The 92142-nt window shown below is 62.5% G+C and carries 69 protein-coding genes (1 of these 69 running past the window's edge); 25 read left to right on the top strand and 44 right to left on the bottom strand.

From position 1 onward, the window contains the following. Positions 1 to 203 precede the first annotated feature (203 nt). The 12 genes from I7X13_RS12330 to fumC form a co-directional block, all read right to left on the bottom strand. A complete protein-coding gene (locus I7X13_RS12330) occupies positions 204 to 1646 on the bottom strand; it encodes a TolC family protein (protein ID WP_198075710.1) in 1443 nt (480 codons plus the stop codon). Between the two features lie 45 nt (positions 1647 to 1691). Then, complete coding sequence (locus I7X13_RS12325; RefSeq protein WP_198075709.1) at positions 1692 to 4850, bottom strand: efflux RND transporter permease subunit; 3159 nt, start codon at positions 4848 to 4850, stop codon at positions 1692 to 1694. Between the two features lie 212 nt (positions 4851 to 5062). Beyond that, positions 5063 to 6220 (bottom strand): efflux RND transporter periplasmic adaptor subunit, encoded by a 1158-nt coding sequence (locus I7X13_RS12320; protein ID WP_198075708.1) that lies wholly within the window; start codon positions 6218 to 6220, stop codon positions 5063 to 5065. Between the two features lie 37 nt (positions 6221 to 6257). Beyond that, positions 6258 to 6527 (bottom strand): hypothetical protein, encoded by a 270-nt coding sequence (locus I7X13_RS12315; RefSeq protein WP_198075707.1) that lies wholly within the window; start codon positions 6525 to 6527, stop codon positions 6258 to 6260. Between the two features lie 205 nt (positions 6528 to 6732). After that, positions 6733 to 7248, bottom strand: a complete 516-nt coding sequence (locus tag I7X13_RS12310; RefSeq protein WP_198075706.1) for a gluconokinase — start codon at positions 7246 to 7248, stop codon at positions 6733 to 6735. A gap of 137 nt (positions 7249 to 7385) precedes the next feature. Further along, entirely contained in the window at positions 7386 to 8768 is a 1383-nt protein-coding gene (locus I7X13_RS12305; protein ID WP_198075705.1) for a sensor histidine kinase, read from the bottom strand. Between the two features lie 32 nt (positions 8769 to 8800). Continuing rightward, complete coding sequence (locus tag I7X13_RS12300; RefSeq protein ID WP_198075704.1) at positions 8801 to 9478, bottom strand: response regulator transcription factor; 678 nt, start codon at positions 9476 to 9478, stop codon at positions 8801 to 8803. 186 nt (positions 9479 to 9664) lie between these two features. Beyond that, entirely contained in the window at positions 9665 to 10156 is a 492-nt protein-coding gene (locus tag I7X13_RS12295; protein WP_198075703.1) for a DinB family protein, read from the bottom strand. Between the two features lie 105 nt (positions 10157 to 10261). After that, positions 10262 to 10717 carry a DUF6970 domain-containing protein gene (locus tag I7X13_RS21510; protein WP_233454767.1) on the bottom strand — a complete coding sequence of 152 codons (456 nt, stop codon included), beginning with the start codon at positions 10715 to 10717 and terminating at the stop codon, positions 10262 to 10264. Between the two features lie 89 nt (positions 10718 to 10806). Beyond that, a complete protein-coding gene (locus I7X13_RS12285; RefSeq protein WP_317191570.1) occupies positions 10807 to 11214 on the bottom strand; it encodes a diacylglycerol kinase family protein in 408 nt (135 codons plus the stop codon). Then, positions 11207 to 11800, bottom strand: a complete 594-nt coding sequence (locus tag I7X13_RS12280) for a GNAT family N-acetyltransferase (RefSeq protein WP_198075702.1) — start codon at positions 11798 to 11800, stop codon at positions 11207 to 11209. The genes I7X13_RS12285 and I7X13_RS12280 overlap by 8 nt, the downstream gene beginning before the upstream one ends. Positions 11801 to 11986: 186 nt before the next feature. After that, positions 11987 to 13387: a class II fumarate hydratase gene (gene fumC, locus I7X13_RS12275; protein ID WP_198075701.1), complete on the bottom strand. Its 1401-nt coding sequence runs from the start codon at positions 13385 to 13387 to the stop codon at positions 11987 to 11989. 210 nt (positions 13388 to 13597) lie between these two features. On the opposite strand from fumC, the gene I7X13_RS12270 reads away from it, so the two are divergent. Continuing rightward, entirely contained in the window at positions 13598 to 13981 is a 384-nt protein-coding gene (locus tag I7X13_RS12270) for a dodecin family protein (RefSeq protein WP_198075700.1), read from the top strand. 154 nt (positions 13982 to 14135) lie between these two features. Continuing rightward, positions 14136 to 15212, top strand: a complete 1077-nt coding sequence (locus I7X13_RS12265; RefSeq protein WP_233454765.1) for a proline iminopeptidase-family hydrolase — start codon at positions 14136 to 14138, stop codon at positions 15210 to 15212. Positions 15213 to 15214: 2 nt separating this feature from the next. Here I7X13_RS12265 and I7X13_RS12260 read toward each other — a convergent pair whose 3' ends face one another. Both I7X13_RS12260 and I7X13_RS12255 read right to left on the bottom strand, forming a co-directional pair. Then, positions 15215 to 16408, bottom strand: a complete 1194-nt coding sequence (locus tag I7X13_RS12260; RefSeq protein ID WP_198075699.1) for an energy transducer TonB — start codon at positions 16406 to 16408, stop codon at positions 15215 to 15217. Beyond that, positions 16395 to 17093: an RNA polymerase sigma factor gene (locus tag I7X13_RS12255; protein WP_198075698.1), complete on the bottom strand. Its 699-nt coding sequence runs from the start codon at positions 17091 to 17093 to the stop codon at positions 16395 to 16397. The genes I7X13_RS12260 and I7X13_RS12255 overlap by 14 nt, the downstream gene beginning before the upstream one ends. A gap of 144 nt (positions 17094 to 17237) precedes the next feature. Here I7X13_RS12255 and I7X13_RS12250 point away from each other — a divergent pair, with 144 nt between their 5' ends. Then, a complete protein-coding gene (locus tag I7X13_RS12250; RefSeq protein ID WP_198075697.1) occupies positions 17238 to 19259 on the top strand; it encodes a vWA domain-containing protein in 2022 nt (673 codons plus the stop codon). A gap of 184 nt (positions 19260 to 19443) precedes the next feature. Here the strand turns inward: I7X13_RS12250 and I7X13_RS12245 are convergent, their stop codons facing one another. The 5 genes from I7X13_RS12245 to treF all read right to left on the bottom strand — a co-directional run bounded on the left by I7X13_RS12245 (position 19444) and on the right by treF (position 27687). Next, the gene (locus I7X13_RS12245) at positions 19444 to 20262 is read right to left on the bottom strand and encodes a porin family protein (RefSeq protein ID WP_233454764.1); all 819 of its coding nucleotides are present in this window, start codon (positions 20260 to 20262) and stop codon (positions 19444 to 19446) included. A 297-nt stretch (positions 20263 to 20559) separates the two neighbouring features. Beyond that, complete coding sequence (locus I7X13_RS12240) at positions 20560 to 23334, bottom strand: DUF7619 domain-containing protein (RefSeq protein WP_198075696.1); 2775 nt, start codon at positions 23332 to 23334, stop codon at positions 20560 to 20562. Positions 23335 to 23472: 138 nt separating this feature from the next. Continuing rightward, the gene (locus I7X13_RS12235; protein WP_198075695.1) at positions 23473 to 24612 is read right to left on the bottom strand and encodes a hypothetical protein; all 1140 of its coding nucleotides are present in this window, start codon (positions 24610 to 24612) and stop codon (positions 23473 to 23475) included. Positions 24613 to 25220: 608 nt separating this feature from the next. Continuing rightward, positions 25221 to 25775, bottom strand: a complete 555-nt coding sequence (locus I7X13_RS12230; protein WP_198069527.1) for an RNA polymerase sigma factor — start codon at positions 25773 to 25775, stop codon at positions 25221 to 25223. A 286-nt stretch (positions 25776 to 26061) separates the two neighbouring features. Further along, positions 26062 to 27687: an alpha,alpha-trehalase TreF gene (gene treF / locus I7X13_RS12225; RefSeq protein ID WP_198075694.1), complete on the bottom strand. Its 1626-nt coding sequence runs from the start codon at positions 27685 to 27687 to the stop codon at positions 26062 to 26064. A 262-nt stretch (positions 27688 to 27949) separates the two neighbouring features. Here treF and I7X13_RS12220 point away from each other — a divergent pair, with 262 nt between their 5' ends. The 4 genes from I7X13_RS12220 to I7X13_RS12205 all read left to right on the top strand — a co-directional run bounded on the left by I7X13_RS12220 (position 27950) and on the right by I7X13_RS12205 (position 31969). Beyond that, a complete protein-coding gene (locus I7X13_RS12220; protein ID WP_198069525.1) occupies positions 27950 to 28357 on the top strand; it encodes a BlaI/MecI/CopY family transcriptional regulator in 408 nt (135 codons plus the stop codon). Beyond that, positions 28335 to 29780 carry a M56 family metallopeptidase gene (locus I7X13_RS12215; protein ID WP_198075693.1) on the top strand — a complete coding sequence of 482 codons (1446 nt, stop codon included), beginning with the start codon at positions 28335 to 28337 and terminating at the stop codon, positions 29778 to 29780. Before I7X13_RS12220 ends, I7X13_RS12215 begins: the two co-directional genes overlap by 23 nt. A gap of 217 nt (positions 29781 to 29997) precedes the next feature. Further along, the gene (locus I7X13_RS12210; RefSeq protein WP_198075692.1) at positions 29998 to 30819 is read left to right on the top strand and encodes a class I SAM-dependent methyltransferase; all 822 of its coding nucleotides are present in this window, start codon (positions 29998 to 30000) and stop codon (positions 30817 to 30819) included. A 112-nt stretch (positions 30820 to 30931) separates the two neighbouring features. Next, positions 30932 to 31969, top strand: a complete 1038-nt coding sequence (locus tag I7X13_RS12205) for a hypothetical protein (RefSeq protein WP_198069522.1) — start codon at positions 30932 to 30934, stop codon at positions 31967 to 31969. A gap of 112 nt (positions 31970 to 32081) precedes the next feature. On the opposite strand, the gene I7X13_RS12200 is transcribed toward I7X13_RS12205, so the two are convergent. From I7X13_RS12200 to I7X13_RS12185, 4 genes are all read right to left on the bottom strand, one after another. After that, on the bottom strand, positions 32082 to 33653 hold the full coding sequence (locus tag I7X13_RS12200; RefSeq protein ID WP_198075691.1) for a DHA2 family efflux MFS transporter permease subunit: 1572 nt from the start codon (positions 33651 to 33653) through the stop codon (positions 32082 to 32084). A 140-nt stretch (positions 33654 to 33793) separates the two neighbouring features. Continuing rightward, a complete protein-coding gene (locus I7X13_RS12195; RefSeq protein ID WP_211532058.1) occupies positions 33794 to 34903 on the bottom strand; it encodes an HlyD family secretion protein in 1110 nt (369 codons plus the stop codon). Between the two features lie 55 nt (positions 34904 to 34958). Continuing rightward, entirely contained in the window at positions 34959 to 35408 is a 450-nt protein-coding gene (locus I7X13_RS12190) for a universal stress protein (protein WP_198069520.1), read from the bottom strand. A 110-nt stretch (positions 35409 to 35518) separates the two neighbouring features. Then, entirely contained in the window at positions 35519 to 36883 is a 1365-nt protein-coding gene (locus tag I7X13_RS12185; RefSeq protein WP_198069519.1) for a TolC family protein, read from the bottom strand. Positions 36884 to 37107: 224 nt separating this feature from the next. Here I7X13_RS12185 and I7X13_RS21935 point away from each other — a divergent pair, with 224 nt between their 5' ends. The 5 genes from I7X13_RS21935 to I7X13_RS12165 all read left to right on the top strand — a co-directional run bounded on the left by I7X13_RS21935 (position 37108) and on the right by I7X13_RS12165 (position 46944). Then, a complete protein-coding gene (locus I7X13_RS21935) occupies positions 37108 to 39243 on the top strand; it encodes a sigma-54-dependent Fis family transcriptional regulator (RefSeq protein WP_198069518.1) in 2136 nt (711 codons plus the stop codon). An 82-nt stretch (positions 39244 to 39325) separates the two neighbouring features. Next, a complete protein-coding gene (locus tag I7X13_RS21750; RefSeq protein ID WP_262894983.1) occupies positions 39326 to 39448 on the top strand; it encodes a hypothetical protein in 123 nt (40 codons plus the stop codon). A gap of 134 nt (positions 39449 to 39582) precedes the next feature. Continuing rightward, a complete protein-coding gene (locus I7X13_RS12175; protein ID WP_213019068.1) occupies positions 39583 to 41577 on the top strand; it encodes a sensor histidine kinase in 1995 nt (664 codons plus the stop codon). Between the two features lie 207 nt (positions 41578 to 41784). Continuing rightward, positions 41785 to 42549: a LytR/AlgR family response regulator transcription factor gene (locus I7X13_RS12170; protein ID WP_198075689.1), complete on the top strand. Its 765-nt coding sequence runs from the start codon at positions 41785 to 41787 to the stop codon at positions 42547 to 42549. Positions 42550 to 42705: 156 nt separating this feature from the next. Further along, positions 42706 to 46944 carry a beta strand repeat-containing protein gene (locus tag I7X13_RS12165; protein ID WP_198075688.1) on the top strand — a complete coding sequence of 1413 codons (4239 nt, stop codon included), beginning with the start codon at positions 42706 to 42708 and terminating at the stop codon, positions 46942 to 46944. Between the two features lie 71 nt (positions 46945 to 47015). Here the strand turns inward: I7X13_RS12165 and I7X13_RS12160 are convergent, their stop codons facing one another. The 3 genes from I7X13_RS12160 to I7X13_RS12150 all read right to left on the bottom strand — a co-directional run bounded on the left by I7X13_RS12160 (position 47016) and on the right by I7X13_RS12150 (position 49157). After that, positions 47016 to 47498: a DinB family protein gene (locus tag I7X13_RS12160; protein ID WP_198069514.1), complete on the bottom strand. Its 483-nt coding sequence runs from the start codon at positions 47496 to 47498 to the stop codon at positions 47016 to 47018. A gap of 60 nt (positions 47499 to 47558) precedes the next feature. Continuing rightward, the gene (locus tag I7X13_RS12155; protein ID WP_198075687.1) at positions 47559 to 48632 is read right to left on the bottom strand and encodes a serine hydrolase domain-containing protein; all 1074 of its coding nucleotides are present in this window, start codon (positions 48630 to 48632) and stop codon (positions 47559 to 47561) included. A 90-nt stretch (positions 48633 to 48722) separates the two neighbouring features. Beyond that, positions 48723 to 49157 (bottom strand): DoxX family protein, encoded by a 435-nt coding sequence (locus I7X13_RS12150; protein ID WP_198075686.1) that lies wholly within the window; start codon positions 49155 to 49157, stop codon positions 48723 to 48725. Between the two features lie 124 nt (positions 49158 to 49281). Here I7X13_RS12150 and I7X13_RS12145 point away from each other — a divergent pair, with 124 nt between their 5' ends. Continuing rightward, a complete protein-coding gene (locus tag I7X13_RS12145; protein ID WP_198075685.1) occupies positions 49282 to 49851 on the top strand; it encodes a hypothetical protein in 570 nt (189 codons plus the stop codon). A 49-nt stretch (positions 49852 to 49900) separates the two neighbouring features. Here I7X13_RS12145 and polA read toward each other — a convergent pair whose 3' ends face one another. Beyond that, complete coding sequence (gene polA / locus I7X13_RS12140) at positions 49901 to 52789, bottom strand: DNA polymerase I (protein WP_198075684.1); 2889 nt, start codon at positions 52787 to 52789, stop codon at positions 49901 to 49903. 179 nt (positions 52790 to 52968) lie between these two features. On the opposite strand from polA, the gene I7X13_RS12135 reads away from it, so the two are divergent. Further along, positions 52969 to 53709 (top strand): DUF4197 domain-containing protein, encoded by a 741-nt coding sequence (locus I7X13_RS12135; protein WP_198075683.1) that lies wholly within the window; start codon positions 52969 to 52971, stop codon positions 53707 to 53709. Between the two features lie 14 nt (positions 53710 to 53723). Here the strand turns inward: I7X13_RS12135 and I7X13_RS12130 are convergent, their stop codons facing one another. The 5 genes from I7X13_RS12130 to I7X13_RS12110 all read right to left on the bottom strand — a co-directional run bounded on the left by I7X13_RS12130 (position 53724) and on the right by I7X13_RS12110 (position 62103). Next, positions 53724 to 56153, bottom strand: coding sequence for an MG2 domain-containing protein (locus tag I7X13_RS12130; RefSeq protein WP_198075682.1), 2430 nt, complete (start codon positions 56151 to 56153; stop codon positions 53724 to 53726). A gap of 25 nt (positions 56154 to 56178) precedes the next feature. Beyond that, complete coding sequence (locus tag I7X13_RS12125) at positions 56179 to 57312, bottom strand: DUF4249 domain-containing protein (protein WP_198075681.1); 1134 nt, start codon at positions 57310 to 57312, stop codon at positions 56179 to 56181. 59 nt (positions 57313 to 57371) lie between these two features. Then, entirely contained in the window at positions 57372 to 58499 is a 1128-nt protein-coding gene (locus tag I7X13_RS12120) for a DUF4249 domain-containing protein (protein WP_213019067.1), read from the bottom strand. Between the two features lie 6 nt (positions 58500 to 58505). Continuing rightward, the gene (locus I7X13_RS12115; protein ID WP_198075680.1) at positions 58506 to 61280 is read right to left on the bottom strand and encodes a TonB-dependent receptor; all 2775 of its coding nucleotides are present in this window, start codon (positions 61278 to 61280) and stop codon (positions 58506 to 58508) included. Between the two features lie 64 nt (positions 61281 to 61344). Beyond that, positions 61345 to 62103 carry a hypothetical protein gene (locus I7X13_RS12110; protein ID WP_198075679.1) on the bottom strand — a complete coding sequence of 253 codons (759 nt, stop codon included), beginning with the start codon at positions 62101 to 62103 and terminating at the stop codon, positions 61345 to 61347. A 470-nt stretch (positions 62104 to 62573) separates the two neighbouring features. On the opposite strand from I7X13_RS12110, the gene I7X13_RS12105 reads away from it, so the two are divergent. Then, positions 62574 to 63200 (top strand): 3'-5' exonuclease, encoded by a 627-nt coding sequence (locus I7X13_RS12105; protein ID WP_198075678.1) that lies wholly within the window; start codon positions 62574 to 62576, stop codon positions 63198 to 63200. Here the strand turns inward: I7X13_RS12105 and I7X13_RS12100 are convergent. Continuing rightward, entirely contained in the window at positions 63197 to 63913 is a 717-nt protein-coding gene (locus I7X13_RS12100; protein ID WP_198075677.1) for a LytR/AlgR family response regulator transcription factor, read from the bottom strand. The two genes, I7X13_RS12105 and I7X13_RS12100, sit on opposite strands and share 4 nt — an antisense overlap. 203 nt (positions 63914 to 64116) lie before the next feature. Between I7X13_RS12100 and I7X13_RS12095 the strand changes: the two genes are divergently transcribed. After that, complete coding sequence (locus I7X13_RS12095) at positions 64117 to 64533, top strand: hypothetical protein (RefSeq protein ID WP_198075676.1); 417 nt, start codon at positions 64117 to 64119, stop codon at positions 64531 to 64533. A 15-nt stretch (positions 64534 to 64548) separates the two neighbouring features. On the opposite strand, the gene I7X13_RS12090 is transcribed toward I7X13_RS12095, so the two are convergent. Further along, a complete protein-coding gene (locus I7X13_RS12090; RefSeq protein ID WP_198075675.1) occupies positions 64549 to 65937 on the bottom strand; it encodes an FAD-dependent oxidoreductase in 1389 nt (462 codons plus the stop codon). A 577-nt stretch (positions 65938 to 66514) separates the two neighbouring features. On the opposite strand from I7X13_RS12090, the gene I7X13_RS12085 reads away from it, so the two are divergent. Then, on the top strand, positions 66515 to 69304 hold the full coding sequence (locus I7X13_RS12085; protein ID WP_198075674.1) for a TonB-dependent receptor: 2790 nt from the start codon (positions 66515 to 66517) through the stop codon (positions 69302 to 69304). 394 nt (positions 69305 to 69698) lie between these two features. Here I7X13_RS12085 and I7X13_RS12080 read toward each other — a convergent pair whose 3' ends face one another. Then, complete coding sequence (locus tag I7X13_RS12080) at positions 69699 to 70298, bottom strand: alpha-ketoglutarate-dependent dioxygenase AlkB family protein (protein WP_198075673.1); 600 nt, start codon at positions 70296 to 70298, stop codon at positions 69699 to 69701. 181 nt (positions 70299 to 70479) lie between these two features. On the opposite strand from I7X13_RS12080, the gene I7X13_RS12075 reads away from it, so the two are divergent. Then, entirely contained in the window at positions 70480 to 72114 is a 1635-nt protein-coding gene (locus tag I7X13_RS12075) for an ArnT family glycosyltransferase (RefSeq protein ID WP_198075672.1), read from the top strand. A gap of 10 nt (positions 72115 to 72124) precedes the next feature. Here I7X13_RS12075 and I7X13_RS12070 read toward each other — a convergent pair whose 3' ends face one another. The 5 genes from I7X13_RS12070 to I7X13_RS12050 form a co-directional block, all read right to left on the bottom strand. Beyond that, entirely contained in the window at positions 72125 to 72820 is a 696-nt protein-coding gene (locus I7X13_RS12070) for a hypothetical protein (protein WP_198069495.1), read from the bottom strand. An 80-nt stretch (positions 72821 to 72900) separates the two neighbouring features. Then, positions 72901 to 74223: a kynureninase gene (kynU, locus tag I7X13_RS12065; protein ID WP_394368587.1), complete on the bottom strand. Its 1323-nt coding sequence runs from the start codon at positions 74221 to 74223 to the stop codon at positions 72901 to 72903. Positions 74224 to 74235: 12 nt separating this feature from the next. Continuing rightward, entirely contained in the window at positions 74236 to 75297 is a 1062-nt protein-coding gene (locus I7X13_RS12060) for an amidohydrolase family protein (RefSeq protein ID WP_198075671.1), read from the bottom strand. A 22-nt stretch (positions 75298 to 75319) separates the two neighbouring features. Then, positions 75320 to 75847 (bottom strand): 3-hydroxyanthranilate 3,4-dioxygenase, encoded by a 528-nt coding sequence (locus tag I7X13_RS12055; protein ID WP_198069492.1) that lies wholly within the window; start codon positions 75845 to 75847, stop codon positions 75320 to 75322. Positions 75848 to 75877: 30 nt separating this feature from the next. Next, positions 75878 to 77437, bottom strand: coding sequence for a DUF2079 domain-containing protein (locus I7X13_RS12050; protein ID WP_198075670.1), 1560 nt, complete (start codon positions 77435 to 77437; stop codon positions 75878 to 75880). Between the two features lie 254 nt (positions 77438 to 77691). Here I7X13_RS12050 and I7X13_RS12045 point away from each other — a divergent pair, with 254 nt between their 5' ends. The 3 genes from I7X13_RS12045 (at position 77692) to I7X13_RS12035 (ending at position 81132) form a co-directional block, all read left to right on the top strand. Further along, the gene (locus I7X13_RS12045) at positions 77692 to 79446 is read left to right on the top strand and encodes a glycosyltransferase family protein (RefSeq protein ID WP_198075669.1); all 1755 of its coding nucleotides are present in this window, start codon (positions 77692 to 77694) and stop codon (positions 79444 to 79446) included. A 42-nt stretch (positions 79447 to 79488) separates the two neighbouring features. After that, positions 79489 to 80280 carry an SDR family oxidoreductase gene (locus I7X13_RS12040; RefSeq protein WP_198075668.1) on the top strand — a complete coding sequence of 264 codons (792 nt, stop codon included), beginning with the start codon at positions 79489 to 79491 and terminating at the stop codon, positions 80278 to 80280. Positions 80281 to 80388: 108 nt separating this feature from the next. Then, positions 80389 to 81132, top strand: coding sequence for a glycosyltransferase family 2 protein (locus I7X13_RS12035; RefSeq protein ID WP_317191568.1), 744 nt, complete (start codon positions 80389 to 80391; stop codon positions 81130 to 81132). Positions 81133 to 81152: 20 nt separating this feature from the next. Here I7X13_RS12035 and I7X13_RS12030 read toward each other — a convergent pair whose 3' ends face one another. Continuing rightward, complete coding sequence (locus I7X13_RS12030) at positions 81153 to 82499, bottom strand: hypothetical protein (protein ID WP_198075667.1); 1347 nt, start codon at positions 82497 to 82499, stop codon at positions 81153 to 81155. Positions 82500 to 82665: 166 nt separating this feature from the next. Then, a complete protein-coding gene (locus I7X13_RS12025; protein ID WP_198069486.1) occupies positions 82666 to 83208 on the bottom strand; it encodes a carbohydrate binding domain-containing protein in 543 nt (180 codons plus the stop codon). A gap of 132 nt (positions 83209 to 83340) precedes the next feature. Here I7X13_RS12025 and I7X13_RS12020 point away from each other — a divergent pair, with 132 nt between their 5' ends. Continuing rightward, positions 83341 to 84555, top strand: coding sequence for an acyltransferase family protein (locus I7X13_RS12020; protein WP_198075666.1), 1215 nt, complete (start codon positions 83341 to 83343; stop codon positions 84553 to 84555). Here the strand turns inward: I7X13_RS12020 and I7X13_RS12015 are convergent. Beyond that, positions 84539 to 85921: a glycoside hydrolase family 16 protein gene (locus I7X13_RS12015; protein ID WP_198075665.1), complete on the bottom strand. Its 1383-nt coding sequence runs from the start codon at positions 85919 to 85921 to the stop codon at positions 84539 to 84541. The genes I7X13_RS12020 and I7X13_RS12015 overlap by 17 nt on opposite strands. 339 nt (positions 85922 to 86260) lie before the next feature. Between I7X13_RS12015 and I7X13_RS12010 the strand changes: the two genes are divergently transcribed. Next, positions 86261 to 87802: a hypothetical protein gene (locus tag I7X13_RS12010; protein ID WP_198075664.1), complete on the top strand. Its 1542-nt coding sequence runs from the start codon at positions 86261 to 86263 to the stop codon at positions 87800 to 87802. Between the two features lie 25 nt (positions 87803 to 87827). Here the strand turns inward: I7X13_RS12010 and I7X13_RS12005 are convergent, their stop codons facing one another. Then, positions 87828 to 89765 carry a DUF2339 domain-containing protein gene (locus I7X13_RS12005; RefSeq protein ID WP_198075663.1) on the bottom strand — a complete coding sequence of 646 codons (1938 nt, stop codon included), beginning with the start codon at positions 89763 to 89765 and terminating at the stop codon, positions 87828 to 87830. Positions 89766 to 90029: 264 nt separating this feature from the next. Here I7X13_RS12005 and I7X13_RS12000 point away from each other — a divergent pair, with 264 nt between their 5' ends. Together I7X13_RS12000 and I7X13_RS11995 are read left to right on the top strand one after the other, a co-directional pair. Beyond that, positions 90030 to 91013, top strand: a complete 984-nt coding sequence (locus I7X13_RS12000; RefSeq protein ID WP_211532057.1) for a glycosyltransferase family 2 protein — start codon at positions 90030 to 90032, stop codon at positions 91011 to 91013. A 37-nt stretch (positions 91014 to 91050) separates the two neighbouring features. Further along, positions 91051 to 92142 carry the 5' portion of an aldehyde dehydrogenase gene (locus I7X13_RS11995; RefSeq protein WP_198075662.1) on the top strand. It continues 351 nt past the right edge of the window, so the window shows 1092 of its 1443 coding nt (coding positions 1-1092); it begins with the start codon at positions 91051 to 91053; its stop codon lies off the right edge, out of view.

Genomic DNA, 92142 nt, shown 5'->3' with positions numbered 1-92142 from the left:
CATCAAGCAGGAAAGCCTGCGCGCCAGCTACGAGAAGTCGCGGGCAGAACTGTACTACTACGCTGGCACCCGCTCGGTGGACGGAGCGAAATAGATAACCAAAAGAACGTCATGCCGAGCGCAGCAAAGCATCTTTACCGCAGCAGTAATCACATTTACTATTGCAGTAAAGATGCTTTGCTGCGCTCGGCATGACGTTCTGCTTACTGCCAGCCGCCCCCTAGCGCCCGGTACAAGTTCACGCTTTGCAGCAGCAGTGCCTGACGGGCTTCGGCGAGGCTCAGTTCCGCTTCGAGCACGCTGCGCTGGGCGGTAATGACTTCCAGATAGGATGCGTAGCCGGCCACGAATAGGTCGTTGGAAGTGGCTACGGCGCTGGTGAGCTGCTCTACCTCGCGGGCACGCAGGTTGGCGACGGACTGAAAGTTCTCGAGCCCTTGCAGGCCCACCACCACTTCGCGGAAGCCGGTTTGCAGCGTCTGCTGGTAGCGGTAGTAGCCCTGGTAGTTGTCGGCCACGGCCTCGCGGAAATCGGCCCGGTACTGGGCGCGGTTGAGGATGGGGCCGGTGAGGCCGGCTACCGCCCCGAATACCACCGAGCTGGGGTTGAGCAGCAGGTCGGCGCGGAAGGCGTTGAGGCCCACGTAGGGCGTGAGAGTGAGGGTGGGTAGGAAGGCGGCGCGGGCGGCGTCTACTTCGGCGCGGCCGGCTTGCAGTTCCAACTCAGCTTGGCGCACATCGGGGCGGCGGAGCAGGGCGGTGGCGGGCAGGCCCGCCGAAAGCCTGGTGGGCAGGCCCGATTGGTTGGGCAGCGCCGGACCGCGCCGGATGGGCTGCGGGTATCGCCCCAGCAGTTGGTTGAGCTGGGTTTCGGTTTCGGTGATGCGTTGACGGGTTTCGTAGGCCAGGCTTTCGGTGCGCAGAGCCTGGGCGGCAAACTGCTGCACGGCCAGCTGCGTGACGCGCCCGGCCTCTTTCTGCACTTTGATGAGCCGCAATCCCTCCTGCTGGAAGCGGGTGTTGCGCTGCAGAATGGCCAGCTGGTTATCCAGGGTCAGCAGCTCGTAGTAGGCGCGGGCTACGTCGGCCACCAAGTTGGTCACCACTAGGTTGCGGCCCTGCTCCGAGGCTAGCACGCGCAGGTAGGCGGCTTTGCGGCGGCTGCGCAGCTTGCCCCACAGGTCTATTTCCCAAGAGCTGCGCAGGCCCACGAACAGGTCGGGCGTGAGGGCGGTAGGCACGCGCTGGTTGTCGGCAATATTCTGCGAGAGATTGGTGTCGAAGTTGCCGATGCCCGTCATGGTGTATTTGCCGTAGCGGTCCAGCCCCGCCGTGCCCACGGCCGAAACCGACGGAAACAGCGCCCCACGTCGGGCCAGGTACTGCGCCTGAAACACTTCCACCCGCTGCACGGCCACCTTCAAATCCAGGTTCTGCTGCAACGCCGTATCGATGAGCCCCGCCAGCACCGGGTCCTGGAAAAACTGCCGCCACGGCGTGCTGCCTACGCTGATGGTATCGGTGGGCGCAGCAGTTTTGGAAAAGGCAGTGGGAGTAGCAGGGCTGGTAGTCGGACCATCAGGCGCAGCCACGCGACAGCCGGTGGCTAACAGGATAACCGAGAGAAAAGCAGGGAGAAAACGCATGATTGGGTTGGTTGTCGTTCTGGAGGCGGGGTTCACGTTGGGGCGTTAATGCGCCACCAGCACCTTATCCTCCTCTTCTACTTTGGCGTCGGCCTCCAGATTCTTCGGTTTCTCGAAGCTGGCAAACAGCACGTACAGGCCCGGAATCAGCACCATGCCGAAGACGGTACCGATGAGCATGCCACCCGCTGCGGCCGTGCCGATGGAGCGGTTTCCCAAAGCCCCCGCGCCGCTGGCCACTACCAGCGGGATGAGGCCGGCGATGAAGGCGAAGGAGGTCATCAGGATGGGGCGCAGGCGGGACACGGCCCCTTGCACGGCAGCTTCCAGCACGGTGGCCCCGGCACGGCGGCGCTGCTCGGCAAACTCGATGACGAGGATAGCATTTTTCCCCAGCAGACCAATAAGCATTACCAGTGCCACCTGGGCGTAAATGTTGTTTTCGAGGCCCAACAGCTTGAGGCTGACGAAGGCGCCGAATATGCCGGTGGGCAAGCTCAGCAGCACTGGCAACGGCAGCAGCAGGCTTTCGTACTGGGCGGCCAGCAGCAGGTACACGAAAATGAGCACGATGCCGAAGACGTAGAGGGCCTGGTCGCCACTCAGAATTTGCTCGCGGGTCATGCCGCTCCATTCGTAGCTAAAGCCTTTGGGGAGCACCTTAGCTGCCACTTTTTCGATGGCCGAAATGGCGTCGCCCGAGCTGTGGCCGGCGGCGGCATCGCCGTTAATCATGGCCGAGGTGTACATGTTGTAGCGCGTGAGCTGGTCGGGGCCGAACACGCGCTCCAGCTTCACGAAGGTGGAGAAAGGCACCATCTCGCCGCGGTTGTTTTTCACGTGCAGGGCCAGCAGGTCGTCGGGGCGGCCGCGGTACTCGGCGCCGGCCTGCACCATCACCTTGTACATCTGGCCGAAACGGATGAAGTTGGAGGCGTAGTAGCTGCCCAGCAGCGTTTGCAGGGTGCTCATGGCGCGGTCCACGGTCACGCCTTTTTTGGCGGCCATGTCCTGGTCGACGTGGATGAGGTACTGCGGGAAGTTGGGGTCGAAGCCGGTGAAGGCGCCGTTGATGGCGGGCTCTTTTTGCAGCGCCGCCAGGAAGGTTTTAGAGGCCTGGGCCGTCTTCTGCAAGTCGCCGCTGCCCGTTTTGTCCAGCAGGCGGAATTCGAAGCCGCTGCTGTTGCCGAAGCCCGGCACCGTGGGCGGCGGCAGAAACTGAATCTCGGCATCGGCAATGCCCTTGGTCTTGTCTTCCAGCTCCTTGATGAACTCGGCCACCGACTGCTCCCGCTCATCCCAGGCCTTGAGGTTAATCATGCCCATGCCGTAGCTGGAACCCGCCACCTCGTTCACCAGGCTGTAGCCGGCTAGGGTCGAAACCGATTCTACCGGCTTGAGCTTCTGGGCGATGCCCTGCACCTGGGCCAGCACGGCCTCGGTGCGCTCCACGGTGGCCCCGGCCGGCGTGGTCACGTTGATGTACACCATGCCCTGGTCCTCGGTCGGGATGAAGCCCGACGGCAGCACCTTGCTGATGCCCCAGGTAGCCCCAAAAAACAGCAGCAGCACCCCGATGGTCACCACGCGGCGGCCGGCAATGCCGCCCAGCAGGCGCTGGTAGCCGCCGGCTAGGCCCTCGTACTTGTTGTTGAAGCCCTTAAAGAACCGGCCTAGCAGGCCCGTGCGTTCGCCCTCGTGCGTCTTGAGCATGAGCGCGCACAGCGCCGGCGTCAGCGTCATGGCATTCACGCCCGAAATGACGATGGCAATGGCCAGCGTGAGCGAAAACTGCCGGTAGAACACGCCCACCGGCCCGTCCATGAACGACACCGGAATAAACACCGCCGACATCACCAGGGTAATGGCAATCAGCGAGCTGCTGATTTCGTGCATGGCCTCGAAGGTGGCGCTGCGGGCGTCCATGTGCTTCTCTTCCATCTTGGCGTGCACGGCCTCCACCACCACAATGGCGTTATCGACTACGATGCCAATGGCCAGCACCAACGCGAAGAGCGTGAGCAAGTTAATGGAGAAGCCCAGCATCTGCATGAAGGCCAGCGTGCCGATGAGTGCCACCGGCACCGCCAGCGCCGGAATCAGCGTGGAGCGCCAGTCTTGCAAAAACAGGTACACAATGATGAAAACCAGCAGGAAAGCCTCTACCAGCGTGCGCAGCACCTCGTGAATACTGGCGTCGAGGAAGCGCGATACGTCATAGGCAATGCTGTATTTCATGCCGGGTGGGAAGCTGGTTTTTTGCAGCTCGGCCATGCGATTTTTCACGTTCTCGATGACCTCACTGGCGTTCGAGCCCGGCCGCTGCTTCAGCATGATGGCCGCCGAGGGCTGCCCGTCGTTCTTCGACGACATGCCGTAGGTGAGCGTGCCGAATTCGACGTCGGCCACCGCCTTCAGGCGCAGCACTGAGCCGTCGGGGTTCGAACGAATGACGATGTTGCGGTACTGCTCGGGCTCGAAAAACTTGCCCGTGTAGCGCAGCACGTACTGCAACTGCTGGGCCTTGCCGCCCGAGCTTTCGCCCGATTTGCCGGGGGCCGCCTCCACGTTCTGGGCCCGGATGGCGTCCACGATTTCGTCGGTGCCCACCTCGTAGGCAGCCATGCGGTCGGGCTTCAGCCAGACACGCATCGAGTATTCCCGCGAGCCCATAATCTCGGCAAAGCCCACGCCGTTGATGCGCTTGAGCTCCTGCAATACGTTGATATCGGCGAAGTTATAGATGAACTGCTCGCCCGCGCCCTTGTCGTCGCTCGTGATGTTGAGGTAGAGCAGCATGGAGTTTACCTCCTTTTCCGTCGTCACCCCCGCCTTAATAACTTCCTCCGGCAGCTCGTCAATCACCGTCGTCACGCGGTTCTGCACGCCCACGGCGGCCAGGTCGGGGTCTGTGCCCACCTCGAAGAACACCGTGATGAGCGTGACGCCGTTGTTCGAACTCACCGAGTTCATGTAGGTCATGCCCGGCACGCCGTTGATGGCGCGCTCCAGCGGCGTGGCTACGGCCTTGGCGCACACCTCGGCGTTGGCCCCGGTGTACTTGGCCGTCACGGTCACCGACGGCGGCACGATGTCGGGAAACTGCGTGATGGGCAGCGTGAACAGCGCCAGCCCGCCCAGCAGCACCAGAAAAACGGAAATCACCAGCGAGAGAATCGGCCGGCGGATGAAGATGTCGAACATAAGCAGTAGCGTGGACTCTGCGAGTCCGCGTTTAGGCGGATTGGGTAGGGTGGCTTGTTTAGACTGAATCCTGATTCATAACGCCTTGCAGAGTGCAGCGAAGCATTTCGCGTAGTTGGCAATCAAGGCAAGGGCAACAAGGCAGGCGAATTGCCTCAGCTGCGCTCTGTAAGACGTTCTATCGGGCGCGGACTCGCAGAGTCCACGCTACATCACTGCGCGGCCACGGCGGCCGTGTCCAGCAGCACGGGTTTGACTTTGATGCGCTGCTGGTCGTGCAGCTCCGGCGCGCCTTCGTACACTACCCGCTCGCCGGGTTTCAGGCCTTCCTTCACCACGTAGAAATCGCCCAGCCGCGTTTGCGGCTTGAAGCTGCGGGTGTGCGTCACGCCGGCCTGGTCCACCACGTACACAAAGTTCTGGTCCTGAATCTCGAACACCGCTTTCTGTGGCAGCAGTAGCGCTGCGGGCAGTTGGTCGGTGAGGCGGACTTTGCCGGAGGCGCCGTGTTTGAGCAGGCGGTCGGGGTTGGGGAAGCGGGCACGCAGGGCAATGGAGCCGGTGTTGGGGTTGAACTCGCTTTCGGCCGTTTCGATGTGGCCCGTGAGCGGGTACACTTCGCCGTTAGCCAGCGTAAGGCGCACCGAATCGGAATGCAACTCGGGGTGCTCGCGGCGGGCCTTGGTATAGTTCATGTAGCTGCCCTCGGCCACGTCGAAGTAGGCAAACACCGAGCTCAAATCCGACACCGTGGTGAGCAGCGTGCCTTCCTCCACCACGCTGCCCATTTTCAGCGGAATGCGGTCAATCACGCCATCGAAGGGGGCGCGCACCAGCGTGTAGCTCAGGCTGAGGCGGGCGGCCGCTTCGCCGGCGCGGGCATCGGCCACGCGGGCATCGGCCTCGCGTATCTTACTGTTAGTGAGCTTTAACTCGGTTTTGGCGATGACGTTTTTATCGACTAGCAGCTTCACCCGGTCGCTCTCGACGCGTACGGCAGCGGCTTGGGCCTGGGCGCTGGCTACGGCCGCCTGGGCCTGGCTCAGCTTGTTGCGGTAGGCGCTGGCGTTGATGCGAAACAGTGGCTGGCCCTTTTTCACGGGCTTGCCCTCGTCCACGTAAATGTGTTCGAGGAAACCCGCCACCTGGGCGCGCACCTCCACGTTGCGCACGGCCTGGATGTCGGCCACGTAGTCGCGGTGCAGGCTCTGGCTGGAGGTTTTGAGCGTAACAACCGGCACCTCGGGCGGGGCTTCCACGGTGTCCTTTTCGGCCTTGGCCGAGCAGCCGCTGAGGCCCGCCGTCAGCCAGCCGGCCGCGGCAGTCAGCAGGAGAGGATGAAAAAAAGAGCAGCGCAAAAAGGAGTTCATGAGGAAAAGAATGAGCAAGCAGAAAGCCACGCGCCCGCTAGTGGGCCGTGGTGGTAGCCGTGGGCACGGCAGTAGAAATGGTGGGGCGGAGGGCCAGCAGGCTGTCCTGCTGCTGATGGGCAGCCTGACAGCGGGCCAGTAGCCGCTGCGTGAGGCGCAGGTCGGCTTCGGTTTCCTGCAGGTCTTCGCAGTCACTCGCTGGCGCGGGTGTTTTGTACAGCAGAAAGCCATTGAGCCCCAGCGACAACGCCAAAGCTCCGGCCAAGAGCAAAACCAGGAAATTAAAGGGCCGGAGCTGGGAGGACATGGTCGTTTGCGGTGGTGGCAACTGCCCGCAAAGCACCCAACCCGACATTAAAACGGTATGAGAACCGTATTAGAATAGATGAAAATGGCACGTGGCCGCTATGTATGCGTATAGTTGCGTCCTGTCGTCCGCACTGTTTGGGCGTCCACTGGTTGCTACCGTTCAACGCGAGCCGTTAAACGACAAGACGCAAAATATTGTGTCTCTACACCCCTGGCTTGGTACCCACTGTTGGGTCCTTCTCCAACGCCGTTGCAATCTGGTTCATCAGTTCCTCCGGCGTGCTTGTGATGGACAGGCGCAGGGCATAAGCCGGCCGCTCCAGCGTCGCCAGCTGCGAATCGAGCATATTCGAATGCATGTAGTGGCCTTTGCGCCCGCTTATGCGCTCCAGCAGCAGCTCCTTGGGGCCATCTAGGAAAACCCAGTGCAGCGGCTCCGTCGATTTACTTTGCAGAGTGTCGCGGTATTTCTCTTTCAGGGCCGAGCAGGCCAATATGGCCCCGCCGGCTTTTTCCCACTCGCCCAGCTTGGTGGCCAGCGTGGCCAGCCAGCTACTCCGGTCCTCGTCGGTGAGGGGCGTGCCGTGGGCCATTTTGTCGATGTTGGCCTGTGAGTGGAAGTCGTCGGCGTCGTAAAACGGCAGGTTGAGTTTTTTGGCGAGCAACTCGCCCACCGTTGTTTTGCCGCAGCCCGAAACCCCCATGACGATGAAACTCATACCTGCCTGATTAATTTGAGAAAAAGGTAATGCGTTGGAAATAAAGCCTAATTAAAAGTTTCCGGCGGTGGCTACTGGTGCCGGCCTTTCTTTACGAAATGCTGAGCTTAACGGGCGTGCGCCGGGCCCTCCACCAGCTACGCGGCCGGCAGCCACACCGTGGCCGTGGTGCCCTGCCCGGGCACCGAGGACAGTTCCAGCCGGCCGCCGTGGCGCTGCACAATGCGCTGCGTGAGCGGCAGCCCCAGGCCGTAGCCGGGCCGGCCCACCGCGCCCGCCGCCCGGTACAGCGGCTCGTAGATGCGACTCAACTCCTCGGGGGTGAGGCCGGGCCCCACGTCGGCAATGCGGACGCGCAACGTGGTTGGCCCTTCGTAAGCCAGCTCCGCCTGCACAGGGCCGGCTGAGTACTTGCCGGCATTGTCAAGCAGGTTCAGCAGGGCCGTGGTGAGCAGTTCGGCGTTGCCGGGCACCATGAAGACATCGGTTTCGGCTTCGGCCGGCAGCTCGCCGAACGCCAGCCGAAATTCCCGCCCCGCGTACTTGGCGCGGGCAAAACTCAGGGCCTGGTTCAGGCATTCATCCAGCCGCACCGGCTCAAATTCCGGTAGGGCGCCGTCAACCTTTGCCAACGACAATAGGCTGCTGGTGAGGGCCGTAAGGTGCCGTGAGGCTTCCAGCGCCTGTGCCAGGCTCTGCCGCGCCTCGGGCAGCGAGGCATCGTAGGCCAGGGCCGTTTCAAGGGTGCCGGTCAGGGTGGTGAGGGGCGTGCGCAGCTCGTGCGAGGCGTGGGCCAGGAAGCTTTTCTGGGCATCGAAAGCCTGCTCCAGCCCGGCCAGCATGGTGTTGAAGACGTGCGCGAGCTGGGCCAGCTCGTCGCGCCCATTGCCTTCCGACAGCCGCCGGCCCAGGCTGGTAGCCGAAATCCGGCTCGCCTGCCGGCTTATGCGCGCTACCGGCCGCAGGGCCGCGCCCGCAAAATACCAGCCCGCCAGAATGGTGAGCCCCAGGGCTCCCACGTTGCCCAGCGCCAGCAGCAGGCGCACCTGCTGCAACCACGCCCAGCCCACCCGGTCCTCGGCCGAAACGAAAATGCGGTACACGCTCCGTTGACCTTCGTGCTCGTGCTCGAAAGCCATGCCCACCGTTTCGCGCTGGCCCACAGCCGGGTAGCTGATGCGCTGCCCGGGCTGCAAACCCGCCAGCCGCGCCCGGTTCACGGCCTGGTCGATGTTGTCGGCGCTGCTGTAGCGCAGGGCGTTATCCGGCCCGTAAATGCTGATTTGCTCGCCGCTGAGCGTGAGCAGGTCGCCCCGCCGCAGGCTGCCCATTGTGCCCACTTCGAGCTTGTGGCTGCGTACTAGCAGCCGGCCAGCCAGTGTGGCGCTGGTTTCGAGCCGATGCGCAAAGCGCTGAAACCGCGTGTTGGCGTTGAAATAATAGATGAACACCGAAAAGCCGAGCTGGATGCCCAGCACCAGCAGCGTAAACCGCAGCATCAGCTTATTGCGAATCAGCATATTATAGGTGCTTGGGCCTTGTGGCTTGGACGCTACTCTTCCCGCATTACATAGCCCATGCCTACCACGGTATGGATGAGCTTGGGCGAGAAACCCCGGTCCAGCTTCTTGCGCAAGTAGCTCACGTACACGTCAATAACATTGGTGGTGGTGTCGAAATCCAGGTCCCAGACCCGCTCGGCAATGTCGACCCGCGACACCACCCGGCCGCGGTTGCGCAGTAAGTGTTCCAGCAGCGAATACTCGCGGGTGGTGAGGTCGATGCGCTGGCCGGCGCGGGTCACGGTTTTGGCGTCGAGGTCGAGTACGAGGTCGGCCATGCGCAGCTCCTGGCGCTGGCCGGCCGCGGCGGCGTAGCGCTGGGTGAGGGCACGGGCTCGCATTAATAATTCCCTGAATTCGAACGGCTTGACGAGGTAATCATCGGCCCCGGCCGCGAAGCCAGCTTCTTTGTCGTCGAGGCTGTCGAGAGCAGTGAGCAGCAGGATGGGGACCAGGCGGCTGTGGGCCCGGATGCGATGACACAGCTCCACCCCGTTGATATAGGGCAGGTTAACATCGAGAATAACCAGGTCGTAGGGCTGCTGCTCGTAGAGCGACCAGCCGGTGCGGCCGTCGTAGGCCACGGTCAGGTCGTAGCCTTCGTGCTCAAAGCCTTTCTTGACGAACGAAGCCAGCGGGGGCTCGTCCTCAACCAGCAGAATTTTCATGAGTTCGGTGCGTTTCCGATGGCAGGAAGGCGGGGGCCTGAAACCAGAACAGGCAGCCCAAAGCTACGCGCCGGGCTGCCTGTGGTGTAGAGACGCATACTTGCGTCTCGTCGTTGAGCGGCATCTGTTTTGTCGACGCAGACGCCGAGACGCAGGTATGCGTCTCTACATCGTGCCGCCGAACCGCTACAGCTGCGGTTGCACCTGCCCGCTCATTTCGCGGCAGTAGGTGATGAAGTCAGAATTGACGGGCTCCAAGCCGCCTTCGCGCATTTTGGTGGCTGCCTGGGCCCGGTGGTAGGTGGCGTGCGTCACGGCGTGGGTGAGGATGTCGCTCACCAGCGAGTCATAGGCGTCGCCTTGCGAGTTGGTGTACTGAATGTGGCGGCCCAGCTCGGCTTCGTCGGTGATTTCACAAAGTTCGCGCAGGCGCTCCGACGACTGCTCGTGCCAGTGGTGGATGCCCGCCAAATCGTGCTCCTGCCACACCTTCACAGGGCTTTGGGTGCCAGTGATGCGGGCAATCCAGATGCATTGCGCATTGATGGCGTGGCTGAACAAACGCAGCACCGGCTGCGGAATTTCCTGACCGGCCGCTGCCGACGAATCGAGGCGGCGCAGCAGGGTTTCGTTGGCCCAAACGTTGAAAGCGCCGAGCTTGGCAATTGTGTTAATCATAGGGATTTAAAAGTTGAGAGTCAGAAGTTAAGAGTTGAAGAATAGGATGCTGAGCCGGCAAGCCGCCGTTTTCAACTCCTAACTTTTAACTCCTAACTCTTAACTCTACCTGGGGTCTTGCCAGACCAGTTTCTCGTTGGTTTTGTTTTTTTCAAAGTCCGGGCACTTACCGTCGCCCTTGCCCGTGATGCCGCCGTCGGGGTTGCAAATCAGCCGGCCTTTGGTGTCGAACACCTGCGAAAACTGGTCGCAGCACGGGGCCGACTGATAGTACACCGTTTTGCCCTCGTATTGGTAGCGCAGAATGCGGGTAATGGGGTTGCGCTTGCGCTCGGCCAGCACAGCCGCGATACGAGCTTTCAGCCATTGCGGGCGCGCCGTGGTGTCCGATTCGGGAATGCGGGCGTACACGGGGTCCACAGTGTTGGCGCTGGTGGGGGCGGCGTCGGTGGCGCTCACCTGGCCGCTGGGCGGGGGCGAGGTGGGCGTGGTCACGCTCACCTGCTGGTGGGCACAGGCCGTGGTGAGAAGCAAAGCGGCAGCCAAAGAGAACAAACGCATAAGGATGGGGGGAGAAGCAAGGCGCGCCCACGAGCGGGGGCTGCTTATGGGTACGCCCGGCGCGGCCAATAGTTGAGGGAGGGCCGCAATCAGGCATTAAAAAAGTAGGGCCCGAACACCAGCGCCCCCACCACCAGCGCGCCCAGCGCCGCAAGCAGCACGGCCCCGGCGGCCACGTCCTTGGCCTTGCCGGCCAGCGGATGCCAGGCCGGCGAAGCTAAATCGGTAAGAGCTTCGATAGCGGTATTCATCAATTCAGCCGACCACACGCAGGCCACCGCAATGGCTACCAGCGCCCATTCCAGGCGCGTGATGTGGCAGTAGAGCCCCAGCCCAATGACCACTACCGTAGCCAGCGCGTGAAAGCGCAAATGCACCTCTGACCGCAGCGCCGACCACACGCCGCGCCCGGCGTGGCCGAAGCTGGCCACACGCCGTCGCCACAGGCCATCGGGCGGGCGCAACCGGTCGGGGGCGGGCGAGGTGGGCTCAGCCACGGGCTTCAAATTCTTTGAAGGTGGAATTGCGCAGGGCCGGCCATTCGGGCCGGATGATGCTGAAAATGACCGTATCACGCCGCACGCTGCCCTGCGTGAGGCGGTGGCTGCGCAGGGTGCCTTCCTCGGTGGCGCCCATGCGGGCCATGGCCGTGCGCGACTTGTGGTTGCGCGAGTCGGTTTCCAGCTCCACCCGCTCGCAGTCGAGCTGCCCAAAAGCGTGACAGAGCAGCAGGTGCTTGCAGGCCCGGTTTAGGCCCGAGCGCTGGAACTTGCGGCCCACCCAGGTGTAGCCGATGCTCAGGCGCTGGTCGGCCTCGGCCACGTTGTAGTAGCTGGTGCTGCCGGCTAGCTCACCGGTTTCGCGGTCGATGATGGCAAACGGGTAGCGCAGGCCCTGCTCGCGGGCTTCCACGGCTTGGCGCAGGTAGGCGGCCAGGCTCACAGCATCGTCTCCCCGCGTGAGGGTGTACTTCCAGATATCGGCATCGAAAGCCACGGCTTTGAGGGCTTCAAAATCGGTGAGCTCGAGCGGGCGCAGCCGGGCGCGGGTGTTTTCGAGGACTACTTGGGCGGAAAAATCCATAGGGCTGCAAAGATGCCGGGAAAAAAGAAAAGCCGCCCTTCCATGAGCGGAAGAGCGGCTTTTCTTTTTTCGTCTGTCATCCTGAGCGGAGCGAAGGACCTTATCATGCCTGAACAAATCGTATCAACGTGATAAGGTCCTTCGCTCCGCTCAGGATGACAGCTTTTTATCAGATGACAAAATGTATTACTTAATCTCGCCCACCATTTCCTCCGGCTTCATCCACTCGTCGAATTCAGCGGCGGTCACGTAGCCGAGCTTGATGGCGGTTTCCTTCAGCGTGGAGCCGTTTTTGTGGGCCGTCTGAGCAATTTCGGCCGCTTTGTAATAGCCAATGTGCGGGTTGAGGGCTGTCACGAGCATCAAGGACGAGTCGACGTGCTTCTGGATGTTTTTCTTGATGGGCTCGATGCCCACGGCGCACTTGTCGGTGAAGCTCACGCACACGTCGCCGATGAGGCGGGCCGAGTGCAGGAAGTTGTAAATCATCACCGGCTTAAACACGTTCAGCTCGAAGTGGCCCATCGAGCCGCCCACGCTGATGGCCACGTCGTTGCCCATCACTTGGGCCGCCACCATCGTCATGGCCTCGCACTGGGTAGGGTTCACCTTGCCGGGCATGATGCTGGAGCCGGGCTCGTTGTCCGGGATGTCGATTTCGCCAATGCCGGCGCGCGGGCCGGAGCTGAGCATGCGAATGTCGTTGGCAATTTTCATCAAACTCACGGCTACCGTTTTGAGGGCGCCGTGGGCTTCCACAATGGCGTCGTGGGCGGCCAGGGCTTCAAACTTGTTTTCGGCCGTCACGAAGGGCAGGCCGGTGAGCTCGGCAATATGCTTGGCCACGTTCACCGAGTAGCCTTTGGGCGTGTTGATGCCCGTGCCCACGGCCGTGCCGCCGAGGGCCAGCTCGCTCAGGTGCGCCAGCGTGTTTTTAATGGCCTTCAGGCCGTGGTCGAGCTGGCTCACGTAGCCCGAAAACTCCTGGCCCAGCGTGAGCGGCGTGGCATCCATGAAGTGGGTGCGGCCGATTTTAACGATGTGCATGAAGTCTTTCGACTTGGCTTTCAGCGCGTCGCGCAGCTTCTCGATGCCGGGGATGGTCGTCTCGACCAGGATTTTGTAGGCCGCGATGTGCATGGCCGTCGGGAACGTGTCGTTCGAGCTCTGGCTCTTGTTCACGTCGTCGTTGGGGGCCAGGGCCTTCTTTTCGTCGGTGAGCTGGCCGCCGTTGAGAACGTGGCCGCGGTAGGCAATCACCTCGTTCACGTTCATGTTGCTCTGCGTGCCTGAGCCGGTTTGCCACACCACCAGCGGGAACGAGTCGGCGAGCTTGCCGGCTAGAATTTCGTCGGCCACCTGGCCAATCAGGGCGGCTTTCTCGGCCGAGAGGATACCGGCGTCGCGGTTGGTGAGGGCGGCGGCTTTCTTGAGGTAGGCGAAGGCGGCGATGATTTCCTTGGGCATCCGATTGATGTCCTGGGCGATGGGGAAATTCTCGATGCTGCGCTGGGTCTGAGCGCCCCAGTACGCGGTAGCAGGCACCTGAACGGTGCCCATGGTGTCCTTTTCGGTGCGGAAAGCCATTAGGTGGTGGGTTGGTGGATAGGTGAAGTAGTGGGCTGGCGGAGTGTCGTGGCAGCCATGACTGAATGCAAAAGTACGCTGCCGCCGTAGCGCGGCTTTTACTTCAACAGAAATAGCCGCCCAAAGGCTTCCTGCGTACAGCAAAAAGGCGCTGGCGAAGCCTGCCGCGCCACTCCACCAGCCCACCAATCCTATAATTCCCCAACCCGCATGTCCTCCATCAAACAAGTCATCGAAATTCTGGCCTCGTCCGAAAAGAGCTTTGAAGACGCCCTGCAACGCGCCGTGGCCCAGCTCAGCAGCTCGGTACCAAACATCAATTCCATTTACATCAAAGACCAGAGCTGCAAGGTGCAGGCCAACCGCATTGTCGAGTACCGCATCACGGCCAAGGTGAGCTTCGGCACGCCCACGGAGGAATTCGACCTCTCGGAACTGGAGAGCACCTACGACGAAGCCCCCGTGTCGGGCGGCAATGGCGCACCCGACTACAGCCACCTCGACCTGCATACCCAGCCCGACCTGCCCACCCCCGCCGAACCTGAAAACGGCAGCGCCACCGAGCCCGCCAGCGGCGGCGGCTACAGCGGGTAGCCAATTGCTTCGGCTTTAATGCCTGTCATCCTCATCTGGCGTCGCGCAGCGAAGGACGCCAGATGAGGATGACAACGTTTTAGGGGATTAGCAAACAGCTTCAACCGCGCCTATCTTTCGCCGGCATATTGCTGTGCCCACGTCCCTTGATAACATGAAGCTTTCGACTCCCTTGCGCCTTGCGGCGGCGCTGGTACTTGGTACGACTGGTTTTATGGGCTGCAACCAGCCCAAAGCCCCCGAAACCAGCGCCGCACCGGCCGCCACGCTGGCCAGCTACTTCGCCGATTCGGAAACCGGCGTGCAGGACGGCAACGTGCAGGTTATTCCCATCAGCACGCCCAAAGGCCAGTTTAAAGTTTGGACCAAGCGCTTTGGCAATAACCCCAAAATCAAGGTGTTGCTGCTGAATGGCGGGCCGGGGGCCACACACGAATATTTCGAATGCTTCGAAAACTTCCTGCCGAAGGAAGGCATCGAATTCATCTACTATGACCAGCTGGGCTGCGGCAATTCCGACAACCCCAAAGACACTTCCATGTGGAGCCTGCCGCGCTACGTGGAGGAGGTGGAGCAGGTGCGGCAGGCCCTAAAGCTCGATAACACCAATTTCTACCTGCTGGGCCACTCCTGGGGCGGCATCTTGGCCGCCGAGTATGCCTTTAAGTACCAGCAAAACCTCAAGGGCCTCATCATTTCGAACATGATGATGAGCTGCCCCGACTACGGCCGCTACGCCCAGGATGTGCTGGCCAAGCAGATGAAGCCCGAAGTGCTGGCCGAAATCCGGCAGCTCGAAGCTAAAAAAGACTTCAGCAACCCGCGCTACATGGGCTTGCTCGAACCCAATTTCTACGCCGAGCACCTGTGCCGCATTGTGCCCAACCCCGAGCCCGTGAGCCGCTCACTGGGCAAAATGAACCAGTCGCTCTACGTGACCATGCAGGGCCCCAGCGAGTTCGGCGTGGCCGGCAAGCTGGCCAAATGGGACCGGGTGCCCGACCTGCCCAAGCTCGCGGTGCCCGTGCTCAGCATCGGCGGTAAGTACGATACCATGGACCCCGCGCACATGCGCATGATTGCCACCAAGGTGCAGAAAGGCAACTCCCTCATCTGCCCCAAAGGCAGCCACATGAGCATGTACGACGACCAGCAGACCTATTTCACCGGCCTCATCAGGTTCCTGAAAGCGGTGGATGCCGGCACCGTGCAACCTGGCGCGGCGCTGTAGCTCTAAAACGTTACGGTCAGTTCCATGGGCAGGTCGGTACGGCGGCCGCCAGCAATGCCTGGCTGCCAGCCCGGGCCCTCGCACACCATGCGCAGGGCCTCGTCATCATAGTCTTTGCGCAGGCTGCGCAGCACTTTCAGGTTGCTGATTTTGCCATCGGCTCCCACCATAAACCGTAGGCGCACCGTGCCGTGAAGGTGGAGCTGGCCTTCGCCCGGCTCGAACGCGTCGGCTTCGCGGTGCAGGTAGTTGCGGAAGGCCGGCGTGCCGCCCACCGGGGCAGGATTGATGGCTGGAGTGTCCGGCATGGGCGTGTTGGCCACGCGCACACTGGCAGTGTTTTCGGTTAGCTGAGTGGAGGAAGCGGATTTGGCTTTGGAGGCGAACGACAGGCTGGCCCGGGCCGCATTGGCATTGGCCAGCGTGTCGGGCGCAGCCATTTCGGCTAGGGCAGAGGGTTTGGGGGGCACAGAATCGACCGCGCTGGTGGCGGTGGTCACAGCCGCAATAGTTGAGGTGGCGGCCACTCTGGCTTCCTTTTGGGCGTCCGAGGCCGGAGCGGCATCGGCCATTGCCATTGCATCGGTGCTGGCGGCCTCCATGGCCTGCCTACCTGGCCGGCCAAGCGGTGTCGCACGCCTCGAACGAACTGGCCTGACAGCTGCATAATCAGCAGCTTTTGCGGCTGCTTTTGGCGTTGCTGGTGCTGCGGCCACTGCGGTTTCTAGCGCACTGGCAGCTTCCGTCTCTGTTGGCGCTGGCATCGAGGCCGGGCGTGCAGCAGGTGCGGCTGGTGGGGGAGTTGCGACGGTTTCGAGCCGGGCCGTGGCGGCTGGTGGAGCGGTTTCGTGCTGCTCCCAAGTCCAGATGCCGCCGGCCACCACGCCCAACACGGCCGCCGCGGCCGCGATGCGCGGCCAGGCCCAGCCGCCGGCTACGGGCGCTGGCTCTTCGGCCCCGACGCGGGCTTGCAGGCGGGCACGCAACTCGGCCACGGCCTGGTCGGTGGTGGTGGGGTCGCTCATCGAAAAGCCCGTCAGCAGGTCGGCGCAACGCTCACAGTCCAGCGTGTGTGCCTCTATGCGGTGCTCCTCAGCGGGCTGCAGGGTGCCGGCCGCGTAGGCGCGCAGCTCCGCCGGGGCCGGGTGGGGGCCGGGGGCGGGCAAGCGGGCAAAAGGCGAATCAGCGGGCAGCATGGCGGGGGGCGTTGGCGTCGGGGGCAGGAGGTGAGGGTCGGGGAACGGCGATTTTGGCGGGAGTGGGCGGCGGCTCCAGTTGGCGGCGCAGCATGCGTTTGCCGTTTTGCAAATGGCTGCGCACCAGGTTTAGTTCGAGGCCGGTTTCGGTGGCGATTTCGCGGTAGCTTTTCTTTTCGAGGTAAAATAATTCGAGGCAGCGGCGCTGGGCCGGGGGCAGCTCTGCCAGGGCCGCTTCGATGCTTTGCAGGCGCAGCTCGGCGGTTTCGGCGTCCTCGGCGGCGGCCTGTTCGTCTGGCAGATGCCGGGCGGCCGCCAATTCCACATCGGCCGCGTCCGGAAAACTGAGCACGAGCGGCCCGGCGCTGGGGCCGGCCCGCTTGCGGGCGCGCAGCTGCATGAGGCAATGGTTGCGGGCGGTGGTGTGCAGCCAGGCCGGGAAGTTTTCGGGGGCGTGGGTGCGCAGCACTTTCACCAGATGCTCAAACAGCTGCATGGCGGCGTCCTGGGCGTCTTCGTCGGGCGGGGCCAGGTAGCGGCGGCACACGGCAAACGCTTCGGGCAGGTACCGGTCGTAGAGCTGGCCGAGGTCGGCCACGTTGCCGTGCATGCGGTAGCGGGCCAGCAGCTCCTGGTCGGAGAGTGGCGCAGCGGCAGCGGGCGACGAGGAGCGGCGGAAGAACATCGGGCCGGGAAGTTAGCGCCCGCCGCCGGCATTGAAGGCGATTGGCGGCCGGGGATGAGACTACAACTATTTTTTTGGCCCCGTTGTGCAATCAACCAAACGCGGGCATCAACGGGGCATACTTCACCCCCTAACGCCGATGCCATGAGAAACCTGTTGCTGCTGCCGCTCCTCGCCGGGCTGCTGGCCCCGCCGCCCGCCGCCGCTCAATCGACGCTCACCACCAAAGCCGCTCATCCGGCATCGGAGAACACCACCAAAAACTGGGTCGTGTCCGGCGTGGTCACCGACCAGACCAGTCACGACCCGCTGCCCGGCGTTACGGTCCTCGTCAAGGGCACCAACCTGGGCACCAGCACCGACGCGCAGGGGCGCTACTCGCTCATGGTGCCGGGGGCGGCCAAAGCCGTGCTGCTATTTAATTACATTGGCTATTTGCCTGTAGAGCAACGGGTGGGGACGCATCATACCCTTGATGTGAGTTTGAAAACGGATACCCGCCAACTGGAAGAAGTGGTGGTGACCGGCTACGCAACCGTCACGCACCAGGACGTTACGGGCTCGGTTTCCAGCGTGACAATGTCGGAGTCGAGGGCTGATAAAAAAAACAAATCAGCAGCCCGGGCCTTGCAAGGGCGCGCGGCGGGCTTGGCAATCAATTCCAACAGCTCCTATGCGCCAACGCCCGTTGGGGCACCTTACCCTGCCCAACAGGAAGCCGGGGCCGGCGACACCTACGCCCACATCAAGGAAAACGCCTTTTTTGCGGCGAAGAAAGACCCGCTCAGCACCTTCGCCCTCGACGTAGATAATGCCTCCTATTCCAACGTGCGCCGCTTCCTGAACGAAGGCCAGCTGCCCCCGCGCGATGCCGTGCGGGTGGAGGAGATGCTGAACTACTTCCGCTACGACTACACCGCGCCGCCCACCGCTTCGCCCGACCCCGTGCACATCAGCACCGAGCTGGCCGCCTGCCCCTGGAACCCCGCCCACCAGCTGGCTCGCATTGGCATTCAGGCCAAACGCATCGAAACGGCCAAGCTGCCGCCCGCCAACCTGGTGTTCCTCGTCGATGTATCGGGCTCGATGGACGAGGCCGACAAGCTGCCGCTGGTGCAGGCCGGCCTCAAGCTGCTGGTGAAGCAGCTGCGCCCCCAGGACCACGTGGCGCTGGTGGCCTACGCGGGCGCGGCCGGCCTGGTGCTGCCGCCCACGCCCGGCTCGCAGCCCCAAACCATCCTCGACGCCATTGAGCGGCTGCGGGCCGGCGGCTCCACGGCGGGCGGCGCGGGGCTGCGGCTGGCCTATTCCGTAGCCAAACAAAGCTTTCAGAAAGAAGGCAACAACCGCGTGATTCTGGCCACCGACGGCGATTTCAACGTGGGCGAAAGCTCCGATGCGGCCATGGAACAATTGATTGTGGACCAACGCGAAAGCGGCGTTTTTCTGACCGTGCTGGGCTGCGGGCGCGGCAACCTGCGCGACAGCCGCATGGAAACCCTGGCTGATAAGGGCAACGGCAACTACGCCTACCTTGATAACCTCGACGAGGCCGGGCGGGTGCTGGTGGCGCAGTTCGGCGGCACGCTGTTCACGGTGGCCAAGGATGTGAAGCTGCAAATCGAATTCAACCCTGCCCGCGTGGCCAACTACCGCCTGGTTGGCTACGAAAACCGGCTGCTAGAAGCCGAGGATTTCAACAACGACCGCAAGGACGCTGGCGAGCTCGGGGCGGGCCACACCGTCACGGCCCTCTACGAAATAGTACCCGTGGGCAGCGCCCAGCCCCTCATCGACAACCTGAAATACCAGCCAAATATTGCGCCCTCGCTTCCGCACGCAGCCACTCAAAGCGAAGTGCTGACGGTGAAGCTCCGCTACAAGGAGCCGCAGGGCGGCAGCAGTAAGCTCCTGGCCCAGGCGCTGACCGGCGCGCCGGCCCCCATCGCCAGTGCCTCGGCCGATTTCCGTTTTGCCGCTGCCGTGGCGCAGTTTGGCATGCTGCTGCGCCAGAGCGAGCAGCGCGGCACCGCCACATGGGCCGCCACCGAGCAGTTGGCCGATGGCGCCCGCGGCAAAGACGCCGACGGCTACCGCGCCGAGTTCGTGCGGCTGGTGCGGCTGGCCAGTGGCCTGAGCGGCAGCGGCAGTGTGGGCGTGCGGTAGAACTGCAGCCGTACCTTCTGTCATCCTTGTCTGGCGTCCGCGCAGCGAAGGATGACAGACAGCTCCACACAAACCAGAAAGGCCCCTCCGTTGCAGCGGAAGGGCCTTTTTTATAACATATTTCGGATAATGACGAATAAATCGGAAGCTAAAAATCGAAGAATAGGATGGCTGCTAATCAGCCTTAGAAGGAGTAGTTTAGGCCGACTTTGGCCACGCGGTTGTAGGCGCTGAAGCGGTTGTTGGCGTCGAGCGAGGTGAGGCCGTAGTCGTAGCCGGCGCTCAGGCCGAAGCCGTTGTCAAACTGGTAGCCCAGGCCGGCCACGGCAGCGAAATCAACCTTGCGCAACTGGTCCGACACGTCGAAATCCTGTTTGTAGGCCGAGAAGCCCAGCACGCTGGCATCCACGCGGGCCTTGCCGCTGACGAGGAACGAGGCCTGCGGGCCAGCGTAGAGGTAGAGGCCCGGCGTAATGAACACCTTGGCCAGCACCGGCACATCCACATAAGCCAGGCGGGCCGTGCCGGTCACGCCGGCGTTCAGGAAATCGAGAGCCGGGAAGGGCAGCGTGCCTTTCAGCACCGCGCCTTTTTCGGCGTAGGTGATGCCGGGCTCGATGGCGAAGCTAGGGCCGATGGGCAGCGTGGCATACACGCCAGCGTAGAAGCCCGGGCGCATTTGCTTCGTGATAGCACCATCGGGCAGGTAGCCGGTCAGGTTGGTGAAGCTGTTCACGGCATCGCCCTTCAGGTCAGCCACGTTCAGGCCGGCCCGGAAACCGAAGCGCACACCGCTGGTGGAAGAGTTGGAAGTGGAATAAGACGGCTGCTTGGAGTAACTAGGGACGCGGCGCGTCGGGGAGGAGCCCATGGGGCGGGGCGAGGGGGCGGCTTTGGGGTTGCCGTAGGCATCGCGGGCACCCTGAGCCGAAGCGGTGGTGAAGGTGGCCGAAATCAAAAGGCAAGCCGCGGCCAGGCCGCCCGAAAGGCGTGAAATTTTCATAACCAGCAAGGGTTTGGAATGAGTGAAAGAACCCGGCCACTCGGGGCCGGACTTCCGGCCCGGCTATTGGGCCGATGAAGGGATACATTGCAAAACCGTGCCAAACCGCGGCTTAGCAACCCTCCGCCATGGCCCCATTTTTTGGCAGAGCAGACCAACTCCGGCAATTCCCGGATTAACGGCCGCACGAAATCGACCAATGCCAGCCCTATTCAAAACGTAAAAAAGCCGGGCCGCTCCAGTGAGCGGCCCGGCTTAGCAGCGGGAAAAGTGGAAAGTGGAAAAAGGAAGAGGAAACTAGTGGAGCACCACGCGGCGGCTTGTAGCCGGGCCGGTAGGCGGCGTGAGGCGCAGCAGGTACACGCCGGCGGCCAAGCCGTGCAGGTTCAGCGTCTGGCGGAACGAGCCGGCGGGAGCGGTAATAATCTGCTGGCGCAGGGGGCGGCCCAGCACGTCGAGTAGCTCGATGCTGACCGGCCCGGCGGTGGCCAGGTCGACATCTAGGCTGATAGCATCGGTGGCGGGGTTGGGGTAGGCGGTCCAGGCGGGGGCGTCGTGGCGGGCCAGGGCGGCCGTGGCCTGGAATACCGTGGTGGTGGCCGTGTTGGTGATGACGGGCGCGTTGTAATCGAACACGATGCCGGCGTGATTGGGAATGACTTCGCCCACGGCCAGCGTGGTACGCGGTTGCACCCGGAACCGCACAAAGCCTTGCGAACGAATGACGTCGACGTTGCGCTCGGGTAGGTTGATGTTCAGGAAGCGTACCGTGAGCAGGCCTTTGTCGGGACCGGCGGTGGCCAGGCTCCAGAGGCAACTGTGCGACTGGGCCACCAGCATGAGGCTGGCTAGGTTCAGCTTGCGGAAGTCCAGCGTGTCGCTGAGCAGGACGGTGATGGCAGCGGCCGTGCCCAGGTTCTGGAAATGAATGGTGTAGTCGAGTGGCTGCTGGGCCGAAATCTGGGCCGGCGTGAGGCGCTCATAATTCACCTCCATGCTGTTGGGGTCGTAAGACCCCACCACCGTTTGGGCCAGGGCGGCGGTATTGTCGGCGGGGACTACGTCGGCGGCGAGGGGGGCAGTGGCTGCAGTATTCAGCACGGTACCCGCCACGGTGTTGGTGGGCAGGCTGAACAGCACGTCGAATTCCTGCCGGGCAAACGGGGCCAAGCTGCCGTAGGGCCACGTCAGGACCTGGCCCGTGCGGCTGGCGCTGGGCGTGCTACTGATGTAGGCCATGCGGCTATCGAGCGTGACGGTGGCCGTGCCGCCGGCTACGGTGGTAGTGCCCACGTTCTCCACCGTGAGGCGGTAGCGGGTGGTGAAGCCGGCCCGCGCCGTGCCGTAAGGCGTGAGCGTGGCGCGCACATCGGCCTGGTTGGCAATAGCCTGAATGCCTAGATGCCGAGCCGAATCGAGGCCGCCGAAACCGGCGAAACTGCCGGTATACGTGCCGTTGCCAGGCTGTGAAACCGTGTAGTGCGCCAACAGTTGGGGGATGCTCAGGCTGTAAGCGCCCGGGCCGGTATAGAGCTGGTAGTTGCCGGCCGCGTCGGGCGTGGCCACCCCCGACGCGGCAGCCTGCGGGGCCACCAGCACCACGGGCGCGGGAAATGGGCCTTCGCCGGCATCGCGCACGCCATTAGCGTTGAGGTCGAAATACACCCGGCCGGCAATGGTGTTGTGCCGGATGCCGAGGCGGCTCACCCCCAAGCCGGCCCCCACCAGCGTGAACGAACCAAACTGTACCACCGGCAGGGGCGTGGCCGAGTTCAGGTTCTGCTTCGATTCGGTGGCGTAGTACACGTTGCCCCGGATATCCACTCCCAAGCCAGCCGCGTAGGCATATTGCAGGGCCGAAGTAAAGTTTTGGCCGGGCCGCCAGTCGTTGGCCACCCACTGGGCTTGGCCCTGAGCGTTGAAATGCACCACGTTGTAGGGCGCACGCAGGGGCAGGGTGCCCAAGGTAGGGGGCGTGCTGGCATTGAAACCGCCCTCGGCCACCACGGTAACCGCGCCCGCGTTGTCCACGGCAATCAGGCGGCCGGACTCGTAGCCGCCGCTGGTGTTGGCCTGCAAGCTGCTCCACTGACCCACGCCGGCGCTGTTGTACTTGGCTACGCCAATGCCGTACTGCGCCACGCCGCCAATCGGGAAAGCCCCGCCGGTGAGATAGCAGCTGCCGGCGGCATCGGCCGTGGCGGCCCGGGCCAGGCCGATGGTGGGAATGCTCCAGCGCAGGGCGCCGGCTCCGTCTACGTTGGCCATGAAGTTGACAGGCACCGCGCCAGGTCCCGTTTGGACCGGCGTAGTGCCGCTGTCGAAATACAGCGAAGCTTGAAATTGCCCAAATACCAGCACGCCCCCGTTGGGTTGCGCGCCCATTCCATAGGAGTAGAGGTTCACGTTGCCGCTGGTGCCCACGGGCAGACTGCCGCGCAGCTTGCGTTGCCATTGCACGGTGCCGGTACCGTCGGCCTTCACCAGCAGCACCGTGCTGGAGTCGGCACTGATGCCGCCCACGGTGGTTGTGCCCACGGCGCGGCCCAGCAGGTAGCAGTTGCCGAGGGCATCGGCGGCCAGGGCGGGACTGCGCAGATAGGGCCGGGCCCGGGCCCACAGCAGCGCCCCGGTGGGCGAGCATTTGGCGTAGAAGTAGGCGTAATTACTGGGGTTGGCAGGCAAGGGCGACCCATTCCAAGTGGCACCGGGAAATAGCGCGCCCGAGACGAAGAAGTTGCCAGTGGCCGGGTCGACTTTCAAGCCTTGGTTATCGACGAAAACACCATTGAGGGCCAGCGTCCAGGCCACCTGGCCGGTCGAATCGTGTTTAATCAGGATGTCGCCCCCACCCAAGGCGTTGATGCGCGTGTTGCCGGCTCGCACGCTGTCGTAGCGCACAGCGGCGTAAGTATTGCCGGCCAGGTCGGTGGTGGCGGCCTGCACCGCGCCGTTGTTGCGGCTCAGGTTGCGGTCGAGGCGCGACCATTCAACTACCTGGGCGATGGCTGGGCGGCTCGTGCCCAGTAGCAGGAGTAGGGCCAGCAGGAAGGCGTAACGAATCGGATTCATACCAGTGAATGAAAAGGGAAAGAAAGGAATTGAGGCTGGGCGAAACTGTCGGCACCGCCCCGGCCGGAGCGCAGCACCGCGTTTCAAAAGCCCAGACCAGCCGCCCCCCGAAAAGGCTGCCGTCCCCATCAAAAAAACTTACAGCCCAAACCGCACTCCGAACATCAGGCCCGTAGAAGTGGCTTGTTGGCGTAGCCCCGTTTCGGGCTTGTAGAGCGACAGGGCCTGCCAGCGCATGCTCGGGGCCACGCTCAGGCTGAGGCGGGGCGTGAGGGCGTAGTTGAGGGCCAGCGAGCCGGCCAGGGCCACGTTGAGGGCGCGGAAGGGGCTGGTGCTGGCAGTTATGCGCTCGGTGCGGAAGTTCTCGCCATCGCTGGTCACTACCTGCGTGCCGCCCAGGAAAAACTGGAGCTGCGCACCCACGGCCACGTCGGTCCACAGGCGGCTGGTGCCGGGTGCGGCCAGGCGGTAGCGCAGCAGCACCGGCACCGTGAAGAAGCGGTAGTTGGGCTGCAGCAGCTTGGTGGTAAGGGTTTCCTTCTTGGTGATGGTGGGCGTGGTGACGCTGCGGGTGGTGTGGGTGGTGTCGTGCTGCACGGTGGTGCTGAACACCGTATCCTGGCGCGGCACATACACGGTGTCGTAGCGAATGACCTGGCCGCTGCCGTTGAAGATGGGCGAGAGCTGCGGCACTTGGATGACGCGAATGGAGTGCGTCTGGTAGCTCGACGTGAAGACGTTGGTGCTGGTGGTAGTCGTGGTGTTGTAGCTCACCAGCACGTCGGTGGTTTTGTTGGTGATGCGCAGGTCGGCCCCGAAGGCGGTGTAGCCCACGCCGCCGCCCACACTCAGGCGCGGCGTGAGCTTGTATTCGGCCGTAAGGGCGGCACTGAGGCCGGCGCGACCGGTTTCGTGGTTGCGGCGCAGGGCCGTGAGCGAGTCATTTTCGGAGCCTTGTAGAGCGAGGGTGTTCTGCTCGGGCGTGGCCGAAAGCATAATGCTCCAACGGTAGGCCAGCGGGCGCGGGCGGGCCGTATCGGGCGCGGCGGCTACGGCGGGGGCGGCCGGGGCAGTGCCGGGCAGGTCGCCGAGGGCCAGCAGCAGGCTATCGGTGCGGCGCTGAAGGCGGAAAAGCTCGGCCTGTTCGGTGCGCAGGTTATTCAGCAGCGCGGCGCGGCCGTCGGCATCCCGCGGCCCGGCCGCCAGCGTGGCAATGCTGGGCAGCTGCTCCAGCGTCCGGCGTTCCAGGGCGGCGAGGGGACGTAGGGTGAGGGGCAAGGCATTCGCGGTGGCAAGAGAAGGTGCTGTTTCATTCGTCGCAGCCCCCGGCGAAACCTGAGCTGCTGCGGTGGCCGATGAGGCTACCGTAGCCGCGCTATCAGCCGGCATTTGCTTGGTTCGAACGGAGCGAATTGGCGTAAAAGCGCCAGCGCTCCGGAATGGGTTTCGTCTTGCGGAAACAGTCGTTCCGGACTGCTGGAATAGGCTTGGCTGACCAGAGGTTGCTGCTCCGGTGGTCCGGAGCATGCTCCGAGGCTCGGAAACGACTGCTTCGGAATTCCGGAGAGTGCGTAACTGCTCAGGACTGGCCTTTCCGTCTTTCCGATGTTCTGGCTGCGGATTATTCGGGACGATAATGCTCGTTCGATTTGTTGCCACCGAAGTCGTCGGCCTGTGCGGCAGCAGCCAGCCGCCCAGCCCGGCCACCAAAGCCGTGAGCACCCACAACAGCGGCACCAGCACCGGCCGGCGGCGCGGGCGGAGCCGGGGCGGCGGGGGCAGGCGCTGCTCAATACCGGCCCACACCGGTGCGCCGGGCGTCAGGTTGAAGTCTTCAAACTTGTCGCGCAAAGACTGGTCGAGGCGGTTTTCTTCCGATTCGGGCATCATAGTCGTAAGTAGTTGGCCTGCCGCTGGTGCAACAGGGTAAGTTGTTTGCGGGCCTTGCTGAGCTGCGCCTTGGAGGTGCTCTCCTGAATGCCCAGCAGCTCCGCGATTTCGCCGTGCGTGTAGCCGTCCACGGCGTAGAGGTTTAGGACCAGGCGGCAGCCGTCGGGCAGCTGTTCCATTAGGGCCAGCACTTCGGCCACGCCCAGGCGGTCGAAAGCGTCGGCATCGGGCGCGAAGGGCTCGGGCACGTCATCGAGCAGCAGTTGTTGGCGGCGATGCTGCCCGCTCTGCCAGTGGTTGAGGGCCGTGGTCACCACAATGCGCCGCACCCAGCCCTCTAAAGAGCCCTCGGCCCGGAACTCGCCCAGGTGGGTAAATACCTTCACAAAGGCATCTTGCAGAATATCTTCCGCCTCGGCCACCGAGCGCACGTAGCGCCGCGCCACACCCAGCATCCGGCCGGCGTAGCGGGCATAGAGCGTCCGTTGCGCCGCCGGCTCGCGGCGACGGCAGGCAGCAAGAAGCTCGTCCAGTTCCGTAGAATGGGGCATTAAATCGGGAAAGCAGCGCAGCCCGGCCGGGTGCTGCCCGGCAGACAAGTTACCGCCCGAAAAGGCTGCTCTACGAAGCAAAGTTTTTTTGAAGTAGCGGCTGCCCAGAAGCCGCAACCTCACCCTCGGCCCATCTTCTTGGGGAGATGGGAGCCGAGGGGCTTTTAATCGACAAGCCTGATTCTGTTAGCATCAATAAAAAGCCCCGACTCAACCCAGAGCCGGGGCCTAAAAAAACGGCAGGCTCCCCTCTCCTTGGGGAGAAGGGCCGGGAGTGAAGTGACGCTTACCGCGGCTGCTCGCGGTTCAGCAGGCGCAGCAGCACGCCGTTGGTCCACCCGAAACCGTCTTGCAGCGGGTACTCGCCGCCACCGGCGGGACGGTTCACGTTCTCCACATCGTACTTCTCCAGCAGCTTGCCGGTTTGGCCGTACACGCGGGTGTTGAGGCGCACCCAGCGGTGGGCCACGGTGTCAGACAATGCCTTTTGGTCGTAGCGCGCCAGGCCCTCAATGGCCAGATGCTGCAGCGGAGCCCAGGCATTGGGCGCGTCCCACTGCTGGTGGGTGGCTGAGAGCGTGGTCACCAGCCCGCCGGGTTTCAGGAAGTTGGTTTGCAGGCCGGCGCCTACGCGCTTGGCCTGCTCCGGCGTGGCCAGCCCATAGGCCAGCGGGTAAGTGCCGGCCAGGGTGCGCACCGTGGAGCGCTGCTTCAGGCGCCAGTTATAGTCCTGAAACCAGCCGGCTTTGGGGTCCCAGCTCAGGGCCAGCAGGGCGGTTTTGCGCTGGTCGGCTTTGGCCTCGTAGGTGCGGGCCTGGGCCGGCTGGCCCGCTACGCGGGCGGCCTCGGCCAGCGTCATTTCCAGGTTGTAGAGGAGGCAATTCAAATCGACGGGCACCAAATCGGTGGTCTGAATGCTCTCCAGTCCGCCGCCGGGCTTAAACCAGCGGCTGCTGAAATCCCAGCCCGACGCTGCGCCCGCCCGCATGTGGTGGTAGAACTGGGCGGCCGGCTGCTTGCTCTTCTTGGCGGCGGCCACGTCCTCGGCGTAGGATTCTTCGCGGGGCTGGTCGCTCTCGTCCCAGTAGCGGTTCAGCAACTCGCCGTTGGGCAGGCGCACCACGCGGTGGGCGGCGGTGCCGGGCTTCAGGGTTTCAGCCCCCAGCATCCAGTAGCGGTACTCGGCCTCGAGGGCGGGACGGTAGCGCAATAGCTCGCCGTTGCCCAGGTCCTGGGCCAGCAGCTTCACAATATCGGCGAAGAAAGGCGGCTGCGAGCGGGTGAGGTAGTACGTCCGGTTGCCGTTTGGGATGAAGCCGAACCGGCCCAGCAGGTAGGCAAAGTTGTCGGTGATGTCCTTCATCAGCTGCGTTTTGCCGGCTTCGGCCAGCCCCAGCATCGTGAAGTAGGAATCCCAGTAATACACCTCCCGAAACCGCCCGCCCGGTACGATGTACGGCTTGGGCAGCGGCACCAGCGAGCGGAACTCAGCCAGCGAGTCCGTGGCATCGGCGGCCGGAGCGGCGGGCCGGGCCAGCACGGTCCACAGCGTGTCGAGGTGGTGGCGCAGGCCGGCTTTCAGGTCGCTCTGGAAGGGTATCGCCGTGCTGGTCGGCATTGTGAAGTGGCTTTCTACGAAGGCCTTGAGGTCGAAGCCCGGCCGGTCTTTCTCGCGCCGCCACGCCGCTAGGATGGTAGCCGGCCGTTGCTTCGGGGCGGCGTCCACGAAAGTCTTGTTATCGGGGAAGATGCGGCCCAGCTGCACATCCTCAAAAAGCCCGGGAAACAGCTGCCGGGGCGAAAGCGGGACGGTGTCCGTTTTGGGAGCCGCCGGCGCAACGGTTGCGGTTTGGGACCAGCTGGGTTGGGCAGCCAGCAGCCCGAGCAGCGAGCAGAATACAGGTTTCAGCATGAGCGAAAAGAATAGGCGAGGCTATGCGACGGAGGGCCAGCAGAAGGCACAAGGTGGTTTACGGCGAGCGGCTGCTTTTGGCTTCGTCACTTCTGCTGCCATTTCCAACCGCGGCCAGCTACCGGCAAAGGCAGGCTTCTGCAAGCTACTCAATTCCTTTATCCTCACGAAATAACAATCCGCAAGCCAACGAACTAAATAAATAGTTTGTAAACTAAAATATTAGTTATACGTTTGCGTTATCCTGACTCATTCCCCCAACATGGACCCCTCCGCTTTCCCCGAACTTACCCGCGCCGAAGAACAAGTGATGCAGGTGCTCTGGCGCCGCGGCCCCTCCTTCGTGAAGGACGTGCTGGCCGAGCTGCCCGCCCCACAGCCGGCTTACAACACGGTTTCCACCATCATTCGCATCCTAGAAACCAAGGGCTTTGTCGACCACGAGGCCTTCGGGCGCACGCACCGCTACTTCGTGCTGGTGGCCCAGGACGACTACCGCCGCTTCTCGCTGCGCAAGCTGTTGGGCGGCCATTTCGGCAATTCGTTCAGCCGCCTGGTTTCGTTTTTTGCCAAAGAAGAAAACCTCGACGCCGCTCAGCTCGACGAGCTGCTCCGCCACGCCTCCCAACCCCAAAACCCCGAAGACCATGAACCAACTCAGCCTGCTTAACTGGATGCTGCTTAGCACCGCGCTACTCGCGGCGTGGTGGACGTGTTACCGCCTGGCCCTGCGCCCGGAGCGCAGCTTTGCCTACAATCGGGCCTTTCTGGTGCTGGGGCCACTGCTGGCCGCCGGCCTGCCGCTGGTGCCACTGGCGTGGCCGGCCGGCTGGTGGGGCACCGGCCCGGCGGGCCTCGTCGGGGTGGCGGCCGTGCTGCTGCCGGCCGTGGAGGTTGGCCCGGCGGGCGTAGGCGCTGTGGCTACTGGGCCGGATTGGACCGACTGGTTACTGATTATTTATCTGGCCGGCGCGGCCCTCATGCTGGCGCGCCTGGCCTATGGGCTGGGCCGGCTGTGGCGCACCGCCCACCGCCTGCCCCGCACGGCCCACGCCGGCCACACATTGGTCGAAACTCACGGCCAGCTGCCCACCAGCTCTTTCGGCCGGGTGGTGTTCTGGGATGAAACCCTGGCCCTGAGCCCGGCCGAGGCCCGCCAGGTGCTGCGCCATGAGCTGGCCCACGTCCGGCAAGGCCACACCTACGACCGCCTGCTGCTGGAGCTGCTGCGGGCCGCGCTGTGGTTCAACCCCTTTGCGCACCTCTGCGGGCGGGCCCTGGCCCTCACCCACGAATACCTGGCCGACGAAGCGGCCCTGCACGACGACTCCTCACTTACTCCTTCCCTTTCCACTTCCTACTCCCAACTGCTGGCCCGGCAAGTGGCCAGCCGCCTCGGTTTCTCGGTTCCGCTTGCGCATTCCTTTTCCCATTCCCAAACCCTCAGTCGCATTGCCATGATTCAGAAAACCAATCCTATCCGTCGCTGGAAACAGTGGCTCGCCCTGCCGCTGGCGGGCGTATTAGTTGTTGCTGTGGCCTGTGAAAAAGCCGCCCCGCCCGCCGCACCGGCCGTGTCGAACGCCTCGACCGATGCTCAGGTAGCTCCGCCGCCACCGCCAAAGCTGGTCTCGAACGACAGCCACTTAGCCCCGCCGCCCGCGCCTGCCGTGTACACCTACGTGGAGCAAATGCCCGAATTGGTTGGCGGTGGCGGTAACCGGGCCATTGTCGATTTTATTCAGAACCACCTGCAATACCCCGCCAACCTGCCCACGGCCGAGCGGGTAGATGGCACCGTGTTCGTGCAGTTCATCGTGAATGAAAAGGGCATCGTGGAGCCGGAAACGGTGCATCTGGTGAAGGGTCTGACCGCGCCCTACAACACGGCCGTGGTGCAGGCCGTGCTGCAATTGCCCCGGTTCACGCCCGGCATGCAGCGCGTGCCGGCCGAAAACGGTCCGAAGAAGCCCGTAGCCGTGAGCTTCACCGTGCCCATTCGCTTTGCCTGGAAAAACACAGTTGGCTTCTCAAAGCCTGTGCTTATCAACTGGCAGGGCTGGGTAATGCCGTCCTCCGGCACGGGCTGCTAGCCCACTCCTGATTAAAATCGAGAAAACCCGCTCGAAAAGCTCCGGTCCGCGCCGGGGCCTTTCTGCGTTGGATGGTTTCGAAGAAAGCCAACCGCCGCTACCGAAGTAACTTTAGCGCTGGAAGTAGCTTTCAGGGCTGCTTTTTAGTTGTTAACTGCCCGGTTTTGGCTGCGTTGTGGCGGCCTGTCAGTTGGCAACCAGCCATCGATAAGCCGCTATGTCCCGATTATCCGTTGCCCTGCAGGCCCTGCGTAGCCTGGCCCGTACCCCTTCGCTGCTCAACCACGTCATTGCTGGTGATGTAGGCGAATGGCAGCGCCGGGCGCTGGCCCACGCCAGCCGCCGCCAGCTCACCACCAAAGGCTTACCAATGGTGCCGCTGGCGCATTTTCTGAGCCCGGCCGATACCACGGTGCGCCCGTTCGCCTTCCGCGAGGGTGGCTCGCTGCCCACGGATTTGCTGCTGCTGCGCGCCCTGGCCCGCCGCGTTTCTGGCGGTGCCTATTTTGAAATCGGTACCTGGCGCGGAGAGAGCGCCGCCAATGTAGCCGAAGTTATTGCGGAAGTTTACACGCTGAATTTATCCGATGCCGAAATCCGCGCCCTCGGCCTACCCGAGCGATACATCGAGCTCCACGGGTTTTTTTCGAAGCCATTACCCAACGTGTATCATCTGCACGGCAACTCGGCCACCTACGACTTCGAGGAGTTTGCGGAGCCGTTCGATGTGATTTTTATCGACGGCGACCACCGCTACGAGGCCGTGCGCATCGACACGAAGCGCGTGTTTGAACATCTGGTAGGCCCCAAAACCACCGTGGTGTGGCACGATGCTAGCCGCCAGCCGGGCGAGCCGCGCTGGGAAGTGCTGGCCGGCCTGCTCGACGGGCTGCCCGCCACGGCCACTGGCCAGCTGGTGCAGGTCGAGAACACGCTGTGCGCGCTGTACTCGCCCACGCCGCTGCCCGCGCAGGTGCCCGACCCGCTGGCCGACCCCACCACCTGGTTTGAAGTGAAGCTGACGCCGGTTTCGCGCTAGCCCCTGGCCGGGACGCAGGATTTAAGCCGGTTTTAATTGCGCGGCCGCCAACAGGCCCGACGGAAACGCTTACCTTTGAGCTAACTATTGCTCGCTTTGTTCCCCATTATCAGTGTCTTTAAACGCAACCTCTAGCGCGTTCGTCGCTACCCTGGGCCTGATGGCGGCCCTGGCCCTGCCCGCCTGTTCCACCCGCCCCGCCGAGGGCGAAAAAGGCGCCGACGGCACCACGGCGGCCACCGGCGACAGCGCCGACAAGCCCGCCCCCGTCGATACCATCAAGCTGAAGATGCAGGCCATGCGCCGCGACTCGCTGAAGGCCGACAGCATTGCCCGCAAAACCGGTCAGCTGCCGGGCGCCATCCTGCCGGGCCACCGCATCGTGGCTTTCTATGGCAACATCCGTTCGAAAGGCATGGGCATTCTCGGCCGCGAGCCCAAGGAGCAGATGTTCCGCAAGTTTGAAGGCGTGCTGAAAGAGTGGCAGGCCGCCGACCCCAGCATTCCCGTGCAGGCCGCGCTGCACAACGTGACCATTACGGCTCAGGGCTCGCCCGGCAAGGACGGCAAGTGGCGCCTGATGAACTCCAAAGCCACCATCGAAGAGGTGATTGCCTGGGCCCGCGAGCACAAGTGCATCCTGTTTCTGGACGTGCAGCCCGGCCACAGCACCCTGCAGGTGGAAGTGCCAAAGCTGGAGGCCTACCTCAAGCAGCCCGACATTCACCTTGGCATCGACCCCGAGTTTTCGCTGGCTACCATGCCCGGCATTCGGCCCAACCAGCGCATCGGCACCCTCGACGCCAAAGATGTGAACTGGACCATCAACTACCTGGCCCGCATTGTGAGTGAGAACAAGCTTCCGCCCAAAGTACTGACGGTGCACCGCTTCACTCGGAAGATGCTGACCAACTACAAAAACATCAAGCTCGACCCGCGCGTGCAGGTGGTGATGCACATGGACGGCCACGGCGAGCCCACCCTGAAAAAGGACTCGTACCACGACTACATCCAGACCGAGCCCGTGCAATACACCGGCTTCAAGCTGTTCTACGAATACGACCCCAAACCCAAGCCCCACCACATGATGACCCCGGTGGAGGTGCTCACGCAACTCACGCCCAAGCCGCTGTACATTCAGTATCAGTAACTGGTTGGGCCAATTAAAAAGGGCTTCCCGCTAAATGCGGGAAGCCCTTTTTAATTATACAATAATTTAACGGTCACCTAATTAAGCCACATAGCATAGCGTTTTCCTGAGCTTAGTGTGCCGCGTTCAGGTCAATTTTTTCGTTGCTCTTGGCGCGCTTGATGAGAAGCACCAACGGGAGACAGCACACGAAGAACAGGCCAATCATGGCGAACACCTGCGAGTAGGTGATGATGGATACCTGCTTCATCAGAATGCCTTCCAGCGCCGCGTAGGCTTGTTTCTGGGCCTGTTCCATCGAGAAACCGTGGGCCATGAAGTTCTGCGTGAAAGCCTGGATGCGCTGCACCGTGGCATTGTCGTAGAGCGAGATGTGGGCCAGCGGGCTGATGCGGTTCTGGGCAATGCTGCGCTCCAGGTAGGTGCCCACGATGGCCACCCCAAACGAGCCGCCGAGCTGGCGAATCATGCCAGTGAGGCCGGCGGCCTGGCCGGCGTCTTTGCCTTTCAGGCCAGCCAGGCTCATGGTCGTAATGGGCAGGAAGATGAGGCCCATGCCCAGGCCGCGCACCATCAGGGGCCAGAAGAAGTCGGACTCGCCGGCGGTGGGCGAAATGACGTTGGCCATCCAGAAGGTGAAGCCAAAAAAGATGAGGAAGCCGGTGGGAATCATGAACTTCTGCGGCACTCCGGCTTGTAGCATCCGGCCAATGACCGGCATCATGAAGCCGGAAGCCAGCGCGCCAGGCAGCAGCATGTAGCCCGTTTGGGCGGCCGTGAAGCCCAGAATGCGCTGGGTGAAAATGGGCAGAATAAACACCGAGGCAAACATGCCGAAGCCCAGCACAAACGACAGCACCGACCCCACGGCCAGGTTGCGGCTCTTGCCCAGCACTCGCAGGTCCACGATGGGGGCTTTTGCCGTGAGCTCGCGCCAAATGAAGCCCAACAGGCCAATGGCCGCCAGCAGCGCGAAGCTGTTGATGTAGGCACTCTCGAACCAGTCCTCAGTTTCGCCCTGCTCCAGCACCAGCTGCAGCGAGCCCACGCCCAGAATCAGCAGGAAAATGCCGGCCCAGTCAATCTCGCGCAGCGGCCGGGGAATGGCGTTTTTGATGCGCTCCGGGTCGCGGATAAAGAGCAGCGTGAAGACAGCCGCCAGAATGCCCACCGGCACGTTCACGTAGAAAATCCAGGGCCAGTCGTAGTTATCCACGATGTAGCCGCCCAGCGTGGGGCCGATGGTGGGGCCGATAATCACGCCCATGCCGAACAGGGCCTGTCCCAGCGGCAGCTGCTTGGGCGGGAAGGTGTCAATCAGAATGGCCTGCGAAGTGGCCATCAGCGCACCCCCGCCGATGCCCTGCACAAAGCGAAAGGCTACCAGCTCCCACAAGTTGGTGCTCTGGCCGCAGGCCATGGAAGCCAGCGTGAAGAGCACCACGGAGAAGAAAAAGTAGTTTTTGCGCCCGAACTGCTCGGCCAGAAAGCCCGTCATCGGAATCACAATCACGTTAGCGATGCCGTAGGCGGCCACCACCCAGGTCACTTCCTGCTGCGTGGCCGAGAGGTTGCCCATCATTTGGGTCAGGGCCACGTTCACAATGCTGGTATCAATCAGCTCGAGCAGAACGCAGAGGACCACCGTCACAACGATAATCCACTTGGTAAATCCGGTTTCCATTTTATATCTGTTTTATGAATTTTCTGTCATCCTGAGCGCAGCGAAGGACCTTATCACGCTCAAATAGTTGGTCGCTATTGTAGCGGCGCCAGCGTGATAAGGTCCTTCGCTGCGCTCAGGATGACAGAATAAAACAACCCTTACTTCACCTGCACCACGGCATTCACGCTCATACCGGCGCGGAGCGGGTGCTGAGGGTCCACTTTGTCCAGGGCGATGCGCACCGGGATGCGCTGCGTTACTTTCACGAAGTTGCCGCTGGCGTTGTCGGGGGGCAGCAGAGCAAAGCGGGCACCGGTAGCGGCCGAGAGCGACTCGATGTGGCCCTGGAACTCCTCTTTGGGGTAGGCATCCACTTCCAGTTTCACGGGCTGGCCCACTTTCATGTCTTCCAGCTGGGTTTCCTTGAAGTTAGCCACCACCCAGGTGCGGGCGCTGCCCACGATGCCGAACAGCTGCTGGCCGGGGCCTACCACCTGGCCGGGCTGCACGTTCTTTTTGCTAATGATGCCGTCCTGGGGAGCGGTGATGGTGGTGTAGCTCAACTGCAGCTTGGCGTTGTCGAGGTCGGCCTGGCGCTGCTTTACCACGGCCTGGGCCACGGCAATCTGCTGCGAGGCAGCGGCTACCTGCTGGCGAGCCACGCTCACCTGGTCGGTGGCGGTGGCGCGCTGGGCGGCGGTCGCTTTCAGATTGGCCTGCACGGCATCGTACTCACTCTGCGGAATAATATCCTGCTTGCGAAGCAGTTCGCTGCGCTTGAGGTCTTTCTGCAGACGCTCCTGGTTGGCCTGGCTCACACCGATGCCGGTTTGGGCAGTGCGCACGTTAGCGCTGGCGGTGGCTACGCCGGCGCGGGCGGCCGTTACCTGGGCCTGGGCGGCGGCGAGGGCGGCTTCGGCAGCATTCACGCGCTGCTGGTAGTCGGCCGGGTCGAGGGTCACGAGGACGTCGCCCTTCTTCACGGGCATGTTGTCGTCCACTTTCACTTCGAGCACCGGGCCGCCCACGCGGGGCAGCACGGGGTACACGTCGCCCTCTACCTGCGCGTCGTCGGTGCTTTCGTGGGCTTTGGCAAACTGGTAGCGCGTGAAGCCATAGTAGCCGCCGCCCAGCAACACCAGTAGCATAATGATGAGAACAAGCGGGTTACGCTTCTTCGGCTCCTCCAGGTGCTCGCCTTCGGCGGCCGCATTGGGATAAGGAGCAGGGGCGTTTTGAACGGCGGGGGAAGTTTCGGTCTGGGCCATCTTAGTAAATATTCGGGGGCGGTGTTTTACGGAAAAAAGGAGGGCGGTGGCGGCGCTAGGCCGGTTTCACTGCCGTTTCGGATTGGAGCGGGGCGCGGACCAATAAGGTGGCGCACCGGGCGGTGCGGAGCACGATTTCGGCGGTGGTGCCCATCAAAAAGCGCGTGAGGCCCGTTTGACCATGCGCGCCAATAACAATTAAATCAGCCTGTTGGCGGTCGGCTTCGGCCACAATTTCCGGGGCTGCCTCGCCGCGCACCATGCCGGTGTGCACCAGCGTCACGCCAGCGGCTTCGGCTGCGTTGCGTAGCTCCTGCATCCGGCCTTTGCAGGAGCCAAACACCTTTGCGTCGGGCTGCTGGCCGCTGGGGTCCTCCTGCGGCTCGCACACGTGCAGCAGTCGCAGCTCGGCACCCGTGGCCACGGCCAGGGCCGCTGCGTAGGCCACCAGCCCAGCCGACGCGGCCGAGAAATCGAGCGGACAAAGGATGGTGGTGAGGTTCATTTGTGGTAAATGGGTAATTGAGTAAATGAGTAGGTTTTAGGGTCGTTGGAGAGAATGAATACAAGCTGCATGAAGCCACTTTACTCATTTACTCACTTGCTCATTTACCGTTATTGCCAAATCTGCTCGCCGGTGGCGCGGCGCAGCTGGTACTGGCCCAGCGTGTAATTGTACTCGGCCTGTACCAAGGCCAAGCGGGCCTGGGCGAGCTGGGTTTCGGCGTCCAGCACGTCGAGGTTCTGGCCCACGCCGTAGCGGTACCGGTCGCGGGCTTTGCTCAGGGCTTCAGTGGCCTGGGCTACCTGCTGCTGAGCATTCTCGTGGCGGGCCTGGCTGAAGTCCATGTTGTTGACGGCCTGCCGGACATCGGCGCGGATTTGCTCCTGCGTGTCGGCGGTGCGAGCCACAGCGGCGCGGGAAATGGCTGCAGCCTCCACGCGCTGCTTCTTGTTCTTGTTGCCATCATAAATTGGCACGGACAGCTGCAGCACACCCACCGTATTGAAGCGCAACCGGTCGATATCGGGCAAGATGTAGCCATTTTTAGCGCCCGCCTGCACGCCCGCGCCGAGGCTGGGCATGTTGCTTTTCTCGATGAGGCGGGCTTGCAAGGCGGCCGTGTTCTCGGCATCGCGGGCCAGCTTCACTTCGGGGCGGTTGTTGCTGGCCTTGGTCACCTCGGCTTCCAGGTCTACGGCCTGCGGCTCGTAGGTGAGGCGGCCTTTCACCGGAATGTCGGCTTGGGCGGGCTTGTGCAGCAGGCGGGCTAGCTGCACCTGCTGGTTGCGCAGCTGGTTTTGCAGGTCGAGCTTGGTATTCTGAGCCTGCGTAATGCGAACATCGGTCGTCGTCACGTCGAACTTGGTGCTCACGCCGGCTTCCACGCGCTTGTTCATTTCGTTGCGATGGGCTTGCAGCGAGGCAATCTGCTGGTCCTGCACCTTGATGCTCTCGCGCATGAACAGGATGTTGTAGTACACCTGCGCGGCGTTAAAGGCCAGGTCGCGGCGGGCCACCGTGATGTTGTCCTGCGCCGTCTGCACCTGCGATTCGGCCACTTTCACCGTCGCCTCGTTCTTGCCGAAATCGAACAGCAAGTACTGCGCGGTGAGGTGAAAGTCGTAGTTGTTATTGGGCGCAAACTGTAGGGTTTCGCCATTGAACGGCAGCTTCACCACCGGGTCGATGCGGGTGTAAGTGGCCGTACCCGTTACTTGGGGCAGAAAACCAGCCCGCGTCTGGCTCAGGCGGCTGGTTGAAGCGGCCGACAGTTCGGTGAGGTTGGTGATGCTGGGGTTGGCGTCGAGCACGGCTTGCAGCGTCGCGCCAAGAGTTAGGGAGTCGCTGGCCAGGCCAATGGCCTGAGCGGCGGCCGGCACGCTGGGCTGGTTTTGGGCCAGCGCCGGCTGGGCCAGCAGCAGACCGCCAAACAGCGACAAACCGGCAAAACCCATGAGGTGTTGATGAGAAAACATAAGGCCAAGTGGCATAGGGTGTGCACCGCCCTTACCGAAAGCCATGCCAGCACCAATGAGAGAAAGTTTTTACATATCTACCCATTGAATACTAGATAATTAAAATTAAGTTGTGCGGTTATGAAGTAAATTGAAAAGGGAAACGTCATCTTATCTGTTCCTCAAATATTAGGAATTACCCCAATTTTATTCCTCATATTTAAGGAGATTTTAATCTTAAGCTGGTGCCTACCAACGACGAAAACCTTCTGCTCCACCTCAACGAGGCTATCGCGACCATCCGCGACAAAGACCAATTGTTTAAGGTGGTCACGACCAAGCTGCGGCTGATTTTTCCGTTCGATTTTATCGGCATCAACGTGTTTGATAAGGAATTGCAGATGAAGCGGCTGTTTCTGCGCGACTACTATGGTACCGACGAAGCGCCGGTAATACCCGCCGGCCTCGACCACTTCACGCCCATCGCTGGCTCGCCCATCGAGAAGCTGGTAGCGGCGCCGCGCGTGCAGCAGTTCACGCCCCAGCAGTACCTGGCCGACTATCCGAATTACGCGCCGTTCAACAAGTTTGACAAGCTGGGCGTGAAGCACATAACGGCGGTGCCGCTGCACATTGGCGGGCTGTTGACGGGCTTTCTCACGCTGGCTTCGCGCCGGGTGCCCAACCTCACGGCGGCCGATGAAATCTTGTTGGGCAAACTCGGCTCCCTCATCGCCGTAGCCGTGGCCAACACGCTGGCATTCGAGGAAGTAGCGCGCCGGGAGCAGGAGCGTACCCTGCAGCTCAGCATCACCAATGCCCTGCTCAGCATCAAGCAGCGCGAGCCGCTGTTTCGGGCCGTGGCCGAGGGCCTGAGTAAGGTGGTGCCCTTTGACTACTTCGGCCTGCGGGTGCAGCGGGCCGGGCGGCAGGAGCCCTTCGAAGGCTTCGCGGAATTCTCGCGCACGGCCGACGACCTGATGGCCCCGATGCTGGCCCTCGACCCCAATCGCACCAATGGGCTGAACCAGCTGGACCGCTCGGCCATGTACCATCAGCTGAACGACTTGTTGCAAACCCCCGGCCTGTACACCGCCGATGATTTTCGGGCGCAGGCCCAGCGCTACCCGCTGCTGCGCCAGATATACGAGGAGTACGGCACGCGGGCCATGCTCATCGTGCCCATCTGGCAGCGGACCGATGGCGCGGCCGTGCTCATCCTGGCCTCGTCTAACCCGCTGGCTTTCCGCCCCGAAGACTTAGACACGGTGGTGTCATTGGCCCCGCAGATTGCCCTGGCGCTGGAAAATCTCTTCGCCTTCGAGCAGATTGAGGAGCTCAAGGCCCATGTGGAGCAGGAGCGCACCTACCTGGTCGATGAAATCAACACTTCTGCCCGCTTCGGGGCCGATTCGGGCGCCTTTGTGGGCAGTGGGCCGGCCCTGCAGCGGGTGCAGCTCCGCATCAGCCAGGTGGCCCCCACCGATACGACAGTATTGATTTCGGGCGAAACCGGCACCGGCAAGGAGTTGGTGGCCCGCGAGCTGCACAACGCCTCGCCGCGTCACGCCCGCGCCCTCATCAAGCTCAACTGCGCTGCACTGCCGGCACAGCTGATTGAGAGTGAATTGTTTGGGCATGAAAAAGGTGCTTTTACAGGTGCGGTGGAGCGGCGCATCGGCAAGTTCGAGCTGGCCAATGGCGGCAGTATTTTCCTGGATGAAATCGGCGAGCTACCCCTTGACCTGCAAGCCAAGCTGCTGCGCGTGCTGCAGGAGCGGGAGTTCGAGCGCCTGGGCGGTACCAAAGTGCTGCACTCAGATGCCCGCGTGATAGCCGCTACCAACCGCGTGCTGGCCGACGAAGTGGCTGCCGGCCGCTTCCGGGCCGATTTGTACTACCGTCTGAACGTATTTCCCATCGAGCTGGCACCGCTGCGCGAGCGCCGCGAAGACATTGAGCCGCTGCTGCGTCACTTCGTCCAGCGCCTGAGCAAGCGGCTGGGCAAGCCCATCCGCCAGGTGCGCCCGACAGATTTGGCCGCGCTGCAAGCCTATAGCTGGCCCGGCAATATCCGCGAGCTGGAGCACGTGCTGGAGCAGTCCATCATCGTGAGCCAGGGCCAGTTTCTGGAGTTCGCGGGCTTTGCCGGCGCTCCGCTGATGATGGCCACCACCGCCGCGCCCCCGGCGCAGCCCGCGGCTCCCATCAAAACGCTGAAGGAACAGGAGCGCGACCACATTCTGGCCGCCCTCACGCGCACCGGCGGCCGGGTGAGCGGGGCACAGGGCGCGGCCCTATTGCTCGATATCAACCCTAAGACTCTGGAAGCCCGCATGAAAAAGCTGGGCATCCGGCGCACGGTGGGCGTGGAAGGGTAGGAAGACGGGAAAAAACGGACGCCTGCTCAGCCGCCGGAGTTGCTGGCCCGTACAATCGGTATTCACCTAACCTTCCGTAATCATGGCCAATACCACCACGACCCCGAAGCACACCGACCCCGCTACCAAGCGCGATGAGAAGAAAAACGAAACCGAAATCAAGGACAAGCCCTCGGGCAAGACTGTCAAAACGCAGAAGAAGTAGCCTTCCTAAAGCCTGCAAAAGAGCCCGGTGTGTCTGACGCACCGGGCTCTTTCGGTTGGAGCCGGTTCAGAAATCGGGAAGGAAGCGGCATATTGCAGCTAACTCTCACCAAACTCCATTATTCCGTGCGGCGGTTGCTTTTGCTTCTGGTGTTGCTTGCGCTGGCTGGGCCGGGCTGCGGGGCCACGCGCGTGGCCGACAGCCTGCGCCAGCGCCTGGCCGCCACCCCGCCCGATACCACGCGCGTGCAGCTGCTCCTCGGCCTGTGCAGCGAGCCAGAACTGAACAACGCCGCTGAGCGCCTGCGCTTTGGCCAGGAGGGGCTGGCCCTGGCGCGCCGCTTGGGCTACGAGCCCGGTGAGCTGGGGTGCCTGGCCGCGCTGGCGGCCGTGGCGCTGCAGCAGCAAGACTACCTCACCGCCAGCCGCCACTACCAGGAGGTGCTGCGCCGGGCCGAGCGCCGGCCCTGGGCCGCCCGGCTGGCCGTGCAGGCCTGGGCGGGGCTGGGCCGCGTGGCGGCGCAGGAAGAGCAGTTTGCCCAGGCCGACCGATTTTTTCGGCTGGCCCTGGCCGGGATGCGCCGCTACGCCGCCACCCCGGGCGAAATCATCGTGGCCCAAAACAACCTGGCCATGCTCTACGCGGGCTGGATGCGGGCGGGCGGGGCGGTGCCTGACTCGGTGCCGCGCCTGCAGGAGCAATATGCCCGGGCCGCCATGCGCGGCTACCAGGGCCAGGCCTCGAAGGACGGGCTGGCCACGCTGTTCAACATCATGGGGGTGGTACACGAGCTGGCCGACCGCCTCGACTCGGCGCTGTATTGCCACCGGCAGGCACTGCGGCTACACCAGCGCTCCAACAACTCGTACGGCGAAGCCCAGTCGTGGCTTTCGGTGGGGGGAATCTACGGCAAGAAGGGCCGCTGGGCGCAGGCGGCGCCGTTTCTGCAGACGGGCATTGCCCAGGCCCGGCAGCTGCAGGCCCCCGGCATCATGGTGGAAGGCTACAAGCAGCTGGCCGACTACATGGCCGCCACCGGCCGGGGGCTGGAGGCCTTCCGGCTGGCCCGGCTGCAACAGCACTTGCTCGACAGCCTGCAAACCACCGAGCAGCGCGAGGCCCTGGCCCGCCTGCAAGTGCAGTTCGACACGGAGCGGCAGCGCAGCCGCGTGCGCGCCCTCAGCCAGCAGGCCCGCCTGCAGGCTCTGGCGGCCCGCAAGCAGCGCCAGTACCTGCTGCTGACCATGGCCGTGCTGGGCGTGACGGTGCTGGGCCTGCTGGCGGCGGGCGTGCTGGGCTGGCGCCTGCGCCGCAGCCGCGCCCAGCTGGCCCGTCAAAACGAGGAACTCACCGCCACCCGCGCCGAGCAGGACCGCCTCTACGCCCTCGTTGCCCACGACCTGCGCAGCCCCGTGGTGGCCTTCAGCGGCCTAGCCGATTTGATGACGCGCTACATCGAGCGGCAAGACACGGCCCGGCTGGCCGGCCTGGGCGGGCGCGTGCGCCAGGCGGCCCAGGGCCTGCGCGCCCTTCTCGACAACCTGCTGAACTGGGCCCTCTCGCAACGCGGCGAGTTGGTGCCGGTGATAGAGCCCGTGGAGGTGGAAAAGCTACTGGCCGAAGTGGCGGCGCTGTATCAGTCGGGCGCCGAGGCGGCGGGCGTGCGGCTGGTGCTGGCGCCCAGCACGGGCGGCTCCGTGCGGGCCGATGCCAACATGGCGCGCACCATTCTGCGCAACCTCGTCAGCAATGCTTTACAGGCCACGCCGGCGGGCGGCGCCATTGTGCTGGCCGCCGCGCCGGGGCCAGGCGGGGTCGAAATCCGGGTCACGGACACGGGCCAGGGCATTGAGCCGGAGCGGATTCCGCAGCTGCTGAGCGGCGAGGTAGCGCCGCGCCCGGCGGGGGCACCGGCTTCTACCGGGCTGGGGCTGCGCCTGAGCGTGGTATTTGCGCGGGTGCTGGGCGGGCGGCTGGCGTTGCAAAGCGCACCCGGCCAGGGCACTACCGCCGTGCTCACGCTGCCGGCCGCCGTCGCGGCGGCTAGCCCCGAAACGCCCCGCGCCCCCATTGCCGCCACTGGCGCCCTGATTCCGGCCACTGGCGCCGGAGCCGTACCAACGGTTTAATGTTGTGGTCATCTTGCCGGGGCAGTCGGCGGCAGCTTCTCGATGGGTGAAAAGCGCCGGGCCGGCTGCCGCTGGTGCATGACGTATTCCCTTGTTAATGTTGCTGATACCGCCGGGCCCGCGCCGCGGGAGCCGGCCGCCGGGTGGGCGCCCGACGGAGTGGGATGCGTATATTCGGCGGCCGGTCTGTTGCCGGTCGAACAAGTAATGGCCTTGCCCGCAGAATCGGTAGTCCGGGTGTTGGTGGTAGAAGACGAGCCGCTGTATGCCGAGCAGCTCGAAGCCGCCCTGCAGGACCTGGGCTACGAGCCCGTGGGCCCGGCTGCCGACGCGCGCATTGCCCTGGCCCTGCACCGCACCGAAACCATCGACCTGGCCCTGCTCGACGTGAACCTGCGCGGCTCCGTCGACGGCATTGCTCTGGCCGCGCAGCTACTGGCCCACCGCCCCATTCCCATCGTCTTTCTCACCTCCCTGACCGACGGCGCGACGTTTACGCGGGCCCAGAACACGGGGCCGGCAGCCTTTCTTACCAAGCCCGTGGAGTTGGCCGCCCTGGGCCGGGCGCTGGCCCTGGCCGTGCACAACTTTGGCCAGCACCACGCCGCCACGCCCGCGCTGGCCGCCGAGCCGCTGCCTGTGGCCCCGCTGCCCGATGCGCTGTTCGTGAAGGAGAACGGGCTGCTCGAAAAAATCCGACTCAGCAACGTGCAGTCGGTGATGGCCGAGGACAAGCTGTGCTGCCTCACGCTGGCCGAGCGCACCGTGCACGTGCGCATGGCCCTGCGCGAGCTGGTGCAATACCTGCCGCCCGAGCGGTTCGTGCAGATTCAGCGCAGCTACTACGTCAACATCGAGCACATCGAGCGCCTCGACCCCGTGCGCCACCTCTTGCAGGTGGGCAAGCAACTGCTGCCCGTCAGCCGCCTTTACCAAGACGAGCTGCTGCGCCGACTGCGCACGATAGGGTAGCCTAACGATTCTAGCGCGGACTTTCAGTCCGTGAGCCACTGAAACGCGGACTGAAAGTCCGCGCTACGCCTTGTGCCATCCCGGAGGGATGGTGCTTCGCGCCAAGCGGCGCATTATTCCCCTCTCAACTCTTCACAATCAACCTTCTATAAAACCATGCAAACACCTTTACCCACCAAACGGCCATCCCTGGTGCGCCGCCTGGGGCTGGCTGCTGGCCTGAGCCTGGTCACCCTGCTGGGGGCCCGGGCCCAAACGGCGCTGAGCGGCGCCTACACCATCAACAACGCCCAAGCCACGGCGGGAACCAACTTCGCCAGCTTCACGGACGCCGCTGCGGCGCTGAATACCAACGGCGTGAGCGGGCCCGTGACGATTACGGTGAGCGGCGGGCCGTACACGGAGCAGTTCAGCTTGAACCAGCTGGCGGGCAGCAGCGCCGCCAACCGCGTGACGATTAACGGCGGCGGGCGCACCATTCAGTTCGGGTCGAATACCAGCGCCCAACGGGCGGTGGTGACGCTGAACGGGGCCGACTATGTGACCATCAACAACCTGCTGGTAGACGCTACGGTGGGCGGCACCAGCACGGCCACCTACGGCTGGGGCGTGCAACTGCTGAACAATTCCGACAACAACGTGCTGAGCAACTGCACCGTGACGGCCACGACCGCCGCCGCTAGCACCAGCACCAACTTCGCCGGCATTGTGTCGAATGCCTCAACCACCTCGCTCACCGGCACCGGCACCACCGCCAGCCAGAACCTGACGCTGCAAAACAACGCCGTGGTGGGCGGCTACTACGGCATCGCGGTGCTGGGCTCGGGCAGCCTGACAGCCCCCACGCCCGGCGTGCAGATTACCGGCAACACCGTGCGCGACTGCTACGATGCGGGCCTGTATATCAGCTACCTGAGCGGGGCGCAGGTGATTGGCAACGACGTGTCGCGCCCCAACCGTACCGGCGCCGGCTCCTTCTACGGCATCAACATGACCGTAGGCACCAGCGGCGCCACGGTAGCCAAAAACCGCTTTCACCAGGCCTTCCCGGCGGGCTCTACCACTACGTCCGGTTCCTACGGCATCTACCTGTTTACGCTGGCGGCGGCTACGTCCACGACGCCCAACATCATTGCCAACAACCTGATTTACGACATGAGTGGGGTGCAGGCCTACGGCATTTTCAACGGGTCGTCGGACAACTGCAAGTACTACTACAACACCATCGACATCAACGACCAGGCCAATACCGGCACGGGCGGCGGCTTCGGCTTCTACCAGACCACGGGCCTGAACGTGGAGTTTCGTAACAACATTGTGCGCATGAGCCGCACCGGCACGGGCCTGAACTACGCCATTTTGCTGTCGTCGATTGTGCCCAGCTTTGTGAGCAACAACAACGACCTGGTGGGCAGCGGCAGCACCTACCGCACCGGCTATTACCAAACCACACCCTACGCTACCCTAGCCGACTGGATGATGGCCAACGGCGGCTCCTTCGACCAGAGCAGCCTGAGCGTGGACCCTCAGTTCGTGAGCGTGAGTACCGGCAACCTGCGCCCCACCGCCGTGGCCCTCAACGGTACCGCCGCCCCCGTCGCGGCCGTGGCCGACGACTTCACCGGCGCCACCCGCAGCACCACGGCCCCCGACCTGGGCGCCTACGAGTTTTCGCCGCCGGCCAACACGCCCGGCGTCATCCTGCGTAGCATCGACTCGCCGGCCCCGCCCGTGACCACGGGCCCGCGCACCGTGACGGTGACCATCCTGAATAATGGCAACGTGCCCCTCACCACCGTGCAGCTGGCCTACGTGTTCAACAACGCGGCTGCCGTGACGCAGACCCTGACGCCGGCCGGTGGCCTGGCCGTGGGCGCCACGCAAAGCTTTTCGTTCACGACGCCCGTGACGCTGGTGAGCGGGCGCAATGGCCTAACCGTGACGGCCAGCGCACCCAACGGCAGCACGGCCGTGAGCAGCGGCCTGAGCAAAACCTTTTACACGCCCATGGTGGGCACCTACACCATCAACAAGCAGGCGGCGGGCAGCGCCACCAACTTCATCGGCTTTGCCGAGGCGGCTACCACGCTCAACAGCGCGGGCATTGCCGGTTCGGTGCGCCTCAACGTGCTGAATGGGCCTTATACTGAGCAATTTTCGCTGGTCCAGGTAAGCGGCGTGAGTGCCACCGACACCATTGTGGTAGACGGCGGCGCGGGCAAGCAGCGCCTGAGCTACGGTGGCACCTCGGGCCAGCCGGCAGCGGTGCTGCTGAACGGCACCGACTACCTGACCCTGCAAAACCTGACCATCGATTTGGCCAGTTCGCCGCAGTACGGCATCGGCGTGAGCCTCGTCGGCCAGGCCGTCAACAACCGCATCAAAAACTGCGCGATTCTGGCGCCCAGCACAGCCACCCTCACCACCGCCAACGCGGGCATTGCCGTGAGCGGCTCCGTGACGGTGACCGCCTCGGGCGGCGACGCCAGCGGGCTGCGCATCGAAAACGACTCCATCAGCGGCGGCGCTTACGGCATTTCGCTCACGGGCATTTCGACCACCAGCCGCAGCACAAATGTGCGGGTGACGGGTACCGTGGTGCGCAACTTCTTCAACTACGGCATTTACCTGGCCAACCACAGCGGGGCCCGCATCATCGGCAACAACATTCACCGCGAAAACCGGGTGTCTACTTCGACTTTCTGGGGCATTTACGTGGCGGGTTGCGTGGGCCTGGCCATTGAGCGCAACCGCATTCACGACCCCAACACGGCCAGTGGCAGCGCGCTACCGGCAAGCGGCATCTACTTCACCAGCACCTCGGGCGCGGCCGGTACGGAGAATGACGTGGTCAATAATCTGATTTATAATTTCTTCAGCTACGGCACGACTTACGGCATTTCCAATTCCGCCTCCAGCTTTGCGCGCTACTACCACAACACCATTGTGATGGACAGCCCAAGCAACGCGCAAACGGCCAACATCGGCTTCTACCAAACCGGTGCAGCCACCGGCATCGACTTCCTGAATAACCTGGTAGTGGTGACGCAGCCGGCCGCCCAGGGCCGCTACGCCCTGAACTTTGATACTCCGGCCTCGAGCATCACCAGCAACTACAACGACCTGTACGTGGGCCCCGTCGCCAATGGCTTCACCTGCCGCTATGGCAACACCAACTACGCCACGCTCACGGACTGGCGCGCCGCCAACAGCGCCGCTTACGACCAGAACAGCGTGGCCGCCACTCCGGCTTTCATCAATGCCGCCAGCCTCGTGCCCACGTCCCCCGCCCTGGACGGCGCCGGCACCGCGACCACCCTGACCCGCGTGCCGCGCGACTTTGCCAACACGTTGCGCACCAGCCCGCCCGACCTTGGCGCCTACGAGTTCAACGTGGTGCTGAACGATGTGGAACTGGCGAGCATCGACGCGCCCACCTCGCCGCTGACGCCGGGCAATAACCCCGTCACGGTCACCGTTCGCAACCTGGGCAGCACCACGCTCACCAGCCTGGTGCTCAGCTACACCTTGAACGGCGGCACGCCTGTTACGCAGTCGTTCACGGGCCTGTCGCTGGCCTTTGCTGCCACGCAGCAGTTCACCTTCACGCAGGGCCTCACGCTGAGCTTTGGCACCTACACGCTGGCCGTAACCGCCAGCCTGCCCAGCGGCCTCACCGACCCCACCCCGGCCAACAACACCCGTAGCGTGACCCTGCAACAGCTTACGCCCAACAACGACGAGCCCTGCGGCGCCCTGTCCCTCACGGCCGGCCTGGCCACTACCAACGCCAACAGCACCTTCACCAACCTAGCCAGCATCATCACGCCGGCCTGCTCGCCGGCCGTGTCGCCCCAGGACGTGTGGTTTACCTGGACGCCCACCACCGCCAGCGCCCCGCTTTACCTGAGCGGCGCTCCGGCCGGCATGGTGCGCGTGTTCACGGCCACCACCTGCACCACGGGCTTCAACCAAGTGTTTTGCCAGGCCAGCGGCACTGCCAACACCGCCGTGGGCAACGTCACGGTGACGGGCCTCACGCCCCGCCGCCTGCACTACGTGGCCGTTTCAGGCTACGCTTCGGGCGATGCCACCGGGGCCTTTTCCATCGGCCTCACGCCGCTCGCCAACCGCCCGCTGGTGGCTTCCACGGCCCTCACGGTATTTCCCAACCCCAGCACGGCCGGCGCCAGCGTTACGCTGCGGCTGGAAAAAGCCCTGGGCACGGGCACCGTCACGTTCATTAACGTGCTGGGCCAGGTAGTGCGCCAGCAGCCGCTGGCCAACGCGGCCGAGCAGGCGGTCATCACCCAGGGCCTGCCCGCTGGCCTTTACACGCTGCGCGTGCAAGCCGGCTCGCAAACGCTGACGCACAAGCTGCAGCTGCTGCCGTAGTTGCTTAGCCCAACGCAAAAGCGCCCGGTACGTCTGACGTGCCGGGCGCTTTTGCGTTGGGCTAAAAGCGGTTATTTCCAAGCTTTCAGCAGGCGGCGCACCAAGATGATTTCGCCGGTGTGGTAGGCATTGTGGTCGGCAATGAGCATGGCTTCGCGCAGAATGGTCTGGCCGGTGCCGTGCGGGATTGGGGCCAGCAAGTCGGTGCCGGGCGCGTGCAGCAGGTGAAGCATCCGCTGTCGGTCCTGTCGGATATGGTCCAGGGTTTCCTGCCATTGTTCTTCATCGGCGTCGGCATCCGAGGCGGGCCAGTAGCCGGCAGGCCATTCCGGCGACTCGTGTTCGGGTTCGATGCAGAATTCTACAATATCCCACTGCGCAATGCGAATGTGCTCCACCAATTGCCAGATGGTGTAGGGCACGTCTGGCACGCGCTGGTTCCAGATTTTGGGCGTGAGGCCAGCGCAGGCGTCTTCAAGGGTGGCGTGGGCGTTGCCCTTCGTGAGGAGGCTGGTTAGTTCGGCCAACAGGCCTTTTTGGTCGGGTCTATCCATAAGTGTCGTACTAGCTTCTTTATAAATCGGTTGTCTCGCCAGTGCTGTCAGCGGCTCATTCTACTCGGCCAGCCACTGCGTGGCCCGGTACTCGCCCGGCCCGAAAAATAGCCGCAGCAGTTCATCCACTATTTTGGGGCCGTTGGAGCTATTGGTGAGAAACACCAGTGTTGCTTTTTCGGCGGGCAGCGTCATATAGAAGCCTTTGAAATTACCGTTGTCGCCCCATTGCCACTGGGCCAGGCCCCGGCTGGTGGTGGCCAGGCCTACGCCGCAGGCCCAGGCGATGAACGCGTCGGTGGCCGTGGTGGGCTGGCCGCAGCGTTGGGCACTGTTGGCGGGCGTGCGGAGCAGCTGAGCCGTAGCGGGTTTCAGGCCATGGCCCGTCATCACTGCCTGCAAAAACCGGCTGTAGTCGGCCCCCGTGCTGAGCAGACTAAACGCCCCGTAGGCCGACGAGAAGTGTGTAATGGGCACCGGCTTGCCCTGGCCATCATGGCCCGAAGCAATGTTAGCCGCCCGCTTCTCCTGCCACACAAAGCTGCTGTGCTGCATGCGTAGCGGCCGGAAAACTTCCTCCCGCGCCAGCGTTTCGAACGACTTGCCGGTGAGGTGCTCCAAGGTTTTTTGCAGGAACACGTAGCCCTCGCCCGAGTAGTTCCAGCAACTGTCGGGCGCGTATTTCAGGCGCAGCGGAGTGGTGGGCCAGTCTGCCCCGAGTGGGTTGGTGGCCCAGTTGGGCAGGCCGGTGGTGTGGCCCAGCACCATGCGGGCCGTGATTTTATAAGCATTGGCCGCGCCTTGTAAGCGGGGGTACGGGGCATAAGTTAGCAGCGGCTTATCGAGGTCGAGCACGCCCCGGTCAAGCAGGCGCAGCGTGACATAGGCCAGCACCGCTTTACCCAGCGAAGCAGCTTCGAAGGTGGTAGTGGCATCCACGGCGGCTGGCTGGCCGGCGGTGCGCTGGCCCAGCGCGTAAGCATGCGTCTTGCCGCCGTGGGTGTACACCAGCTGCATGCCCGGCACGTTGGCCTTGCGCATTAAGGTCCGGATTGTGGCCGCTGATGGGGCCGGCTGAGCGCGGGAAACCGTGCTGACCAGTAGCGCCAGCAGTAGCAGGAAAGAAAATTTCATAACCAATAAAGCGGCGCAGTAGCGCGCGGCTCAAAGGTCGGCGGAAAACCTAAAGTAGGCGGCATGTAGCCTGCATCGCCCGGCCGGAGCCTATTTCCGGCGCGTCTTCTGCTGGGTTAATGCCGTCAAAGCTCCGGTGGAATACAGGGCCGCGCCCATCAATACAGGCTGGAAAAACAGCCGGGCCAGCCGCTTGGCATCGGTATCGAGGCCGAAGGCCGAGATGCGGTGGGTGTACTGATGCACATTGCCCGGAAACACGGCCGCATAAAACGCCGCCAGCCCAATACCCATTCGCACCCGGTTTTTACCTTTTAGCAGCAGCAACGCCAGCCCCAGCGCGATTTCAACCACGCCCGATTGCAGCACCACGGTGTCCTTGTCTTCCGGTACAAAATCGGGCACTTGGGCCTGAAACTCCTGCCGTTCAAAGGTGAGGTGACTGGTGCCGGCCACCAGCATGAATGTGCCCAGCAGGCCGCGGGTTACGTTTTGGAGCGTGGTGGTGTGAGGGGCGTGGCGCATGGCTTTCGGGAAAGTGAAGTGTAAGGGCTATACGGCTGGCCAGCAGTTCGGGTGCATGATGCTGGCACGGCGTTGGCAACGTACCGACCGTATAATGCCGCGGTGCCCACCCAATGCTGTCGCTATGAAATACTCAATTCTTGCCGGTGTTGCCATGCTGGCTTTGGCTGGCCTGTCCAGCTGCCAGAAGGCCAATGTTGACCCACAAACCGCGCTGCCGCCGTCCACCACCACCGGAGCCGAAACCTTGGGCTTTAGCCTCGACGGCAATACGTGGATACCCGCCGGACAGCGTTGTGGCATCTATGGCTGCGCCGATAACAAAGTGGAGGCCAGTTCCTATGTCGCCAACGGCCACCGCCAGCTGCTGCTAACGGCCGTGCGCACCGATGGCGGCCGTAATGAGTCGTTTATCCTTCAACTGGAAGCGCTGACCGGGCCGGGCGTGTACCGCGCCACGGCCGGCGGCCCCGGTGCTACCGGTGGCGAGGCAGGTACTAAACTCTACTTCGCCAACAGCCGCCAGGGCCTGCAGTACCAGAGCCAGCCTGGCACGGCTACCATCACCATTACCCGGCTCGACACAGTGCAGAACATTGTGGCTGGCACCTTCGAAGGGCAGCTAAGCAACCTGAGCGAGACTGGCTCGGTGCAGGTCGGCAGCGGGCGGTTTGATGTGCTGTATAACCGGTGATGTGTAGAAACGCGAAGTGTCGCGTCTCTACACATCACACGAGACTATTCTAGTGTGCCTGCAGCCAGTTGCGCCCGGAGCCCACCTCCACTTCCAGCGGCACGCCGTGGGGCAGCAGCAGGGCCGTGGTCATCAGCTCCTTGATTTTGGGCGTGATGTATTCCACTTCTTCCTGCACGGCGTCGAACACCAATTCGTCGTGCACCTGCAGTATCATCTTGGTGCCCAGCTTCTCCTCGCGCAGCCAGTGGTGGATGTTAATCATGGCCATTTTGATGATGTCAGCGGCCGTGCCCTGGATGGGGGCGTTGATGGCGTTGCGCTCGGTGTAGCCGCGCAGCGTGGCGTTGCGCGAATTGATGTCGCGCAGGTAGCGGCGGCGCTTGAGCAGCGTTTCGGCGTATTCCAGCTCGCGGGCCCGGTTGATGCTGTCGTCCATAAATGCCTTCACCGACGGGAATTCCTGGAAGTACGTCTCGATAATGTCCGTCGCCTCCTTACGGCCAATGCCGATGCGCTGGGCCAGCCCGAAGGCCGAAATGCCGTAGATGATGCCGAAGTTGACGGTTTTGGCCTTGCGGCGCATCTCCGAATCCACGGCTTCCATGGGCACTTTGAACACCTTGCTGGCCGTGCTGGTGTGCACGTCCTGGCCCAGGCGGAAGGCTTCAATCATGGTCTTGTCGCCCGAGAAGTCGGCCATGATGCGCAGCTCCACCTGCGAGTAGTCAGCGGCGAGCAGTACGTGCTGGTCGTCGCGCGGCACGAAGGCTTTGCGGATTTCGCGGCCCCGCTCCGTGCGAATGGGAATGTTCTGCAGGTTGGGGTTGGTGCTGCTGAGGCGGCCGGTGGCGGCCACGGCCTGGTTGAAGTTGGTGTGCACGCGGCCGTCCACCACGCTCACCAGCTGGGGAAGGGCTTCCACGTAGGTGCTGCGCAGCTTGGTGAGCTGCCGGTACTCGAGGATGAGCGCGGCAATGGGATTTTCGGCGGCGAGCTGGCTCAGCACTTCCTCGCCGGTGGCGTACTGGCCGGTTTTGGTTTTCTTGATTTTGCCCTTGCCGATGTCCATCTTGTCGAACAGCACCTCGCCCAATTGCTTGGGCGAGCCGATGTTAAACTCCTGCCCGGCCTCGCGGAAAATCTGGGTTTCCAACTCGCTCACGTAGCCTTGCAGCTCGGCTGAGTATTCGCCCATGGCCACACTGTCAATCTTCACGCCCTCGTATTCAATGTCGGCCAGCACCGGCACCAGCGGGTTTTCCACGTCGTTGAGCAAGCCCAGCAGGCCCAGGTCTTTCAGCATGGGCTCGAAGACGTGCTTGAGCTGCAGGGTCACGTCGGCGTCTTCGCAGGCGTAGTCTTTCACGGCGGCCGGGGGCAGGTCGGCCATGGTCAGCTGCTTTTTGCCCTTGGGGCCGATGAGCTCAATAATGCTTACCGGCGTGTAGTGGAGGTAGGTTTCGGCCAGCACGTCCATGTTGTGGCGCATGTCGGGCTCGATGAGGTAATGGGCCAGCATGGTGTCGAACAGCGGCCCCGAGATGTTGACGTTGTAGTGCTTGAGGATGGTGAGGTCGTACTTGATGTTCTGGCCGATTTTCAGAATGGTTTTCGACTCGAAAAACGGGCAGAACTCGTCCACAATGGCCTGCGTGGCGGCCTGGTCGTCGGCCGGCACGGGTACGTAGTAGGCCTCGCCCGGCAGCCAGCTGAAGCTCAGGCCCACCAGCCGCGCCGTCATGGTATCCAGCCCGGTGGTTTCAGTATCGAAGCTGACCTCGTTCTGTTGTAACAGGAATGATAGCAGCGACTTCCGCAGCTCGGGCGTGTCCATCAGGTGGTAGTTGTAGGGCACGTCTTCGAGGCGCTTGCGCGGGCCGGCGGGGGCGCCGTAGCCGGCAGTTTCGCCCTCTTCGGCCCCAATGGCCACTGCCTCGTCGCCGGGATTGCCAAACAGCGAGGCCTGCCCGCCGGGCACCAGCTTGGGCCGGCGCACGGGCTTGGAGCCGGGTGCGGCCACGGCGGCCGGCGTGCGCTCGGGCCCGCCGCTCAGAATACGCGCCGACAGCTGCCGGAATTCCAGCTCGTCGAACAGTGCGCGCAGGGTGGCCTCGTCGGGGGCATCGAGCACCAGCTTTTCGGGCTCGAAGTCGATGGGCACGTTCACGTGGATGGTGGCCAGCTCCTTGCTCATCAGGCCCTGCTCGGCGAAGGTGCGCACATTTTCCTGCTGCTTGCCCTTGAGCTGGTCGGAGTTGGCAATCAGGTTTTCCACCGAGCCGAACTGCTTCACCAGCGCCTTGGCCGTCTTCTCGCCGATGCCGGGAATGCCGGGAATGTTGTCGGAGGCGTCGCCCTGCAGGCCCAGAATGTCAATCACCTGCTCCACGCGCTCAATCTCGAAGCGAGCCAGCACGTGCGGCACATCCAGAATTTCGGCCGCGTTGCCCATGAAGGCGGGACGGTAGATTTTAATGTGCTCCGTCACCAGCTGGCAGTAGTCCTTGTCGGGCGTCATCATAAACACCTCGAAGCCTTCCTTTTCGGCCTTTTGCGCCAGCGTGCCAATCACGTCATCGGCCTCGAAGCCGTCCATCATCAGAATGGGGATGTGGAAGCCCTGGATAATCTTCTTGATGTAGGGCAGCGCGATGCCGATGTCCTCGGGCATGGCCTGGCGCTGGGCCTTGTACTCGGCAAACTGCTCGTGGCGGAAGGTTTTCTTGGCCGCATCGAAGCACACGCCAATGTGGGTGGGCTTTTCCTTTTGCAGCACTTCCACCAGCGTGTTGGTGAAGCCGAGCACGGCGCCCGTGTTCATGCCTTTGGAGTTGATGCGCGGGTTTTTGCTAAAGGCGAAGTGCGAGCGGTAGATGAGGGCAAACGCGTCGAGCAGGAAGAGCTTCTTGGGGGCGGCGGGGGCGGTGTCGGACATAGAGGCGAAGGTACGGAGCGGGCTTGGCGGGGCCGCACGGTCCGGCTGACGAATGCCGGCAGCCGGTCGGGAGAGGTGGCCCGGTGGTCGATAACGTTACGAATAGCAGGGCGGTAGCGGCTAGGTTTGCCGGAACCCATTCAATAGTTAATTTCTGCTCACGTCATTTCCTATCCGCTATGAAGTCTTTCGCTATCAACTTACTGGCGCTGCTAACCGTTTCACTGTCGGCTTCGGCGCAGTTTACATTGCCCAAAATCGGCAACGTCAAAATACCGGCCATTGGCAAAGCCGGTGCCGCGGCCGCGCCCGGCGGCGTGAGCAACACCGAAGCCGCCAACGGCCTCAAGGAAGCCCTCATTCAGGGCATCAGCAAGGGGGCCGACCAGGCCTCGCAGACGGACGGCTTCAACCTGAACTCGCTCATTCGCATCCCGTTTCCGCCCGATGCCCAGAAAGTGGCCACCCGGCTGCGGGCCATCGGGCTGGGCAGCCAGGTCGATGCCTTCGAGCTGAGCCTGAACCGGGGTGCCGAAGACGCGGCCAAAAGCGCTAAGCCCATTTTTCTAAACGCAATTAAAAACCTCACCTTCACGGACGTGTGGAACATTCTGAGCGGCCAGAAAGACGCGGCTACGCAGTACCTCAAGCGCACCACCACGGGCCAGCTCACCACCGCGTTTCAGCCCATCATTCAGCAAAGCCTGGACAAGGTGGGCGCCACGCGCTACTACACCAGCCTGAGCAGCACCTACAACAAGCTACCGCTGGTGCAGCCCGTGCAAACCGACCTCAACCAATACGCCACCGGCAAGGCCATCGACGGCCTGTTCACGCTCATTGCGCAGGAGGAGGCCAACATTCGCCAGAATCCCGTAGCCCGCACTACTGAGCTGCTGAAGAAGGTGTTTGGCGGCTAAGGCTGGTCAGGAAATTACAGCGCCGGCTTAACTTCTAGCACCATTTGCTGACTGGCCGGCTGTCCATCAGCAGTCAGGCCCTGCATCACTACCAGGTAGCGGCCGGCCTGGTCGCCGGTGAAGAAGCTCAGCGTCTGGGGCTGGGTGCCGGTTGCGGTGATATTCGGATTCCAGTAGAGGAGGTTGCGCAGGTCGGGCAGGCGGCTTTGGGCGGCAGCGGGCGTGTCGTAGCGCGGGGCGTAGAACTCGCGCTGGCGCTGCACGCCTTCGTAACGCTCCACTAGCACGCGCGGGTCGAGCTGGAAGCCTTCCAGGTCGCCCTTGTAGGTGCTGAAGCTAACCACGCCGTTGTACACGGCCAAGCCCTGAAAGTACCGGCTGTCAACAACTTCCAGCTTCCGAATCTTGATGGCCGGCATGGCCATTATCTTGTTGATGTTGAACACGGGCACCCCATCAAGCAGCACCATGGGGTTTTCTTCGAGCAGGGTTTTGTTCACCTTGTCGGCCACCAGAAAGTGGAAGCCGTCCTTCCGAATCCGGACCACCACGCCGGGCACGTATTCGCGCAGCACCTCTTCCAACACCTTAAAGCGGGTGTATTTGTCCAGTAGGTAGGTTTCGTCGGGCTTGCCATAGAATGCCAGACTGTCGACCCGCTCCCGGACATACCGGCTGCGGTACTTACCAAAGTAGAGGTTCTGTACCTGTGCCTGCAGGTGCCGCTTCTCGTAGTCGGGCTGGAAGCGGGGCGTGAGGCCATACGTCAGGCCCGGCCCCCCACTGCGGAAGCGCGTCGAGAACGGCTCAATCAGCTGAATATGGCAGGTGCTGTCCTGTTGCGGGTCGGTTTGCACCACCAGGTCCTGCGGGCCATCGAAATGATGCATCTCAAACTGCACCAGGCCTTCCTCGTTGCTCACGGCATTGGTCAGCCGGATGATGCGGCTCGGCGACGACAAATAGGTCGTCACGCCCGGGCGCGGCGTGGTAGTGCCCGCCCGCGTGAGGCGGGCCTGCACCACGGGGCCGTTGGGCTCGGGTAGGAACTTGGGCGCCGGCAGCGACTGGGCCAGCACGTCTTCCCACCGGAACCGGCTCCAGCCCTGGGTAAGCATCAGGTTATCGGCGGCTTCAGGGTCGTTGGCGGTGAAATAATAGTCTGGATTTTCCACGGTGCCCTTCAGCTCCGACGTCAGGCCCAGATACCGGTCGATGGACTGGGCCGGCGTGGCCGCGAGCGAGTCGAGGCGGTACACGGCCATCGAGAGGCTGGCGTTGGCCGTGGGGGCCAGCCCGCCCAGTGCCAGCTGTACCTGCACTTTGTCACGCGGGCCATACTGGGGCTTGTCGGCCTGGGCCATGAGGGTCAGGCCCGGCGTGGGGCGCTGAAAATACAGCCGCTCGGCCACGGGCTGCTGCGCTTCGTTGAACACAGTGAAGTGCGACACGCCTCCGAGCAGCTGGTCGGGGCGGAAAACATAGATAGCGTGGCCATTCACCAGCTGCATGCGGGTGGCCAGCGCCGTTTGCTGCCGGGAGTGCGCCAGCAGAAACAGGGTTTCGGTCGGCCGTTGCGTGGCATCAACGGTCAGAGTAAGCTGGTTCGAGCCGCTGCGCTCCAGGTGCATGACGTAGCCCTGGGCGAAAACGCGGGGCAGCGGCCGGCTGATGGTTTGGCCCGGCCCCAGCGTGAGCACCGCCGTGTAGGTGTCTTGGGCCGAAGACGGCGTGAACAGAAAGTTGCCCATGCCCAGCCGCAGGGTGCTGAAGGTGGCCACCACGGCCCCTTTCTGGTTCAGCACTTTGCCGGTGGCGGCCACGCCGTGGCCGGCCGGGTTGGTTACTTGCACGGCCACTTTGCTGCGCAGGCCCTGCACCAGGTTGCCGCCTTCCGGAAAAAACTGCGCTTCAAAAGCCACCGAGTCCTTGGCCGGGCGGGCCGCCCCCGACGCCACAAAGGTGTTCAGCACCGTTACCGGGCTGTGGAAGTAGGCTTCGGGCGCGAAGTTTTTCATCCAGCTTGTGTAGGCCCGCACCGTGTAGCTGCCCGAGGCCACCGAGGCCGGCACCACGAAGGAACCCTGCCCCACGGCATTCTTCAGCGCAATTTTCCCCTGCAGCACGGGATGGTTTTTCGCATCAAGCACTTCCACGTAAGCCACGCTGCTCAGCGTGAGAGGGCGCGAGTAGGTGCCGTCCACAGCGTACACTTTAAACCACATGGTTTCGCCGCTGAGATATACGGGCCGGTCCAGGTGCAGGAAGAGTTTTTCCTGAATCCGAGCCTTTTCATAGCGCGCCAGCTGGCGCGGCAGGCTGGCCAGCGTATCGGCCTGGCCCCAGGCCGGAGCCGCGCCGGCCAGGCCCAGCAGGCCCGCCACAAACAGGCTGGCAAAAGCCGGAGAGCGCCGTTGGCAGGATGCGATGAAAGTGTTAATCATAAACAAAGTCGCAAAAACAAATGGATTACCAGAACGATGGGCGTGTGGCCGAGCCCCGGCGGCGGCAGTCCACGCAGTCCGGCGACGAGATGAGGTAGGTTCCCGGAACCTGACTGACCGGTACGGAATAGCCCGACGAGAAAAACGGAATGACCCGAACTTTGGGGTCCAGCGTATCGGGCGGGAAGCAGCCGGCGTAGCCGTTGTTGTACGGCCAGTCGAGCGGCAGCTGGCCGCGTTCGATGAAAATGCGTTTCTGGGCCAGCGAGTGCGCGCCCACAAAGCCCAGGGCCAGCTCCGCGTCGTTGCTCAGGCAGTGCACGTTGCCGGTGAGCTGGCTGGGCTGCGGGTCGAAGAGCGTGCCCAGGCTCTCGGTGTTCTTCTGCAACGCTTCCCAATAGGCGTATTCCTCCTTGGTGAGGGCGTGCTGCTGCACCAGGATGCTGTAGCGGCGAAACAGCCGCTCGGAGGTGCGGGCCAGGCGGCGCAGCAGGAAATCCGACACGACATCTTTGTTCAGGGCCGTGGTTTTAGCCAGCTGAATGGCTACCGCCCGTTCATTGCCCCAGCACAGCGTGGGATAGGGCACCCGAATGGGAATGATGGCATTGTTGTAAAACTCCAGTACGGGCCTAACGGAAGGAATAATTTCCCAGGTTTCCTCGTATTCCCAGCGGTAGTATTGGGTGGCGCGGGCATCATCGTGGGCACTCACGTAAATGCCCATGCCAGCATTTTCGGGGCGCCAGTCCACCGCATCGAGGGGCGGCGTGATTTTGGCCGGCACGAAATCAGAGGCATACAGCACGCCAGCAACCGTAGCAATGCGCAACCGGTAGGCACGGCCCGGCGTCAGGTTCAGGTAGGCCGAGGTGTAGATGCCAACCGGGCTTTCGACCAGGTTGTAGCGGGCGCCGGTGGCGTCTTCAATGTAGGCCGTGGCGCGGGTTTCGGCCGGCACCTTGGGCAAAGAGGAAATGGCGAAGGTGCGCGAGAGCTTGATGGTCGTCACGCCCTGCGTATTGATGAAGCCGTCGACCACCAAATAGCTGCGGGGCGAGGAAAGCACGTCGGGTTTGTACGGGTCCACGCAGCCCGCCAGTAGCGAAGCCAGCAGCCAAAGCAGCAGTCGGGAGAAAGGAGAAGTAATGCGCGTCATAGTATAGAAGGAGAGGAAAGTAGGAAGCAAAAGTGGCCGGTAAGGCGTTTCGGCCGCCCCTACCAGAATGCCGGCCGGTTAGCAGAGCCCCGTCGCCGGCAGTCGACGCAGTCCAGTGACGCAACGGTGATGCCATCCCTGACCTCACTCACGGGCACTACGAAGCCTGTTCGCAGCAGCGGAATGTAATTCCCTTTGGCCGTATCGGGCGGCACGCAGGCTTCGTAGCCACTCACAAACGGCCAGTCGAAGGGCAGTTGGCCGCGTTCAATAAAAATGCGTTTTTGGGCCAGCGAGTGCGCGCCCACAAAACCGAACGCCAGCTCTGCGTCGTTGCTCAGGCAGTGCACGTTGCCGGTGAGCTGGCTGGGCTGCGGGTCGAAGAGTGTACCCAGGCTTTCCGTGTTTTTGCGCAGCAGTTCCCAGTAGGCATATTCTTCCTTGGTGAGGGCATGCTGCTGCACCAGCACGCTGTAGCGGCGGTAAAGCCGGTCGGAGGTGCGGGCCAGGCGGCGCAATAAAAGGTCGGATACAATGTCCTTGCTCAAGGCCGTGGTTTTGGCCAGCTGAATGGCGGCGGCCCGCTCGTTGCCCCAGCACTGGGCCGGATAAAGCACCCGAATGGGCCGTATGGCATTGTTTACGAATTCAATGGAAGGGCTGAACGGTGGGATGATTTCCCAGGTCTCCTCGTATTCCCAGCGGTAGTATTGGGTGGCTTTGGTGTCGTCGTGGGCACTCACGTAAATGCCCAGGCCGGTGGGTTCAGCCCGCCAATCCACCGCGTCGAGGGGCGGCGTGATTTTGACGGGCACAAAATCAGAGGCATACAGCACGCCAGCGGCCGTGGCAATACGCAGGCGGTAGGTGCGGCCCGTGGTGAGCATAAGGTAGGCAGAGGTGTACGTCCCGGTTGCACCCTCGGCCAGGGGAAAGCGGGCCCCGGCCGTGTCTTCGATGTAGACCGTGGCGCGGGTTTCGTTAGGCACTTTGGGCAGCGAGGTGATGGCAAACGTGCGCGAGAGCTTGATGGTGGTCACGCCCTGGCTGTTGATGAAACCGTCGACCACCAGGTAGCTGCGCTTGGCGGCCAGAATCTCGGGCGAGTACGGGTCGACGCAGGCTGGCAGCAGCAACACCAGCAGCCAAGCCAGCCCTCGGCACACCAAAGGAAAAGCAGGACGCATAGCGGGCTAGAATTTGAAGTTGTATGTCACCGTCGGGATGGGCTGGCCGAAGATGGACAGCTGATACCCCTTAATCTGCCCGTTCGTCGCCTTGAAGTAGACAGAGTACGGGTTGCGGCGGCCGGTGAGGTTATACACGCCCACCGTCCAGGAGCTGTGGGCCAGCTTCTTCACCTTGTGGTTACCCTCGATGTTCAGGGCCAGGTCCACGCGGTAGTAGTCGGGCACGCGGTAGGCGTTGCGGTCCGAGTAGTACACGCGCAGCGAGTTGCCCACGTAGTACTCGGCCAGGGGCAGGGTGATGGGCCGGCCCGTGCTGTACGTAAAGTTGAGCGAGGAGCTGAAGCGCCGGCTGAAGCGGTAGTTGCCCACCATCGTAAAATCGTGCGGCTTGTCGAAATTGCTCGGGTAATAGGCTCCGCCGTTAATCATATCGGCCGGCGTGCCAGCATTGGCCCGCACCAGCGAGCGCGAGTACGTGTAGCTCACCCAGCCGTTCACCTTGCCGGTCAGCTTCTTCACAAACACCTCTACGCCGTAGGCTTTGCCCTGCGCATTGATGATGTCGGTTTCGATGTGCGGGTTGAGCACCAGCGTGGCCCCGCTCTTGTAGTCCACAAAATCGCGCAGCGACTTGTAGTACGTCTCGATGGAGGCCTCGATGGTGTTCGACTTGAAGTTGCGGTAGTACCCCACCGAAAACTGGTCGCCAATCTGGGGGCGCACGTTGCCGTCGCTCAGCTTCCAAATGTCGGTGGGCGACACGGAGGCCGTGTTCGTGAGCTGGTGAATGTACTGGCGGGTGCGCGTGTAGCCCGCCTTCACCGACGACCGGTCGTTGAGCGAGTAGCGCGCCGACACGCGGTATTCCGGGCCGTGGTAGGTGGCCACGGTTTTGCCCGAAGCATAGTGCAGGGTGTCGAGCAGCGTGTTTTCGGTGCGCGACTCGCCGGGGGCGTACTGGTACACATCGCGCGGCCCCAAGGCTTGGTACAGGGAGTAGCGCAGCCCCAGGCTCAGCGAAAAGCGCGTGGTGATATCGAACCGGTCAGAAGCGTAGATGGCGCTTTCCAGGCCCTGCTCGCGGGGCAGCACGTTGGGCGTCACCAGCGACTTATCGCCCAGTGGCGTAAAGCTGCCCGGCGCAATGCGATAGAACTGCGAGCTCACGCCAAAGTCCACCGTGTGGCGCGAATTGGGGAAAAAGCTGAAATCGGCCCGCAGCGCCGGCTGGTCAATGCTGTACTTCAACTCGTAGGCATTCACCTTGTTGCCGTCGCTGCTCACGTTGTAGTCGTAGTGGCTGTAGGCCCCGGTCAACACGCCGTACAGCTTGTTGTTGAAGGTGTGCCGCCACTTCAGGCTGGCTGTTTGGTTGAGGTAGCGGTACGTGGTATCGCTGGCCAGCCGGAACCGGTCGGAGCTCATGTAGGCCGTGGCATAAATCGAGTTTTTGTCGTTGAACTCGTGGCTGACGTAGGCGGTAAGGTCGTAAAACGCAGCCGAGCTTTTAGCAAAGTTCTTGTCGTTCAGCTGCTTCAAAATCCAATCGGAATAGCTGGCGCGGCCGCTCACGATGAAGGCACTTTTGTCCTTCACCAGCGGCCCTTCCAACGTGAGGCGGCTCGTGAGCGGCCCGATGCCGCCCGAGCCGGCTAGCTTCTTCTTGTTGCCCTCGCGCGTGGTGATGTCCAGCACCGACGACAGCCGCCCGCCGTATTTGGCCGGAATGGCACTTTTGTACAGCTCCACGCCCTGCAGAATGTCGGGGTTAAATGCTGAGAAAAAGCCGAACAGGTGCGACGGATTGTACAGCGTGGCGTCGTTGAACAGAATCAGGTTCTGGTCGGTAGCGCCGCCGCGCACGTTTAGGCCGGTGCTGCCTTCGCCCACCGATTTCACACCCGGCAGCGTGAGCACTACCCGCAGCAAATCGGTTTCGCCGAAGGCCGTGGGCACCTGCTTCATGGTCTTGATGTCAATCTTTTCGAGGCCCATCTGCATCCCCGAAACGTTCTTGTCTTTTTCGGCCTCAATCACCACTTCCTTCAGGGTCACAATGTCTTCCTCTGTCTCAATCTCCAGTTTGCCATTGCCGCGCAACACCACCTTGCGGGTGGTGTTCTTGATGCCCACGCCCCGTATTTTCAAGTCGTAGCGGCCCACCGGCAGCGTGAGGGAGTAGGCCCCGAACTGGTCGGTGCTGGCCCCCACGTTGGGCGATTCGGAGTAGATGGACGCGCCAATCACCGGCTCGCCCGATTTCAGGTCGCGGATGTGGCCGGCCAGCGTGGCCCGCCCCGTGCCGCCGCTCCCAATCTCATACACCTTGTACTCGGCGGCGCTCACGTAGCGCGAGCGACCGGTGGGCGTGGCCGGCAGGTCGGCATTGTCGGGGCGCGCGGCCACATCCGAAGCTTCCACCGGCTGCGGGCTGAGGAAGTCGGCCATCACCATCGGCTCAATGGCTTTGCCCTGGTACACGAATACGCGGCCCTCGTTGTCGGTGGTGAAGTGGAATTTCGTGTTTTGCAGTGCCTGTTCCAGCACCGTGGCCACGGGCTGGCTCTGGGCCTGCACCGTCACAAACAGGCTGTCGACAGCCGCCGGGTCGAAGTAGAACTTCAGGCCCGTCTGGGCCTCCACCTGGCCCACAAACTGCCCAAACGGTGTGTGGTTAAACGCGCCGCTCACCAGTTTGGGCGGTTGCTGCTGGCCGTGGCCGGGCAGTGCCAGCAGGCCAAAAAACAACAGCAGCACGAAGGTATACGCTTGCTTCATCGAATCGAGAAGATAAAAGGAACGGAAAGGCTATCGGGTAAGGGGCGGGACCACGGCTGCCGCGTTAGGGCTGCGGCAGCAGGCTCACGTAGTACAGCGCCAGCTCCGTAACGGAGGCGCCGAAACCGGCTTTGCTGAAGCGCAGGTGCTTTTCCTTGATGTGCTGCTGCACCTCTTTCCTGTGGTCGGCAAAGGCGCGCAACACCGCACTCTTGCTGCTGATAGGAGTATAAACGCCCGCCTTTTTCAAGTAGAATTTATCAGCTGTGATATACTCCACGTTGAGGAAGCCCTGAGCCGGCACTTCCTGTAGGTTCTTCGCGCGTTTGGCCAGTACCTGCAGGCGGCTGTCGTCCACCAGCAGCTCGTAATAACCCGTGCTCAGCACCCGGCCTGTGCTGCTATCTGCCTGAATTCGAACAAAATGATGGTTGTCAATGGTGAATTCACGCACGTACTCGTTGATGAGCCGCAGGTTCAGCGGGCTGGTCGGCTGCGTGATTATCACCTGCTCCAAGACCACATCGTAAGCCAGCCGCAGGTTGGGGAAGTAGTGGTCGTTGTAGTACACGCTGCCGGGCATTTTTTCCGTCGTGGCAAAAAACTGGTGGCCCGTGCGGGCGTGGTAGCGCAGGGAGTAGTCCACGTATTCCGGCCCGTTGTAGAGCTGCGGCGACGCCACGAAGGACTTGTTGTACCGGGCGGTAGCAGCCTCCACGGCGGCGGCCAGGGGCTCAGATGCCGGGCGTTGCTGGCCCAGGGCCGGGGCGCTATGCCCCAGCAGACTCAGGAGTGCCAGCAGTAAAATGTAGCGTGTTTTCATAGTCAGGAAAGAAGTTGCGCCTCGGCCCGAGCCACAGGGATGAGGCTAAGGCACATAGCCTAGCCACAGCTCCGCCTGCGCTGGGTAGCCGAAGGAGAGAGGGGGTGGCGCAACGCCGCAAAAAAGGAATGGAGGAAAGGCAACTTGGCTGAACTGCTCATCGGGGTAGCGACCACAGCATCAACCTAAGAGCCGAAGATAATGAATGCGCGGCGAGGGAGTCTAAAAAGGAAGGCGCACTTGCAGAGGCTGAGCCGTCGGCCAGTTCTCTGGCAATAAGCTAATTGACAAAGATTCAAGTCCGCGAAATGTGTTTTGCCTGAATAAGAACGAGTTGCCAGTAGGAAAATTGTGGACAGGCTAGCCGCTCAATTTTTAGCCCCCGGGTGCAGCGCAGTATTTTTAATATGCTTTTAACCCCGTTCTGCAAAGCCGTGGCCAGCTGGCCGCCCACTTCCGTACACACTCCCATGCGCTACGTTTCCCTCGACCTCGAAACTTCCGGCTCGAACCCCGCCCGTCACCAGATTCTGGAGCTGGCCGCCGTGGTGGAAGAATCCCGCCACCCGCTGCCGCTGGCCCAACTGCCAGCCTTCCGCCGCGTGGTGCGCCACCCCGAGTACGCAGGCACGGCCGGGGCCATTGCCCTCAATGCCCGCCTGTTTGAGGAATTGGCCCAGAAAGAGCCCAACCCCGAGCTGTGCACGCCCGCCGAGCTGCTACCGCAACTGCGCGAATTCCTGCTGCGGCACGGCTTCCGCCCCGATAAGCACGATTGCGTGAGCGTGACCATGGCCGGCAAAAACATTGCCGTGTTCGACCTATGCTTTCTCAAAGAGTTGCCCGGTTGGGGCACCCTGGTGCGGGCCGAGCCCGCCATGCTCGACCCCGCCGTCTTCTACCTCAACTGGCGCAAAGACTCGCGCCTGCCCAGCATGAGCATTTGCAAGGCCCGGGCGGGGCTGGAGCGCGAAGTAGCCCACGAAGCCCTGGCCGATGCCCTCGACGTGGTGCGCCTGCTCCGGCCGTTCTACGAGCTGCCGGTGTACAAGCAGGTGCCGGCCATCGGAATACCCGAAGCGCCCGAAGAAGCTTAAATGCGCTGCAAACCCTTGAAAAAGGCTTCCTGGTACGACTTGCCAATGGGCACAAAATGGCCACCGCTCAGGTTGGCCGTGTTGTCCTCAATGGATTCGATGTGCTGGGTGTTGAGCAGGTAGCTGCGGTGCACTCGCATGAAATTCGGGAATGCGGCCAGCCGGTTTTCCAGTGCCTTGAGCGTGGTGTACACGATGTACTTGTGCTTGGGCGTCACGATGTTGACGTAATCCGACAACGCTTCGACATACAGCACGTCATCGAAATTGATGCGCACCATGCGGCTGTTCACTTTCACAAACAGGTCGGCGCTGGTGGGGCTATCGGCGGCGGGAGCGGCGGCGCCGGCCGCCGGAGCCCGGCGCGAAGCCACCCGCTGCACCGCCTGCGTAAAGCGGGCAAATTCAAACGGTTTCACCAGGTAGTCGGTCACGCGCAGCTCGAAGGCATCGACGGCAAAATCCTGCCGGGCAGTGGTGATGATGACTTCGGGCGGGTCGGGTAACACGCGCAGCAGCTCCAAGCCGCTGAGGTGCGGCATTTCAATATCCAGAAACAGGACGTCGACTTTATTGCCTTCGCGGAAAAACGTGAGCCCGGCAATGCCGTCGGCCAGCGAGGCCACCAGCTTCAGGTTGGGCGTGAGCTCGACGTAATGCTCCAGCGTAAGGCGGTTGATTTCATCGTCGTCGATAATGGCGCAAGTCATCATAGGATAGGAGAAAGAAAGAGCAGGATTCAGTTAATGGAGCAAGGCGTCAAATTATTCGCCGATATAAAGTAACCACTCAGGGGGCAAAACATGACAATCGCCTGGAAGGATAAGCTACCAAAACACGCGCTGTTTAGTTTTGAAAAAGATAAAATGCAATAAATAAAGCTGCTACACGAGTAGTTGCTTCAGCTTTTCTGGTTATGATTTGGACGCGTACTTTTGGATTGATGTTGATGGGTTGGCTGAGCGTTGCGGGAGCCCGGGCCGCCGGCCACCCCAAGCCGCTCACCACGGCGCAAGCCGAAGCTCGCAATGAAATGGCCACCCCGAGCTTTTCGGGACAACTGTACGAAGCCCGGCGCGTGAGCAGTTTTTTGGCCGATGCCTTGGTGCTCAACAATGCCCAGCAGCACGCCGTGGAGGCCTATACTACGGCCAAATTTGAGGCGCTGTCGTTGGCCGTGACGGCCGCCGATACCGCCGAAGCCCTTCAACAATACCGGCAGGCCGTGCGGCGCGTATTGGCCCCCAGCCAGCGCGGTGCTTACGCCGTGCTGTGCCAGCACCAGACCGATACCCTGCTGCCACTTGACAGCAGCGAGCTGGCCCTGCGCTAATCAACCGGTCTTGAATCAGGCTGGTTCGTGGCGGGTGGCCATTTCCTGCTGCACCAGCGCCTGCACTTCCGGCAAGTCGTAGTCGGCCTCGGCCTTGATGCGGGGCATGAGGCGGGCCATAATGGCGTCCTGGCGCTGGCCCGCGGCCCAGGCCTCGGCATAAGGCGTGTCGGAGAAAGTAACCTGCGAGTACAGCGGTACCCACCGGCCCGGAAACTGGGCTGAGATTTTTGCCTCAATTTTCTTTTGCAGCAGGAAATTGGGGTCGGCCACGCGGTCGCGCATCTCCACGAAGTTGTAGAGGGCCAGGTCGGCCATAGCGTCGTTGTTGGGCTTGCGCTGCGCTTGAAATTCGGCGAAAATGCTGGCCCAGTCCGAATCACCGTGCGCCTCGAATAAGGAATTAAGCACCGTGCAGTCCTCAAAGCCGGCGTTCATGCCCTGGCCGTAGAATGGCACAATGGCGTGCGCCGCATCGCCGAGCAGCAGCACGTCGTCGCCGTGTTTCCACGGGAAGCACTTCACGGTGACGAGCGAGCCTGTGGGATGCGCAAAAAACTCCTCCGTCAGGGCCGGCATGAGCGGCACGGCGTCGGGAAATACGCGGTCGAAAAAGGCCGTGACCTCGGCCGGCGTTTGCAGGGCGGCAAAGCTCTCGGGGCCTTCAAAGGGGAAAAATAGGGTGGCGTTGAAGGAGCCGTCGAGGTTGGGCAGCGCAATCATCAGGTACTGCCCGCGCGGCCAGATGTGCAGGGCGTTTTTCTCGAGCTGCCACGCGCCGCCCGGGCCGGCAGCAATGGTCAATTCCTTATAGCCGTAGTCGAGAAAGTCCTGCGAGTAATCGAACCGGTCGGTGCGCTGCAAGGTGCTGCGCACGGCCGAAAAGGCGCCGTCGGTGCCAAACAGACGGGCGTAAGGCGCTTGGTGCTCCTGCTGGGTGGCGGTGTCGCGCAGGTGCAGTTCTTTGGTTCTGAGGTCGATGCCGGTGCACTGCTGGCCGAAGTGCAGCGTCACGCCGGGCTGGGCCTCGGCCAGGTCGAGCAGGCGGCGGTTGAGGTGGCCCCGGTTCACGGAATAAATGGCCTGCCCGTCGTGCCCATAGGGCTGGCGGGTGAGGTTGCCGTGCACGTCGTGCATCACGCGGCCGCTCATCGGAATTCCCACCTGGCGAATGTCGTCGGCCACGCCTACGCCGCCCAGCGCCTTCCAGCCCCGGTCCGACAGCGCCAGGTTGATGGAGCGCCCCTCCTGGAAGCCGGCCCGGCGCGGGTCACTCCGCCGCTCAAATACATCCACGACATGGCCACGTCGGGCCAGATACAACGACAACAAGGAGCCCACCAGCCCGGCCCCCATCACGGTGAGGCGTTCGGTGGCGGGGGAAAATGGGGCGGGGGTGGCCATCAGGAGGGTGGTGCTTGTAATACGGGTGGGCAGGAAGCAGCGGCGAAGCTACTACGGTCCGTGCGCTTAGCCATTCAGGCACAAAAAGCCGACGAGCTATCAATTGCATTCATCGGCTAAAATTTATAATTCGTCGTAAAAATCGCCGGTCAGGCAACGTTTACCAGACCTTTGACGAATTAGAACTAAAACAACTTTGGCTATGACACATTTCCGATTTCGGTACAAGCGGGTGGGGTATATGCGGTGGCGTCGTAGGACGCTGCGGGCGAGGGCTGAGTCGCGGCACTGGCCGCTTTCGGCCGATGCCCGGTACGCGCCCAGCATGGCGGCGTGGCGGCGCACGCAGCCCCCAATAGCGCTATTGGCTCCCATCGGCCTCATGTTGCAGGTGGGAAGCTACTTGGTAGGCGAGGAAGGTGACCCGCAACTGACCGGTCATCCTGATATTAGATACTAACACATTATTATTCAGAATAAATAACTCGACTATTGGAGTAATTAGATAAGCGGTTGTCATGCACGGTATCGGGAAAAAGTAGTAGGTTTGCATACTATTTTCAAATATTCCCGAATAATGCAACAACGTTACTTCTTTCTTATCCTGGGCCTGTTGCTGTCGTTGAACAGCTGGGCGCAGGTTCCCCAAACCATTAGCGGCACTGTGCAAACGGAGGCCGGAATGCCCTTGCCCGGGGCCACCATTTTCTTCAAAGGCACCTACAACGGCGGCAGCACCAACGAGGAAGGCCAGTTTCAAATAAAAGCGGATTTTTCTAAGGGCCCGCAGGTGCTGTCCATTTCGTTTGTGGGCTACGAAACTCAGGTGCTCACCCTGGCCCAGCCCGACAATGCGCTGGTGGTAACGCTGCGGCCCAGTGCCGTGCTCGACCAGGTGGTGGTGGCGGCCTCCCGCGTGGAGGAAAGCATCGGCCAGGTGCCGGTGACGGTGGAAAAGCTCAACCAGCGCCAGGTGGAGCAGATTACTACCCCCGATTTGGTGGCCGGCCTCGGCCGTTTCAAGGGCATCGATGTGAGCAGTTCCAGTATGCTCACCACCAGCTTCAGCACGCGTGGCTTCAACTCCTCGCGTTCGGAGCGGGTCATTCAGCTCTCGGACTATATGGATACGCAGGTGCCCAGCCTGAGCAGCTACTTCGGCAACCTGCTGGGCGCGCCGGTGCTGGATGTGGCCAGCGTGGAGATTGTGCACGGCCCGGCCTCGGCCCTCTACGGGGCCAACGCCTTCAACGGCGTGCTGCTCACCAACTCGAAAGACCCATTCAAAGACCCCGGCCTGACGGTGCGCCTGCGCGGCGGCAACCGCGACCTGCTGGATGGCCAGCTGCGCTACGCCACCAAAATCGGCGAGCGGGTGGCGTTCAAAATCTCGGGCGGGGCCACCACGGCCACCGATTTTCTGGCTACCAACATGGACGCGACTTCGGCCCTGATTGAGCCGGCCAACAACCCCGCCGGCTCCAACCTGGGCTACGACGCGGTGAGCCGCTACGGCGACGTGGGCACTACGTTCGCTGCCGCCCCAACTACCGCTCCCGGTGCCGTTTATGCCGGGCCGTTGCTGGCCAACAAAACCCTGTTTCTGCCCGGATTCAGCGAAAGCGACCTGGTGGCCGGCGACAAAAAAACGCATTCCTACAAAGTGGCGCCCAGCCTGGCAGTGCTGATTACCAACAGCATTAAGGCTACCGTAGATTATAAATATACCAACGCGACTACGTCTTACCAGAGCGCCAGCCGCTACCGGTTCGTGGACGGTGGGGCCCACCAGGGCCGCGTGCAGCTGGAAGGGCGCAATTGGTTTGTGCGCGGTTTCACCACGCATGACTTCTCGGGCAAGAGCGACCCGCAACAGGACGGCTCCTATAACCTGGGCTTTCTGGGGGCTTTTCTGCAAGCACAGCAGGCCATTGCGGTGGATGCCAACGGCAACGCCCGGTACGATGCCAGCGGCGCTCCCATTTTGCAAGTAGATGCCAGTGGCAAACCCGTGAGCTACGGTGCCCGCTACATCGGCACCTATGCCTCCCGCTACAATACGGCCTACGCCACCAATGGGCAAAACGCCGACCTGGCTGCCCAAACAGCCCGCCAAGAAGCCGGCAAGCTCGCGCCGCTGCTGCAGCCCGGTACCCAGGCGTTTAATGATGCCCGCAACAAGATTATTCACGACCAGACGCCGGGACAGGGGGCGCGCTTGTTCATTCGCTCCGTGCTCAACGAAGGCAGCGGGCAGTACACCTTCAACAACAGCATTGCCAACCTGACCGTGGGCGCGGCCTACCGCCAGTACCTGCTTGGCTCCGATGGCAGCTTGTTTGAGGATACCAAGGGCGGCGACCGCATTAAGAACTACGAATACGGGGCCTACGCCCAGGCCACCAAAACGCTGCTCGATGACCACCTGAAGCTGGCGGCCGCCGGTCGCGTCGACCAGTTTCAGAACTTCGGCACCGCGTTTTCGCCCCGGGCTTCGGTGGTGTACTCGCTGGGGGCCGATAAGCTCCAGAACTTCCGCGCCAGCTTCAGCCGGGCCTTCCGGGCTCCCACGCAGAACGACCAGTACATCCGGCTCGACGTGGGCCGCGCCTTTCTGCTGGGCAACGTGCGCAGCGGCTTCGACGGCTATACGCTCAACGTGCTCAAGGGCGCTTCGCCGGCCGATGCCGCCAACCTCTACCACGCCGACAAGCTGCGCCTCGAAGAAGTGAACAGCTACGAAGTGGGCTACCGTGCCGAGCTGTTTAAGAAGTTCTACATCGACGTAGACTACTTCTACAGCACGTACAACAACTTCATTGCCACCCAGAACTTTGTGGGCCGTCTCGATGGCACCCGCCCTGCGCCGGCCGAGCTGGCAACCACCAACGCGCCCGGCAGCAACGTGCGCGTGATTCAGATTGCGGCCAACGTGGACCAGCGCGTGCAAAGCCAGGGTGCCGGCATTACGCTGAGTTACGCCTTCGCGCCGGGTCTCACCGTGAACGGCAACTACAGCTACAACGACCTCATCACGAAAGACTTCAAAGCTGGCACGCAGTCGTTTTTCAACACGCCGAAGAACAAGTTCAACCTCGGCCTCGACGGCCAGCTGCTGAACCGTGCCCTGAGCTACAACTTGAACTACCGCTGGGTCGACAGCTTCCTCTACGAGTCTACCTTCGCCACCGGCACCGTACCCACGGCCCAGACCGTGGATGCCCAGCTGGGCTACACCCTCAAGAGCCTGCACACTACGCTGCAAGCCGGCGTTACCAACCTTTTCGATACGGCCAACCTGCAGGTGTACGGCGCGCCCAGCTATGGCCGCATCGGCTACTTCGGGCTGTTGTTCGACATCAAATAGTGAAAAACATCGTTGCTGTAAAGCCCCAACCAGTTTCTGGTTGGGGCTTTTTTGTTGGCCTCGGATAACGGGTTGCGGCTACGGTGGCGCTTGGCAGCCAGGCTGGTACGCTCCTTGTAAAAGCCCGGATGCCGCAGCTTCAGGTAGCTGAATACGGTTGAGGTAACCAGCGCTTCTCTCCGCTATTATTCGCCCTGCTTATGCCCCGTTCCGCCACTTCCCGTCGGCTTGCACCCGCCGCCGTACCCGATTCGCCACTTGTGGTAGACGAGCCTCCGGCTGCTGGCTTGGCTGGTGGGGCAAAAGTCAGTCTGACCCCGGTTTTTCGGGTGGGAGAGTATGAGGTCGGCGACGGATTTTGTCCGCGGTTGTTTGGCCACCCCCGAATTCGCTATTAGCCAACTGCCCCCGCCACCCACCGAAAGGTGAGGTTGAGGCGCGGGCCGATGGGCCGGGCCGTTTTGGGCAGGGCGTGCTGCCAGTACTGCTGGGTGGGGCCGCGCATCAGCAGCAGGCTGCCACTGGGCAGGTCGAGGCCAAACGGGGCGTGGGCTAGCCCGGCGTGTGGGCGCAGGCGGAAGCGGCGCGTGGCGCCCAGGCTGAGCGAGGCAATGACGGGCGCGGGACCCAGCTCGGGCTCATCGTCGGCGTGCCAGCCCATGCTGTCGCGGCCGTCGCGGTACAGGTTCAGCAGCACGCTGTTAAAGCGGGCCCCGGTGGCCGTTTCGAGGCGTTGGCGTAGCCCTTGCAAAGCGGGCAGCCAGGGGCGCGGCTCCCAGGCCAGGCCCGAGTAAGTGTAGCGGGCCTCGGCATCGCCGTACCAGGCGGTGAGGCGCGGCTGCGGAATCTGCTGCCCGAAAATGCGAATCGACCGCTGCTCCCAGGCCACTTCGGCGGTGAGCTGCGCGAGCAGGGCTTCCGCTTCAGCAGCCGGGAGAAAAGTGGAGTCGAACAACAGCTCGGCCTGGGGGAGGGGCAACTCGGATAAAATCATGGCCAATGGGAGGAGTTTGAACGGCTATGGTTTCGCCAGGGCTTCGCAAAACGGGGCCAGCCTTAGTCCGAAAAGTTGAGGCATCTGTCCGATTTGGAGCTAGCTAAGCGCTGGGAGGGTAGATTTGAGGAATTTTTGACTGGTGTCTTCCTAATTCCTTTCCACAGTAGGGTGTCTTTTCATGTCCACTTTTAATCTACGCACTTTTCTCACCGCTCGAGGGGGTTCATTCTACGTACGACTTTACTTTGGCCTGCTGCTGGTGCTGGGCCTGTGCTGCTACAAAGACTACGGAGTATCGTGGGACGAGCCGGCCGACCGTAGCAACGGCATGGTGAGCGCAAAATACGTGGCCGGGTTCGTGGCGCCGGGGTGGGCCGGCCAACACTTTGCCAATACGCCTGATATCCATGGCTACCTCGATAATGACCACGGGGTATTCTTTGAAATGCCGCTTGCCTTTATCGACCAGATTATTGGCATCGACGACTCGCGTACGTACTTCCTGATGCGGCACTTTGCGGTGTTTGCTGTTTTTGCGGCGGGCACCTGGGCGCTGTATCGAATTGGCCGTATTCGCTTCAATAGCTGGTGGTTGGGCCTGGCCCTGAGCACACTTTTGGTGCTGTCTCCCCGCTTCTTTGCCGAAGCGTTTTATAACGGCAAGGACGTGGTTTTTATGGCATTTTTCATTTTGGGGGCTTATACCTTAGTACGCTTGCTGCAGCGGCCCTCGCTGGCCCGCGCAGCCGTGCACGGCGTGGCCACGGCAGCAGCCATCGATGTCCGCATCCTGGGCGTGCTACTCGTTGCTTTCACCGTGGGCATGGTCGGATTGGAAATACTATTTAGCTCCGCCGACCGGACGCGCCGCCTGCAATTTGCCAAAGCGTTTCTCCTCTTTGGCATTGTGACGGTAATCGTAATTATTGCGGGGTGGCCCTACCTGTGGGAAGCCCCGCTGGACAACTTCCTGACCGCGCTCGAAAACATGAAGCGTTTCCGTTGGGGCGGTCTGGTCCTTTACATGGGCGCGTTCGAATCGGCGCTGGCCCTGCCCTGGCACTACGCCCCGGTCTGGATAATTATAACCACTCCCATTGCCTACATCGTGGCATTTTTGCTTGGCGCAGGGGCAATTGGCTACGCGCTGCTGCGCCGGCCCCTCGACTATCTGCGCACATTCGAGGGGCGGCTGGATGTATTGTTTATGGGTTGGTTTGCCCTGCCCATCATCATGGTCATCGCCCTGAATTCGGTTATTTACGACGGCTGGCGGCATCTGTATTTCGTGTATCCGGCCCTGCTGCTGGTGGCATTGCGCGGCGCCTGGGCATTGTGGCAGCAGGGGCGGCAGCTGCGCTGGCTACGGCCGGTTGCGATAGGCGCGGCCTCGCTGGCCAGCCTTGAGGTGGCCTATACCATTGGCCGCATAATGCAGGCGCACCCGCAGGAACAGGTTTATTTTTCCTTTTTATCGGGCGAGCAGGCAGCACGATTGTTTGAGCGCGACTATTGGGGCCTGTCGTACCGGCAGGGGCTGGAATGGATAGCCGCGCACGACCCCGCTCCGCAGCTCAATGTGATGGCCCAAAACGACGGCGTCATCGAGAACAACCTGGCCATTATAAAGCCGGAAATCCGGGCGCGCTTCCGCGTATGGCAACCCGGGCAGTGGGTGGAAGCCGGCCCCACGCTGTATTTTCTCGGCGCTTATCGGACACGGGCTGAGCCTTATACGGAAACCCTGGGCGGCGAAATATATGCCGTGAAGCCATTCGGCATTACGGCGCTATCGGTGCTGCACCAGTGGTAGGCCAGTGGGCCTACTGCTTCGGCATCATGCGCTCAAATTCCTGCTGTACCTCTTTGGGCTGCTGCTGCAGCATGTAGGACTGAAAGCGCTGGGCTCCGTAGGCCAGGGCAAAGCACACCAGCAGCGGCGGCAGCCAGCTGCGGTTGCGGTACACCGGCTGCCCCACATAGCGCGGCCAGAACCACAGCACATAGGCCAGAATAGCAGGCAGATTGAACAGCGGCCCGTACCACGGGCTCAGGCCATAGCGGGGCAGCGCCCAGCTCAGGGCCAGCATGCCAACCAGCAGGTAGGCCACGATGAAAACTGCCAGGCTGAGCAGCGCCCGCTTGCGGCCGAGCCGCCACAGGTTGAGGCCCAGCAGCACGGCACCCGCCAGCAGCGTAAACGGGATGGAGAACAGCACGATGGTCACCGGCGAATACAGCGCGGGCGTGTTTTCGTCGGCTTCAGCGTCGTCAGAAACGGAAGCCGGAAGTTCCCGGCGGCGCTCGGCTTCGGCGGCCTCTTCGAGGGTGCGCTGGGCGGCGGCCCCAGCTTCGAGAGCAGGGCGCAGGGCGGCTTCCTCGGGGGCGGGCTGGCCCCGGCGGCGCAGCTCATCGAGGGCGGCGAGCACGGCAGCTTCGCGGTACTGGACATGGCCGGTCACGTACTCGCGCAGGGCCGCGTCGGTCTTGAGCAGCATCTTGGCGGCGTAATCTTCCATTTTCAATGGGTGAATGGGTGAATGAGCGAATGCGTGAATGAATAGGCAGATGTATTGAAGAGATAAATGAAAACATTCACTCATTCACCCATTCGCTCATTCATCCATTGCCGCAACGCGGCGCCCACCCGCTCCACGTCCTCAAACGAATTATAGAGCGGCACGGGTGCCAGGCGGATAACATTGGGCTCGCGCCAGTCGGCGATGATGCCCTGCGCGGCCAGGAAGTCGAACAGCTCGCGCCCGCGCTCGTGTACCAATACCGAAAGCTGGCAGCCGCGCTGGGCCGGGTCGGCGGGGGTGATGATTTCGAGCTTATCAGCGGGAAGATTCAGGCCCCGGATGAGGCTTTCGAGGCGGGCGGTGAGCTGCTCGCTCTTGCGGCGCAGCACGGCCATGCCACCGGCCCGGTCCACTATTTCGAGGCTGGCGCGATGGATGGCCATCGGGAAAATCTGGGCATTGGAAAGCTGCCAGCCCGCCGCGCCGGGCATGGGCCGGAACCCTTTCTTCATCTGGAAGCGCACCGAGGCATCGTGGCCCCACCAGCCGGCCAGGCGCACCAGGTCGGGCCGGTTGGCAAACCGCTCGTTTACGAACACACCCGAGGTGCCGCCGGGGCCGGAATTTAGGTACTTGTAAGTGCACCAGCAGGCAAAATCCACGTCCCAGTCGTGCAGGCGCAGGTCGAGGTTGCCGGCGGCGTGGGCCAGGTCGAAGCCCACGTAGGCACCCACGGCGTGGCCTGCTGTGGCAATGGCGGCCATGTCGAAAGCCTGCCCGGTGTAGTAGTTCACGCCGCCGATGAGCACGGTGGCGAGCGAGTCACCCAGCTCCGCAATTTTGGTCAAAATGTCTTCCGTGCGCAGGGTGTGCTCGCCGGGGCGGGGCACCAGCTCCACGATGGCCTCATCGGGGTCGAGGCCGTGCAGACGGGCCTGGCTTTCGATGGCGTACTGGTCGGACGGGAACGCGCCGCCTTCCATCAAAATCTTGTAGCGCGAGCCCGCGGGACGGTAAAACGTGACCAGCAGCAGGTGCAGATTCACGGTCAGGTTGTTCATCACCACTACCTCGATGGGTTTGGCACCGACCAGACGGGCCGTGGCCTCGGTGAGGGTGTCATGGAAGTGCATCCAGAACGAAGGCGCGTGGAAATGGCCCTCCACGCCCAGCCGTTCCCAGGTTTCGAATTCCTGCTCGGCGGCGGCGCGGGCGGCCTTGGGCATCAGGCCCAGCGAGTTGCCACAGAAGTAGGCGCAGGGTTGGCCATCGGGGCCGGGCGGCAGGTGAAACTCCTGGCGGAAAGCGGCCAGCGGGTCAGTAGCGTCGAGGTGGGCGGCGGGGGAGGAGGTAACGGGGGCAGTCATGGCCGCAAAGGTCGGGGCAAAGCGGGTGCCCATGCTAACAAAAGGTTATGGCCTCTGCAGCGAACCAGCACCGGTACCTGACCGGGCATGCCCGAACCGCTCCGCGGTCAGGCCCAGCCAGTCCAACGCGTTCTGGCCCAGCATTCGGGCTTTGATATCGTCCGAAAAAGGCATGGACTTGATGAGCTGGCCCGGCTCCAGCTCGCCCAGCGGAAACGGGTAGTCGGTCCCGAGCGTGATTTTATCGGGCCCCAGAGTTTTCACCAGGTAGTCCAGCATCAGCGGGTCGTGCACCAGCGAATCGACCCAGAACTTGCCCATGTACTTGCGCGGGTTGTGCGGGTTGTCGATGGCGCACAAATCCGGCCGCACCTGCCAGCCGTGCTCGATGCGCCCGATGGTGCTGGCAAACGAGCCGCCACCGTGGGCCACGGCCACGCGCAGGTTGGGCAGGCGCTCCAGCACCCCACCGAATATCAGCGAGCAGAGCGCCAGCGTGCTTTCGGCGGGCATGCCTACCAGCCAGGGCAGCCAGTATTTGGGCATTTTCCCCTGGGCCATCATGTCCCACGGGTGCACGAACACGCAGGCCCCCAACTCCTCGGCGGCGGCAAAGACTTCGAAAAGCTCGGGTGCGTCGAGGTTCCAGTCGTTGACGTGCGAGCCAATCTGCACGCCGGCCAGCCCGATTTTCATGCAGCGCTCCAACTCCCGAATGGCCAGGTCGGGCGCCTGCATCGGAATGGTGCCCAGGCCCACGAAGCGGGTGGGGTAGCGCCGCACCACGTCGGCAATGTGGTCGTTCAGCAGCTGGCTCAGGTCCAGGCAGTCCAGCGGCTGCGCCCAGTAGCTGAACATCACGGGCACCGTGCTGAGCACCTGCACCTGCACACCAAACTGGTCGTACTCGCGCAGGCGCACGGCGGGGTCCCAGCAATTGTCCTGCACTTCGCGGAAGAACTTGTCGTCCTGCATCATGCGGGCGCAGCAGGGCTTGTGGTGGTCGAGCCGGATGAAGCCGCCATAGCCGTACCGTTCGCGCAGGTCGGGCCAGCGCTCGGGCAGTATGTGGGTGTGGATGTCGATGCTGAGAGGGTGGGGCAACACGGCGGGGCGGGTGGGGCGAAAATCAGGTAGTAACAGGCGCGGGCGGCTGCATCACCGTGCCGCAGTTTTTGCAGGTGCGCAGGTCTTCCGACGCCCAGAACTTGTTCATTATGGGCGGCAGCTGGGTCACGATGTCGGTGATGAGGGCAAACTCCTCGTGCAGCTTGTGGCCGCAGTTTTCGCAGTACCACTGAAAGCCATCCAGCTCATCAGTGGTGCGGTAGCGCTCCAGCACCAGGCCCACGGTGCCGGCCGGGCGGCGGGGCGAGTGGGGCACGTGGGGCGGCAGCAGAAACATCTCGCCGGGCCCGATGGTGATGTCAACCGGCTTGCCGTCCTCAATGATTTTGACGGTCATCGTGCCCTCGATTTGCCAGAACAGCTCCTCGCCGGCGTCCACGTGGTAGTCTTTGCGGGCGTTGGGGCCGCCCACCACCATCACGATGAAGTCCTTATTGTCTTTGAAAACCTGCTGGTTGCCCACCGGGGGCTTCAGCAAATGGCGGTGCTCATCAATCCACTTCTGGAAATTAAACGGACGGGCTATCATGGGCGGAGGGGGTTGGTTGGGAATGCTAATCTACTGCCGGGCGCCCGGCCCGCGCGCGGTGTCGGTGCCGCCCTGGCCCCGGCGCTCGAACAACGGCTGCCCGGTCGGCACCGGCAGTGGGTGCACGCGCTGCAGCACCAGCAGCGCCCCAGGGGCCGACACCACTCGCCAGCGCCCGCTGGCCTGGTAGGCCTGCAGCTGGGCCGCCAGCTCGGGTGCGCTCAGGGGATAGATGGAGGACGGCGGCAGGGCCGCGATGTAATCGGCATCGGCCACGTAGGGGAACTGGTAGATGGAGCGCCGCGCCGCCAGGTGCGGCACCAGCGCCGTGGTGGCGCTCACCCGCGCTTCGGCCGGAATCACGGCCAAGCCGCGATGCACAGAGCCGGCATCGAAATCGACGTGGTAGTGCTTGCCGCTGAAGAATTTCGTCGCGCTCTTGTCATAGTATGGCGACACCCGCACCTGCATGGACACCACCGTGGCTACCAGCGCCAGCACCGCCGCACCAATGCCCCACCGCCGGGCCCGCTGCGGCTCCACATTCGCTAGCCACTGGCTGACGGCTGCGTGCAGCACAGGCACAAACTCGATGGAATACTGATAGTTGATGCCCCAGTGAGCCACGTTGGCCGAGAGCAGCTTCTGCCCGTAAATGGGGGCCAGCATGAACAGGTAGGCGGGCCGCCGCACCAGGGCTAGCCCGCCCGAAAGCAGCACCATGGCGTGCAGCTCTAGCTTGGCATAATCGCCATCGGCCGAGGGCAGGTTGTTGCGAAACAACAGGCCGATGACGTAGAACGGCCGGGTGAGCAGCGTGTGCAGCATCTCGCCGGTGCTGTGGCCCAGCGCCGCGTACTGCTGTTGGTACACATAGGCATCGCCCGAGCCCAAGGCAGGGATAATGAACTTCACCACTACCAGAAAGTAAACAGCTGCGCCCGCTGCCACGGCCAGCGCCCAGCGTCGCTTTGCGGGCTCGCGCCAGTGCAGCCACGCCAGCCCAAGCGCAATGAAAACCAGCCACAAAGCCATGTTCTCCTTGCTCAAGGCCATGAGCAGGGCCACCACGGCGGCCCGGCCGCGCCGGTCGGCCTCCAGCCAGTACAGCAGCCAGGGCAGCAGCATGGCGGCCAGCACATTGTCGTGGTAATCGAAGGCCAGCGCCGAATAGATGCCCCAGGTGCTCAAAAACATGACCATCAGGGCCAGCGAGGTGCCCGGCTGCGTGCCGTTGGTGCGCAGCTGGTGCAGGCGGTAGGCCCCATAGCCGCCCAGCAGCATGAGCCCGATTTGCACTAGGAGCAACGTGTAAGAGCCGAATAGATAATACAGTGGTCCGAAAAACGGCTGCACCAGCGTGAGGTGGTCGCTGAGCAGGTTGTTGTAGCGCATCACCGAGTTGGCGTTCAGCCGCAGGTGCCCGTAGTCCCACACGGCCTGGTTGTAGATGCCCAGGTCGAAGGCGTAGGTGCGGAACAGGTAGTGGTTGACCAGGGCCAGCAGCCCATAGGCCACTCCAAAAGCCGCCAGCACCCCGAGGATGGTCAGGCGGTGCGGAGAGGTGCGGGCGGATAATATTTGCGACATCGGGATGGGCAGAGCAACATAAAACGGTTTGCCGAAGAGTGCATGATAGGGCTTCGCAGAAAAACGCGGCCGCCAACCCACAAGGCTCAACGGTACAAAACAACGCAACAATCCTTTGGCTTGCTTCTGTATTTATTAGCAAGAGAAAACAGCCGGTGGACTGCTGCGTTATTTCCCTGGCCGTGCTCCGCCAATTAGCGGCGCTACCTTTGCCCTTCATTCGGTATCGAGCGTTCAATAATTACTCAATGGAGGTGAAAAACCGGCTGCTCTGGCCGTGGCTGCTGCTGGTTTACGGTGCGTTTTTTATCGTTTTCACCTGGCCGCTGGCGGCGCATTTCAGTACTTCCTTCGTGGCAGTGCCCGGCCCCGATACTTCCCAGTTTTTCTGGAACGCCTGGCATTTTCGCGAGGCGGTGCTCAGTGGGCACAACCCGCTTTTTACCGACTGGCTGTTTTACCCCAAAGGCTCCAGCCTTGTGATGCACGCCTACACGCCCCTGATTGGCGTACTCAGCCTGCTGCTCGGTAATGAGATGCTGGCCATCAACACGGCCTTGCTGCTGAGCTATACGCTGTCGGGCACGGGAGCGTATTTGCTGGCGCGCCGCTGGGTCAAGAGCCCATTGCTGGCCCTGCTGGCCGGCTTTGTATTCGCCTACTCGCCTTACAAACTCCAGCGCCTGCCCGAGCATTACAACCTGGTCCTCACGGCTACGGTGCCATTTTATGTGCTGCTGTTTTTGCGGGCTTTCACGTTTCGGGAAGGGCAGTTTCTACCGCTGGCGCGCAGCTGGCGCGCGGTGGCGGGGTGCGTGGCGCTGGGCTTCGTCACGCTGCTCAGCGACTATTATGTGCTGTTCGGCCTTATCTATTTTTCGTTGGCTTATGCTGCGTGGTTCTGGTTTCGGCTGGGGCGCATTCAGTGGCGGCGGTGGCCGGCCTGGGCTTGGCTGGTGGGCATATTGGTAGTCAGCCACGTGCTCATCCGGCTGCTGCACCTGGCCGGGCTGAAGGATAACGGTATCTGGTGGGGGGGTGATTTGGTGGCCTACCTGCTGCCCCCACCCACCAGCCGGCTGGTGTATTGGGACTGGGCTGCGCGGCTGGCCCACAATCCCAAGGTGTTCAACTTGCCGGGTTCTATCGAAAATACCCTGTTTATCGGCTATGCCCTGCCGCTGCTGGCGTTGGTACTGGGCATAATGCGCCTAGCCCGCCGCCGCCCGGCTTCGGCCCGCGCCCTCGATGTGCAGGGGCGCCCGCTGGCCTGGGTACTGGTGTTTTTTTTGCTTCTGACGGTGCCTTCGCTCCGCGTGCTGGGCCACGAGCGACTGAACCTGCCCACCGCCCTGCTGCACTTCGTGCCCTTCTTCAATAACATTCGCTGCCCCACCCGCTGGATTATGATGGTGGGGCTGCTGCTGCCCATCGTGTCGTTCAGCGCCCTGGAGGCGGCCTGGCAGGGGCGGCTGCGCCCGGCCGGCCAGGCTGCTTTAACCGGCCTGCTGGCTGCCATCATCCTGGCCGAATTCTGGCCCCGGCCCTATCCCCGGCAATCCACCGCCAACATTCCGGCCGTGTATGACGAGGTGGCGAAGCTGCCAGGCACCACGCTCATCCCCATTCCGCTGGGCATCCTAGATGGCAACCGGCAGGTGGGCCACTTGGAAGCGGGCGAGATGTTTTACCAGACCTTGCACCGCAAAAAACTGCCCGTCGGCTATCTATCCCGCGTCAGCCCTGCGTTATTTGCACTGCTCGACCAGGACGCGGTGCTGCGCCCGCTGTTGCGCCTGCAAACCAACCCCGACACCGTGCAGCCGGCGCCGCCCACCGCCCGCCAGCTCCAGGCTTTTTTCCACCAGTACGACCCTGCCGCTTTCGTCATCAGCCCGGCCTACCGCGACCAGCCCATCCATGCCTACCTGCGCCAGCTGCTCCAGCCTTACGGCTACCGCGAGCAACTGGTAGGCGGCTACGTGCTGCTGGCCCCGCCAGCCCAGTAACAAGCCCGGGTTTTCGCCACAGCCTTCTAAAACCAATCATTTATGAGCCTTCCGTTGACTTCCCGCCACGCCCTTGTGGGCGGTTCCACCCAGGGCATTGGCCGGGCCATTGCCGAGGTGCTGGCCACTCAGGGGGCCACCATCACGCTGCTAGCTCGCGATGCCGAGCGCCTGCGCGAAGTAGCCGCCGCCCTGCCCACGCCCGCCGGCCAGACGCACGATTTCCTGGTCGCCGATTTTTCTGACCCGCAAGCGGTGGCCGCCAGCGTGCACGAACACCTGGCCCAGCACCCCGCCGGCTTTCATATTCTGATAAATAACACCGGCGGCCCAGCCGGTGGCCCGCTGCTTGATGCGCCCGTCGACGCGTTGCAAACAGCCTTCAACCAGCATATTATCTGCAACCACTTGCTGGCGCAAGCGGTGGTGCCGGGCATGCGGGCAGCCGGTTTCGGGCGCATCATCAACATCATCAGCACCTCGGTGAAGATTCCGCTGCCGGGCCTGGGCGTGAGCAATACCATTCGCGGGGCGGTGGCCAGCTGGGCCAAAACCCTGGCCAATGAGCTGGGACCGGACGGTATTACGGTAAATAACGTGCTGCCCGGGGCCACGCTCACCCAGCGCCACACCTCCCTCATCGAGAAGAAAACGGCCCAAACCGGTCAATCGGCCGAAGCCATCGAGGCCGATATGCTGAAAACCATTCCGGCCCGCCGCTTCGGCCATGCCGAAGAGGTGGCGGCCGCCGTGGCTTTCCTGGCCTCGCCCGCCGCCGGCTACATCAACGGCACCAGCGTGCCCGTTGATGGTGGCCGCACGGGCAGCTTATAGCGCCTACGGCTTGACGGGGAATAAGGTATTTCACGAATTTTCCCTTTTCCACGTTCTCATTCTTCATCCCTCGTTAGGCGAAGCGTTTACCTTTGCGGCTTTCCGGCTGTGCCCAATTTCTTTCCTGTGGTAAAATTCGACACTCTATCCATCGTTATTCCGGTTTATAACGAGGCTCGTACCATTCATCAGATTCTGGATTTGCTGCGCGGGCTGGAGCTGGTGAATAATATCGGCAAGGAAATCATCCTCGTCAACGACTGTTCCACCGATGCCTCGGCTGAAACCATCCGGGCCTACGCCGCGCGCTACCCCGAAATGGGCCTGCGCCTGCTGGAACACGCCGTGAACCAGGGCAAGGGGGCCGCCTTGCACACGGGCATCCGCGAGGCCACCGGCGACTACGTCATCATTCAGGATGCCGACCTGGAATACGACCCCGAAGAATATAACCTGTTGATTAAGCCCGTTATAAAGGGCTTCGCCGACGTGGTTTTCGGCTCCCGGTTCATGGGAGGCAACCCGCACCGCATCCTGTTTTTCTGGCACAGCATCGGCAACTACTGGCTCACCCTGTTCTCGAACATGGTGACCGACCTGAACCTGACCGATATGGAAACCTGCTACAAGATGTTCCGGCGCGACATCATTCAGGGCCTGAAGCTGGTTGAAAACCGCTTCGGCTTCGAGCCCGAAGTAACTGCCAAAGTAGCCCGCGTCAAGGACGTGCGCGTCTACGAAGTCGGCATCAGCTACTACGGCCGTACCTACGCAGAGGGCAAAAAAATTGGCTGGCGCGATGGGTTTCGCGCCATCTACTGCATTGTCAAGTACGGCTTGCTGGGCCAATAACAGCGCCCGGTAGACTGAGCTTACGCGTCGATAGCGGGCAGAATTTGCCCCGCTTCAGCCGCCGGCCGGAGGCAAGCCGTCATGAGCACCAGAAATACCGACATGAATAGGCCCAGCGTGGCCAGGTAGGCATACGGCACTTGCAGGAAGGCGTAAAAAGTAGCCAGGTAGAGCTTTAGAATGGTCACCACATAAACGCGGTAGTCGATGCGGCGCGTCTGCTGGCGCACATAAGCCACCGCGGCTACGGCTACCACCGTCAGCAGCAGGCCCACGTGCACGGTTTTGAGCAAGCCAATCTTCTCGTAGAGCGAGCCGGACGCGTATTTATAAAAGAATGAGGCGAAGCCCAGGCCATTGAAGGGGTGTATCGGCAGGCCGTCATCGCCCAAGTGCTTCCACTCGTAAACGGCGGCGTCGGTGTACGAGCGCTGCACTTCCATGAACAAGCCCCAGTTGTGCGACAGGTAAGGCACGATGTAGAAGCCAATCACGCCCAGCAGCACCGTGCCGGCAATCAGCAGCGCATTCTTTTTTGAGTCGTAGAAAAACATCAGGCCCAGGTACAGCGGCGCCCATATCACCAGCGAGTAGCGCGAGAGCACGCACAGCAGCAACGCCGCTGCCTGCAAAGGCCAGAAGCGCAGCAGAATACCCACCACCAACAGCGAGTAGTAGCCCAGCATCATGTACTCGACGGTGATGCCGACGTAGCCCCACTGCGTGGTAACCAAGGCATAGAAAACCACAAACGGCACCCCGGCCAGCACCAGCGTCTGGAGCCAGGGCTGGCGCAGGCGCCACAGCAGGTACTCATACGCCAGCACCCCCAGCAGAAAGATGCCCCAGGCCACAAACCGATAGTCGAACCCCAGCCACTCGGCCAGGATAAACGGAAACCAGGTGGCTGGCAGGTAGGCCGGCAGCTCGAAATAACCCAGCTCCCACGTCATGGGCGCATACACTTCGGCCCCGTTCAGCCAGCGCCGGGCGTAGGCCTGCAGTGCAGGAATGATGTCGGCGTACTCCAGCACGGGACGGAAGGCCCGGATTTGCACCTTTACCAAGTTGGTGTTGTACCAGCCGCCCGCAATGGCGCTTGTCAGGAGCGCCACTAGGCGCAGCCACATAGTCTGGCCTTCGGCCTGAGCAGTAGCCTGCGGCAATACCCACTGCCGGCCACGTGCCAGCGCCAGCGTGCTCAAAGTCAAGGCAATGGCTAGGGTGTAAAGCACAGTCGGGCTAACGAACGGCCCGAAATAGTTGCGCTGCCAAGTAAAAAGCACTAGTTCGGCGGCAAACAAGGCGTACACCAGGTACTGAATACCGTTCCGGGACGAACTCGTGGAGCGGGGAGAGCTAATCATTGAGACATGGCGGCTAGGGCTCGGAGCGGCCAGCCCACTGCGCGATGAGCCTTGGGAAGCCCCGAAAGTAGATAACGCAAAACACGCAACACCGAGCCACTGGCAACGAGGCGGCTCCGCCGGCCGCAGCTCCTTGCCAAGGACCCGGTGTTGCGTGGAATCAGGATTAGGGGCGCAGAATCTGCACGTCGTCGAGGTAGGCCACGTTTTGCGACCCGCCGCTCCAGAGGTACATATACAGCTTGAAGTTGGAGCCCGCGTTGGCCGGTAGGGTCAGGGTTTTCTCCACTTCTACCCACTCGTTGCGCTTCTTCACGGCTTTGTCAAGGGGCAGGGCCTCCCACATGGCCGGTTTGCCATCGGTGGCGGCGGGGTCTACGAGCTGGGTTACGATGCTCGCCGTTACGGGGCCCGCCGGTACGTACACCCAGCCCTTCACCTTAAGCTGGGTGAGGCGGGTCGGGCTGAGCTTGCCCAAAGTGCCGATGAATCCATTGCTAAACTCAATGCCCGGGCCTACGTGCGCTGAGTAGGGCGCGGAATGTGCCTTCTCTTTGGTCAGGGAGGGCTGGGGGGTGTCACCAATCCAGCCGTCCAATTGGTCAAAATCATTACCGGTTAGATAATTTGCCGGACGCGAGGTGCCGTTTTTGTCGCCGCAACCAGCCAGAGTAGCTGCTGTTAGCAGAAGCAAAGTATATTTTTTCATAGAAAAAAAATGAAAACAAACGCTTTTGTAGCACTGCAAAGGTATGGTAGAATGCGGGATAGCCGAGTGAGCAGACCGGCCGAATAATGGTTGGATTGTACTTTAGAGGCCAATTTAATTTTTTCTTATCCCGTGTCGATTTCTCCTTCCGCAGATACTGCTCCTACCATTGCAGCCCCGGCGGCGCCCGTGCCCTATTTTCAGCCCCTCGATATTGTCCGTTTTGCGGCTGCCCTGCTCATCCTCATCACCCACAGCTATGAGCACTGGACGGATGTGCCCCAGGTAGCGGCCACCATGGTCGACTGGGGTGGGCAGACTGCGTGGTGGGCCACCAAGCTCAAGGTATTTGTGGGCAGCTTCAACATCGGGGTCGACATTTTTTTCCTGATGAGCGGGTTCCTCATTACCTACCTTCTGCTGGCCGAAAAGCAGCGCTACGCCCGCATTGATATCAAGAGCTTCTACATGCGGCGGGTGCTGCGCATCTGGCCACTCTACTACTTCTGCGTGGCCATGGCCCCGGTGCTGGCGCACTTCGCCAACGAGCCGGCGGCCAACATGCCGGCCCACCTGCTCTTTCTCGGCAACTTCGATTTGGCCAAGCACGGCTGGGGTTCCACAGCCGTCAACCATTTGTGGTCCATCTGCATCGAAGAGCATTTCTACCTGGTGTGGCCGCTGCTCATCGCCTTCGTGCCCCGGCACAAGCTCACCACTGCTTTCGGAGCTGTCATTCTGCTCAGCTTTCTGACGCGGCTGTATTTCTTCTACTTCGTGCCGGACTCGTACATGAGCCTGTACCTGAATACCTTGTGCCGGTGGGATGCGCTGGCCATCGGGGCTTTGTTTGCCTATGCCTACTTCTACGGCTACCAGTTGCCGCGTGTGCCGGCCGCCCTGCGCTGGATGCTCTACGGCGCAACGCTGCTGGTTTTTGCCAGCGATTCATACGGCAACTGGGACAACGTCTTTCTGCTTTCGTTCAAGAAATACGTGTTTCTGGGAGTCATTGCTTTCTTTATCGGCAACGTCCTCTTCAACCCCGATTCGGCAGTGCAGTGGCGGGGGCGCACCATCTTCCACTACTTCGGCAAGATTTCCTACGGCATCTACATGTTTCACGGCTTCGTGATTTTTGCTCTGGTTCGGGTCTTCCCCATGTTTCACACGCCGCTCTTCATTTTGTGGGTGCTGCTGGCCACGCTGGCTGTGTCCGCGGCTTCCTACGAACTGGTCGAGAAGCCCATTCTGCGCCTGAAAAAATATTTCGATGCCTTTCGCCAGCAGCGCACCCTGGTAGCGCCGCCGGTGCCGGCTCCGGAGCCGGTTAGCGTGCCGGTGTAGAGCCAGCGGCATCAGTCTCTGCCGGGGCGGGCGGCCCCGCCAGCCACTCCGGTGTGAACACGGTAGCGTCGGGGCGGCCCAGCTGGTACACCGTTTGGCGCACCTGGTGGGTGCCGGCCCGCAGGCGCAGGGAGTAAGCGCCCGGCGGCAGCGCGGGCCAGCTCAGCTCCCAGGCGACGGCGGGCAGTTGCTGGCCGCTGCGCACCGGCTGGCCACACAGGTCGTAAAGCGTCCAGCTAAGCGACGAGCGGCCGCTATCCGGCGATGCCACCCGGTGGCGCGGCGAGTCGGCGTCGTTGAAAGCCACCAGGGGGGCCAGCCAGCGGCCCCGCACCGGCAGCGGCAGCGAGGCAAAGTCGTGCGGGTTGCGGTTGTAGACGAGTTCGAGCCGGGGGCGCTGGTTGGGGTGCTCCTGCCAGCGCCAGCGCATTTCGGGCGGTTCGGCTCCCAATACCCCCGCCGTGGTGTGGGGAAATTGCAAAATGCCCGGCGCGGGGGCCACCGGGGCCACCGGCGGGCGGGCCACGGTGCCTTTCGGCTGCTTATACACCCGGATGTAGTCAATATCGAGCGAAGCTGTCCGGGTCTGCGCCCACGAATACATGCCCAGGTTGGAAATTACGTCGAGCGGGCAGCCCAGTGGTAGCAGCCGGGTTTCGTGCCGAATGGCCACGCCATCGAAATAATACACCAGCTCCTGGGGCTGCCAGCTCACGGCGTAGGTGTGCAGGCTATCGGTGAGGCGGCCCGGCCCGGTCCAGTGAAAGAAGCTTTGCGAAGCTTCGTTGGCGATGCCCGGCTGCCCGAGGCGCCAAAATTCGTGGTTCCAGAGAATGATATTGTTCGTGATTTCCTCCTGGCCACCCGCTTCAAAAACGTCTACTTCGTCGGGGGCGCCGTAGAGCCAGAATGCGGAGGTCGAAGCATCGGCCCGGGGCAGTCGGCAGCGAATCTCAAACAAGCCATAGGTAAATCCCGTCCGGCTGTTGTCGCAGCCCACTAAGGCCAGCGAGTCCTTGCCCGACCGGCTGAAGAGCATGCCGGAGTCGTAGCGTAGCTGTCGTGCCCGGTAGGGCCTCGGCGTGTCGCGGAGCCGGGCGCGCAGGTGCAGCAGTCCGGCCGAGTCGACTGCAACCTGCTCGCCGGTGTAGTACTGGCCCTCGGAACCGCCCAGGTTGCGCCCCCACGGGTAAGCAAACTGCCAGCGCGCGGCTACCACGCTGCTATCGCCGGGAGTGTTAAATTCGTTGGCCCAGTAAAGCTGCCAGTTGGCATGGCGCAGGGTATCCGGGGGAGCCTGGCCATGGGCCGTGCCCGCCACGACGGCCAGCCGGGCAACCAACAGCCAGTAAGGAAGACGTTTCATAATTGCAGTTCTGGGTAGATGTAGATGGCGGGAGCGGAGCGGGCCTTAAATGTACACGCGGCTGCAGCTGGATTTTGGTTGCTGCCGGACAAAATTGAGCCGTTCCCGTTGCCGCCGCGGCCCGGTGCCGTGCTCCTGCAAAGGATGCTGGCACCGGGCTTCCTACGGACAGTAGCCCCGGCTGAATCGGCCAGGAGGTCGTAAATTGCAGCGGGCTACTATGCAATAAAAAACCTGGTAAGCCTATTGCTCATAGCCGGTTGCTCACCCTACACGGACGATTTTAATCCTTTCTGCTCAAGTCGCACCCCAAATGCCGGGCGGCACATTTTCTACTTTATGATAAAAATATCGGATTGGAACAGCCAGGTGGTTGCCCAGAAGGGCACGCGCCAAACAACGGCTTACGATATGCGCTTGCGGGTACTGCTGAACAACGAACTTATCGCGCGGCTGTTGTCGGTCGTGCTGTTGGGGGTGTCGGTACTGGTGGCGTTCCTGACCAAGAATACGTATGATAGCGGCGACAGCATTCTCCACTTTTTGTTCGCGAGGGCTGTCCCGCAACACCCCGAAAATCTGCTTGACCCCTGGGCCAAGCCCGTGTTTACGCTGCTCGCCGCGCTGCCGTCGCAGGGCGGGTTTCTGGGGATGAAGCTATTCCAATGCGTGGTGGTGGCGGTGTCGGCCCGGCTGGCCTACGTCACGGCGCGGCAGCTGCGGCTGCCCTGGCCGGCTTTGGCCATCTTGTTCTGCTACGCGGCCCCCGACTATTTCCGCGTGCAGTTTTCGGGGCTGACGGAGCCCACTTTTGGGTTGGTGCTGATTGCCGCCGTTGCGTTGGCAGTGACCAACCGCCCCGTTTGGTCGGCGGTGGTGCTGTCCTTTTTGCCCTTTGTGCGCTCAGAAGGCTCCATGTTTCTGGGCATCTGGACGGTTTACCTGGTCTGGAACCGTAGCTGGCGCGCCCTGCCCTTTCTGTTTGTTGGTTACGCCGTCTACAGCTTCGTTGGGGGCCTGGTGCTTGGCGACTTTACGTGGGTATTCACTAAAAATCCCTACGGCCTGCATTCGCAATACGGCCACGGTTTGTGGGGGCGTTTTGTGGAGAGCATGCCGACGCTGTTGGGCTGGCCGCTGCTTATTTTCGCGGTGCTGGGCGGGCTGCGCATGCTGTGGCATGCTACCAAGCTGAGAGAATGGCTGCAGCCATTGTTCAGGGCCGAGCTGCTGCTGATTTACGGCAGCATTGTGGCGTTTATTGTCATGCAGTCGGCTTTTTGGGCCTTTGGCTTGTTTGGTTCCTTTGGCATGACGCGGGTTCTGGTGGTGATTACGCCCTTGTGTGTTGTGGCGGCGCTAAGCGGGCTGGCCTGGCTAAGCCAGTTGGGTCGTTCCGCGCGCGTACGCGGCCTGATTGCGACGGCTGGCGTAGTGGCCGTGGTGGTCCTGCTCTTTTCTCGTGATTATACCTATCAGGCCGAAAGCGGAACCAACGTTGGCTGGCGCAGCACCTTGCACTGGCGCCGCGATTTCCAGGAAAGCCCCGACATGATACTGGCCGACCAAGGGGCGGCCTGGTTGAAAAACCACGATGCGGGGTATAAGTGGCACCCCATCTCATTCTCGCACCTCTACTTCGCGGTGCCCATGGATGTCGATATCTTCAATCTCGACGCCAAGCCGCCGCTCACCAAGGATTATGCCCCCTACCTGGATGGCGTGCCGGTGGGCACCTACATCTACTGGGACGGATGGTTTTGCCCAGTAGAGAGCCACTTGCCGCTGGAGCTTCTACAAAAGGACAGCCGCTTCAAACAGCTCTGGAAAGGCTCGATTCCAATGGATTTATCGAACCTGGCCGGCCCAACGGCTATTTAGTTAACGAAGACTTGGTCAGGGGAGCCTATTGAGCCAGGGGCGCGGTGGCCGGGGCGGCGGTTGGCTGGCCTTTCGGGTACCATTCGTAGAGCGACCAGCTGCCCTGCTGCTTGATGCGACGAAGGTGCTGCTCGCGGATGAAAACCGGAGCCCGCTCGTACACGGCCTGCATGGTGGGACGCTCGCGCAGCATGTCGCGGTAGTAGTTGTTGCGCCCGTCGTAGTACGCTGTGTCCAGAAACACAAGAATGGGGCGCTGGTCGAGGCGCTCCAGCAGGGCGGGGTTTGGGCCGCCGGGTTTGAAGATGGAATACAGGTCTTCGGCCTGGCTGGTGATGGCACGGGTGGCCTTGTGCGACATCAGGGGCAGGCCCGACACCATCGACAGCTGATAGGTGGTGTTGCAGTGCGGGTCGTCGGGGTCCACGTTGAGGTTGGTGGGCTCGCTGTCCCACTCCGTGCCCACGTGGTAGAAGGGGATGGGCAGAATGGCCTGGTACCGGTCCTTATCAGCCCAGCCTAGCAGTTGCTGCACGGGAGTGCCCGGCTCGGGCCAAAGTAAATTTGGTCGCTGGGTATCGGTTTGATAAAAATGCGTGGCATTTACGGTGTCAACCACCAGCAGCGCACACAGCGCCACCAGCGCCCAGCGCAGCATCGGAATGAAGCGCCACCGGGCCACGTACCAGCTAAAGCCCAGCACCACGGCCCACCAGAAGGGCCAGATAAACCGCCCCAACGCCCGGAACTGCGTGACACGGTCGGTTATTTTATGCAGCCACCGGAACACGTTCAGGTAGTTGTGCACCACGTAGGCGCCGTTATCAATCTCAATGTTTTCGCCCAACGCAATAAAGGCCAGCGGCACGCTTGCCAGCAGCAGGTACTTCACAAAGCCTGCCGTGGCATCGGCCGTCGGCTCAGGCAGGCGGGCCTCCACGGGCAAGCGCTTGAACAGCCACAGCACCGCCACCAGCAGCGCCCCAAACAGCACAAAACCGGTGAGGTAGGACACCGACTCGTAGGGCACGTAAGCCGTGCGCTCCAGCGGGAAGGTCACTTTGTTGTAGACATATCCCTTGAACAAGGACGTGAACTGAAAGCGCCACTCTATCCAGTCGTAGCCGTTGCTGCCCACGGGTCGCTCTTTCGCGCGCGGGTCCAGCAGTTGCAATAGCCCCCAGGTCAGTACCACCGCGCCCGCCATAGTAGCCGCCGTGCCCACCACCAGCGGGCGCCACGGGCGGCGCTCGCGCACGCTTTCATACAGCAGCACCGCCACAAAGAACACCAGCGTGCCAACCATCAGGGCCAGGTAGTAGAAGTGCAGCCACGACGCCAGCACCGTGCCCACTAGCAGCATCGCAAAATGGCGCGTGAGCGACTGCCCGGCCCGCCAGGCCGCGTACAAGCGCTGCAGGCCCCACACCAGAAACAGCATGGCGGGCGTGTAAGCCAGACTCATGTGGCCCACGGTGAGGCGGTAGGTTTGCGGCCCCAGCCACGGCAGCGCAATGGCCAGCAGGATGGCCAGCCAGGCTGGCACCGCCAGCCGCCGCAGAATGAGCACCAGCAACCCCGTGCTAATCAGAATGCTGGACAGAATAAACAGGTCATACAGGTATAGCCCGTAAGGGGCCAGCGCCGGAATGGCTTGCACCAGCCAATGCAGCGGGGCCACCAGCAGCGGCGTGCTGTCGGTGTAGTACATGTACTCGCCAAACGGGTAGTTGTGCCCGCGCACCAGCATGCCATCGCCCAATGGCTGCCGCAGAAACGACGCCACCGAAAAATAGCTTTTGATGCCATCGTAGTGGTCCACAATCAGGTACTGGCCCGGGTTGAACAGCAGTTTGGCATACGTGTAAGCCAGCAGCAGCGCCTGGCCCAGCAGCGCCAGCAATGCCACCGGCCCACGCCGGAAGGGGGGCACCACCGCAGTAGTGGTAGAAGAAGGAGTCATACTCAAAGAAAAAACCTGACCAGGCAAAGCAAGTAGGTAATCAGGTTCAATTAAAAGGAAGGAACAACGCTTGCCGCGCTTCAAAAATGGCCGGAAAAACGTGCCTGGCCACCGGTGCGGGCTGCCTGGTATGCTTCCGAAACCATAAAAGTACACGGTAGCCAGCCCCTGTGCCGGGGTTGCCGCCGCCCAAAATGTCAGGAAGCGCCGAGTATATTTGTTCGTCTGGCCAGTGTGGTTGGGCCCAAATTGTTACCGCGCTTAGTGTTTACCCCATTGGAGCTATCCGTCATCATCCCCATCTACAACGAGGAAAGCACCCTGGGTGAGCTGTACCCGCGCGTGCGCAACGTGCTGGAAGGCATGGCCCTGGCCGGTGGGTACGAAATGATTTTCATCAACGACGGCTCCCGCGACCGGTCGCTGCCCATGCTCCTGGACCTGGCCGCCCGCGACGCCCGGGTGCGCTACATCGACCTGAGCCGCAACTTCGGCCACCAGATTGCCGTCACGGCGGGCCTCGACAACGCCAATGGCGAAGCCGTCGTCATCATCGACGCCGACCTGCAGGACCCGCCCGAACTCATCCCTGAGCTCTACCGCAAGCTGCGCACGGGCTACGAAGTGGTGTACGCCAAGCGCCGCTCGCGGCAGGGCGAGAGCGTGGCCAAAAAGTTTACCGCCCGCCTGTTCTACCGCATTCTGGCCAGCATCACCAACGTTTCCATTCCGGTCGACACCGGCGACTTCCGCATCATTTCCCGCAAAGTAGTGGAAGGCCTGCGGCGGATGCCTGAGCAGAACAAGTTTCTGCGCGGTCAGATTTCCTGGATTGGCTACCGCCAGACCTTTGTGGAGTACGACCGCGCCGAGCGGGCCGGCGGCGAAACCGGCTACACCTACCGCAAGATGATTCGGCTGGCGCTGGATGGCATCACCGCCTTCTCCGACGTGCCCCTGAAAGCTGCCACGCTCATGGGCTTCACTGTCTCGGGTATTGCCTTTTTGGTGATGCTTTACACACTCTATTCGCGGTTTATTACTCACAATTACGAACCGGGCTGGGCTTCGCTGATGGTGAGCATCCTGTTCCTGGGTGGCGTGCAGCTCATTGCCATTGGCATCATCGGCGAGTACATGGCCCGCATGTCGGCCAACGTGCGGCAGCGTCCCCTCTATTTTATTGCCGATACCAACCTGCCCGCCGTGGCCGTGCCGGATTTAGCGGAGGCTGCGCCCCGAAGCTAAGCAAATCCGGTGGCCGGGCGGGTCGTAAGTTCGTCCCATGCTTCGCATTCAGAATTACCTCAACGGCCAGCTCGTACCGCCGCAGGCCGGCCGCTACCTCAATAACGTGGACCCCGCCACCGGCCAGGTCTACGGCCAGATTCCCGATTCCGGTCCCGCCGATGTAGCCGCCGCCGTAGCCGCCGCCGAAGCCGCCCTGCCCGCCTGGCGCGCCCTGCCCGCCGAAGACCGGGGCCGCCTCCTGGTAAAAATCGCTGACCTCATCGACGCCAACCTCGACCGCCTGGCCCGCGCCGAAAGCCAGGACAACGGCAAGCCCCTGAGCCTGGCCCGCGTGATGGACATCCCCCGCGCCGCCTCCAATTTCCACTTCTTCGGCACTGCCGCCGGCCACTTCGCCACCGAAGCCCACGTGCAGGAAGGCGTGGCCGTGAATTACACCGTGCGCCACCCCGTGGGCGTGGTGGGCTGCATCTCGCCCTGGAACCTGCCGCTCTACCTCTTCACCTGGAAAATTGCGCCGGCCCTAGCCGTGGGCTGCTGCGTGGTGGCCAAGCCCTCGGAAATTACGCCCGCCACGGCTTTTTTGCTGAGTGAGCTATGCATCGAAGCCGGGCTGCCGGCTGGCGTGCTCAACATCATCCACGGCAACGGCCCGAACTGCGGGCAGGCCATAGTGGAGCATCCGGGCATCAAGGCCATCAGCTTCACGGGCGGCACGGCCACCGGGCGGCACCTGGCCGCCACGGCCGCGCCCATGTTCAAAAAGCTGAGCCTGGAGTTAGGCGGGAAGAACCCGAACATCATTTTTGCCGATTGCGACCTGGCCACCGCCGTGGCCACGAGCATCCGCAGCAGCTTCGCCAATCAGGGCCAGATTTGCCTGTGCGGCTCGCGCATTTTCATCGAACGCCCGATATACGAAACCTTCAAAACCGAGTTTCTGAAGCAGCTCAAGGACCAGAAAATTGGCGACCCAATTGAGGCCGATACCAAACAGGGGGCGCTGGTGAGCGAGGCCCACCTGAATAAAGTGCTGGCCTACATCAAGCTGGCGCACGAAGAAGGCGGCAAATTATTGGCTGGCGGCCACCGCGCCACCGTGCCCGGCCGCTGTGCCGACGGCTAC

Source organism: Hymenobacter negativus (genome assembly GCF_016056375.1).
In the GTDB taxonomy this organism is placed as follows: Bacteria; Bacteroidota; Bacteroidia; order Cytophagales; family Hymenobacteraceae; genus Hymenobacter; species Hymenobacter negativus_A.
Note: the sequence above shows the minus strand (reverse complement) of the source record. Positions and strands in the feature narration are given on the sequence as shown.

Bases quoted from the DNA above. Each gene is read 5' to 3' on its own strand.
- I7X13_RS12330 (WP_198075710.1), bottom strand. From the start codon at position 1,646: ATGCGTTTTCTCCCTGCTTTTCTCTCGGTTATCCTGTTAGCCACCGGC.
- I7X13_RS12325 (WP_198075709.1), bottom strand. From the start codon at position 4,850: ATGTTCGACATCTTCATCCGCCGGCCGATTCTCTCGCTGGTGATTTCC.
- I7X13_RS12320 (WP_198075708.1), bottom strand. From the start codon at position 6,220: ATGAACTCCTTTTTGCGCTGCTCTTTTTTTCATCCTCTCCTGCTGACT.
- I7X13_RS12315 (WP_198075707.1), bottom strand. From the start codon at position 6,527: ATGTCCTCCCAGCTCCGGCCCTTTAATTTCCTGGTTTTGCTCTTGGCC.
- I7X13_RS12310 (WP_198075706.1), bottom strand. From the start codon at position 7,248: ATGAGTTTCATCGTCATGGGGGTTTCGGGCTGCGGCAAAACAACGGTG.
- I7X13_RS12305 (WP_198075705.1), bottom strand. From the start codon at position 8,768: ATGCTGATTCGCAATAAGCTGATGCTGCGGTTTACGCTGCTGGTGCTG.
- I7X13_RS12300 (WP_198075704.1), bottom strand. From the start codon at position 9,478: ATGAAAATTCTGCTGGTTGAGGACGAGCCCCCGCTGGCTTCGTTCGTC.
- I7X13_RS12295 (WP_198075703.1), bottom strand. From the start codon at position 10,156: ATGATTAACACAATTGCCAAGCTCGGCGCTTTCAACGTTTGGGCCAAC.
- I7X13_RS21510 (WP_233454767.1), bottom strand. From the start codon at position 10,717: ATGCGTTTGTTCTCTTTGGCTGCCGCTTTGCTTCTCACCACGGCCTGT.
- I7X13_RS12280 (WP_198075702.1), bottom strand. From the start codon at position 11,800: ATGGATTTTTCCGCCCAAGTAGTCCTCGAAAACACCCGCGCCCGGCTG.
- fumC (WP_198075701.1), bottom strand. From the start codon at position 13,387: ATGGCTTTCCGCACCGAAAAGGACACCATGGGCACCGTTCAGGTGCCT.
- I7X13_RS12270 (WP_198075700.1), top strand. From the start codon at position 13,598: ATGTCCTCCATCAAACAAGTCATCGAAATTCTGGCCTCGTCCGAAAAG.
- I7X13_RS12265 (WP_233454765.1), top strand. From the start codon at position 14,136: ATGAAGCTTTCGACTCCCTTGCGCCTTGCGGCGGCGCTGGTACTTGGT.
- I7X13_RS12260 (WP_198075699.1), bottom strand. From the start codon at position 16,408: ATGCTGCCCGCTGATTCGCCTTTTGCCCGCTTGCCCGCCCCCGGCCCC.
- I7X13_RS12255 (WP_198075698.1), bottom strand. From the start codon at position 17,093: ATGTTCTTCCGCCGCTCCTCGTCGCCCGCTGCCGCTGCGCCACTCTCC.
- I7X13_RS12250 (WP_198075697.1), top strand. From the start codon at position 17,238: ATGAGAAACCTGTTGCTGCTGCCGCTCCTCGCCGGGCTGCTGGCCCCG.
- I7X13_RS12245 (WP_233454764.1), bottom strand. From the start codon at position 20,262: ATGAAAATTTCACGCCTTTCGGGCGGCCTGGCCGCGGCTTGCCTTTTG.
- I7X13_RS12240 (WP_198075696.1), bottom strand. From the start codon at position 23,334: ATGAATCCGATTCGTTACGCCTTCCTGCTGGCCCTACTCCTGCTACTG.
- I7X13_RS12230 (WP_198069527.1), bottom strand. From the start codon at position 25,775: ATGCCCCATTCTACGGAACTGGACGAGCTTCTTGCTGCCTGCCGTCGC.
- treF (WP_198075694.1), bottom strand. From the start codon at position 27,687: ATGCTGAAACCTGTATTCTGCTCGCTGCTCGGGCTGCTGGCTGCCCAA.
- I7X13_RS12220 (WP_198069525.1), top strand. From the start codon at position 27,950: ATGGACCCCTCCGCTTTCCCCGAACTTACCCGCGCCGAAGAACAAGTG.
- I7X13_RS12215 (WP_198075693.1), top strand. From the start codon at position 28,335: ATGAACCAACTCAGCCTGCTTAACTGGATGCTGCTTAGCACCGCGCTA.
- I7X13_RS12210 (WP_198075692.1), top strand. From the start codon at position 29,998: ATGTCCCGATTATCCGTTGCCCTGCAGGCCCTGCGTAGCCTGGCCCGT.
- I7X13_RS12200 (WP_198075691.1), bottom strand. From the start codon at position 33,653: ATGGAAACCGGATTTACCAAGTGGATTATCGTTGTGACGGTGGTCCTC.
- I7X13_RS12195 (WP_211532058.1), bottom strand. From the start codon at position 34,903: ATGGCCCAGACCGAAACTTCCCCCGCCGTTCAAAACGCCCCTGCTCCT.
- I7X13_RS12190 (WP_198069520.1), bottom strand. From the start codon at position 35,408: ATGAACCTCACCACCATCCTTTGTCCGCTCGATTTCTCGGCCGCGTCG.
- I7X13_RS12185 (WP_198069519.1), bottom strand. From the start codon at position 36,883: ATGTTTTCTCATCAACACCTCATGGGTTTTGCCGGTTTGTCGCTGTTT.
- I7X13_RS21750 (WP_262894983.1), top strand. From the start codon at position 39,326: ATGGCCAATACCACCACGACCCCGAAGCACACCGACCCCGCTACCAAG.
- I7X13_RS12170 (WP_198075689.1), top strand. From the start codon at position 41,785: ATGGCCTTGCCCGCAGAATCGGTAGTCCGGGTGTTGGTGGTAGAAGAC.
- I7X13_RS12165 (WP_198075688.1), top strand. From the start codon at position 42,706: ATGCAAACACCTTTACCCACCAAACGGCCATCCCTGGTGCGCCGCCTG.
- I7X13_RS12160 (WP_198069514.1), bottom strand. From the start codon at position 47,498: ATGGATAGACCCGACCAAAAAGGCCTGTTGGCCGAACTAACCAGCCTC.
- I7X13_RS12155 (WP_198075687.1), bottom strand. From the start codon at position 48,632: ATGAAATTTTCTTTCCTGCTACTGCTGGCGCTACTGGTCAGCACGGTT.
- I7X13_RS12150 (WP_198075686.1), bottom strand. From the start codon at position 49,157: ATGCGCCACGCCCCTCACACCACCACGCTCCAAAACGTAACCCGCGGC.
- I7X13_RS12145 (WP_198075685.1), top strand. From the start codon at position 49,282: ATGAAATACTCAATTCTTGCCGGTGTTGCCATGCTGGCTTTGGCTGGC.
- polA (WP_198075684.1), bottom strand. From the start codon at position 52,789: ATGTCCGACACCGCCCCCGCCGCCCCCAAGAAGCTCTTCCTGCTCGAC.
- I7X13_RS12135 (WP_198075683.1), top strand. From the start codon at position 52,969: ATGAAGTCTTTCGCTATCAACTTACTGGCGCTGCTAACCGTTTCACTG.
- I7X13_RS12130 (WP_198075682.1), bottom strand. From the start codon at position 56,153: ATGATTAACACTTTCATCGCATCCTGCCAACGGCGCTCTCCGGCTTTT.
- I7X13_RS12125 (WP_198075681.1), bottom strand. From the start codon at position 57,312: ATGACGCGCATTACTTCTCCTTTCTCCCGACTGCTGCTTTGGCTGCTG.
- I7X13_RS12120 (WP_213019067.1), bottom strand. From the start codon at position 58,499: ATGCGTCCTGCTTTTCCTTTGGTGTGCCGAGGGCTGGCTTGGCTGCTG.
- I7X13_RS12115 (WP_198075680.1), bottom strand. From the start codon at position 61,280: ATGAAGCAAGCGTATACCTTCGTGCTGCTGTTGTTTTTTGGCCTGCTG.
- I7X13_RS12110 (WP_198075679.1), bottom strand. From the start codon at position 62,103: ATGAAAACACGCTACATTTTACTGCTGGCACTCCTGAGTCTGCTGGGG.
- I7X13_RS12105 (WP_198075678.1), top strand. From the start codon at position 62,574: ATGCGCTACGTTTCCCTCGACCTCGAAACTTCCGGCTCGAACCCCGCC.
- I7X13_RS12100 (WP_198075677.1), bottom strand. From the start codon at position 63,913: ATGATGACTTGCGCCATTATCGACGACGATGAAATCAACCGCCTTACG.
- I7X13_RS12095 (WP_198075676.1), top strand. From the start codon at position 64,117: ATGATTTGGACGCGTACTTTTGGATTGATGTTGATGGGTTGGCTGAGC.
- I7X13_RS12090 (WP_198075675.1), bottom strand. From the start codon at position 65,937: ATGGCCACCCCCGCCCCATTTTCCCCCGCCACCGAACGCCTCACCGTG.
- I7X13_RS12085 (WP_198075674.1), top strand. From the start codon at position 66,515: ATGCAACAACGTTACTTCTTTCTTATCCTGGGCCTGTTGCTGTCGTTG.
- I7X13_RS12080 (WP_198075673.1), bottom strand. From the start codon at position 70,298: ATGATTTTATCCGAGTTGCCCCTCCCCCAGGCCGAGCTGTTGTTCGAC.
- I7X13_RS12075 (WP_198075672.1), top strand. From the start codon at position 70,480: ATGTCCACTTTTAATCTACGCACTTTTCTCACCGCTCGAGGGGGTTCA.
- I7X13_RS12070 (WP_198069495.1), bottom strand. From the start codon at position 72,820: ATGGAAGATTACGCCGCCAAGATGCTGCTCAAGACCGACGCGGCCCTG.
- kynU (WP_394368587.1), bottom strand. From the start codon at position 74,223: ATGGGCACCCGCTTTGCCCCGACCTTTGCGGCCATGACTGCCCCCGTT.
- I7X13_RS12055 (WP_198069492.1), bottom strand. From the start codon at position 75,847: ATGATAGCCCGTCCGTTTAATTTCCAGAAGTGGATTGATGAGCACCGC.
- I7X13_RS12050 (WP_198075670.1), bottom strand. From the start codon at position 77,437: ATGTCGCAAATATTATCCGCCCGCACCTCTCCGCACCGCCTGACCATC.
- I7X13_RS12040 (WP_198075668.1), top strand. From the start codon at position 79,489: ATGAGCCTTCCGTTGACTTCCCGCCACGCCCTTGTGGGCGGTTCCACC.
- I7X13_RS12030 (WP_198075667.1), bottom strand. From the start codon at position 82,499: ATGATTAGCTCTCCCCGCTCCACGAGTTCGTCCCGGAACGGTATTCAG.
- I7X13_RS12025 (WP_198069486.1), bottom strand. From the start codon at position 83,208: ATGAAAAAATATACTTTGCTTCTGCTAACAGCAGCTACTCTGGCTGGT.
- I7X13_RS12015 (WP_198075665.1), bottom strand. From the start codon at position 85,921: ATGAAACGTCTTCCTTACTGGCTGTTGGTTGCCCGGCTGGCCGTCGTG.
- I7X13_RS12010 (WP_198075664.1), top strand. From the start codon at position 86,261: ATGATAAAAATATCGGATTGGAACAGCCAGGTGGTTGCCCAGAAGGGC.
- I7X13_RS12005 (WP_198075663.1), bottom strand. From the start codon at position 89,765: ATGACTCCTTCTTCTACCACTACTGCGGTGGTGCCCCCCTTCCGGCGT.